This window comes from Aminobacter sp. SR38, from assembly GCF_014843375.1.
Taxonomy (GTDB): domain Bacteria; phylum Pseudomonadota; class Alphaproteobacteria; order Rhizobiales; family Rhizobiaceae; genus Aminobacter; species Aminobacter ciceronei.
In genome coordinates, this window is record NZ_CP062112.1 from 960,977 (window position 1) to 1,075,281 (window position 114,305).

At 61.9% G+C, this 114,305-nt stretch carries 102 protein-coding genes and 4 pseudogenes (1 of these 106 cut by a window edge); 37 read left to right on the top strand and 69 right to left on the bottom strand.

The annotated features are described in order from the left end of the window. The first annotated feature begins 89 nt into the window (after positions 1–89). Complete coding sequence (locus tag IG197_RS04730; RefSeq protein ID WP_192317295.1) at positions 90–230, top strand: hypothetical protein; 141 nt, start codon at positions 90–92, stop codon at positions 228–230. 60 nt (positions 231–290) lie between these two features. Beyond that, the gene (locus IG197_RS04735; protein ID WP_192317297.1) at positions 291–2,081 is read left to right on the top strand and encodes a hypothetical protein; all 1,791 of its coding nucleotides are present in this window, start codon (positions 291–293) and stop codon (positions 2,079–2,081) included. 308 nt (positions 2,082–2,389) lie between these two features. On the opposite strand, the gene IG197_RS04740 is transcribed toward IG197_RS04735, so the two are convergent. The 15 genes from IG197_RS04740 to IG197_RS04810 form a co-directional block, all read right to left on the bottom strand. Continuing rightward, positions 2,390–6,976 (bottom strand): hypothetical protein, encoded by a 4,587-nt coding sequence (locus tag IG197_RS04740; protein WP_192317299.1) that lies wholly within the window; start codon positions 6,974–6,976, stop codon positions 2,390–2,392. Then, positions 6,963–9,623 carry a phage tail tip lysozyme gene (locus IG197_RS04745; protein ID WP_246765303.1) on the bottom strand — a complete coding sequence of 887 codons (2,661 nt, stop codon included), beginning with the start codon at positions 9,621–9,623 and terminating at the stop codon, positions 6,963–6,965. Before IG197_RS04745 ends, IG197_RS04740 begins: the two co-directional genes overlap by 14 nt. 7 nt (positions 9,624–9,630) lie before the next feature. Further along, entirely contained in the window at positions 9,631–10,140 is a 510-nt protein-coding gene (locus IG197_RS04750; RefSeq protein ID WP_246765304.1) for a hypothetical protein, read from the bottom strand. Further along, entirely contained in the window at positions 10,128–10,493 is a 366-nt protein-coding gene (locus tag IG197_RS04755) for a hypothetical protein (protein WP_192317303.1), read from the bottom strand. Before IG197_RS04755 ends, IG197_RS04750 begins: the two co-directional genes overlap by 13 nt. Beyond that, complete coding sequence (locus IG197_RS04760) at positions 10,486–13,158, bottom strand: hypothetical protein (protein ID WP_192317305.1); 2,673 nt, start codon at positions 13,156–13,158, stop codon at positions 10,486–10,488. Before IG197_RS04760 ends, IG197_RS04755 begins: the two co-directional genes overlap by 8 nt. After that, positions 13,158–13,823, bottom strand: a complete 666-nt coding sequence (locus tag IG197_RS04765; protein ID WP_192317307.1) for a hypothetical protein — start codon at positions 13,821–13,823, stop codon at positions 13,158–13,160. Before IG197_RS04765 ends, IG197_RS04760 begins: the two co-directional genes overlap by 1 nt. A gap of 7 nt (positions 13,824–13,830) precedes the next feature. After that, positions 13,831–14,265 carry a hypothetical protein gene (locus IG197_RS04770; protein WP_067963532.1) on the bottom strand — a complete coding sequence of 145 codons (435 nt, stop codon included), beginning with the start codon at positions 14,263–14,265 and terminating at the stop codon, positions 13,831–13,833. A gap of 71 nt (positions 14,266–14,336) precedes the next feature. Next, a complete protein-coding gene (locus IG197_RS04775; protein WP_192317309.1) occupies positions 14,337–14,645 on the bottom strand; it encodes a hypothetical protein in 309 nt (102 codons plus the stop codon). A 12-nt stretch (positions 14,646–14,657) separates the two neighbouring features. Continuing rightward, entirely contained in the window at positions 14,658–15,491 is an 834-nt protein-coding gene (locus tag IG197_RS04780) for a phage capsid protein (protein WP_192317311.1), read from the bottom strand. Between the two features lie 197 nt (positions 15,492–15,688). Further along, a complete protein-coding gene (locus IG197_RS04785) occupies positions 15,689–16,618 on the bottom strand; it encodes a hypothetical protein (protein ID WP_246765305.1) in 930 nt (309 codons plus the stop codon). Further along, positions 16,545–16,934 (bottom strand): hypothetical protein, encoded by a 390-nt coding sequence (locus IG197_RS04790; protein WP_192317313.1) that lies wholly within the window; start codon positions 16,932–16,934, stop codon positions 16,545–16,547. The genes IG197_RS04785 and IG197_RS04790 overlap by 74 nt, the downstream gene beginning before the upstream one ends. Continuing rightward, the gene (locus IG197_RS04795) at positions 16,931–18,601 is read right to left on the bottom strand and encodes a portal protein (RefSeq protein ID WP_192317315.1); all 1,671 of its coding nucleotides are present in this window, start codon (positions 18,599–18,601) and stop codon (positions 16,931–16,933) included. Before IG197_RS04795 ends, IG197_RS04790 begins: the two co-directional genes overlap by 4 nt. Further along, positions 18,601–18,813: a hypothetical protein gene (locus IG197_RS04800; protein ID WP_067963548.1), complete on the bottom strand. Its 213-nt coding sequence runs from the start codon at positions 18,811–18,813 to the stop codon at positions 18,601–18,603. Before IG197_RS04800 ends, IG197_RS04795 begins: the two co-directional genes overlap by 1 nt. Beyond that, entirely contained in the window at positions 18,810–20,384 is a 1,575-nt protein-coding gene (locus tag IG197_RS04805; protein ID WP_192317317.1) for a terminase large subunit domain-containing protein, read from the bottom strand. The genes IG197_RS04800 and IG197_RS04805 overlap by 4 nt, the downstream gene beginning before the upstream one ends. After that, the gene (locus IG197_RS04810; RefSeq protein ID WP_192317319.1) at positions 20,371–20,877 is read right to left on the bottom strand and encodes a DNA-packaging protein; all 507 of its coding nucleotides are present in this window, start codon (positions 20,875–20,877) and stop codon (positions 20,371–20,373) included. Before IG197_RS04810 ends, IG197_RS04805 begins: the two co-directional genes overlap by 14 nt. A gap of 152 nt (positions 20,878–21,029) precedes the next feature. Here IG197_RS04810 and IG197_RS04815 point away from each other — a divergent pair, with 152 nt between their 5' ends. The 3 genes from IG197_RS04815 (at position 21,030) to IG197_RS04825 (ending at position 22,481) form a co-directional block, all read left to right on the top strand. After that, entirely contained in the window at positions 21,030–21,347 is a 318-nt protein-coding gene (locus IG197_RS04815; protein WP_192317321.1) for a hypothetical protein, read from the top strand. Positions 21,348–21,712: 365 nt separating this feature from the next. Continuing rightward, entirely contained in the window at positions 21,713–22,009 is a 297-nt protein-coding gene (locus tag IG197_RS04820; protein WP_192317323.1) for a hypothetical protein, read from the top strand. 151 nt (positions 22,010–22,160) lie between these two features. Continuing rightward, a complete protein-coding gene (locus IG197_RS04825; protein WP_192317325.1) occupies positions 22,161–22,481 on the top strand; it encodes a hypothetical protein in 321 nt (106 codons plus the stop codon). Between the two features lie 246 nt (positions 22,482–22,727). On the opposite strand, the gene IG197_RS04830 is transcribed toward IG197_RS04825, so the two are convergent. From IG197_RS04830 to IG197_RS04840, 3 genes are all read right to left on the bottom strand, one after another. After that, entirely contained in the window at positions 22,728–23,417 is a 690-nt protein-coding gene (locus IG197_RS04830) for a hypothetical protein (RefSeq protein ID WP_192317327.1), read from the bottom strand. Positions 23,418–23,583: 166 nt separating this feature from the next. After that, positions 23,584–24,234 (bottom strand): flavin reductase family protein, encoded by a 651-nt coding sequence (locus tag IG197_RS04835; protein ID WP_192317329.1) that lies wholly within the window; start codon positions 24,232–24,234, stop codon positions 23,584–23,586. Between the two features lie 2 nt (positions 24,235–24,236). Next, positions 24,237–25,022 (bottom strand): aspartate/glutamate racemase family protein, encoded by a 786-nt coding sequence (locus IG197_RS04840; RefSeq protein WP_192317331.1) that lies wholly within the window; start codon positions 25,020–25,022, stop codon positions 24,237–24,239. Positions 25,023–25,406: 384 nt separating this feature from the next. Between IG197_RS04840 and IG197_RS04845 the strand changes: the two genes are divergently transcribed. From IG197_RS04845 to IG197_RS04865, 5 genes are read left to right on the top strand one after another with little or no spacing between them, the layout of a single operon-like run. Continuing rightward, on the top strand, positions 25,407–26,984 hold the full coding sequence (locus tag IG197_RS04845) for a nickel ABC transporter substrate-binding protein (protein ID WP_192317333.1): 1,578 nt from the start codon (positions 25,407–25,409) through the stop codon (positions 26,982–26,984). A gap of 11 nt (positions 26,985–26,995) precedes the next feature. Next, positions 26,996–27,931, top strand: coding sequence for an ABC transporter permease (locus tag IG197_RS04850; RefSeq protein ID WP_067963553.1), 936 nt, complete (start codon positions 26,996–26,998; stop codon positions 27,929–27,931). Continuing rightward, positions 27,922–28,830, top strand: coding sequence for an ABC transporter permease (locus IG197_RS04855; RefSeq protein ID WP_067963555.1), 909 nt, complete (start codon positions 27,922–27,924; stop codon positions 28,828–28,830). The genes IG197_RS04850 and IG197_RS04855 overlap by 10 nt, the downstream gene beginning before the upstream one ends. Beyond that, a complete protein-coding gene (locus IG197_RS04860) occupies positions 28,823–29,818 on the top strand; it encodes an ABC transporter ATP-binding protein (protein ID WP_067963558.1) in 996 nt (331 codons plus the stop codon). The genes IG197_RS04855 and IG197_RS04860 overlap by 8 nt, the downstream gene beginning before the upstream one ends. After that, on the top strand, positions 29,815–30,852 hold the full coding sequence (locus IG197_RS04865; protein WP_067963562.1) for an ABC transporter ATP-binding protein: 1,038 nt from the start codon (positions 29,815–29,817) through the stop codon (positions 30,850–30,852). Before IG197_RS04860 ends, IG197_RS04865 begins: the two co-directional genes overlap by 4 nt. Positions 30,853–31,398: 546 nt before the next feature. Here the strand turns inward: IG197_RS04865 and IG197_RS04870 are convergent. The 4 genes from IG197_RS04870 to groES all read right to left on the bottom strand — a co-directional run bounded on the left by IG197_RS04870 (position 31,399) and on the right by groES (position 34,563). Next, positions 31,399–32,052 carry a helix-turn-helix domain-containing protein gene (locus tag IG197_RS04870; RefSeq protein ID WP_192317335.1) on the bottom strand — a complete coding sequence of 218 codons (654 nt, stop codon included), beginning with the start codon at positions 32,050–32,052 and terminating at the stop codon, positions 31,399–31,401. Between the two features lie 233 nt (positions 32,053–32,285). Then, the gene (locus IG197_RS04875) at positions 32,286–32,516 is read right to left on the bottom strand and encodes a hypothetical protein (RefSeq protein WP_192317337.1); all 231 of its coding nucleotides are present in this window, start codon (positions 32,514–32,516) and stop codon (positions 32,286–32,288) included. Positions 32,517–32,585: 69 nt separating this feature from the next. Beyond that, a complete protein-coding gene (gene groL, locus IG197_RS04880) occupies positions 32,586–34,214 on the bottom strand; it encodes a chaperonin GroEL (RefSeq protein ID WP_192317339.1) in 1,629 nt (542 codons plus the stop codon). Positions 34,215–34,248: 34 nt separating this feature from the next. After that, positions 34,249–34,563 carry a co-chaperone GroES gene (gene groES, locus IG197_RS04885; protein WP_067966797.1) on the bottom strand — a complete coding sequence of 105 codons (315 nt, stop codon included), beginning with the start codon at positions 34,561–34,563 and terminating at the stop codon, positions 34,249–34,251. Positions 34,564–34,894: 331 nt separating this feature from the next. Between groES and IG197_RS04890 the strand changes: the two genes are divergently transcribed. Then, positions 34,895–35,242, top strand: a complete 348-nt coding sequence (locus IG197_RS04890) for a hypothetical protein (protein ID WP_192317341.1) — start codon at positions 34,895–34,897, stop codon at positions 35,240–35,242. Continuing rightward, on the top strand, positions 35,242–35,532 hold the full coding sequence (locus IG197_RS04895) for an usg protein (protein ID WP_154387323.1): 291 nt from the start codon (positions 35,242–35,244) through the stop codon (positions 35,530–35,532). The genes IG197_RS04890 and IG197_RS04895 overlap by 1 nt, the downstream gene beginning before the upstream one ends. On the opposite strand, the gene IG197_RS04900 is transcribed toward IG197_RS04895, so the two are convergent. Next, on the bottom strand, positions 35,526–35,777 hold the full coding sequence (locus IG197_RS04900) for a hypothetical protein (protein ID WP_067966802.1): 252 nt from the start codon (positions 35,775–35,777) through the stop codon (positions 35,526–35,528). The genes IG197_RS04895 and IG197_RS04900 overlap by 7 nt on opposite strands. A 245-nt stretch (positions 35,778–36,022) precedes the next feature. Here IG197_RS04900 and IG197_RS04905 point away from each other — a divergent pair, with 245 nt between their 5' ends. The 3 genes and pseudogenes from IG197_RS04905 to IG197_RS36775 form a co-directional block, all read left to right on the top strand. Further along, a complete protein-coding gene (locus tag IG197_RS04905; protein ID WP_067963583.1) occupies positions 36,023–36,490 on the top strand; it encodes an Hsp20 family protein in 468 nt (155 codons plus the stop codon). Between the two features lie 98 nt (positions 36,491–36,588). After that, complete coding sequence (locus tag IG197_RS04910) at positions 36,589–37,098, top strand: Hsp20/alpha crystallin family protein (RefSeq protein WP_192319578.1); 510 nt, start codon at positions 36,589–36,591, stop codon at positions 37,096–37,098. Between the two features lie 259 nt (positions 37,099–37,357). Next, positions 37,358–37,498: pseudogene (locus IG197_RS36775) on the top strand (autotransporter outer membrane beta-barrel domain-containing protein); the annotation flags it as partial. Positions 37,499–37,563: 65 nt separating this feature from the next. On the opposite strand, the gene IG197_RS04920 reads toward IG197_RS36775, so the two are convergent. Next, the gene (locus tag IG197_RS04920; protein WP_192317343.1) at positions 37,564–38,100 is read right to left on the bottom strand and encodes a dihydrofolate reductase family protein; all 537 of its coding nucleotides are present in this window, start codon (positions 38,098–38,100) and stop codon (positions 37,564–37,566) included. Positions 38,101–38,449: 349 nt separating this feature from the next. Beyond that, positions 38,450–38,920: a metallophosphoesterase family protein gene (locus IG197_RS04925; RefSeq protein ID WP_192317345.1), complete on the bottom strand. Its 471-nt coding sequence runs from the start codon at positions 38,918–38,920 to the stop codon at positions 38,450–38,452. Positions 38,921–39,229: 309 nt separating this feature from the next. Between IG197_RS04925 and IG197_RS04930 the strand changes: the two genes are divergently transcribed. Further along, positions 39,230–40,708 (top strand): YdiU family protein, encoded by a 1,479-nt coding sequence (locus IG197_RS04930; RefSeq protein WP_371746509.1) that lies wholly within the window; start codon positions 39,230–39,232, stop codon positions 40,706–40,708. Positions 40,709–40,957: 249 nt separating this feature from the next. Here IG197_RS04930 and IG197_RS04935 read toward each other — a convergent pair whose 3' ends face one another. From IG197_RS04935 to IG197_RS04955, 5 genes are all read right to left on the bottom strand, one after another. After that, the gene (locus IG197_RS04935) at positions 40,958–41,959 is read right to left on the bottom strand and encodes a GlxA family transcriptional regulator (RefSeq protein WP_192317347.1); all 1,002 of its coding nucleotides are present in this window, start codon (positions 41,957–41,959) and stop codon (positions 40,958–40,960) included. Next, the gene (locus IG197_RS04940; RefSeq protein WP_154387329.1) at positions 41,956–42,534 is read right to left on the bottom strand and encodes a cysteine hydrolase family protein; all 579 of its coding nucleotides are present in this window, start codon (positions 42,532–42,534) and stop codon (positions 41,956–41,958) included. The genes IG197_RS04935 and IG197_RS04940 overlap by 4 nt, the downstream gene beginning before the upstream one ends. 349 nt (positions 42,535–42,883) lie before the next feature. Next, complete coding sequence (locus IG197_RS04945) at positions 42,884–43,474, bottom strand: XRE family transcriptional regulator (RefSeq protein WP_192317349.1); 591 nt, start codon at positions 43,472–43,474, stop codon at positions 42,884–42,886. Positions 43,475–43,581: 107 nt separating this feature from the next. Further along, positions 43,582–44,994, bottom strand: coding sequence for a cytosine permease (locus tag IG197_RS04950; protein WP_192317351.1), 1,413 nt, complete (start codon positions 44,992–44,994; stop codon positions 43,582–43,584). Further along, entirely contained in the window at positions 44,994–45,185 is a 192-nt protein-coding gene (locus IG197_RS04955; protein ID WP_192317353.1) for a hypothetical protein, read from the bottom strand. The genes IG197_RS04950 and IG197_RS04955 overlap by 1 nt, the downstream gene beginning before the upstream one ends. A 689-nt stretch (positions 45,186–45,874) precedes the next feature. On the opposite strand from IG197_RS04955, the gene IG197_RS04960 reads away from it, so the two are divergent. The 9 genes from IG197_RS04960 to IG197_RS04995 all read left to right on the top strand — a co-directional run bounded on the left by IG197_RS04960 (position 45,875) and on the right by IG197_RS04995 (position 52,519). Then, complete coding sequence (locus IG197_RS04960; protein WP_192317355.1) at positions 45,875–46,579, top strand: TetR/AcrR family transcriptional regulator; 705 nt, start codon at positions 45,875–45,877, stop codon at positions 46,577–46,579. An 87-nt stretch (positions 46,580–46,666) separates the two neighbouring features. After that, positions 46,667–46,867 carry a hypothetical protein gene (locus tag IG197_RS36780; RefSeq protein WP_371746510.1) on the top strand — a complete coding sequence of 67 codons (201 nt, stop codon included), beginning with the start codon at positions 46,667–46,669 and terminating at the stop codon, positions 46,865–46,867. After that, positions 46,864–47,589: a hydrogenase nickel incorporation protein HypB gene (gene hypB / locus IG197_RS04965; RefSeq protein WP_371746511.1), complete on the top strand. Its 726-nt coding sequence runs from the start codon at positions 46,864–46,866 to the stop codon at positions 47,587–47,589. The genes IG197_RS36780 and hypB overlap by 4 nt, the downstream gene beginning before the upstream one ends. Positions 47,590–47,598: 9 nt before the next feature. Continuing rightward, a complete protein-coding gene (locus tag IG197_RS04970) occupies positions 47,599–47,988 on the top strand; it encodes a hydrogenase maturation nickel metallochaperone HypA (protein WP_192317359.1) in 390 nt (129 codons plus the stop codon). Between the two features lie 21 nt (positions 47,989–48,009). After that, entirely contained in the window at positions 48,010–49,083 is a 1,074-nt protein-coding gene (locus tag IG197_RS04975; RefSeq protein WP_192317361.1) for an agmatinase family protein, read from the top strand. Between the two features lie 23 nt (positions 49,084–49,106). Continuing rightward, entirely contained in the window at positions 49,107–50,153 is a 1,047-nt protein-coding gene (locus IG197_RS04980; protein ID WP_192317363.1) for an arginase family protein, read from the top strand. 50 nt (positions 50,154–50,203) lie between these two features. Continuing rightward, positions 50,204–50,821, top strand: a complete 618-nt coding sequence (locus IG197_RS04985; protein ID WP_246765308.1) for a HupE/UreJ family protein — start codon at positions 50,204–50,206, stop codon at positions 50,819–50,821. Positions 50,822–51,023: 202 nt separating this feature from the next. Then, positions 51,024–52,157 (top strand): aminomethyltransferase family protein, encoded by a 1,134-nt coding sequence (locus IG197_RS04990; protein WP_192317364.1) that lies wholly within the window; start codon positions 51,024–51,026, stop codon positions 52,155–52,157. 122 nt (positions 52,158–52,279) lie between these two features. After that, the gene (locus IG197_RS04995) at positions 52,280–52,519 is read left to right on the top strand and encodes a hypothetical protein (protein ID WP_192317366.1); all 240 of its coding nucleotides are present in this window, start codon (positions 52,280–52,282) and stop codon (positions 52,517–52,519) included. 67 nt (positions 52,520–52,586) lie between these two features. Here IG197_RS04995 and IG197_RS05000 read toward each other — a convergent pair. The 9 genes and pseudogenes from IG197_RS05000 to IG197_RS05040 all read right to left on the bottom strand — a co-directional run. After that, positions 52,587–53,075 (bottom strand): annotated as a pseudogene (locus IG197_RS05000) (ABC transporter permease); the annotation flags it as partial. 1,434 nt (positions 53,076–54,509) lie between these two features. Continuing rightward, entirely contained in the window at positions 54,510–54,785 is a 276-nt protein-coding gene (locus tag IG197_RS05005) for a DUF1488 domain-containing protein (RefSeq protein WP_067963609.1), read from the bottom strand. After that, entirely contained in the window at positions 54,782–55,093 is a 312-nt protein-coding gene (locus IG197_RS05010) for a hypothetical protein (protein WP_192317368.1), read from the bottom strand. Before IG197_RS05010 ends, IG197_RS05005 begins: the two co-directional genes overlap by 4 nt. Next, positions 55,090–55,332: a hypothetical protein gene (locus IG197_RS05015; RefSeq protein WP_067963614.1), complete on the bottom strand. Its 243-nt coding sequence runs from the start codon at positions 55,330–55,332 to the stop codon at positions 55,090–55,092. The genes IG197_RS05010 and IG197_RS05015 overlap by 4 nt, the downstream gene beginning before the upstream one ends. A 126-nt stretch (positions 55,333–55,458) precedes the next feature. Beyond that, a complete protein-coding gene (locus tag IG197_RS05020) occupies positions 55,459–55,743 on the bottom strand; it encodes a hypothetical protein (RefSeq protein ID WP_067963617.1) in 285 nt (94 codons plus the stop codon). After that, positions 55,740–56,000, bottom strand: a complete 261-nt coding sequence (locus tag IG197_RS05025; RefSeq protein ID WP_192317369.1) for a hypothetical protein — start codon at positions 55,998–56,000, stop codon at positions 55,740–55,742. The genes IG197_RS05020 and IG197_RS05025 overlap by 4 nt, the downstream gene beginning before the upstream one ends. 729 nt (positions 56,001–56,729) lie before the next feature. Beyond that, positions 56,730–57,722, bottom strand: a complete 993-nt coding sequence (locus IG197_RS05030; protein ID WP_246765309.1) for a universal stress protein — start codon at positions 57,720–57,722, stop codon at positions 56,730–56,732. A gap of 114 nt (positions 57,723–57,836) precedes the next feature. After that, positions 57,837–58,835: an ABC transporter permease gene (locus IG197_RS05035; protein WP_154387360.1), complete on the bottom strand. Its 999-nt coding sequence runs from the start codon at positions 58,833–58,835 to the stop codon at positions 57,837–57,839. Between the two features lie 41 nt (positions 58,836–58,876). Continuing rightward, on the bottom strand, positions 58,877–59,617 hold the full coding sequence (locus IG197_RS05040) for an ATP-binding cassette domain-containing protein (protein ID WP_246765310.1): 741 nt from the start codon (positions 59,615–59,617) through the stop codon (positions 58,877–58,879). Positions 59,618–59,865: 248 nt separating this feature from the next. On the opposite strand from IG197_RS05040, the gene IG197_RS05045 reads away from it, so the two are divergent. The 3 genes from IG197_RS05045 (at position 59,866) to IG197_RS05055 (ending at position 62,805) form a co-directional block, all read left to right on the top strand. Further along, on the top strand, positions 59,866–60,846 hold the full coding sequence (locus IG197_RS05045; protein ID WP_192317371.1) for an NAD(P)-dependent oxidoreductase: 981 nt from the start codon (positions 59,866–59,868) through the stop codon (positions 60,844–60,846). Positions 60,847–60,893: 47 nt separating this feature from the next. Further along, positions 60,894–61,880, top strand: coding sequence for a substrate-binding domain-containing protein (locus IG197_RS05050; RefSeq protein ID WP_182573622.1), 987 nt, complete (start codon positions 60,894–60,896; stop codon positions 61,878–61,880). Positions 61,881–62,037: 157 nt separating this feature from the next. Continuing rightward, positions 62,038–62,805 (top strand): FadR/GntR family transcriptional regulator, encoded by a 768-nt coding sequence (locus IG197_RS05055; protein ID WP_182573621.1) that lies wholly within the window; start codon positions 62,038–62,040, stop codon positions 62,803–62,805. Between the two features lie 23 nt (positions 62,806–62,828). On the opposite strand, the gene IG197_RS05060 is transcribed toward IG197_RS05055, so the two are convergent. Then, positions 62,829–63,755 carry an NAD(P)-dependent oxidoreductase gene (locus tag IG197_RS05060; protein ID WP_192317372.1) on the bottom strand — a complete coding sequence of 309 codons (927 nt, stop codon included), beginning with the start codon at positions 63,753–63,755 and terminating at the stop codon, positions 62,829–62,831. A gap of 97 nt (positions 63,756–63,852) precedes the next feature. Here IG197_RS05060 and IG197_RS05065 point away from each other — a divergent pair, with 97 nt between their 5' ends. Together IG197_RS05065 and IG197_RS05070 are read left to right on the top strand one after the other, a co-directional pair. After that, the gene (locus tag IG197_RS05065; protein ID WP_192317374.1) at positions 63,853–64,749 is read left to right on the top strand and encodes an NAD(P)-dependent oxidoreductase; all 897 of its coding nucleotides are present in this window, start codon (positions 63,853–63,855) and stop codon (positions 64,747–64,749) included. 140 nt (positions 64,750–64,889) lie between these two features. Continuing rightward, complete coding sequence (locus IG197_RS05070) at positions 64,890–65,651, top strand: FadR/GntR family transcriptional regulator (RefSeq protein ID WP_192317376.1); 762 nt, start codon at positions 64,890–64,892, stop codon at positions 65,649–65,651. 564 nt (positions 65,652–66,215) lie between these two features. Here the strand turns inward: IG197_RS05070 and IG197_RS05075 are convergent. The 3 genes from IG197_RS05075 to IG197_RS05085 are packed head-to-tail and all read right to left on the bottom strand — an operon-like array spanning position 66,216 to position 69,333. Then, positions 66,216–66,941 carry an ATP-binding cassette domain-containing protein gene (locus IG197_RS05075; RefSeq protein ID WP_192317378.1) on the bottom strand — a complete coding sequence of 242 codons (726 nt, stop codon included), beginning with the start codon at positions 66,939–66,941 and terminating at the stop codon, positions 66,216–66,218. A 2-nt stretch (positions 66,942–66,943) separates the two neighbouring features. Then, entirely contained in the window at positions 66,944–68,116 is a 1,173-nt protein-coding gene (locus IG197_RS05080; RefSeq protein WP_192317380.1) for an FtsX-like permease family protein, read from the bottom strand. Continuing rightward, a complete protein-coding gene (locus tag IG197_RS05085) occupies positions 68,113–69,333 on the bottom strand; it encodes an HlyD family efflux transporter periplasmic adaptor subunit (protein WP_192317382.1) in 1,221 nt (406 codons plus the stop codon). The genes IG197_RS05080 and IG197_RS05085 overlap by 4 nt, the downstream gene beginning before the upstream one ends. Before the next feature lie 116 nt (positions 69,334–69,449). On the opposite strand from IG197_RS05085, the gene IG197_RS05090 reads away from it, so the two are divergent. Then, positions 69,450–69,677 carry a hypothetical protein gene (locus tag IG197_RS05090; RefSeq protein ID WP_192317384.1) on the top strand — a complete coding sequence of 76 codons (228 nt, stop codon included), beginning with the start codon at positions 69,450–69,452 and terminating at the stop codon, positions 69,675–69,677. A 266-nt stretch (positions 69,678–69,943) separates the two neighbouring features. Here the strand turns inward: IG197_RS05090 and IG197_RS05095 are convergent, their stop codons facing one another. Continuing rightward, entirely contained in the window at positions 69,944–70,516 is a 573-nt protein-coding gene (locus IG197_RS05095; protein ID WP_192317386.1) for a TetR/AcrR family transcriptional regulator, read from the bottom strand. Between the two features lie 216 nt (positions 70,517–70,732). On the opposite strand from IG197_RS05095, the gene IG197_RS05100 reads away from it, so the two are divergent. Together IG197_RS05100 and IG197_RS05105 are read left to right on the top strand one after the other, a co-directional pair. Further along, a complete protein-coding gene (locus IG197_RS05100) occupies positions 70,733–73,873 on the top strand; it encodes an efflux RND transporter permease subunit (protein WP_192317388.1) in 3,141 nt (1,046 codons plus the stop codon). Positions 73,874–73,887: 14 nt separating this feature from the next. After that, entirely contained in the window at positions 73,888–75,036 is a 1,149-nt protein-coding gene (locus IG197_RS05105) for an efflux RND transporter periplasmic adaptor subunit (RefSeq protein ID WP_192317390.1), read from the top strand. Positions 75,037–75,349: 313 nt separating this feature from the next. Here IG197_RS05105 and IG197_RS05110 read toward each other — a convergent pair whose 3' ends face one another. Beyond that, positions 75,350–79,180, bottom strand: a complete 3,831-nt coding sequence (locus IG197_RS05110; RefSeq protein ID WP_192317392.1) for a hypothetical protein — start codon at positions 79,178–79,180, stop codon at positions 75,350–75,352. Positions 79,181–79,571: 391 nt separating this feature from the next. Here IG197_RS05110 and IG197_RS05115 point away from each other — a divergent pair, with 391 nt between their 5' ends. Further along, the gene (locus IG197_RS05115; protein WP_192317394.1) at positions 79,572–83,291 is read left to right on the top strand and encodes a hypothetical protein; all 3,720 of its coding nucleotides are present in this window, start codon (positions 79,572–79,574) and stop codon (positions 83,289–83,291) included. A gap of 258 nt (positions 83,292–83,549) precedes the next feature. Here the strand turns inward: IG197_RS05115 and IG197_RS05120 are convergent, their stop codons facing one another. Next, complete coding sequence (locus IG197_RS05120) at positions 83,550–83,783, bottom strand: tetratricopeptide repeat protein (RefSeq protein ID WP_192317396.1); 234 nt, start codon at positions 83,781–83,783, stop codon at positions 83,550–83,552. A 388-nt stretch (positions 83,784–84,171) separates the two neighbouring features. Next, the gene (locus IG197_RS05125) at positions 84,172–86,442 is read right to left on the bottom strand and encodes a hypothetical protein (protein WP_192317398.1); all 2,271 of its coding nucleotides are present in this window, start codon (positions 86,440–86,442) and stop codon (positions 84,172–84,174) included. A 382-nt stretch (positions 86,443–86,824) separates the two neighbouring features. Here IG197_RS05125 and IG197_RS05130 point away from each other — a divergent pair, with 382 nt between their 5' ends. After that, positions 86,825–87,715: a LysR substrate-binding domain-containing protein gene (locus IG197_RS05130; RefSeq protein ID WP_192317400.1), complete on the top strand. Its 891-nt coding sequence runs from the start codon at positions 86,825–86,827 to the stop codon at positions 87,713–87,715. A 24-nt stretch (positions 87,716–87,739) separates the two neighbouring features. Here the strand turns inward: IG197_RS05130 and IG197_RS05135 are convergent, their stop codons facing one another. The 8 genes from IG197_RS05135 to IG197_RS05170 form a co-directional block, all read right to left on the bottom strand. Continuing rightward, positions 87,740–88,240, bottom strand: coding sequence for a gluconokinase (locus IG197_RS05135; protein WP_192317402.1), 501 nt, complete (start codon positions 88,238–88,240; stop codon positions 87,740–87,742). Between the two features lie 10 nt (positions 88,241–88,250). Continuing rightward, on the bottom strand, positions 88,251–89,531 hold the full coding sequence (locus IG197_RS05140; protein WP_192317404.1) for a TRAP transporter large permease: 1,281 nt from the start codon (positions 89,529–89,531) through the stop codon (positions 88,251–88,253). Beyond that, a complete protein-coding gene (locus tag IG197_RS05145; protein WP_246765311.1) occupies positions 89,528–90,133 on the bottom strand; it encodes a TRAP transporter small permease in 606 nt (201 codons plus the stop codon). The genes IG197_RS05140 and IG197_RS05145 overlap by 4 nt, the downstream gene beginning before the upstream one ends. A gap of 56 nt (positions 90,134–90,189) precedes the next feature. Next, the gene (locus IG197_RS05150) at positions 90,190–91,185 is read right to left on the bottom strand and encodes a DctP family TRAP transporter solute-binding subunit (protein WP_371746572.1); all 996 of its coding nucleotides are present in this window, start codon (positions 91,183–91,185) and stop codon (positions 90,190–90,192) included. A gap of 30 nt (positions 91,186–91,215) precedes the next feature. Continuing rightward, on the bottom strand, positions 91,216–92,121 hold the full coding sequence (locus tag IG197_RS05155) for an NAD(P)-dependent oxidoreductase (protein ID WP_192317407.1): 906 nt from the start codon (positions 92,119–92,121) through the stop codon (positions 91,216–91,218). 21 nt (positions 92,122–92,142) lie between these two features. Further along, the gene (locus IG197_RS05160; RefSeq protein ID WP_192317409.1) at positions 92,143–92,451 is read right to left on the bottom strand and encodes a putative quinol monooxygenase; all 309 of its coding nucleotides are present in this window, start codon (positions 92,449–92,451) and stop codon (positions 92,143–92,145) included. Positions 92,452–92,470: 19 nt separating this feature from the next. Further along, positions 92,471–93,829 (bottom strand): NAD(P)H-dependent oxidoreductase, encoded by a 1,359-nt coding sequence (locus tag IG197_RS05165; RefSeq protein WP_192317411.1) that lies wholly within the window; start codon positions 93,827–93,829, stop codon positions 92,471–92,473. Positions 93,830–94,318: 489 nt separating this feature from the next. Beyond that, the gene (locus IG197_RS05170) at positions 94,319–94,690 is read right to left on the bottom strand and encodes a nuclear transport factor 2 family protein (RefSeq protein ID WP_192317413.1); all 372 of its coding nucleotides are present in this window, start codon (positions 94,688–94,690) and stop codon (positions 94,319–94,321) included. A gap of 284 nt (positions 94,691–94,974) precedes the next feature. Here IG197_RS05170 and IG197_RS05175 point away from each other — a divergent pair, with 284 nt between their 5' ends. Continuing rightward, positions 94,975–97,788, top strand: coding sequence for an autotransporter outer membrane beta-barrel domain-containing protein (locus tag IG197_RS05175; RefSeq protein ID WP_192317415.1), 2,814 nt, complete (start codon positions 94,975–94,977; stop codon positions 97,786–97,788). A gap of 336 nt (positions 97,789–98,124) precedes the next feature. Here IG197_RS05175 and IG197_RS05180 read toward each other — a convergent pair whose 3' ends face one another. The 11 genes and pseudogenes from IG197_RS05180 to IG197_RS36785 all read right to left on the bottom strand — a co-directional run. Next, positions 98,125–99,063: a hypothetical protein gene (locus tag IG197_RS05180; protein WP_192317417.1), complete on the bottom strand. Its 939-nt coding sequence runs from the start codon at positions 99,061–99,063 to the stop codon at positions 98,125–98,127. Then, positions 99,056–101,056, bottom strand: a complete 2,001-nt coding sequence (locus IG197_RS05185) for a hypothetical protein (protein ID WP_192317419.1) — start codon at positions 101,054–101,056, stop codon at positions 99,056–99,058. The genes IG197_RS05180 and IG197_RS05185 overlap by 8 nt, the downstream gene beginning before the upstream one ends. Positions 101,057–101,059: 3 nt before the next feature. Then, entirely contained in the window at positions 101,060–101,986 is a 927-nt protein-coding gene (locus tag IG197_RS05190; protein ID WP_192317421.1) for a hypothetical protein, read from the bottom strand. 33 nt (positions 101,987–102,019) lie between these two features. Beyond that, positions 102,020–103,171 (bottom strand): DNA methyltransferase, encoded by a 1,152-nt coding sequence (locus IG197_RS05195; protein ID WP_192317423.1) that lies wholly within the window; start codon positions 103,169–103,171, stop codon positions 102,020–102,022. Positions 103,172–103,394: 223 nt separating this feature from the next. Further along, positions 103,395–104,318, bottom strand: a complete 924-nt coding sequence (gene thyX / locus IG197_RS05200) for an FAD-dependent thymidylate synthase (protein ID WP_192317425.1) — start codon at positions 104,316–104,318, stop codon at positions 103,395–103,397. Positions 104,319–104,456: 138 nt separating this feature from the next. Beyond that, a pseudogene (locus IG197_RS36150) lies at positions 104,457–104,840 on the bottom strand (transposase); the annotation flags it as partial. A 196-nt stretch (positions 104,841–105,036) separates the two neighbouring features. After that, entirely contained in the window at positions 105,037–105,909 is an 873-nt protein-coding gene (locus tag IG197_RS05210; protein ID WP_192317427.1) for a hypothetical protein, read from the bottom strand. After that, positions 105,906–107,492, bottom strand: a complete 1,587-nt coding sequence (locus IG197_RS05215; protein ID WP_192317429.1) for an ATP-dependent endonuclease — start codon at positions 107,490–107,492, stop codon at positions 105,906–105,908. The genes IG197_RS05210 and IG197_RS05215 overlap by 4 nt, the downstream gene beginning before the upstream one ends. A gap of 665 nt (positions 107,493–108,157) precedes the next feature. Continuing rightward, positions 108,158–108,598, bottom strand: coding sequence for an HPP family protein (locus IG197_RS05220; RefSeq protein ID WP_192317431.1), 441 nt, complete (start codon positions 108,596–108,598; stop codon positions 108,158–108,160). A 204-nt stretch (positions 108,599–108,802) separates the two neighbouring features. After that, positions 108,803–110,146 (bottom strand): SH3 domain-containing protein, encoded by a 1,344-nt coding sequence (locus IG197_RS05225; RefSeq protein WP_246765312.1) that lies wholly within the window; start codon positions 110,144–110,146, stop codon positions 108,803–108,805. Positions 110,147–110,254: 108 nt separating this feature from the next. Beyond that, positions 110,255–110,815, bottom strand: a pseudogene (locus tag IG197_RS36785) (DUF4236 domain-containing protein); the annotation flags it as partial. Between IG197_RS36785 and IG197_RS05230 the strand changes: the two are divergent. Continuing rightward, positions 110,725–111,510 (top strand): hypothetical protein, encoded by a 786-nt coding sequence (locus IG197_RS05230; RefSeq protein ID WP_192317435.1) that lies wholly within the window; start codon positions 110,725–110,727, stop codon positions 111,508–111,510. The pseudogene IG197_RS36785 and the gene IG197_RS05230 sit on opposite strands and share 91 nt — an antisense overlap. Positions 111,511–111,658: 148 nt before the next feature. Here the strand turns inward: IG197_RS05230 and IG197_RS05235 are convergent, their stop codons facing one another. From IG197_RS05235 to IG197_RS05245, 3 genes are all read right to left on the bottom strand, one after another. After that, positions 111,659–112,651, bottom strand: coding sequence for a Gfo/Idh/MocA family protein (locus tag IG197_RS05235; RefSeq protein ID WP_192317437.1), 993 nt, complete (start codon positions 112,649–112,651; stop codon positions 111,659–111,661). 169 nt (positions 112,652–112,820) lie between these two features. Beyond that, positions 112,821–113,786: a Gfo/Idh/MocA family protein gene (locus IG197_RS05240; RefSeq protein ID WP_192317439.1), complete on the bottom strand. Its 966-nt coding sequence runs from the start codon at positions 113,784–113,786 to the stop codon at positions 112,821–112,823. A gap of 266 nt (positions 113,787–114,052) precedes the next feature. Beyond that, positions 114,053–114,305, bottom strand: partial view of an ABC transporter ATP-binding protein gene (locus IG197_RS05245; RefSeq protein ID WP_192317441.1) — the final stretch only. The gene runs 695 nt beyond the window's last position; the window shows 253 of its 948 coding nt (coding positions 696–948); the start codon falls outside the window, past its right edge; the stop codon is at positions 114,053–114,055.

The window sequence follows — 114,305 nt, forward strand, 5'->3', positions numbered from 1 at the left end:
ATCTGCGCTAATCTTGTTCGTCGCGGGCAGAACCGGCATGAAACCGCTGGCGCGAGCGACCTGAGACCGCAGCGACCCTAGGGGCACCAATGCTTGTTCACTTGTTTGACCGATGGTCGGAATGGCCGGCCTGGGCGCGATGGACATCCGGCATCGGCGACATCGTGCTGCTCGGCTCTGTCCGCGCGGCATGGGGTGAGCGCGAGTTCGTCGCTGAGAGCCGGCCTTGAAAGAAGCTGCAATTTAAGGTTGAATACCCGCTATACGCGAAAAGAAGCGAAGCTTGGACGATGGGCCTGTTTATCGAACTGTTGATTGACCCTGCACGTATAACCTTCATGGCATTTCTGTTGGCGACCGCTCTCGAACTCAAGAGCAGGATTGCGGTCGGATTGACGATCACTCTCGGGGCGATCGTGTTTGCAGTCCTGATGCCCTTGGTCTTCAGGCCGACCGAGGCTCCCGGCATAGCGTTGGGCCTGATCGCCAACCTGCTTCTGCTCGCGATCTTCTACCGTTTTCATACCCTGGTGTTGCGCCGCCTCACCCCAGGGTCAAACCGACTTTCGACTGAGGTTCTCATGGGACTGTTCGATCTGTTTCGCAGCAGAAAAGCCCTCAGTGAGCGCGCACTCCTCGCGGAGGCCCGCGCCAGAGATCAAAAACGCGCCATGCTGCGCTCGGCCATCTCCACGATCGGTGGCGAGCAGATAGCCGCTGGGTCCGATACCCAGCTTGCGCCGCGCTCGGCGTCGCTGCTGACCAGGCACGTCATGACGCCCGGCTCGGCCGACGACGATGCCGAGCGCTTGCTGGCGGGCATGTTCGCCCAGATCGCCGCCATACATTTCTCGCTCGAGATCGGTACGAATTTCATGAGTGCCGTCGCGCAGTCGGTGCTCGAAATCACCGGCATCGCCGATCGTCATGACCTCGGCAACATCATCGGCATTTGCTATGAGGTGTGCGCGGACAATGACGAACTAACCACAACAGTCAGGCAATTCCTTGCCGACTGGATGGCTGATCCAACGCAGGAAAACCTGGTTCGCCTCGGCAGCCTGCGTCTCCTGCTCGTCAGGCTGATGACCGATGACGGACTGGGCGATTATCAAAAAACGACAGGGTCGCCTTCATCGCCACCAGTGCAGCGCCGCTTCCTGTTGGTGAATTGGGACAATCGCCCAGCAGTCATCGGTGAAGCCGGAGCATTGGCCATGCTCAAGCCCAATTCGCCTTGGGTAGAGGTCAACTTCAGCGATGTGTTGTGGACCGCTCGAACGCTCCGCGAAGTGGCCTGGCGCGGACAATTCAGGAGCTTCGGCGAACTCCACCCGCCGACGTACTTGCTCGACCAGATTTCGCGTTCACCCCGACAGCGGGAACCGATCGTCCGCTCAGCTGCAGCGCCCGCCGCCTCGGCGCCTGCGCTTCCGGCCGGCACATCAGCGGAATCCGGATGTGCTGCACAGTCTCCGGGCACGACACTCCATGAGCGCCCCATCCTATTGGTGAATTGGGACAACCGTCCAGCGATCATCAGCGGAGGCGGAGCATTCGCCATGCTCGAGCCCAGTTCCCCGTGGGTAGAGGTGGACTTCAGAGATGTGTTGTGGACTTCCGACGTGCTCACTGAAGCGGCATGGCGCGAGCGCTTCAAGAGCTTCGGCGAACTGAACCCGCCGACGCACTTGCTCGACCAGGTTTCGCCTTCACCCCGAGCGCAGGAACCGGTCGCCTCGCAAGCTCCGCCGCCCGCCGCTTCGGCGCCGCCATCGCCTGCGCTCCCGGCCGGCGCAGCCGATGAATCCGAAAATGCTGCACCACCTGAAACAGAACCCTACAAGCGCCCCACCAATTTGGTGAATTGGGACAACCGTCCGGCGATCATCGGTGATGCTGGAGCATTTGCCATGCTCAAGCCCAACTCCCCTTGGGTAGAGGTGGACTTTTTGGATGTCTGGAGTACCGCCGACATACTCTCCGAAGAGGCCTGGCGCGAACGCTTCAAGCGCTTCGGCGAACTGAACCCGCCGATGATCGACCGGGTTTCGCCTGCAGCAGCACGCGACATCGAATAGAATCGGCAGCTTCCATCTCCAGCGAAGGCTGCCCGCCTACCGCCATTGGCTACTGTCGGAGCCGATGCCATGTTGTTGGCCAGCGTCCTCAGACTTTCCGGTTCCACTGGCTGCCGGCAAACTCCGCGCGGCTCCGGCATCGCCTGTTGTAAGGCCGCCGGACGTGTCCCCGTCCGGTAGAGAGCTGGCGGGCGGGAATCGGGCAGAGCGGCACCCTCTTTTTCCCTCGACAGTGTCCTTCCACAGTCCAGCCCCGACATATGTCGAGATGAGTTGCAGCCAGTTGCCGTCCCCTGGAAAGCGCCACCCTATGCGGCCAGGGAGGTGAGCTCAGGTTCGACACCTCTGAAATCGTCCGGCAGTCCGAAGCCACCCTCGATGAGCCAGCGCCAATAGGGCAGCGTCAGGAACGGCGCCATTCTGGAGCGGCGGTCAACATCACCAGGCAACATGGCGAGATCACCTGATGAGGCGTGAGCGGGAATGCCGAGCAACTGTGCCGCGTCCGTTCCAATTCGGAATGAAGGGCCGAGCCGAGAACCGTAGGCGTCCCGATCGGCGACGCGCGCGGCGGGCCGACCTGCGTAGGCTCTCGGATCGGGCAACTGCCCGCCTGCCGAGGCGAGTGCGTAGAAGCCGTGGGCGCCCAGCTTTTCCCAGGCGTTGTTGATCTCCATGCCGACCGACATGATGCCGGAGCGGTCCAGCCCCGCGGCAATCCATGTTTCGGAATCCTCCGCAAGCTCGCTGCCCGATTCCATGGCCTCGAGCCAGTAGACCAGCATGCCCAGAGCAGACATGCCCAGCGTGCCCGAGACGAACGAGCCCGGACCGTCCTGCAGGCCGTGCATCGATGCACGCTGATTGGCGGCCAGCGCGAAGCTCGTGAATTGTTGCAAGGCCCTGCCCTCCGGCGTGTGCGCGAACAGCGGCACATCCGCCAGGCTCTCGGTGACCACCGTGGTGTCGACGTCCTTGTTGACGGCGGCAGTGAAGGCGCGGCGCGCTTCGTCATCGGTCCAGCGCCCGATCAGCGGAATGTGGACAGTGTCTTCGATCTGTCCGAACAGTGAGTACTGGGCTGCAATTCTTAAGGCCATATCCTCGTCGATACCGACGAATTCCATGTATTTGCGGTCGGCCGCAGAAAGGCCCGCATAGCCCCGGATTCCCGGCTGTGTTACACTTTTTCCAAACAAGGAATCCGATATGCGCCCCACCAATTTAGTGAATTGGGATAACCGCCCAGCAGTCATCGGTGAAGCCGGAGCATTCGCCATGCTCAAGCCCAACTCCCCTTGGGTTCCGGTGGACTTCATGGATGTCTGGGAAACCGCCGACGTGCTCTCCGAAGAGGCCTGGCGCGAACGCTTCAAGAGCTTCGGCGAACTGAACCCGCCGATGTTCTCGCTCGACCAGGTCTCGCCTGCAGCAGCCCGCGCCGCCGAATAGAGCTTCTCGGCCTCCTTCTCCAGCTTGAGGAATTCCTCGGACGTGGGATCAAGATCTCGCGCGAGATTGTACAGCTCTTCCCCGCGTCCGAACTTCGCGTCACGCAGGTTCGATTCCCATAGCTGGACCTCACCCACCGTTCCATCGTCAAAGCGCAGGATGACCTTGCGGTCGAAGTAGCCGTTGGTCTTTTTCTTCCAGCCTTCGTCCAGAACGTCGTATCGCTCCGCCAGCTTCGCAACCACTTCGTCGGCCCGGGCAGGTGTCTCGACCACGAAACCGGCCCGGACCACATCCGTCAGGTGGGACGCGTCGTCATATCCCTTGCGCGCAATCTTGACTGCCGCTTTCTCCTTGTCCTTGAATCCAGAATTTACGAAGGTCGAGCCGGTTGCCTCGGCGACTTCGCTTCCCGCGGCGACGAGTTCGGCCTGCCGTTTGCCGACCACCGCATAGAGCTCATCAAGCGATACAGTCGGCTGCTCAAAGAAATCGCCAATGACCAGCTCCCGGGCCGGCAGGGAAGCGCCATCGCTCGCCGCCAGCACGTTCTTCAAGATGCGGTTCTGGACCAGCGCTGAAGAAACGTGCGTGTTCATGTCGGTCAGGAACGGCAGCAGCGTCATTCTGGAGAAGGTGGTGCCCATGTTGTCGATCAGCTGCTCGAAGGGCGGAATCATCGCATGAGGATCGGTCAGCCCGGCCATGGCGGCGATACGCGAGCGCAACAGGTGTTTCACCACCGCGCAAAGGCGCCTGGCATCGGCGGCCGCGAACTTGATCGCGCCGAGATTGGTGACCAGCGGCGCGATACCTTCGTTCATGTACCGGCCCAGCCCGTGCACCATCGCCGGCCGCACGGCATCTCCCAGCGACGAAACCAGCATGCCGGCGAGCCGGCGCATGACCTCGAACAGCCCCGCCGTCCGTAAGACGCGGGCGAAGTCGGTGTGCCGGCTGTCGAGCCCGGACTGCCCGCGCAGACGATCGCGCATGGCGGTGACGTCCGCGATGTCGCTGCTTTCCCGGCGGGTCAGGTCCTGGAGTGCCTTGGCCTTGGCTGCTTCGTCCATGTCGGATGCCTGAACCTGTTCACGCAGCTGCCGGTAATCGTCTTCCAGCCGGCTCAGCTGGCTCTGAAGCGTCGGCTTGCCCGGCCCGCCAAGGCGCCTGTCCAGGCGCGCCAGTTGGACGTCGGCCGCAACGACGCGGGCAAAGCGCCGGCCGATCAATTCGACATCGTGTTCAAGAAACTCCTCGATGAGATCCAAATCGATGTCGAAGGGGCGTCCCTTCAGCAGCCCGTGCGTCGACATCACCATGTCATAGAACGGCATGCCCTGGTTTGCCCGACTGGTGACCTGGGAAAAGATGTCGTCGACAACGCCGTTCACATAGTCCGCCCGCTCCCCCGGCGACCGAAACCGGTGGCTATTCGGCTCGGCCTCCGGCGCCAACTGGTCGAGCGCGTCGGGTTTCACGCCCTTGATGCGGGCGGGCTTGCCCATCTTGTCAGCCTCGCGCTCGAGGCGCGCAAGCTGTTGGTCAACCCACTGCCTCACAATGGTCTTGAAGCGGACTTCGCCGGCTTTCAGCCGCGGGGCGTTGCCGAAGCGGGCCAGAAACAAAATAGCGCCCTGGTCGCTCACGCCAGCCGGCAGCAGCCCTGCCTTGATTGCCAGCAGCTTCAGTGGATTAAATACCGCTTTGCGCCAGGCAACGCCGGCTTTTCTCACCGCTTCGTTTTCGCTGACCAGGCGCCTGTCCTTGCCGACGGCGATTTTGAACTCTTCCCAGCCCATGTTGAAGCCGCGGGCCTTGCGCGCTTCGTCATAGATGGAGCGCATTCTGGTCAGGGCCTTGGCGACCCCGGCGCGCCCCCAGAATTTCACTTCACTTTCGACGGCAATCTCACCCTCGCCGCGCGCAGTGTTGTCGAAATGGGAGCCGGTATCGACCAGGTCGGCCATGAGCGAGCCATGAACGGCAGACGGACTGTCCAGGGCGCGCCGCAGCGGCCCGAGATGATCGCTGGCCGGGCCAGCCGTCCCGGCCTCCGCGGCGTTGTCGGCATCTTTGATGTTGCCGTCCGCAGCGACGCCCGCGCTCTGTGCTTCGGCAATGCCCGCCCTGAAGTCAGCCGGAGCCGCGCCGCCGTCGTCGGCCGCGGCCAATACACGGTCGACCGTGGCCAGCGACTTTTCGCCGGCAGCGTCGTCGACGTCTTTGATGTTTCCGTCCGCTGCAGCTTCCGCGACCTGTTTTTCGGCGACGCCGGGCCTGAATTCGGCCGGCGCCGCGCCACTGTCATCGGCCTCCGCCAAAACACTGTCGACCGTGGCCAGCGGCTTTTCGCCCACAGCGTTGTCGACGCCTTTGATGTTGCCGTTCGCAGCAGTGCCCGCGAGCTGTTCTTCGGCAATGCCCGCCCTGAAGTCTGCCGGCACAGCCCCGCTGTCATCGGCCTCCGCCAAAACACGGTCGACCGTGGCCAGCGGCTTTTCGCCCACAGCGCTGTCGCCGCCTTTGATGTTGCCGTCCGCAGCAGTGCCCGCGACCTGTTTTTCGGCGACGCCGGGCCTGAATTCAGCCGGCACAGCCCCGCTGTCGTCGGCCTCGGCCAATACACGGCCGACCGTGGCCAGCGGCTTGGCGCGCGCGGCGTTGTCGGAGTCTTTGATACCGCCGTTCGCAGCAGTGCCCGCAACCTGTTCTTCGGCAAGACCCGCCCTGACTTCAGCCAGCACAGCCCCGCTGTCGTCGGCCTCGAACAAAACACGGTCGACAGTGGCCAGGGCCGCCTTGCGTTGAGCTGCCGAAAACAATGCGCCGACACCCCCACCAAGGAACGCGCCGAGAACCGCACCGCCACCGATGGCAAGGATGCTTTCTTCGAGAGGCCGCGTCTGCTGTGTGGCCTGCAATGCCGTTTCAGACACGGTAGCCCCGAGCGCACCGGCAAAGCCGGTCGAGAGCGCTGTGCGGGCGATGGTGCCGCCAACGCTCGCCCCACGCACCAGCGCCCCGCCCGGGAGGAGCGATGGCCAGTCGAACGCCTGAGCGCCGAATTGTGCAAATGTCGCGGTCCACCCGCCAGCTTCGAGAATACGGTCGTCTTCCCGCTCCATGTCGATCTGGCTTTTCATGGCCGCGTGCGCGCGCCAGTTGCGCAGCGTTGTGAAGCGTTCCCAATGCGGTTCGTAAGCCGTGCCGCGAATGTCGTTCCAGGCAGCTTCGCCGGTATAGCTCGCTTCGGGCGTCGTCCGATCGATGCCGGCCAGCTTGTTGTTGGCTGCCGAGCCGAACGTATTGCCATCTCGCCACGCTGCCCCGATCACCGTCGCCGTGTCGGGATCAAACTCCGGCTCGTCCATCTGCGTGTAGTCGAGCGCGCGGAAGGCGCCCAGCACAGGACGCTCATCGGGATACTCAATCTGCGGCATCGTCGCTCCACATGGCGTCGTTCATCGCATGGCCGAAGGTGACTGGCAGTTTCTCAGGATCGAAGGTTGGCTTTGCCGGAGTCTCAAGCGGTCGCTTTCGGATTGTTTCGGACTGGGATCGGCCAAGCTCGCGGGCAGCTTCGGCCGCGCGTGCCTTCATCCAGTCGGGGCCGACGGTTGCCTCGAGCGCACTCATCGCTGCAGCATCGCCGGCGCGTACAGCGTCACTCGCCGCATCCTGGCGCGCGCGCTCGGCCATGGAGAGCTTGCCGAGCTTGTCGCTGTATTGCTTGAACGTCGCGGCATCGACCCCCCATGGCGGGCCGAAGACCTCGCTGAACTGCGTCTGGCCGCCTGAGGTGTATTGGTAGAACAGGCGATAGCGTGGGGGGCGCTTTGCCTCGATGTCGGCGCGGGTCTTGTCGGACGCCAGGATCGCGACGTTCTCGACCTTCCGGCCGAGCTTGGCGGCGTAGTCGCTGGCGGTCTTCATGGCATCTTCGCGCAGATAGTCGAGGCTGCCGCCGATCGCCGGATAGTGCAACTCGGGCGGCATCCGCATCAAATTCGGAGAGCCCGAAACGTTGCTGACGTTCCACCGGCGCTTGAGGTCGGTGAGCGCCGCGGCCTTCGCCGCAGCGGCATCGCCGCCATACTCGTAGAACTTTTCTTCAGCTATCTCGCGATATTCGGCCAGCAGACCGTTGGCCTGTTGCGGGACGATGCCGGCGCCGGGCGCCGACGCCAGCCAGCCCGGGTCAAAGGAACTCGTCACATCAGTGACCCTCAGCTTGCCAGTGAACTTGGCCGCCTCGGTCTTCAGCACGTCGCGGCTGGCCCTCACCAACGGATCGGACGCGGCGAGAATGCGGGTCGCTGCCTCTTCACTGCCGAGGCCGAGATCGACGACCATGTGGCGGAAGACGCCGAGCTTTTCGCGCGCCTGTGCACCACCTTCGAACGCGCCGAAGGAGACGGGCGCAAGAGGTTCGAGCGTATCGGCCTTCGACATGGCCGCCGCGAACGTCGCCGGATCGGTCGACGCCACACCCTTGCGAATATCGGCCTGCACGCTCTTCGGGATGTAGCCGGTGCGCGCGACAAACTCTGATGTGATTGCCTTTTGCTGGACTGCATCTTCGGCTGCGGCGAAGAGCTTGTCATAGGTCTTGTCGGCAATCCTGGTCTGGTCGCTGTCGAAGCTGTCGACGTCGACCTTGCCGCCGGCCAGGGCGCCGATCATCGCATTGACGCCGCCGCTTTCCTGCTGCGCGATGCGAAGGGTCGTCACGAGGTCGGCCTTGTCGCTGCTTTCGAGCGTCGTATCGGCCAGGATCACGCTTTCCCGAACTGTGTCCGGCTCGGTGGCAATCAGGTCATTATAGCGATGCTTCGACGTCGCACGCTGCTGCGTGACCTGCTGGCTGTGTTCCGTCTCGCCCCATGACGCCAATTGGTCCCGGCGGTCATACGGAATCTTGTCGAGGTCGGCGTCTTCAGCCTGCGGGTTCTCGCCTGCGATACGAAGCGCGTTGTCACGCCGCCCCGTCCAATTGTGCGCGCCCCGCGCATTGCTGGCAGACCATCCCGCCGGTCGCTCGTAACCGGTGAAGGCTGCAGCGGCGTCTTCTGCGTTCGTCGACCTCGCGAGATTTTCGCCTGCCGCGCGCTCGCTCGTGCGCAACTCGTGATCAATGAAATCGATCTGGATATCGAAGTCGTGCCAGTCAGTGCCTTGCGATGCAGCGAACGCCTTGAGCGCCTGCGCGCGCTTTCCGTTCCATTGGGCAATGCCAATGCTGTCCGAGCCGTCGCTTCCGTCGCCAGCGTTGCGGGCCTGTGTATTCAGGCTGACGCCGGACTCCGCTTGCAGGTTGCCGACGATGCCTGCCGCCTGGTGCGGCGCCCAACCTTTCGCAATCAGGCGCTGATAGGCTTGCCCGACACGCCCGCCAACCGGAGCGCGCATCTGAGATACTGCAGCAGCCGGATCCTGCTGGAACGTCCAGCGCCACTTGCTTTCGGCAGCGTCGGCTTCCCACTGCTGCCGGCGCGCCGCCTTCCACGGCTCGGGCATGTCAGTCGAATTGATCGCCTCCAGCCCCGCGCGCTTGAGCTGCACAAAATCGGCGGCATTGTTCTTTATCTGCGCGCGGTAGCTGTCGAGATTCCTGTTGGTGGTGCGGTCGTAGTACGCACCCTTAGCCTGCCGCTCGTAGTCGTCAGCCTTCTCATAGAGCGAATTGCCACGCGACAGGATATTGTTCAGGTATCCCGTCTGCGCATCCCCGGTCAGGCCCTCGAAATTGGCCTTGGCGAAGTCGTTGGCGCGCTGCTGGTGGCCTTCCATGAACTGGCGGGTGAAGCCGATGCCGCTTTCCGAGCTGTCCTCGCGCGCCTTGAGGAAACGCTGTTCCTCATCGGCGAGAAATCGCGTCAGGCTGGTCGAGACAGCGTTGGAACGGTCGTTGGCGACGTCGATCTTTTCGCGCTCGGCAAGCTCTTGCAGGCTGTAGCTCGCCTGCACGACCACCTGGCCAGCGTCGGCAAGGGCAGCCCCCACCATCGGCGTCGGCCCGGCATTGGCGATGCGGCCCGAACGCGGATCGGCGTAAGCGACGTCGCGTGCTGTGGGAATGGTCACCATGCGCTGTTCACCGAGGGCCATAGGGGAGAGCGACCGAGGTCGGGCTCTCTGTCTTCTTGTTGCTTTCGCCGAAGCGGCTGAACAAAGACGACATGCCCGAAAACAGCGAACCCGCCGCGCGGATGCGTGCTGCCCGCATGGCGCTTTCGGCGTTGTAGCCGGCGACCTTGGCGGCGTCGTTGTAGCCGCGCGCCTGCTGCTCGCCCTTGTAGATGTCGGTGTCCGCGGCGAGCCGCACCCGCTCCGACGTGTCGTCCATGATGTCGATGACCGAGGGATCGGTCATGTTGCCGCCCGAGCCGGCAATGGCCGCCTGCTGCTGCGACAGAAGCTGCCGGCCTTCGCGATAGCGGGCCATCGCGTCGCGCTGGCTTGCCGCCGCAGCCTCGTCGGCCTGCTGGGCAGCAACCTTCTGTTCGTACTGGAAGCGGGCCTTCTGTTCGCGGCCCTCCTGTATCGTCCCGGCAACCGACATGATCGTGCCGATTGCCCCGAGCACCGGTGTCAGGAAACCCATTGCCACACCACCTTTCCGTCTGAAATTTCGTCTGTCGGCCTGAAGCCCAATTTCAGCATCAGCGCTTCGGCGCGCGGGATCGCGGTGTCGCAGGTCGCCTTGATTACGCGGGCGCCGCTTGCCTTCACCTCCGCCAGCACCTGAAGGATGTGGCGGAAGATGAAGGGCCGGCGCATGGCCGCCGGCACCTCGAGAAAGGCCATCCACTCGCCCTCACCCGTCTCGATGACGCAGCCGAAACCGGCGAGCAGGCGACGGCGCCACAGCGCGCGGCCGACCCACCGGCTTGTTACCTGCACGCCGCCATAGAAGCGGGCGAAGTCGATGTCGTCGGCGGGCCTGATGTCAGCCATTGGTCTTCACATCCATCACCAGCGAGCCGGCGGTGAACGGATAGGGCGAGCGATGTTCGAGGCAGAGCCGGCTGTCGGTGTCCCAGTCGCTGGAAATCGACATCATGTCGGCGTCGAAGCTGGTGAACAGCCTGTTTGCCGCGATCGGCTTGTCGCCCTTGGTCACCGTCAGCCGGTGCAGGCTGTCGAAGGTGTTGCCGACGCGCAGGCCGTCCAGCATGGTGTCGACCAGATACATGCCGAGCTGCGACACGCGTTTCTTGCGGAACAGTGCGGTGCCGTTGGCAGCGCCATAAGCCAGCTTGGTCGACTGCCAGCGCCCGACATAAGGCAGGCCGATCACCACCGCCCGGCCGGCCGGCTGCGGCGGCAGCACCACCTGCCCCGCGGCAACGGGATAGAGGTTGTCCTGGTCATTCAGGGCCGCACCGTCGAGCCAGACGGTGACGCCCTTGCCGTTGAGATGCGGCACGGCAAATGTCGTCTGCCCGACTGTCGTGACGAAGCGCCTGAAACCGTCGGCCAGGCAGTTCACCTTGCCGCCGCGGCAGTCCTTCAGGTCGGCCAGCCTTTCCAGGCGTTGCGTGCCGTTGCGGAGCACGGCGAAATAGACATTGTCCTGGCCCTTGCCGCGACAGGCGATGACCTGCTTGAACGCACCGTCGGTGACGACGCGCGACCAGGCGACGACCTTCTCCGAGGGACGATAGGTCAGCGCGCGGGCCTCGCCGTTTTCGAGGATGAACCACACCACCGTGTCGGGCTGGCGCTGCACGGCCATGCTGACGATGGGCGAGCCGCCGCAGACCTCCTCATGCATCGCCATCAGGTCCATGGCGCTGTAATCGAGCGTGCCTTGCTCGGCGATCAGCGCAAAGACCCTGAGGCCGCTGCTCTGTACGAAGATGCCGTCCTTGTCGCATTTGACCGCGCGCAGGTCGTAGCTGCCTTGCGTCGAGCCATCGACGGGAAACCAGCTCGACGCCGTCAGCGGCTCGTCGAAGCTCGACGACTTGATCGAGATCTCGGAATTGTCGGTGCCGGCGATGAGCCGCTGCAGGCCGAGCAGCCAGAGGATGCCCCTGTCGGTGCTGGCGCCGATCGAGCGGTAGATCGGCGCGCTGTCGCCCTCGACATTGTCGTTGAAGCTGTGGAAGGCATCGGGCACCGAGCCATGCACGAAGTCGCCCTTGCCCCAGTAGAGCCGGCCGCCGAAGGCCTCGATGCCCCACGGCCAGCCGTCGAAGTCCGACCAGGTCGAAAAGTCCCATTCGAAGGTCGGGCTCAGCGAATAGAAGCGGCTCAACACCTCGACGTTGGCAACGGTGGCGCTGCCATAGGCAGTCATGCGGGCGATGCCGACCTGGCTGCCGCCGGTGTAGACGAGCGCGGTGTCGATGGTGCCGCTGGTGAAGGTGACGGCGACGAAACGGAAGAACTTGACGACGTTGTTGTCGGGGTCGCGGTAGTTGGTCGGCCCGGTGTTGGCCGCATAGGTGCTCACCGTGCTCCAGGCGCCGGGATTGCCGCTGCCGTCGTCGGTTGCGACCTCGAGCCGGACCGAACCCGCCCAGGTGCCGGAGACCTGGAAGCTGAAATCGCGCGCCGCATTGACGCCGGAGACACGGATCGAGGCGCCGTTCGCCGGGGCGGCGGTGAAACTCTCCTGCACGGTCTGGCCGGACTGGAACAGGCGGAACAGGCGGCCGACCATGCTCGCTTCGAACAGCGGCCGGCTCGCCGTCAGCGTGCCGTTGCCGGTGTAGACGGAAGGCGTCAGCGCCACCGTGCCGTCGGCTGACACAAAGGGGCCGTCGTCGACCTTGTAGCGCTGGATGCCCCAGCTGGTGTCGCCGCGGCGCTGGATCTCGCGCTGCTGGAACTGGCGCGAGGCGAGATAAAGCACGTCGATATTCTGCTTGTGCCGGGGGGCGGCGAGATCGGCCGTCGTCCATGGCGTCGAAATGACAAGCGTTCCCGGCGCATCGATCTGGCAGCGGGCGACCAGCGCCTGGCGCGCCTTGTCGGTGTAGATCTCGAGATGGATGCTTGTGCTGTTGGGCGTGAAGGCGATCGAATGGTCGCCGTCGTCGAGGATCGACAGCGGCAGGATGTCGCTGGCGCCGGCGGACGAGCCGATATGCACCCAGACCGGGCCGCGGACGATTTCGACACGCAGGCCGTGTTCCTTGCCCTGGTCGCCGGCTGCCACCGATATCGTCTGGCGCGCCGCCGCCCTGCCCTGGGTGGTGCCGGTCAGCACCAGATTGCCGCCCGCGACATTTGCCGAGGCGCCGACGGCGCTGGCATTGGTCCAGCCGGTGAAGGAATTGAAGTCGCCATTGGTAATCGTGGTCGAGACGGCGACGCGCGAGACGAAGGCATTGTCCTTCAAAACCCGCATCTCGTTGTTCGACAGGATCGGCACCAGCATCGAGGCATTCGAGCCGGCGAAAGAATATTCGAGCAGCCGGACATCACCGAGATCGATGTCGGCAATGTGCTCGAGGCCGGGCCGCAGCGTCATCGAGCCGACGACACGCGGCAAGATGTTCGAGCTCAGCGCCGAGGCGAACTGCATGCGCTCGAGGTCGAGGCGCGACAGCGCTTCCTCGCCGATCTCGCCGCCATTGACCGAATAGACCGGGGCTGAAACGCGCGGCATCAGACCTCCCCCTCGCCAAAGCTGATCTGGCCGCCGACGAGTGTCGCGCCGCCGTCATGACGGCCGCCGACACCACTGCTGCGCCGGGCGCGCAGCCAGCTGCCCGGCACTATCAGCTTGTTGTTTTCGTTGCGGGCATCGATGTTCTTGGCCTGCACCAGGGCACGCTCCATGCGCTGGCGCAGCTTTTCCTCCAGCGTATCGCCCGAGGTCAGCTTGCCGCAGGTGTCGAAGGCGAGCTTGAGGGCGACGTAACGCCAGAACATCGTCGGCCAGGTCACGACCTTGTCGTCGGCGGCGTTCACATCGCTGATGAAGCGCAGATAAAGCGCCGGCGTCTGGGCATGCAGGCGGCCGCCCTCATCGGCATAGTCGTGGAAGGGGGTGAAGTCTGATGTGTCCGAGACAACAAGCGTGCGCAGCCAGCCCGCGGGATAATCGAAGGCATGGGCCCAGCCCAGGGCCGGCGTCGCCGCGCCATTGGGCGACAAGGCAATGGAGGCCTTGGCAAAGTTCCAGTCACCCGAATTGAAGGCTTCCTCGACAGCACCGCCCCAGGCGTTGGCGAAGACATAGGTGGCTTCGACATCGTCGGTGAGGGTTGTGATGGCGGCCTTTTCCAGGTGAACCAGCGCCTGCTTCCAGATCTCGAGCTTTGTCGCCATGGCACAGTCAGCCCTTCATCTGCTGGACATACCGGTCGGCGGCTTTTTCAGCCGCGTCCCTGGTGTCGAAACCGGTCTGGATGACGTTGCCGCCATGCAGGAAACGCCATTTGTGGTGCGGGCCGCCGAAGCTGACCTCGGCCGGGCTGACCTCGGTGGCGGTCGCCCTGGGGGCGCTGTCCTCGTCGAACAGCCTGATGACGCGGACAACCGCCGTGGTCTTGGTGACGGCGAGCACACGCAGCGTGCAGTCGAGGCCGAAATCATCCGAAACGATGTCGATGGTCATGCCGCGCCGGAACACCGTGAGGTGGTTGGCAAAGAATTCGGGGTGGGTGACGTCGGCGAGCGTGGTGTCCGACGGCACTGTCGCTGCATAACGGCCGATGGCGTAGTCGGCCTGGGCGAAGCGATGCCCGGCAAGCTTGGTGACTTCAGTCATTTTTTTCACCTGGGATCAAAGGGAAATGAAAGGGAAAGGGAGGCCCGCAGGCCTCCCCCAGTCGCTTCGAGTCAGTCGGTGTCGGTCGCGGTGATGGCGAGGCCGTCGGTCAGGTCGATGCCGCGACCGTCGCTGCCGGTCTTCTCGTCGATCACCCAGCAATGGTGGATCGCCGTCACCGGGCCGGCCAGCGTGGTCGTGCGCGTGCGCACGATGACGATGTCACCCTGGCGGGCGCCCCTGGCGTGGCCGTCGCCGACATAGTTGGAGGTGTTGACCGTCGCGATGGCGTCGACCGAATCCAGCAGCCACGTCTTCATGGTGCTGGCGCCGGAAAGACCATCGGTCAGGAGCTTGAAGCCGTTCGTTTCATAAGCCATTTCCAAGCCTCCTCAGGAGAACGCAGCGGTGTCGTCGGTGACGACCTTGATCACGCCGGCCTGCTGCAGGATGGTGCTGCCGTCGTAGATCGTGGCACGGTCGTAGGAATAGTCGTCCTCGCCGTTGAAGCCGGCATCGACCTTCACGTCGCCGGCGATGGCGTGACCCACGGCCGGCTTGGCGAAGATGAAGTTGGACGCGGTCGCCGTGCCCATGCCCGGCAGGCCGGTGTGCATGATGTGCTTGGCGCCGAGCCAGAGCTTCGGCCGGTCGAGCGTCAGGCCGACGAGCGGCTTGGCGTCGATATAGTCGGCCGACTTGAACTCCTGGAAGGTGAGCAGGCGGGCCCAGGCTTTCGGCGTCCACAGGCAGGTGATCTCGTTGCCGGCCATGACGTCGAGCTCGAACAGGTCGGACAAGGCGTCGACCGTCTTGCCGTAGGTCAGGGTCTGGGCCGCACCGCCGGCATAGGCGTTGGTGGCGGTCGACAGCGCCTCGATGATGGTCATGTCGATTTCGCGCGAGGCGGTCAGCGCACTGGCGTTCTGCATCGCTTCACGCAGGTTGGCAGCCGCGGTGAACACGTCGAAGCCGGGACGGGTTTCCTTGGTGTGCTTTTCTTCCAGCGTGATCGTCGGCTGGCTGTCGGTGCGGTTGCGCGACGGGATGAGACCGTTCGTGCCGCGCCTGGTCATGCGGCCGGCCGCGCCCTGGAGCGCGAACGAGGCGGTCAGGCCGCTGATCATGAGTTCCTTGGTGACGCAGTCCTTGAGGTAGGTTTCGCCGCGCTGAAAGGCGACGACCCACTCATCCCGGTACTGGGTTTTCGTGATGGCATAAGGCATCTCGATATCCTTCGATGATGATTGGAGGGTCTTTCAGCCGTGATCGGGGTGCAGCAGGCAGGGCTTTCGCGGGATGCCGTGCCGGGGGCACGGGGCCGCTACTCACCCCGTCGCGGGGCGTCACATCAGCTTTTCTTGTTAGAGCGTTTTGCGGGGCCGGAAACCGGGGTGCCGCGATAAGTCTTGATCCGCCCGGATCACTTCCGGGCGTTTATCTTGTCGAGCTGGGCATAGATCCTGGTCAGCTTGCCCTGGACGGCGTCGCTCTTGTATTTTTCCGGGTCGGAGACGCGCAGCGCCAGAAGCTCCTGCTGCTGGGCCTCAAGCGTCTTGCCGGTCGCCTCGATGTCGCCTGTGAGGATCGCCGTCGAACCGTAATAGTCGGCGCCGATGGTCGCCATCATCTTGACGAAGCCGAGATTGTCCTGCAGGCGCGAGCCGTCCATCAGGCGCAGGCCCATCATCTGGCCGAAACCGTCGTCGCCGAGATGCGCCCGCATCAGCTCCTGGGCGGCGCCGATCTGGCCGTCATAGTCGCCGCCCCATTCGCTGCGCAGGGTCTTCTGCGTGTCGCCGGCGACCTTGGCCAGCTGGGCATTCAGCTCCTGGGCCTGGGTGGCGGCGAAATCCTGGTACCAGTCGAGGGCTGCGGCTGCCACCTTCGGCGGCACGTGGCGCTCGTGCATCGCCGCCTTGAAGTCGGAGAGGATCGCCCTGTCGGCGTCGGTGACCTCGAAACCCTCGCGGAACGCGCCGGGATATTGGGCGGCGTCATCAGGGATGCCGTTGGCCAGGCGATAGGCCTTGACGTCTTCCGGCGTCGATTTGTCGGTCAGCTCGACCTGCCGGCCGCCGTTCTTGGCATTCCTGTAGCCCTCGCGGAACGCCTTCGAAATCTCGTCCGTCGACCTGTAGCGCTCGAGCTGCTTCATCATCGCGGCATCGCCGCCGGCCAGCTGTTCGCGGAACGACTGAAGTGCCGCGTCGGCGCCAGGTAGCGGCGAATTTGGCGCCGGCGACGTCGAACCCGGCGAATGCGAAACCGGCGCCGGGCTATTGTCTGGCGCGGTCGGTATTGCGGTCGTCGGCTGGTTTGCCTGTGCGTCTGTCATGAGCTGGTCGGTCATTGCTCTCACCTGTCAAAATGGAAAGGGAATGGGAAATCAGCTTCCGGATCTGGAAGCCGACATGCTGCTTGCCGGCGGCAAAAGAACTGTCGCGCTCGCCGCCATGCTCCGACGGCATCCAGGAGGGTTGATGCAGGCCGCAAATATGCAGCACCGCGCCCAGCGCCCGCTTCTGCTGCTCCTCATTGGCAATGCCGGCGGCGAGCGCCTGGAGCGCTGCGCAATCGGCCTTGCGGATTTCGAGATCGGTGCGCGGCGTCTCGTTGTCCGTGCGCACCGTGACCGGGTGCCAGGGGCGGTAAGGTTTGTCTCTCATTGTCCGAGTGCCGCCCGGATCGACTGCGCGGCATCACCGACCTGGGTGGCGACAGCGGCGCCATTGCCGACCTGCTGCATCTGCTGCTGCTCGGCCATGGCCTGCTGGCTCTGCTTGAGATTGGCCGCCGCCTGCTCGGCATCGAGCAGCCAGTCGGCGCGGCTGTTCGGGATCGCGGCAAAGGCGTCGCGAAACATGGTGCGGGCATCGACCTCGCCGGCCAGCGACGGATCGAGCGACACGCCGGCCTGCAGGATGGCGGCACTCTCCTGAAAGGCGTTGAGCACCTGGCGGTCGCGCGCTTCCTTCAGCGCATTGTTGAACTCGTACTGGATGTTCTGGCCGAGCAGGATGTCGGGCATGTCGACAGGCACGCCGCTGCGGTCCACCGGGCCATAACCGCCGGCCCGCATCACCTTTTCGGTGGTCAGGTCGAGCACCGCACCTGTCCATTCATGCTCGATCGGGCCGAACAGCGGCATGGCGTTGCGGATCCATTCCTGGACGCGCTGCGCTGCCTCGTAAGCCGTCATCGTCTTGTCGGCCTGGGCGATCGGCTGCAGCTTGCTGAGGAAGAAGGCATCGCCGAGCTGGTTGCGCTGGTCGTTGATCAGGTCGATGCCGAGGCCGACATTCTTGCCGAGGTCGAGCACGCGCAGTGCCGCCCCCAGGCGTTCGTCATACTGGCTGTCGATGAAGGTGATGCCGTTGGCGCCAAGATCGACCGGCGACAAAAGCGCATCCTGGGTGGCGACCAGCGGCGGGTCGACCTGCTTTTCGCCGGCCTCGATGATGGTCATCTTCATGCGCTGCAGCATGCGGCTTTCGGTCAGGCCGATAGAGGCCGCCGTCGACACGGCGTAAAACTTGCCCGACAACAGCCACCAGCGCGGCACGACATAATCGAAGGTGAAAGCAGGCAGTTCCTGCAGGATGGTGCCGTCTTCGGTGACATAGACATCCGCCCACTTCGCCCCTTTGGGGAATTTGCGCTGCGGCTCGTAGAGCTCCAGCGGGATGAAGATGTGGCGGACCTTGAAGGTCGACCTGGTGTCCTTGTCACGCAGCGCGTTCTTCACCTGATGCGGCAGCCTCGCCTCACCGAACAGATGGGCCATGGCGGCAGCGGTCATGTCGCATTTGCGGTGGACATGGTTGACCTGGCCGTCGGGCCCCTCCTGCCCCGCCATGTTTTTGGGATGGTGGCAGCGGTAGATGAGGTTGTCGCGGTTCCTGTTGTAGCTGACCTGCAGCCAGCCCATGCCGAAGGCGGCGAAGTCATGCTCGACCTGCTGGGCGGCGCGGCGAAAGCCGCTGTCGCGCGAATTCAGGATGGCGCTGTTCACGTCTGTCATGAATTCGAGGAAGGACGCAGCATCGCGGTCACGGCCGATGCGCTTGTTGGAGGCCGCCGCCTTGAACCATTGGCGCCCATCGGGCCGCACCATCGAGCCGATCTGGTCGCCAAGCTCGCGCCGCATCAGCACGGGCGTGGCATCGGTCAGATGCGCGGCGAACTCCTGGCCGAGCACGATTTCCGTCGTGAAGTCGGCGCGCTCGGGGAACAGGAATTCGGCGATTTCCTGATACAGGCTGTCGAGCGCGCCCTTGGCGGAAAAGAGGCGCGCATCGATCGCCATCAGGTCGCGGCCTGCCTGGTCGCTCATCAGCTCGCTCCGAGCGTTCCGCGCGAGAACTCACGCCCGATCGTACCCGGAACCTGGGCCAGGCGGTCGGTGGCGGCGCTGCTTTTGGCCGCCGGGGCCAGCGAGCGCGTCCGGCTGCGCTGGCGCTTGGCCAAGGGATCTTCCGGGTCGGGCATCGTTGCCGGCGGCTCCGGCTCGGGCATCGGCTGTTTCTTTCCGAAAAGTCCACTCATCGGCGTTTTCCTCGCAGTTTGGCCTTCAAGGCACTGTTTGACGTCACGGATTGCAGCCGCATCCTCGATTGTTCGCGCCGCTCCTGCGCTGCCTTCGGGCGCTTCAGCCCACTGATGGCGGATGCCGACAGCATGATCGTGGTGTCGCCCTTGTCGGGGGAGCGGCCGAGCTGTTCGCGCATGACATCCTTGGGCAGGACGAGGATGTCCTCGCCGCCGCCGCCGGCGCGGATCTCGTAGCGGTAGGCGGCGAGATCGGCTTCCAGCTCGGCATCGGGCGGCAAGGCGATGCGCGCGCCATAAGCCGGGTCGAGCTGTTCGCGGAACTGCCAGACGGCCTGCGCCCTCAGGTTGGCAAAACCGTACATGCCGTCGCGTGTCGAAGCGGTCGAGCCGCTGCCGCCCTTGAAGCCGAAACAGTCGACATCGGCATGGGCAAGCTGGGTCAGCGTGTCGCCGCCATAACCGCCGCCGGCATCGACCACCACACGACAACGGTCGCGCATCTGCCTGACGATCAGCCCCGCTGCCGTCGGCCCGTCGGGCGTTTCGCTGCCCTTGTAGCTGGCAAACGGCGAATACCACCACTCGCGCCGGCTCTGGATCTGCGTCTTGTCGGATCCGCCCTGGGCGATGTCGGCGGCCACTGCCGTCATCGGCAGGTCGGGCGGGGTGGCGAGCCAGCGGGCCTGCGCCTGCCTGATCCAGCCGGTCGGGATCACCTGCCAGGGATCGTCCTTGCCGCCTGCCTCGAACGAGCCGTAGCGCAACCGCTCGCGGATCTCGTCGGGCAGGCTTTCGAGCTGGGCGGCATAGCCCGTCGCCATCAGCTCCGGATTGTCTTCCAGCATCGAGCGAATGAAGGTTCTCGACCTCGGACGTTCGCCCTTCGGTCCCTCATAATCCGCATCGACCTCGCGGTCCTCGCCGCCGACGGTGGTGAACCATCGGAGTTCGCCAGATGCCGCAGGCTTGGGATGGCTTTTGTCGAGCCATGGCGCCCAGTACCTGACCACCCACATGCCCTCAGCCGAGGTCGGCGGATTGCCTGTTGCAACGACCCGGCAGCGCCGGCCCCTGGCATCGCGCAACCAGCCGATGATGTAGCGGTACTGGCTCTCGGTGAACTGGGTGATCTCGTCGAAGGCCTTCAGCCTATGCGCGCGGCCCTGGTATTTTTCCTTGTCGGCCTCATGCGGTACGCCGCCGAGCTCGATCTTGCCGCCATTGGCCAGGCGCCAGACATGCGACTGGCTGTTGTAGCCGTCGCGGCCGCCGAGCATGCGGGTAAGCTCGTCCTCGATGCCCTTGAGCTGGGTCGCCTGCCTGCGCAGGATCAGCGCCGGCTGGTAGTCCTCGAGCGCCAGGCCGCAGATCAGCGTCGTCTTGCCGCCGCCGGCCGCCCCGCCATAGAAGGTCTCGTCCGCCTCGGACAGCCACGCCTCGGTCTGCGGCCCGGGATTGGGGATCATGTAGCGGCCGACTGACGCCTTCACCGCCTCGTCGATCACTTGCTGCCTGGCCTGCTGCGGCAGCGCGTCGAGGGCCGCCAGCACTTCACTGAGCTGCACTGTTCAGTCCCTGCGCCAGGAGGAAGGCGACGCGGCGGGCAATGTCGTTCTTGGAAAGCTCGTCCACCGCAGACGTCAGCGGCGCCCCGGCCTTGCCGGTCACCTCGGCCTTGTCGGCAAGGCCTAGCTCGCGGGCGATGATGGTCGGGTTCAACAGATCGGCCGCCGCAGCCTCGAATTTCTGCGTCCGGATGACCGCCTCGGCCCGCGCGGTGACCTCGCCGAAGCCGTCACGCTCGCCAAAGCCGTCCCATGTCCCGCGGCCGATGCCGAGAAAGATGCACAGGCCCGAAATGGTCATCGCCCGCATCCGTTCGATCTGCTCGACCTTGACCTCGCCCTGATAGGCAAAGGGCCTGGCTTCAAAGAGCGGGTTGGCCTCGACCCAGTCGAAATATTCGCTGCAGGCCGCCCACAGCGCGTCGGGCGTGGCAAAGACCGCGCCAAAAGAGCTGCGCGCCTTCCAGAACGGGTTTCCCAGGGGTGCGGACATGAATTTTCCTCGTGCCGGTCTGAGCGGTCGCTGCTGGGATGAAAAAGCTGGTGCCCGGGTCGGTTGTACCTATTGCCGCCGCAGGGCATGTTTGCTTTCCTGACAGCCGCCGGGAGCGGTGGAAGGATGCGGCATCGAGGGGATGACTGAGAATGGACCTTGGCCTCGCACTCAACCTGCTGTTGTCAGTGCCAGTTCTGGTCGCGACCCTCATCTGGATCGGCTCATTCTTCGTCGCAATCGTGTCCGTTGCGAAAATCATCCTTGTTTCCGGAATGCTCCGCACGCCCGAAATGGAGAAGAACCTCGGTTGGGCCGAAAGCCGCGCCCGGCAGAATGCTCGCCTCGGTCAAATATTCACCGCACCGGAGTTCGCCAGGGACCGGAAGCGTATTGCCTGGTCGTTCGCCATTTCCTTCGGCGGAATTGCGGTCGGGTTGCTTTTTCCCCTTTTTCAAAGGGCGAATTGAGCCTGACCTGCACAGACCAGAAACGCGAAAAGGGCCGCCGAAGCAGCCCCTAATCGACGCACTACGCCATCGTGGTTCCTGTATGGCGTATCAGGTTACCCCGACGCAATCCCGTTTTGATCTGCGGTAAAATCAGCTGCCCCTCGCCGCCTGGTGCCAGGTCGCGGCGCAGGAGGGCAAGACGGCACAGCTCGGGCGCCCATTGCCGCGGCGGGCCGGCTTTGCTTTGCTGCGCGGGGTCTTTTCAAGGGGGCTGATGTGGCTGAGGCAAAGGGGCCGCTTGGCAAGGGGGCCGCGATCCTGATGGCCATCTGGGTGCTGCTCGGCGTCCTGCCCGTTCTAGCCCAGATGCCATGATTGAACGAATGCGCGCTTCGCGCGTTGCGGAAGGCAACGATCAAGCCATCGAGCCCAGCCATAGAGCAAAGGGGCAGCCCGTGACCGCAGTTGTTCCACGTTTCAGATGCATCCAGGAGCCGAACGGATCATGGCAGGTCTGGGACGATGCCGAAGATCAGCCCGCTGCTCTTGGCAATACCGTCCTTGTCGAGCGTTCGTTTGAAAGCGCCACATCTGCGTGCTCGATCCTGAACCGGATCTATGACGGCGACTTTCAGCTCAAGGTCAGGTCTACCCGTGGCGGCCCATCGCGCAGCCTGTGACCAGCCGGTGAATACGTCCAGCTCATGAGCTGATGCGGCGTTCTTGGGGCCGAAGCGCCTGGGCAGGCCGCGCCCGGCCTGCCCCCTGCCCCGCTGAAACGGAACCTTACGCCACACCGCATGTTGTCTCAGGGACAGCAGGAGACCAATCATGCCTCACGAAAAAGCAATAGCGGCCCGCAAGCCGGCACCAAACTATCGCGACCCCAATGACAGTCCACAGCCCGATGACAGTCAAAAAGATGACGGCGTCAGCCAGGAAGCCGCCGAAAACAGGAAACCCGCCGACACATACGGCAACACCGAGCCTGTCGACGAGACCAACGAAAAGACCCGTCACGCCGACGGCCAGAACCCGCCGGGCACTAAGCGGCCCGATCAGGAAAACCCCGATCGGCCCGGCATCGAAAAGCCAGGTGGCAGCGAGCAGGCCGGATACCGCATGAAGCGCGCCCGCTTCTGGCAGTCGTGACGACGCCTGAAGGTTGAGCGGCGCAACCAGACAAGCAAAAGGGCCGCAGCCCCCAGTCGAACGGCACATTGTCGACACAACGCGCCATCGTGACCACAACTTGCCGGACGAGGTTACCCCGGCAAACCCGTTCGTTCCCGGTCGATTGCCTGCGAGCGGCCTGTGAATTGACCGCCGGAGAATGCCGCGCGATGCGCGCCGGGCCCTGTTTCGGCGCGCCATTAGCTCGGCGCCAGGCAGCCTTGCTCAGTCGCGCGGCTTCGGCATGAAGCTGAATTGAACCTTGTCGTCCAGGCCTATGGCGACGTGGAGATTGGCCGTGTCCGACACGTCACCAAAAATCATCTGCCTGTGCCAGGTGGTTCGGCGCGGGCCGGAACCGGCTGCTTCGATGTGGCTGTATCCGGCCGGCTGGTCGAAATCAGGCGGCCCGAAGGCCTGTATGACATCGTCCAGCGCCTTCAGACCCTGCGTCACCTGCCTCAGCCTTTCCATCTCTTCCAGGCTCACATGCATGAACAGCTCCGGCCGGCGCGAGGCAGGCGCCCGGCCGCCGCAGGAGATGCAGTGATAGATCATGACCTTTTCCTGGCCGGCGCCGACGATGTGATACTCGTTGAGCTCGGCATCGAAGACGATGGGGACCGACGGCTCCCGCGAAAGCGCCTCGAGCGAACCGCACGCACATTCGGCGACATCAGGGGCAAAGACCAACTGAACCTCCGTGGGATCGAACATATGGCAGGACGCCCGGATGCCTCCCTCTAGCACAACCGGTGCTTGCGGCGGAAGTTCGTGGATTGACGGCCCCCGAGCAGAGACGGGGTCTTCGCAACCATCATGACGGTCATGAAGGCGCTCGGTCTGCTGTTGAGCCAGACGCAGAGTCCGGTCGCTTCCTGAGCACATGCCGTCTTGAATGAAGACCACCGCCATCGCCGGCAGCTTCGCGCACCATGGCAATCATTGAAGTCAGATCTGCCCGTGCCTGAGTGCGGACACTACCGGCAACCGCCTTGGAGATCGCGGTTCCGCCAATTTCGGACATCGTTTTATACCAGCATTGGGCCTTGGTTCTGTGACCCTCAGGTGTCTATTTTGCCTACCTCATTGTAGCTGCGAAATAGCCGGCGGCCCCCTCATGATGGAGAAGCTCGGTCGGACGCTTCAATACGAACTGGTTTTCGGCGACGATGTAGTTGTCGGCATGCAGGCGCGCGATTGGCTGGTAGACCTGCGGCCGGACATAGCGGCCGCGCTCGTCCATGCATTCGTCGCGGACATACATCTGCACGACCTCGCCGATGACGATGGTGCGACGGCCATAGTCGAGGATCTGCAACACCTTACATTCCATGGCGCAAGGCGATTCCTGGATGCGGGGTGCTGCGACCTTGACCGACGGCGTGCTGGTCAGACCGGCGAACTCGATCTCGTCGACGTCGCTAGGGAAGTTGATGCCGGTGACGATCATCTCGTTGGCGATCGCCATGTCGACCATGTGAACGACGAACTCGCCCGAGCGCCTGATGTTGGCGACAGTGTCCTTGGCGGTGCCGTCGGGACGGGTCTGCATGCCGAGGATGAGCAGCGGAGGCTCGTGCGAGAAGACGTTGAAGAAGCTCATCGGCGCGGCATTGTTGCAGCCGTGCTCGTCGACGGTGGTGACCAGCGCGACGGGGCGCGGACCGACGAAGTTGGAGAGCAGACGGTAGCGGTCGTTCTCGGGCAGTTCTGCGAAATCGAAATCCATGATCAGCTCCGCTGGATCGCTAAATAGGCGGTGCGCTCACGCTCATTGGCTGGAAACAGTTTTGCTGGCGCATAGCCAGAGAGCTTGCCTAGGTAGGGTTTTGGCAGCGGATATGCCAAATCGCCAACCTTGGACGTGCGCAGCCGCATCCCCACAATTGCTTCGGCAAACTTGATTGCAGCAGCCACGCCGTCGATCACCGGAATGCCGAGCCGTTCTTCCAGGTATTTCGCCAGGTCCGCCATGCCGGCGCAGCCGAGAACGATTGCTTCCGAGCGATCATCACGCAGCGCTTCCTCGCACTCGCCCAGGATGATTGCGCGAGCGCTGGACCCGGGCTTTTCAAGCTCCAGCACGGGGACATCGGTGGCCCGGACGCGCCGACAATAGCCCTGCATGCCGTAGTTGCGCACCAGCTGTTCGGAGATGACGCGGGTGCGTTCGAGTGTCGTGACGATGGAGAAGCTGGTGGCGACAAATGCTGCCGCATGCATAGCCGCTTCCGCAATGCCAATGACCGGAGCTGCGGTGATCTCCCTGGCTGCGAGCAGCCCCGGATCGCCGAAGCAGCCGATCACATACGCGTCGGCGGCATCCCCTTCGAGTATCTCATCGATGGTGCCCAGGACGCTTAAGGCTTCGTCATAGTGCCCTTCGATCGATGCTGCGCCGGACCGAGATGTCGCGAGAACAACTTCGGTGCCTGGTGCTGCGACTGCACGCGCAGCTTCGCCCATAAGCTCGGTCATCGAAGCTGTGGTATTGGGATTTATCAGCTTAATTCGCATTCGCTCCTCCAATATTGTATACAATTTTTTGACATCAATGGATTCTCAACGGAGCGCGATAGTTCGTCTCCGAAATGCTTGCATGGCTGACGGCCAATTCTGTCCGCGGGGTTGCCGGCGAGCCAAAGCTTGCCTTTTCGGCAAAGCTTCACTGTTGCCTGGAGGGTTCCAGGCCTCTCGGAGCACCATCTACCGCGTCTCAGTGACCAGCTCAGCTCTCCTCCGTCGATCATGCCGTTCGCGAAACTTCCTTTCGAAAAATACGATGTTGACGAAAGATTGTATACATGTCTAGAATGATATGTCTATACAAGTGAGCGCTAAATTTCCGTAGCGGAAGTTTCAAGGCGCCAGGGAACGACCATCAAAGAGAGGAGCTACCCAATGTCATTGAATAGACGTTCATTTTTGCAGGTATCGACTGCGGCCGTAGGGCTGGTCATGGCCGAGGCCGCATTCGCCAGGATCGCGTATGCCGAGGGAGCCGCCGGCACGCTCCGTGTCGCCATTGCCAAGCCCGCCGGCAATCTCGATCCGCAGAGCCACTACGCCATCTGGGCGATCCAGGACCTGATGTTCGAGCCCTTGGTGAAGTACGGCAAGGGCGGCCAGATCGAGCCGTGCCTTGCGACCGACTGGAAGATCGAAGATGGCGGCAAGACGCTTCATCTCACGCTTCGGCAGGGCGTAACCTTCCAGGACGGTACGGTGTTCGACGCCGCATCGTGCAAGTGGAACCTCGATCGCTGGCTGGGCAAGGAACAGTTCAGCTGGATGAACTGCTCCAAGTATTTCGAGTCCCTCGAAGTGGTCGACGACTATCACGTCACCCTCCATTTCAAGGAGCCGGTCCTCGCGCTCATGCAGGAGCTCTCCTACACGCGTCCCGTTCGCTTCCTGAGCCCGAAGTCCGTCGGCGCCGACGGCAAGTTCGGCGAGCCGGTTGGCACCGGACCATGGCGCCAGGTCAGTGCCGACGACACCCAGAGCGTCTTCGAGCACCACGAAGGCTATTGGGGCGAAATGCCGTCCTACGAGCGGCTCGAAGCCAAGGTCATCCCGGATCCACGGTCACGGGTCGCGGCACTGCGCGCCGGCGAGATCGACCTGATCGGCGGTTTCTGGATCGCGCCATTGACGCCGGAGGAAGGCAAGCAGCTCGACGCAGCAGGCTTCAACGTCGTCATCGACCCGGGCAACGTCTCGCTGGTGATGGCCTTCAATCCCGATCGTGCCGAGGCGCTGAAGGACCAGCAGGTCCGCAAGGCGATCAGCATCGGCATCGACCGCGCGGCTATTTCCCAAGCTCTCTACCATGGCTATGCGAAGCCGGCCGGCAACCTGTTTTCGTCGGCCCTGCCCTATGCCGGCAAGCAGCACGACGCTCCCGTCCGCGACGTGGCTGCCGCCTCGGCCCTGCTTGACAAGGCCGGCTGGACGGGCAGTCCCGTCCGCTCCAAGGATGGCAAGCCGCTGACGCTCGAAATGGTCGTCAGCCCCGATGCCATTCCCGGCTCTCGCCTGATCGCCGAGGTGATCCAGTCGGAGATGAAGGAGATCGGCGTCGACCTCGTCGTCCGATCGGTCGACCATGCGTCAAAGCACACCGACATGCTGGAGAAGAAGTATGATCTCGGCTTCTTCCTGACCTATGGCGCTCCCTATGATCCGTTCGGATCGGTGGTGGCGCTCTGCCTGTCGACCTTCAAGAACGACGTCGAAGGCAAGCTGGTCACCGACGCCGTCAATCTGGACCCGCTGATCAATGCAGCGACGGCGGCGACCGGGGACCAGATCGAGCCGACGATCCAGAAGGTCTACGACTGGCTCTATGACAACGACGCGATCGCGCCGCTGGTCTACGTTCCCAGCATCTGGGCGCACTCCAAGCGTGTCCAGGGCTTCACCAGCCCGGTCACCGAATACGACATGCCGTACGAAAAAATCGTGCTGGCCGACTAAGGGAGGGTGCCTTGATCCACTTCATCAGCAAGCGGCTGAAGCATTCCCTGGTCCTGTTGTTTCTGGCTTCCGTGGTCTGCTTCACGCTCGTCGTCTCAGCCCCGGGCAACGTTGCCGTCCTGATTGCCGAACTGCGCGGCGCGGTTGCCGTCCCGGGATACGTCGCTCAGGTCGCCGAAGAGATAGGACTGAACAAGCCACTGCTGATGCGCTACGTGGATTGGCTGGGTGATGCGGTCCGCGGAGATTTCGGCATCTCCTACAGGACGGGCCAGGCGGTCAGTGCGGACCTGCCACAGCGCATGATGGTCACCGGGACACTTATCGCGGGCAGCGCTGTGATTGCGACCCTGCTCAGCCTGCTTCTCGGCTTCCTGGGTGCCTTCTGGCCCTACAAACTGCCAGACCGCGTTTCGCGCGGTCTGGCCCTCATCGGGGCGTCGACACCGACCTTCTTCGTCGGGGCGTTGATGATCTACGGCTTCTCCGTCACCTTCCAATTGTTTCCGTCCTTCGGTTTCAACGGTCCCGCGAGCTGGGTGCTGCCCTGGCTCACGGTTGCGGTCCTGCCGGCGGCAGTGCTCAGCCGTGTCGTGCGTGTCGGACTGGAGGAAGCCATGACCAGCCCCTACGTGCTGACGGCCAAGAGCAAGGGACTGGGGCGCACCGCCATCCTGTTTCGCGAAGCGCTGCCAAACATCACGCCTGTCTTCATCAATGCACTTGGCACCCAGGTGGGGTTGATGACGGCCACCGGGATCATCGTCGAGCCGCTCTTTGCCTGGCAGGGTGTTGGTGACTACTTCCTCGCAGGCGTGCGCTTCCGCGACTTCATGGTCGTGCAGGCATGCCTGCTGATCTTCCTCTCCTTCTTCATCGTGGTGAACCTGATCGTCGATCTTGCGGTCCTGATGACCGATCCCCGCATCCGGCGCCAATGGAGCTGATCATGAACAAACTCAATCCACTTTTCGCCCGGCTGAACAAGTTCCCCCGCGCGGCCCTGGTCGTCATCGGCCTGTTCGTTGCGCTGGGGACCTTTGCCCCCTGGCTCGCCCCTCAGGATCCCAGCGCGCAGAATCTGCTGGAGGGAAGTGCCGGGCCAAGTGCCGCTCACTGGCTCGGCACTGACCATCTCGGCCGAGACACCCTCAGTCGGCTGATCATCGCTGCGAACACTTCGCTGGTCAGCGTTGGTTCGGTCCTCATCATCGCAATGACGATCGGCATCCTTATGGGCACGATCGCCGGCTATCACCGTGGCTGGGTCGATGACCTGCTGATGCGTGTCGTTGACGTGGGCCTGTCGGTCCCCAGCCTGATCGTTGCGCTGGCGGTCATTGGTATTGTCGGCCCCGGCTACTGGACCATGGTGCTTGCACTTGCGCTGGCATGGTGGCCGATGAGCGGTCGCATCAGCCGGGCGGTTGCGGTAAGCATCATGAGCAAGCCACATATCGAGGCCCTGCGTGTGCTTGGCGCCAGCCCCTGGCGAATCTACTTCGGCCACCTGCTGCCCGGCACCATCGGCGCGGTCATGGTCTATGCCACAGCAGATGCCGGCACGGCCGCTTTGGCCGTCGCGACGCTCAGCTTCCTTGGTCTGGGCATCCAGCCGCCGACGCCGGAATGGGGGCAGATGCTTGTCGATGCATTGCCTTATCTCGAATCCGATCCGCGCCAGGTGATCCTGCCTGGCCTGGCTCTGACCGCTGCGGTCATCGGCTTCAACACGCTCGGAGAGTCCATCGCGCTCAATCGCATCCCGAAGCCGCTGACGCGGCGCATGCTCGCCGCGCGGCGGATCGAAGTCGCCGGCTGGGGCAAGGAGAATTCCGATGCATGACGAACCGCTTCTGAGCGTCAGCAATCTGACTGTTGATCTGTTGACCGCAAAATCCGCCGTGCGTCCCGTCGACGGGGTAAGCTACACGGTCCGCCAGGGCGAGTGCCTTGCCATCGTCGGCGAAAGCGGCAGCGGCAAGACGGTGATGAATTTCGCTCCGCTCGGTCTCATGCCCACCGGCGTGACAACGAGCCTGTCCGGTTCGGTACGCTTTGGCGGGCGTGAACTGATCGGATTGCCGGAACCCGATATCCGCAAGTTACGCGGCAAATCCATCGGCTTCATCTTCCAGGACCCGATGAGCGCCCTCAATCCGGTGCGGCGCATCGGTCGCCAGATTGCCGAGATGGCGGAGCTTCACCTCAATATGACACCGCGCGCGGCGGAGGCGCGCGCGCTGGAACTCGTCAAGCTCGTCGGCATCTCCGATCCGGCTGCCCGGCTCCGCCAGTATCCTCATGAGTTGTCGGGCGGTCTCAGGCAACGCATCGTCATTGCCACGGCGCTGGCGGGCGAACCCAAGCTGCTGATCGCCGACGAGCCGACGACCGCGCTCGACGTGACGGTTCAGGCCCAGATTCTGCGCCTGCTCAAGGACCTGCAGCGTCGGCTCAACATGGCCATGGTGCTGATCACTCACGACATGGGTGTGGTCGCAGGTGCCGCCGACAATATCGTTGTCATGTATGCGGCACGGGCAGCGGAACGCGGTCCGGTGGACAAGGTTCTGGTCACGCCACGCCATCCATACACACGGGGCCTGATCAACGCGATTCCGAAACGGGAAGACCCGATTGGTTCGCTTTTCCGTGGACTTCCTGGCATTCCGCCGACGCTCGGCGCTCCGCTCAAGGGTTGTGCATTTGCGCCGCGCTGCGACTTTGCAGTTCCCGCATGCACGGCCAGCCGGCCTCCCTTGGTGCCTTCGGCGGACGGTTCGGTCTTTGTCGCTTGTCCCGTCGTCAATGAAGGAAGGGCAGCAGCATGACACACGGACCTGTTCTCAAAGTCGAAAACCTGCAGACCAGATTCAAGAGCGTCCAGCGCGGCAAGTTTGTGCACGCGGTCGACGATGTTTCCATCGAACTCTATCCGGGTGAAATCGTTGGCCTGGTCGGCGAGTCCGGCTGCGGCAAGTCGACGCTCGGGCGCACCATCGTCGGGCTCGAGAAGGCAACCGCCGGACGTGTGCTGCTCGATGGCGTCGACCTCAGCACGCTTTCGGGCCCAGCTCTCCGCGACAGCCGCAGGGCGCTGCAATACGTATTCCAGGATCCGTATTCGTCCCTCAATGACCGCCAGACGGTCGGGGAAGCCATCGACGAAGCCCTGCAGATCGACGGGCTCAAATCCAGGGCCGATCGCGACCGCCGCACCAAGGAGCTTCTCGACCAGGTCGGCCTCGCGGATGCGGTCAAGGATCGCCACACGCGCGAGCTCTCCGGTGGCCAACGCCAGCGCGTTGCCATTGCTCGTTCCCTTGCCGTCAATCCACGGGTGTTGATCTGCGACGAGCCGGTCAGCGCGCTGGATCTGTCCATCCGCGCCCAGGTGATGAACCTGTTCCTGCGATTGCAGAAGGATTTGGGCGTCGCCTGCCTATTCATTGCCCACGACCTCGAACTCGTCAGGCAGGCGGCCACGCGCGTCTATGTCATGTATCTCGGCAAGATCGTCGAGCATGGCCCGTCGCAGGAGCTCTACGACCATCCGAGCCATCCCTACTCGCAGATGCTGCTGGCCTCGGTGCCCGAAGCCGATCCCATTGCCGAGAGACAGCGCAAGGTCCCGTTGATGGTGGGGGAGGTGCCGAGCCCGACCAATCCGCCGTCCGGCTGCAGGTTCCGAACCCGCTGCCCCATGGCGGTCGAGGACTGCAAGCAGCAGGTGCCACCCGCGTTGAAGCTGTCCCCAGGACACGATGCGGCCTGTGTGTTTGCCAAGGATCTCCACCGCGGCAAGCGATCAGCTCTGCTGGAGGCGGAGGCTGCAGCAACACGCATTGATGCCTTGGCCTCCTGACCCGGTCGTAAAGAAACGCCTGGTTTTCCGCGGCGCGCTACCACTCCCGGCGCGCCGCGTTATCCCAACTCCAGGCGTCAGCCGGCAGTGCGTTCGAGGTTCCCCATCTCGGTAAACGCACTGCCGGTTCCCGGGACGAACATCCCCGAGTTGACGTTCACCGATCTCATTCGCGACCTAAAGGGCCGCGACATCGTCCGCAACGTGCTCTCGGCTTGAATTGGCAGATCAGGACTGATGCGAATGCCGGCTTCATTCTGGGCGACGCAGCCGTTCTGCACGAGAAGTCGGCTGGGATCGGGCCTGCGAACACCGCTATCCAAGACGATGGCTCTCTACCTCGCGCCGTCCAAAACGCCACGGCAAGGGACTGACAGCACGGTCGCCAAGTCGTTCGAGGTCGACAACCTGAATCATGAAAGAAACGGCTCCACTCCAGTCCTTGATTACCTGTAGCCCCTAACGCGAGCTCTGGCGCACTGGCGCTCCCCGATCAGCCTTGCGCCCCAAGATCGCCCCCAGCCCCTGCCCCACCCCGCCACGCCCCTACCCCCGCCCCGCTCCCATCCCGAGCAACTGCCGCCGCATGCTCGTAAACGCGTTGTCGTCGGCGTGGTTGGTGTTGTCGGCGTCGGGGTGGTGATGGGTGGCGCGCAGGTCGGTCGGGGACAGGCCGAAGGCCTGGCGGAAGGCGCGGCTGAAGACCGAGGCGCTGCCGAAGCCGCATCTTGCGGCGATGATGCCGACATAGAGATGCGCCTGGGCCGGGTCGGTCAGCGCGTGGTAGGCGCGCGTCAGGCGCCGTTGCTGGATATATGCGCCGACGCCGCCGATCGGCTCGAACAGCCGGTAGAGCTTGGCCCGCGACATGCCGAGCCGCTGGCACAAAAATTCCGGCCCGAGATCGGGCTCGGGCACATTCGCCTCGATGAGCCGGCGCGCGGCCTGCAGCGAGGTGCCGGCGGATGCCTGCTCGATCATCCCGCGGCCCTGGGCCGAGGCGCCGGCGAAGGCCGCCACAAGGGCTGCCGTGCCGTGGGCGGCGGCACCGGCGTCCTTCGCAGCCAGCCCGGGGGCCTGGTCGTAATGCGCGCCCAGATGGCGGGCCAGCATCGCGTTGAGCGCGGTCGAGCGCTGCAGGATGCGCCCGTGCAAAGCGTCGAGATCGACGACCAGCGGGGTCAGCAGAGCGCGCGGCAAAACCAGCGAGAGGCTGCGGTAGCGCGGCGCGCGCAGGCTGCTCTGCCGTCATGTCGAGAACAACTGCCGAAAGCGCGGCAAGACAACTCGACGAACTCATGGTCATCTTTTTTCGCCCCGAAGCTCCAGGTTCCTCCTTTCGACACTTCCGGCTGGCTATCGGGTCTAACCGGGTTGGGACGGACGATACTGTCCGTTCCTTTCATTTGCCGGCATGCGCCACTTCCATTTTCTCAACCCTTTCCAACATCCGTTTTCGGGGTCGATTTTCCGGCTGACAACTGCCGTGCTGCCAGAAACATCACCGTGTACGCTGCCTTCCGCCGGTCCCAGCCCGCGGACTCTGCCGTGTCGAGCACCTCGGTCAGCACCGGCTCCAGCACGACTCTAAGATCGGCCTCATAATCGAGTTCGGTAGCGGCACGTTGCGGCGGCGCAATCTTGTTGATGTTGGTCGTATCCATGCCAATCACCCGTCCGTCTGGCCGTGTCCGCGCCTCGATGGACGCGGACACGGCCTCTCTGTCTGTCTCTTAGAAGTCCATGCCACCGCCGGGCATCGCCGGCAGCGGCGTGTCCTTCTTCGGCTTCTCGGCCACCATCGCCTCGGTGGTGACCAGCAAGCCAGCGACGGATGCCGCGTCCTGAAGTGCGGTGCGCACCACCTTCACCGGATCGATGACGCCCTGTGTGTAGAGGTCGCCAAACTCATTGGTTTGTGCGTTCCAGCCATAGCCGAACTCGGCCTTGTCGCGCAGCTTGCCGACGATGATCGAGCCTTCGGCGCCAGCGTTTTCCGCAATCTGTCGCACCGGCGCTTCGAGGGCGCGCCGCACGATCTCGATGCCGTGTTTCTGGTCGGAATTGTCGGCCTGGACATCGTCGAGCGCCTTCACTGCGCGCAGCAAGGCAACGCCGCCGCCCGGCAACACACCTTCTTCGACGGCGGCGCGGGTGGCATGCATGGCGTCATCGACGCGATCCTTGCGCTCCTTCACCTCGACCTCGGTCGAGCCGCCGACGCGAATGACGGCGACGCCCCCGGCGAGCTTGGCGAGGCGTTCCTGCAGCTTCTCACGATCGTAGTCCGAAGTGGTCTCTTCGATCTGGGCCTTGATCTGGGCAACACGCCCCTGGATCTCGGTCTTGGAGCCGGCGCCGTCAACGATGGTCGTGTTTTCCTTCTCGACGACCACCTTCTTCGCGCGGCCCAGCATGTTCAGCGTCACATTCTCGAGTTTGATGCCGAGATCTTCCGAGATCGCCGTGCCGCCGGTCAGAATAGCAATGTCTTCCAGCATCGCCTTGCGGCGATCGCCGAAGCCAGGCGCCTTGACGGCCACGACCTTGAGGCCGCCACGCAGCTTGTTGACGACGAGCGTGGCTAGGGCCTCGCCCTCGACGTCCTCCGCGATGATCAGCAGCGGCTTGCCGGATTGGACCACCGCTTCCAGAACCGGAAGCAGCGCCTGCAGGTTGGACAGCTTCTTTTCGTGGATCAGCACGTAAGGTTCGTCGAGCTCGACGCGCATCTTGTCCTGGTTGGTGATGAAATACGGGCTGAGATAACCGCGATCGAATTGCATGCCCTCGACGACTTCGAGCTCGGTCACCGCGGTCTTGGCCTCCTCGACGGTGATGACACCCTCGTTGCCGACCTTTTCCATGGCCTCGGCAAGGAAACGGCCGATTTCGGCGTCACCATTGGCCGAGATGGTCCCCACCTGGGCGATCTCGTCGTTCTTGGTCACCTTGCGCGCATTGACCTTGAGTTCCGCGACCACGGCGTCGACCGCCTTGTCGATGCCACGCTTCAGGTCCATGGGGTTCATTCCGGAAGCGACAGCTTTGGCGCCTTCCTTGACAATCGCCTGGGCAAGCACGGTGGCCGTTGTGGTTCCGTCGCCGGCGATGTCGCTGGTCTTGGACGCGACCTCGCGCACCATTTGCGCGCCCATGTTCTCGAATTTGTCCTCCAGCTCGATCTCCTTGGCGACGCTGACGCCGTCCTTGGTGATGCGAGGGGCGCCGAACGACTTGTCGATCACAACGTTGCGGCCCTTGGGACCGAGCGTGACCTTCACAGCGTTGGCGAGAATGTCGACACCGCGCAGCATCTTCTCGCGGGCTTCGGTGTGGAATTTGACTTCCTTAGCAGCCATTTTTCTTGCTCCTTCTCAAAACGGCAGGTTCCACTCAGGCGGCCTTCTTCGCCTGGACCGCGGCATCGATCACGCCCATGACGTCGGACTCCTTCATGATCAGGAGATCCTCTCCATTGAGCCTGATCTCGGTGCCGGACCATTTGCCGAACAGGATGCGGTCGCCAACCTTGACGTCGAGCGACAGCAACTGGCCGCTGTCGTCGCGGGCGCCCGGACCAACGGCGATGACCTCGCCTTCCTGCGGCTTTTCCTTGGCGGTGTCGGGGATGATGATGCCGCCGGCCGTTTTTTCCTCGGCCTCGATGCGGCGGACCAGAATACGGTCGTGCAATGGACGGAACGTCATGTCGTTCTCCTCATGGACAAACAGATTTTTGAGGTTCCTCCGCGCCGCATCCGAAGCGGTGCCGGCGCGGGGTGCGCGACCCTCTTCGGCATCGCGCGCAATCGATCTGGGTGAGGTGTTCTTGAGTTTCAAGAGGTGGCTGCAAAAATTCCAGCGCTCGGGTTTGCCGAGTGCTAGCGCGCTGAATTCATGCAGCTATCCGCCGCGAACCCGCGAAAGCGGGGCTTGCAATTTCGTTCGAATCCTCCAAATTTTTCTGTCCGACGGTGGTTCGCCTGGGACCAACGTCGGGTCGTCAACGCAAGGAGATTTTTGTAACGGAGGACCATCGATGGAACGAACTGTCCCGACGATTATCCCCTCGATCGCCCCTGAAATCACGGATCTGTCACTGGACCGTCTGCTTTTCCCGGCCCGGTTCTTCAGCCATCCCGACGACGTGATAACGGACGATCAACTCGGCATTGAGGAAAAGCGCGCCATTCTTGCCTCCTGGGCATCGGATGCATGCGCGGTCGAATCCATACCGGCCCTGCGCAAGCCACCAGGCATTGCGGCCCCGGTGACTTTCGATGCCGTCATGGATGCGCTTCGCCGGCTCGATGAAATCTGCGCCGACGTCGCTCGCAAATTCGACCAGAGCGGCAACCGCGAACGCCCGGAAAGATTGGACGCTTGATGGTGACCGAGAAGAAGCTTGTGGTCAGCAGGGAATTCCGGCTCCAGATGGAGGGTTACGGCCTCACGACCGCGGAGATCCATTATCACCTTCCTGACTACCCGCGGTTGTTGCAACTTTATGTCTGGCAGGAATACGACCTCGCACCGGAATTCCCAACGCTGAGAGGTTTCCTGAGCTACTGGGAACAGGAACTTGAAGGTGCGCTGCATTCCGTGCGCGTTGCCCACCACCGCCTGATCAAACCTGCCGAGTGGCAGGCAGTGGATGGGGTATTTACGATTCAGTGAGCACCGGGGCCCGGTGCAGCCGGGCCCTCTGTCTCGTCATCGTCGGGTTCAATCAAGTCGATCAGTGCCGCAACCCGCGTTCCGGGCAGAGGGCGGCCTTGCCCCATCAACGCGTCGTCGCCGAACGCCCACCCCCACGCCTCCCTGAGTTCCGCGAGCGAAGCGCCGGACAGGATCACTTGTGCAATCATCGTATCGTCCACCGGCCCGAGGACCGAGACAACGTCTTCCCGCGTCATGGTCATCGCTTAACTCCATCGTTTTGCCAGCAGACTAGATGGGCATTGGACGGAGCGCTTTCCAGCGGCCCCAGCCTGTGAACCCACTACCACGCCGTCAAAATGTCGGCTCGATGGCTCGCCCCTTGACGTCGCTCAAATCGCTTCCCAACTCATATTCCGTCGGCCGCTGCAAAGGGTCGACACGGTCAGGGAGCGCCAGGCTTCTTGGCGCGCCCTCGTACCTATGTTGCTCCAAGGAGGATGTAGCTATGAGAACAAATATGGACTTCTCTCCCTTCTACAGGTCGAGCATCGGCTTTGACCGGATTTTCGACCTGCTCGAAAAATCCAGTTCCCCACAGGCCGACAATTGGCCGCCCTATGACATCGTCAAGCTCGGTGAAGACACCTATCGCATCGCGCTTGCGGTAGCTGGGTTCGCAGAAGACGAGCTTTCGATCACCCATGAGCCAAACCTGCTCGTCATCAACGGCTCGAAGACGGAAAATGGCGACGTTTTTTATCTCCACCATGGACTGGCGATGAGGACCTTTGACCGTCGTTTCGAACTCGCCGACCATGTCAGCGTCATGGGCGCCAAGCTCGAGAACGGCCTGCTGATCATCGACCTCAAGAAGGAAATTCCCGAGGAGATGAAGCCGCGACGGATCGCGATCAACGCCGGCGCTGACACGAAGTCAGCCTCGAAGCGGATCGAAGGCAACGTAGCGGCATGATCTTAACTGAACCGTCCAGCGCGACACCCCATCTGGGGTGGGGTGTCGTCGCGACCAAACGAGAAAGGACAAACAAGAAAGACGAAAGGAAAAAGGCAATGAGTGTACGTGACCTGATCCCATGGAACCGTGGCAACAACCAGGCCCCGACGATCAATCGCAGTGAGGACATGGATCCGTTCATGTCGCTGCATCGCAACGTCAATCGGCTGTTTGACGAGGTGTTCCGGGACTTTGACACACCGTCCGTCCTTGGCCGCATGACGCCTCGCAATGGCACCTGGCCAAGCGTCGAATTCTCGGAGAACGACAAGGAAATCCGGGTGGTCGCGGAAATGCCCGGGCTTGACGAGAACGATGTCGAGGTTCTGCTTGAAGACGGTGTTCTCACACTTCGCGGCGAGAAGAAATCGGAAACCGAAGACAAGGATCGTCAGTTCAGCGAACGCTATTACGGGCGTTTCGAGCGGCGCCTTGCTCTTGGCCGCGAAGTCGAGGAGGACAAGGTTGAGGCGGCATTCAAGAACGGCGTCCTCACCGTGACCCTGCCCAAGACGGAAAGGGCGCAGGCGAACGCCAAGCGCATCACAATCAATACCACCAAGTGACAGCTGACTGACCGGCCGGGTGCCCAAGCCCCCCGGCCGGCATCCTTCAGACGAGGAGGAGTCGATGGCGGAGCGGCTGACACCAAACAAGGAGACGAACCGCATCCGGTCGAATTGCGGGCGGATGGCGCCGTTCGTCGCCGGGCGCAGCGCACCGGCCGGTGAAGCCGGCACCAATGGTGGTCTCACCTATGCCGAGGAAGGCAAGGGTGCAGCCAATGCGGCCCTGACGGCCATCACATCGCCCGACAAGACGTTGGCGCGCGACGCCGCACTGGTCGGCGCTGCGGTCGAGACGAGATGGCAAAACGGCTGGTCGGCGACGGCAGGCTTCGAAGGCGAATTCTCCGACGTGACGCGGTCCTATTCAGGCAAGGGCGTGCTGCGTTACGCCTGGTGAAGCGAGACGTGCCGCTGCGCGCCTGCCCGCCGGACCGCGCCGCTCGAGCCATGCCGGGGGCACAATCAGGCCGGCACATAACTCAGCCGGATGACGTCGCCGTCATAGCGCTCGGTTCCGGTCAGGCGCAGCGGCGGCCGGGGGCCGGCGAAAAAGGGCGTGCCGTGGCCGAGCACGACCGGGTGCAGGTAAATCCTGTATTCGTCGATCAGGCCCCATTCGGTCAGGCAACGCGCCAGTTCAGGGCCGCCGACCTCCACCTCGCCCTCCAGCTCGACTTTTAGCCGGCGGATTTCGGCCTCGGTCTCCGTGCCGAGCAGCCTTGCGTTGGGTCCGACCGTCTGCAACGTCCTGGAGACCACCCATTTCGGGTTCTTGCGCCACGCCGCCGCAAAGGCGCGCCTGTCCGCATCCCAGCCGGGCTGGTCCTCGTCCCAGTAGCGCATCGTCTCATAGAGGCGGCGGCCATAAAGGCTGCCGGCGAGCTTCTCCGTCTGCTCGACAAAGCGGCGATAGAGTCTTGGGCCCGGGGCGAAGGGGAAACGATCGTGATCGACAAAGCCATCCAGGGACTGGTTCATGCCAAAGAAGAAGAACGCCATGCAAAGGCTCCGTGAAACAGGCCATTCGACCTCGCTGCATCCTGCAGCGTGACCGCGGCAGGCGCAACGTCACTCGCAACTTTGGTGGCCATCTCCGGCACGGCCGAGATGGACAGCACGGTCTACGCCAGCCTTGAATGATCGCGTTCGGCTGCCGAACCTTGGCAAATGCATGGCGCTTGGTCATCTCCACAAGCCTGCGGGAGCGATCCGTGCGGCGACTTGGGAGGTTTCGCCTGTCAGCGCGAAGCGACAGCAGGTGGGCCGCTTGCCGAAGGGTCGTTGTCCTTTGAGTTGGCCCAAAACCAGTCAGTCTGCAATCGGCCCCTGGTCAGCCATGCAGTCGGCTTCAATGAAGATCTGAGGCAATCTCGCAGATCCTGGGCACCAATCGCCCGTGGATGATCTGGACCATTGCCAAGGTGATGGGCAGCCTGAACCTGCGCGGGCCTGCACTGCCCGGGTTGAGATAAACAGCGTCATCGCAGCTCTCGATACTGGCACGATGCGAATGACCAGAAATCACGAGATCGATGCCCATCATGGCTGGAGCAAACGTCATATCCTTTCGGTCGTGGATGACGAATATCTTCTGCCCGAACAGCGTCACTTGAAGGGTATCCGCAAACAGAGACGCCCACGGCTCGACATCGACATTGCCGCGAATTGCCGAGACTGGCGCAATACGTTCCAATCTCTCGATGATGGCGGGATGTCCAATGTCGCCCGCATGGACGATGTGGTCGACGCCTTGAAGAAGCGCAACGGCGTCCTCGCGCAGAAGGCCGTGCGTATCCGAGATCACACCGAGCGTGTTCATGGCGCCCAGAACTATCAGTCCTCGCTGACACTGGCGAGATGCCGACTTCGGAGCCGCTGGTCTGCGCCACCCGGAACGAGGACGACGTCAAGAGTACCCATCAGACCCTCGGCCGCCCGCTTCCTTCCAGATATGGAATGGGGCTACGGCTGCAACTGACAGCAGCTTCCTGGTGACAGCAGCTTCCTGGCTGGACGCCAACATCGGAAACTGCGATTGGGTTGAGACCTAACAGCCCCTCTCGAATTGCTGGCCCGCGCCTCGCGGCATCCCTATCTAGCTGGTACCCTGAACAAGCCCCGAATTGTCATGCGCAGCCCCCGGTTCCAACACACTTATGCCGCCGACCTCCCCGAACGGCTTTACGCCAGTCCGGATCCATCCCAGGTCTCGACACCGCGTCTGCTCGAACTGAATGAAACATTGGCGACGGAACTGGGCCTCGACATCGGCTGGTTGCATGGTCCCCAAGGTATCGACATGCTGGCCGGAAACCGCTTCCCCGCTGACGCGCGTCCCATCGCCCAGGCCTATGCGGGTCACCAGTTCGGCAACTTCGTGCCGCAGCTTGGCGACGGTCGTGCCGTCCTCGTCGGAGAGTTGCTCGATACAACAGGCCAGTTGTGCGACGTTCAATTGAAGGGTTCCGGTCCGACCCGGTTTTCCCGCAATGGCGATGGGCGCGCAGCCCTCGGACCGATGATGCGCGAATACATCGTCAGCGAGGCGATGCACGCCCTCGGCATCCCAACCACGCGAACCCTGTCGCTGGTTGCCACTGGCGAGCACGTCTTTCGCGAGACCAGGCTTCCCGGAGCGCTGATAGCGCGCGTTGCCGCCAGCCACATCCGCGTCGGCACGTTCCAGTACCTTGCCATACGGGAAGACATCGACGGCCTGCGGGCGTTGGCGGACTACGCCATAACGCGGCACTATCGGCATCTCGCCGAAATCCCCGGTCGCTACCTCGGGTTCCTCAATGCCGTTGTCGCAGCGCAGGCGAAGCTGGTGGCGCAGTGGATGCTGGTCGGCTTCATCCATGGCGTCCTCAATACCGACAACGTCGCAATTTCCGGCGAGACGATCGATTATGGTCCATGTGCGTTCATGGACGCCTATCATCCGGCGACCGTGTTCAGTTCCATCGACCATCAAGGCCGCTACGCCTTTGCAAACCAGCCCCGCATCACCGTCTGGAACCTGGCGCGACTGGCCGAAGCGCTGCTGCCCATTCTGGGAAGCGAAGCAGGCGGAGACGATGAAGGCTTCGAGCAGGCGAAAGCGGCGATCGGATCGTTCCAGGCACGCTACGAGGCTGCGTTTCATGAAGGCATGCGCCACAAGATCGGGCTGTTAACCGAACAGCCTGAGGACCTTGGTCTTGCTGCCGAACTGCTTGAGCTGATGGCGCGCAACGGGGCGGATTTCACCCTGACATTTCGCGATCTCGCTGATGAGGTCGACGGGTCCGGCCGCGTACGCAACCACTTCATCGACCCTGCTGCTTTTGATAGCTGGGCTTTGCGCTGGCGTGAACGGCTGGCTCGCGAGCCGGAGACTGCAGCCGACCGGACTGCGCGCATGCGCAGGGTGAACCCGAAATACATAGCACGCAATCACCGTGTCGAAGCCGCCATCGCCGCCGCCACCAATGAAGGCGACTTTGGCCCTTTCCAGAGCTTGCTCACCGTGCTGGCGCGCCCGTTCGACGAGCAGCCCGAGATGGAGGACTATGCGCAGCCACCGGCAGACGAAGAGCGCGTCCTGCAGACATTCTGCGGTACGTAACAGCAACAGGTGCCGAATGGTGGGTTGCTGTCTGACCCATGCATGGGTCGGCGAGAATGGGGTGGGGGAGGAATGGCAGCTGTCACCCCCAATCTGTCGGGCAACAGCCGGTCGATCGGGCTGCGGCCGGAAATCTTGCAGAGCTTCTGAGCCCCGCGAAACAAAGGCACGGGTGCATGGCTGAGCGCTTCGACATCTGCCGACCCCAGCCTGGCGCCGATCTGCCCAGGCGTTTCAGCGTGTGGGCAGTTACTGCGGCTGGCCTGCCCCGCCGCGGCGAAAGGCGCTTGGCGGGGTGGCGTTGAAGCGGCTCCAGGCGCGGCGCAACTGCCGGCTCGAGCTGTAGCCGACGCGCTCCGCCACCCGCTCGATGTCGAGCCGCGTCTCGCTCAGAAGCTGCTGGGCGAGAGCCACGCGCAGCCGGTTGAGATAATCCGGAATGCTCATGCCGGCCTGGTCGTTGAACAGGCGGCTGAGGTGGCGGGGGCTTGATATGGCGATGTCGGCCAGGGCCGAAAGCGACCAGTCCCGCGCCGGATCGGCAGACATCGCGTCCTGCACCCGGTGGATGGCGGTGTGGATGTGGTTTCGCCCTTCGAGCCAGGGCGACAGTTGCGGATCGCTGCCGAGGCGCCTGATATAAACGACCAGCGACTTGGCCACGGCCGCCGAGACGGCCGGATTGGTCAGCCGGCCGATGATGTGCAGCATCAGGTCGATGCCGGCGGTGATGCCGGCGCTGGTGTAGCGTTCGCCATCCTCGACATAGAGCCTGTTTTCCTGCACCCGCGCCAAAGGTGCCAAGCGGGCAAGACGGTCGCAATCGCTGAAATGGGTGGTGCATCTGACGCCGTCGAGCAGCCCGGCCCTGCCGGCCAGAAGCGCGCCCGAGCAGATCGACACCAGGAGCATGCCGGGCCTTATGCTGCGCCTCAGCCAGCGGACCAGCTCGTCCGAACCCTGACCGGCCGCCTCGACCGGCTGGCCCGTATCCATCGGCTCGTCGGTGTCGCCCGACACCACGATCATGGCGTCCGGCTCGATTGTCTCGGGCAGCGGCGAGATGCCTGAAATGCGCAAGCCGATCGAGCTCGTCACCTCGGGCAAGGCGCCGACATAGGCGACGTCGAACCTGACGTCCTTTTGCAGCAAATTGGCATAACGCAGGGCCTCCATCGGCCCGGCGACATCGAGCAGAAGCGTCCGCGCCGGCATCACCACATAGGTCGGTATCCGGCGCGGCTCGGTCATGCTGCGGCTGCCCTGCCCTCGTCGGCCAGAGATTCGTAGGCCAGCGCCTCTGATATGGTGCAGACGCGGGCGAAACGTCCATCGAGCACGGCCGCCGTGCGGGCCTTGATCTCTTGCGCCGTCCAGGTCTTTCCGCTCGCATCGGTCAGCGGCATGGTGTGGGTCGCCTCGGTGACATAGTCGACCTGCCAGCCGAGATCCGAGCCATGGCGGGTGGTGGTCTCGCAGCACTGTTCGCTGCGAATGCCCGAGACGACGAGGCGGCGGATGCCGTTCTCGATCAGGAACACTTCAAGCGGCGAGCCGACGAAGGCGGAATGCCGGAACTTGTGGAATTCGAGGTCGGGCCTGTCGAGCCTGAGTTCGGCCAGCGGCCTGACGAAACCGGAAGCGGGCGAAAAAATGCCTTCAGGTTCGGCATGGAACACCCGCACGATCTTCCAGCCCTTCTTCACCGCGCCGTCGATCAGCGCCTGCTGGTTCCTGAGATAGGTCGGGCTGTCGACCTCGTGCCAGCTGGCGCGCTGGCGGAAACTTTCCTGGGCATCGATGACAAGCAGGGCGGTATCGGTCATTTCTGGACACTCCGTGAACCATGATGTGCGTCATCCTAGGCCTCGTGTCCAGCCGCGCCAGCCATGCAGCGGACAAGGATCGGACAAAAAAGGACAATCATGCGACGGCCTGATCAGGTTGATTGCCGGTGACTGGTGCGTCGGCCGGAGCGGTGACTGGTGCACGATGGCGGCCTGTGGATGTTCGACCTCAGCGACAGGGCAGGCGCAGGAGAACTGCTGGGCTAGGCTTGTCCAGCCAGGGCCATCGGCGGCCGGGCGCCGAACCTGCAACGCCATCGCAAAGCTGCCTCGCATCGGCCGCCAAGCCTGCATCAGCCGCCAAACTTGTATCAACCGACGGGGCGTTTCACCGGTCCTGGCGACGGGTCGTGACAGACAGGCACCGGACGGGCAATTGAACGAGTTCGTCGACATGATGCCGGGTGGCCGCGTCGAAGAACAGACTGTCCCCTGGCGTCAACCGATAGACTTTTGCGCCGTGCCGGTAGGCGACTTCGCCTTGCAGCAGGTACAGGAAGACCGTGCCCTCCTGGCCGATTGCGGGAAAGACATCCGTCTCGCAGGTCAGCGAAATCAGGTGAGACTCGACCCGGAGTCCTTCGGCGTTGGCCTCTGTGTCGCTGAGCAGAATGTGTTGCTGGCCGACCCGGCCGGCTGCAGATGTGTCGGTGGCAGCTGTGCTGAAGACTGCCGTCCGTTCAGTTTCGACCCGGCCCACCAACCAGGTGATTGGCACGGCCAGTCCACGCGATATCGCCTGCAAGGTCGTCAACGAGGGTGAGATCTCCCCATTTTCGATCTTCCACAGCATTCCGGCCGACAGGTTGGTGGCGGCGGCGAGGTCGCTGACCTTCATGCCGTGCCGTCTTCGAAAGGCGCGGACCTCCCGACCAATTGCGCTGCACAGCAATGTTCTCTGGCTTCTTGTCACGGCCATGGGATTTGATGAGTTGGGTCATTGCGGCCGCGACGACAGACGCATTCGCGCCAGCCTGGAACGAACCGGGGTGATCCGCCTGAACCGACGGATCACCCCCACGCGGATCAATAGCCGCCGAGCCTCGCCGGCATCACGACCGATTTCGTCAGAACGTAATGCAGCAGGCCTGCCACCAGGCATGCGGGAACGGATGCGCTGACCCAGATGAATGGCCCATGCGCGGCAAGCGACTGTGGATCGAACAGGGCGTAATAGACGAGGCCACCACCTGCCAATGCCAGGAAGGAGGCCGGGTTGATGCCGCGCCAGAACGCATAGTCGGAATCGGGGCCGTCATTGAAGACATCGCATTGCTTGATCCGGCCACGACGCAGGATCAGATAGTCGACCGCCGTTACCCCGGAAAGCGGAGCAAATCCAAGCGCCGTCCAGGCGAGGAACTTGAAGAAGTTGTCGTAGATCTGACCCGGGAAGAAGGCGATGACGATCACCGGCACAAACAGCGCACCGGTCAACACGCCCCACGGCAGGGCTTCGAAATAGCGCCCGCCGGCCTGCCGCATCGCCAAACACATGCCGTAGAAGATGCTGACGATGGCGGTGATGTTGGCCAGCCCGACAAACAGCAGTGCCGTCACCCCGATGAAAGCTCCGCCGAGCGGGATCATCCAGGCGGTCGGGTCATGCGATCCGAGGCTGAGGGCGGCAAACAACCCGACGAGTTCGCCGAGCACGGCAGCGGCGAAGATGCCGATCAGGTTGGGCCAGAGCGCTGCCCGCGGCGTGCGGGTGAAGCGTGAGATGTTGCCCAGCACCGGCCACCAGCCAAAGCCGGCCGCCAGATTGAATTCGACCGCGATCATGAAATTGATGCGCCTGTCGTCAAACGGCGCAAGCGGCGCGGCATTGGCGATGTCGCTCCAGTTCTTGTGGCTGAAGATGAGAAACAGGATGCCGAAGCACAAGATGAGCTTGCCGGGGCCGACGAAGCGGTTGAGCCATTTGACGGCGGTCGGTCCCTTCCACAGCAACAGCCACGAGATGGCGATTGCGAGGATCGCGAATAGCGTGACACCCAGGTCGTTTTCGCCGATATGCGTGCCGCCGACCTGGTTCATGACGCCGCTGATCGCGCGTCCGAACATGATCGACAACACGGCGGACCAACCGACGCCGTAGATGGCCAGGAAAAATCCGACCAGGATCAGAATGCCGATCGGCCCGAAGACGCTGCGCATCAGGGTGAATTGTTCGATGCCGAACTTTCCGGTCGATATGCAGACGCTGACGGCCATGATCGACACGCCGATGAGGTTGCCGATGATGATCGCGTAGATGCCGTCGCGGGCACCCACGACCAACGCCGTGCTGCCGCCGAGCAGGAATGCCCAGGTCGCGATGGCGAGGCCGATATTGATCCAGGAGTGGTCGAGGAAGCCGAGCTCGCGTTCTTCCTTCAGTACGGGAAGCGTGCCGAATGCAGCGCTCGCCCCGGTGAATTTGGGAGGAGGCGCCATCAGTTGCCTCCGATCCACATGGCGATCGTGACAGCCAGGATAGCCATGGTCACAAAGAACCACACACCGATCTCGCGGCCTGACAAGTCGGCTCGCGCAGGATCTTCATAGTTCGGATCCGCGATAATGGTCAGTCGCCTGTGCAACTCCCGACGCGTTTCATTGTCTGGGCTCGTTGAAGCGATAGTCATTTCATCCTCCTCCAAAGATTAAATGAATGCCGATGCTTTCGCGCTGAAGGAACTTCAGCGTTCCGGCTCGGCTCGTCTTATGTGCCAGGCAATCGGAATCGCAGCAGCGCCCCTTCGAAACGGGCTTGCCCGACGCATTGGCTCTGTTGGGGACCGGGAAGCTCGCAAGCGGGGTTCTCCTGTCTGACCGACCCCAGATTCCATCGGATTGTCGTATGTGCGGCGCGCCCTTTGTCTTGTCGCGCAGGGGTCGCTGCCCATCACGCCATAACGTTGCGGCAGTTTGAATTTGGTGTCAAACGAATTTCCTGACATGAATGTAAAAATATTAGCCATGACGCACATATGCAGGAGTTGCGAGCATTCACCCGCCTGCCCTCCGGCGGGAGATCTGTTCGTAGAAATACTATTATCTACAGATACTTATGACCAATCCCTGCATTCCCTTCACGCTCTTATGAGGGGTGTCTGGTCGGCAGACCATCGGCCGCCAATGCCCATCAGAGCTCCAAAATGCTCAAATCAGTGTGTTGACAGCGCTGTCAAAGCTACGTAGCGTCAAGGTCGAAAGCGCAGCCTCGTTGCAAGCGCCTCGCCATCCGAAGCGGCAAGTTCCGCCTGGCTTCGGACGCTGAATGCGCGCAGCCGCGGCGAACTTCTCCGCAATGCTCAGGGTCAGGAAGTCATCAATGGAATCCGCCGCTCTCATTCACCTCGAAGATCGCGTGAAATCGGTCAAACGGGCCAAGACACGTTTCTATCGCAATCCGGGCGTCAGGGCGGAGTCGTTGCTGGAGGCGGCGCTGGAATGCTTCGCCGAGGAAGATTACGAGAGCGTCACCATTCCGCTCATCGCCAAGAAGCTGGGCGTTGCCCACTCGCTCATCTATTATTACTTCAAGAACAAGGACTCCCTGTACCAGTCTTCCGTCCTTCATGCGCTTGACCGGCTGATGACCAACTACGGAGAGGTCGTCGCCCGGCACGAAAGCCCGGCCGAGTTGCTGAGCGCCTATCTCGACCTGAATGTCGAGATGTCGGAGACGCTGCGCAGCCTGGTGCGCATCATGTTCGTCAATGCCGGTGGCGCCAGGGACTCCGGCCCCAAATTCATCGACAGCTTCGTCGAGGATTTCTACGAATCCGAGAAGAAGGTCCTGGCCGACTGCATCCGCACCGGCGTCGAAGTGGGCATTTTTTCCTGCCCGGATCCCGACGAGATGGCGGCGTTCATTTCGCGCAACATCGACGGCATCTACTTCGGCAGCTTCATGCCGCACGGCGCTCCGATCCCGGCTGCGATGCGCTACCTCAAGGAGGTGGTCTGGGGACTGCTGCATTATGCCGGCGACCCGTCCACCGGCAAAACATCCACGACCAGAAGCGGGAGATAGCCATGTGCCAAGTGTGCGGCTGCGGGCCTGAGGACATTCGCATTGACGGCAAGGGCAACGCTGAGGGCTGCGATCACGAGCATCCTCATGCCCACCACCATCATGCCCACTCTCATCATGCCCACTCTCATCATGAGGGCGAACATCACCACCACGCAGAAGGTCATCATCACCATGGTGACGGACATTCTCACCATCACGACCAAGATCATCACGCCGCTGACGGCAGGCGCCCCGGCGACCTGCATTTCGGCAAGGAGGCCGCCAAGACCCATGTGCCGGGCATGAGCCAGAAGCGGCTGGTGCAGATCGAACAGGAGATCCTGGCCAAGAACGGCATGTTCGCCGATGACGTGCGCGACGAGCTTTGTTCTCATGGCGTGCTTGCACTCAACCTGATTGCCAGCCCCGGAGCGGGCAAAACCAGCTTGCTGGTCGAGACCTTGCAGCGGCTCAAGGGAAGTTTCCCGACCTGGGTGATCGAAGGCGATCAGGAGACGACCAACGACGCCGACCGCATCCGCGCGACGGATACCCAGGCGGTGCAGATCAACACAGGCAAAGGCTGTCACCTCGATGCCGACATGATCCAGCGTGCGCTTGCGTCGCTTTCGCTTGAGCAGGGCGGCGTGCTGTTCATCGAAAATGTCGGCAATCTCGCCTGCCCGGCCGGCTTCGACCTCGGCGAAGCGCACAAGGTGGTCATCCTGTCGGTGACCGAAGGCGACGACAAACCGGTCAAATATCCCGAGGCATTTGCCGCCGCCGACCTTCTGGTGATCTCGAAATCGGATCTGGCGCCCTACTGCGATTTCGACATCGCAGCCTGTGTTGCCCGCGCCCGTGAGATCAACCCGACACTCGAAAGCCTCGTCGTTTCAGCGCGTGACGGCACCGGCATGACGGAATGGCTGGCGTGGATCGTTCGCGCCCGCCAGCAGCAGTTGCAGGATCTTGCCCGAAACCTGCAGGCGCGGGTGGAAGCCATCCGCAACACGCTGCACGCGTGAGGTTGTGTCATGCATGAGCTCACCATTGCCTCAAGCCTGATTGACCTCGCCAGCGATCATGCGTTGAGAAACGGCCGCGGCCGGGTCACCGGAATGCATGTGCGCCTCGGGGTCATGTGCGGCATCGCCCGCTCGCTTTACTTCTGCTTCGGTCCGGCGACGCGCGGCACGCCGTGTGAAGGTGCCAGGCTGCACATCGAGGAAGTGCCGCTGACCATTTTCTGCGAGCACTGCGCCGAGGCGCGCTCGCCGCTCTCGCTTTCCAATCTTCGTTGTCCCGACTGCGGGAGGCCTTCACGCAAGGTGCTGTCGGGCCGCGAGATGGAACTGACCCATATCGAGCTTGAGGAAGAAGCTCCATTTCCGGCGTTGGCCCCGGTTGGGCAAACACTTCAGTAGTTACCTGTTGGGAGGAACAGCATGCTTGATCGAAAAGCAGAAACAGCCAGGTGGCAGTTCACGCCACATCAACATCGTGGCCCTGCCGAGCAGTTCGGTGAGAATGACCACATCTATTCGCCGAAGCTGCACAACGGCTCGTTCAAATCCAGGGGGCTCGCCACCTTTATGGGCGCCCCCTATTGCCCGCCGGATCGCCACAAGATCCGGGAAATGGGTGCCAAGATCTGCTTCCTGGCGGTGCCGTGGGACCAGGGCCAGATCGTGCGCGCCGGCGCCTCACAGGGGGCTTCGGGCCTGCGTGAAGCCACGACGCAGTATTTCCCCTACATGTTCGAATATGACGTCGACCTCTTGAGTTTCTTCCGGGTCGTCGACTGCGGCGACGTGCCGACGGTGCCGGGCAACAACATCAAGTCGCAGGAATACACCACCGACTACGTCACCGAATGCCTCGAAGGCGGTGCCAAGGTGATCCTGTTCGGTGGCGATCACTCCTTGCCGATCCCCGGCGCCAAGGCGCTGTCGCGTTTCACCGGCGCAGGCAAGATGGGGTATCTGCATGTCGACAGCCACCTCGACGCCGGGCCGGACTGGGCAGGCAACCTGATCACCAACTGCTCCGGCGCGCCGCGGGCGCTCGACCTGCCCAACTGCAACGCCAGGAACATGGCGCATATGGGCTCGCGCAACGGGCTCAATCCCAAGGACTGGTGGGATTTCTACGTCGACAACGACATCCGCGTCGTCACCATGCCCGAGATGATCGAGCGCGGGCTGGAGGTGTGCGCCAACGAGATCTTCGAACGGGTGAAAAAGGACGCCGACACGCTCTACTTCACCTGGGACACCGACTCGATCGACATGAGCTGCATGCCCGGCTCGACCTCGCCGGAGTGCTATGGCCTCAAGGGACGCGAGGCGATCCAGTTTGCCCGCATCGCCGGCCGGCATGGCTGCGACATTCTCGATGTCGTCGAACTCTGCCCGTATTTCGACTCGAGCCAGATCAGCGCCAAGATGACGGTCAACATGATCTACCACTATCTCGGCTCACGCGCCCAGACACTGCGCCAGCAGGGCAAGCAACCGTAAGTTCTCAGGGAGGAGACCACGCCATGAACCCAGCAAAATCCTACGCCCACCTGTTCTCGCCGCTTGGTGGCGATGCCGGCGACAACTACCGGGCGCCCGGCCTGATCACGTTCCTGCGTTCGGCTCACGTGCCGCTGAATGCCGAAGCGCTGAAGGCCTGCGGCGCGAAATACGCCTTCGTCGGCGTGCCGTTCGACGAGGGCAACATCGGCAAGCCCGGATCGGAGGATGGTCCGCGCGAGTTCCGCCTCGTCTCGCAGGAATACTTCTCCTACTGGTTCGAATACAATGTCGACCTGCATGGCAAGGCCGTCGACTGCGGCGACGTCTCGATGCCGAAGGTGAGCCCGGAGGTGGCGCATGAGCGCATCTACCGCGCCGTCCGCGAAGTGCTGAAATCAGGGCTCACACCGATCATCTGCGGCGGCGACCGCTCGATCTCGATCGCCGCGGCGCGCGCGCTTTCCGACCATATCGGGGCGGACAAGAAGATGGGCTACATGCATTTCAGCGCCCAGCTCGACATGGCCGACAGCTGGGCCGGCGAGCGCAATCTCGCCCCTTGCGCCATGGCCCGCATCACCGAACTGCCCAATCTCGACATCAGGAATGTCGCGCATCTGGGCGCCCGCAACGCCATGAACCCGAAGGACCATATCGATCTTTCGAAGGAAAGAGGCCTTCAATACGACTCGATGTTCGACCTGTTCGACGGCGGCATCTACCCGCTGGTCGAGCGTTCGATCGAGCGCGTCTGGGGCGATACCGACGCGCAGTATCTCAGCTTCAATTTCAACGTCATGGATTCGTCGGCAGCACCTGGCGTCACCTCGACGGAACCGGGCGGCATCGAGTCGCGCGAGATGATGCGCATCGCCGACATGATCGCCAAGCGCGGCAGCGTCAGCGTCATCGACCTCACCGAGCTCTGCCCGATCTTCGACATCAGCGGCACGGCGGCGCGGCTCGCAGCCTGCGTGATCATGCGGTTGATGGCGTCGTTGGCGGCAGAAAATGGCGACGTGATCGACGCCAAGCTGCGCCGCACCGACCTGGTTGCCGCCGAGTAATGGATATCCACCTGAAGAAGGCCGGCGGACGCCGGCCAAGGGAGTCGATGGTGAACACGACAACGAACACAACAAAGATGACGCGGCTGGCTGCAGCGGTTGCTGTTGCCTATGCCGCGTCGACGATGCCGAGCTACGCACATGTCCTGCCCGACGCCGGCGGCCTCGGGGCAGGCCTCTCGCACCCTTTCTCCGGGCTTGATCATATTCTGGCCATGGCCGGGGTGGGCATCTGGGCCGGGCAGAATGCCGACAACGATCCGGCATTCCGCTGGCTGCCGCTCGGTTTCGTCATCGGCATGATCGCGGGTGCTGTCTTTGGCATGACCGGCTTTTCGCTGCCCTTCGTCGAGCTGGGCATTGCCGGATCGGTGGTCCTTTTGGGCGCGATCGTGGCCCTGGGCAGCCGGGTGCCGTTCGGCGCGGCCTTTGCGCTGACGGCTGCATTCGGCGGCCTGCATGGTTTTGCCCATGGCCAGGAACTGCCGATCGCCAGCAATGCCTTGCTCTACGGGCTCGGCTTTGTCGCCTCGACAATGGTCCTGCACGCAATGGGCTTTTCGCTCGCAACCCTGGTCGCCCGCCTGTCCTGGCGCACGGCGCTGAGGCTGGGCGGCGGCGGCATCGCCGTGGCAGGCGTCGCGCTGGCCTCGAGCCTCGCCGGCTGAGCATGCCATCCGGCGGAGGGCCTGCCGCCCTCCGCCTCGCCCGGGCGCCGGACGAGAGCATCAAAGGCCCGGGCGCAAACCGGGTCATTTCCCTGGCATCCGCGAGCCCTGTCCCCGGGACGGGAGCGAAAGACCTGAACTGGCGTGCCTCTGCCGCGCCGGCACGCCCCCTTTTTTGCCAAGACATGACTGGAGGAAAACAATGACTTTGAGCTGGCGCTTTACCGCCCTCGGCGACCGCCACCGCGCCCTTGGTTCCAATCTCGAGGACTGGAGCGGGATGGGCACTGCCTGGACCTATGACGCCGACCCCTACGACCAGCACGTCGCCATCCGCACCAAAGCCGGGCTGATGGACGTGTCGGGGTTGCGCAAGACGCATCTGATCGGGCCGCATGCGATTGCCATCCTCGACTACATCACCACCCGCAGCGTCGCCAAGATCCAGCCGGGCCGCTCGGTCTACGCCGCCCTGCTCAACGAGCGCGGCCACCTGACCGATGATTGCGTGCTCTACCGCAACGGTCCCAATTCCTGGATGCTGGTCTCCGGCACAGGCACCGCGCATGAGGAGATCGTCAAGCAGGCTGCCGGGCGCAACTGCGCCGTGCTGTTCGACGACGACCTGCACGACCTGTCGCTGCAAGGGCCTGTTGCGGTCGACTTCCTGGCCAGGCATGTGCCCGGCATCCGCGACCTCAACTATTTCCACCACATCCACACGACACTGTTCGGCGCCCCGGTGACGATCTCGCGCACCGGCTACACCGGCGAACGCGGCTACGAAATCTTCGTGCGCGGCCAGGATGCGCGGCTTGTCTGGGATACGATCCTGTCCGAGGGCAAGGAGATGGGCATCATCGCGTGCTGCTTCAGCACGCTCGACCTGCTGCGTGTCGAGAGCTACCTTTTGTTCTATCCCTACGACAATTCCCAGATGTATCCCATCCCGGGCCAGCCCGTCGGCGACAGCCTGTGGGAGCTCGGCCTCGATTTCACCGTGTCGCCTGGGAAGACCGGCTTCAGGGGCGCCGAGGAGCACTACCGCCAGAAGGGACAGGAGCGGTTCAAGATCTTCGGCATGCTGATCGAAGGTGACAAGATGGCCGATCTCGGCGACGAGGTCTGGGCCGACGGCAAGAAGGTCGGCGTCATTACCTGTCCGTCCTATTCGAAGCTGACCAGGCGTTCGATGGCCATTGCCCGTCTCGACGTGCCTTACGCCAGGCAGGGTGTTCCGCTGGAAGTCCGCGGCAAATCCCTGCGGGCCAGCGCGATTGCGCACACGCTGACCTTCGACGATCCGGAAAAGAAAAAGCGCACGGCAAAGGGCTGAAAACGGGCTGAAGGGAGCCAGACCCGCGCTGCATTTCATCGTCGCCTTCGAAGAAACGCTCCGGGAACTGCATCCCCGGCCGCCTGCCTTTCGCGCTCCGGCACATCAGGCCGGAGCGCGAAGTGGCGGCGTCAGGCTCGCGCTGGCCCGCCCAGCGGCGCGCGGGCGGCCGTGGTCGCCTTCGCCCTGCCCCGCCTCCACGCTGCCCGAGCATCGGCTATGACTATCTCGCCGACGAAACCGGCGTGCAGCTCGAGCCCATCCCGGCGGACCGCCGCTATCATCCGCCTCACATCGACGATGGTGGCCTGTGGATGTTCGACCTCAGCGACAAGGCAGGCGGACTGCCGGCTGGAGCTTGACGGCGGCTGCGTTGGTCGGCTTCCGCTCGCTTCAAGTCGGTCCGAGGATCGCCGCCCCGCAGAACCACTATTCGCTCAGCCGGAAATTGCGGATCCTGTCGAACAGCACGGCAAGCACGATGGCGCTGCCGATGAATGTGCCTTGCCAGAAGGCGTTGATGCCGAGCAGGCCAAGGCTGTTGCGGATCACCTCGATCAGCGCCGCACCGATGATCGCGCCGAAGGCAGTGCCGACCCCGCCGGCCAGGTTGGCGCCGCCGATGACGGCGGCCGCGATCACCTGAAGTTCCATGCCTGCGCCGATATTGGTGGTGACGGCACCGAGCCAGCCGGTCTGGATGATGCCGGCGATGCCGGCCGACAGTGCCGAGATCATGTAGACGGCGACCTTGATCTTGCGCACCGGAACGCCGGTCAGCGTCGCTGCGTGCTCGTTGCCGCCGATGGCAAAGACGTAGCGGCCAAATCGCGTCCAGCGCAGCACAAAACCGGTGAGCAGCGCCAGAACGATCATGTACAGCACCGGATTGGCGATGCCGAAGAACCAGGCGCCGCCGATCGGCTCGAACAGCCGGCAGAGCTTGGCACGGACCTCTGTTCAATCCACCTCTGAAAAGCGCCGAGCTACCCTTTTGCGAGCGCTGTCTCACATGCAATGGCAACCTCGGAGAGCGGTTTGTCGGACCCAAGTGGAGTGGCCCAGCCGGCGCGTTCAATGACCCCACGGCGGTTGAAGCCTCGGCTGGTCTCCAGCTCCGACAAGACTTGAGTGGAAAGCGGGTCGGATCTTGAGCGTTCCAGGCAATACGGCGTCAGCACAGACGCCACAGCCATTTGCGATGAGGCCTCGGCCATCAAGAGGGCCGTGCTTTGGGTAACCCATCCGCCAACGGTGAAGCCGATGGTTGCTGTAGCCAGAGCGCCGATGGCGGCGCCGTAAAGCACCGCTATCGAGAGCATAGGTGATCTCATGGTTTTTCCGATCAACGGAAATGCAGGCATGGCGCCCGCAATGGGTCAGTCATACTTTAACACAAAACAAGCCAGAAACCCATCACGATAGTATATTTCGTCTAGGTTTCGCCATATCTCCTGCTATGGCGAGCGCGCCTTCCAATGTCTCGGAGTAGCGCGCAGTGTTCTCGAGGCCGCCAAAACTGTTTAACCGGATTGTCGTCCCTCTCTTGCTCATGACTATACCAAGCGGTCGAAGGTACTCTTGAAGCTCACGATATTTCACGTCGATCTCCCTCATTGAGGATGTGCACATGCTGTTCGTTGGAATCTCGGTTCCGATATCGCGGACCATTGCCTGGGAGCGTCGACTGAAACTTGCCGGCCATGGAAATATTGAGCAAGTCGCTGGCGTCTCAAGAGCGGACGCAGCGAGCGGTCCGAGCCATGCCCGATCCGCGTCATCGTCCACTTCCTTCTGGCCAGATTCAACGGACAGAGCGCTCAACGTCGCTGGTCGTCGGGCACGATGGGCACAATAGCCTAGACCAGCTGATGTCGCGTGTGCGTTTCTCTTGCCCTGCGCCTGATGCCGTTCGTGTCGTTTTCGCTCCGTCGCTGGGTTTCGGTTCTTGGTCCTCTCACGGCGGCGCCCTCATCGTCCGATTTTTCGATATCCATCACCTTTGCGGCATCATCAGAATTGACGCTGGGCCCAGCCTTCGATGCTTCACTTGCGGTGGCGTATGCGAGCCTCATGCCTGATGTATCGAGAGGGAACATTCGCCTGGCCGCTCCAAAGACCTCGAGCATAGCGAACGGACGAGTTGCCTTCTTGCATGTGTTCAGCAGAGTGCGGCTCGCGGCTCGCGCGTCTTGTGGGAAGCTGTTGATGACGAAACTCCAGACCAGATTTTGAGTTGCTCATATTGGCTGCATCGACTTTTCGGGTTGCGACCCAATCGGCAGCCAACGGCGTGAACGCCTGGGACAGGATCGTGCGCAGGCACGATCGGTCCCCGGGGCATTGGCTGTCTCACCGGAAATCGACGGCAGTCAGCGTGTAGTAGGTGCGGCGACCATGGGAATAGGCTTCGCGCGCGACATCGTAGATTGACTTGCGCGCTACGTCGAACGCGGTCAGGCATTCTGACTCGGACAGCTGTGTCCCGCTTGCACAGGCCCCTGCTCTCGCCAATGCGCCGGCTTCGACGAAGAAGCGCACTTCGAACATGCCGTCGTGACCGATGAAGCGGACGGCATTTTTTGCTTGGTCGAAGCTGCGGCTCGGATTGAGAAATGCAAGCGTCACGTGTTGCCTCCTGTTGCGCTCAGCCCAAACGCTTCCGGCCCGCTCCGTCCCCTGTGGCGGCCTGTATTGCGAAGATTGAGAAAAATCATCCCGCTCGTCGCACGAGACCGGGTCAGCCCCGTCATCGCCTGGCCGTCGATATTGACCGGGATGCCCGTGAAGACATGATAGACGGTCCAGGAGCGATCCGCTTCGATGCGGCGGCCAACTTGATGTTCGATGGAGTAAGGCGCCCCGCCTTCATTGTCCCAGATGTCGATCGCGGCGGCATCGCGTTTGGGTTGGCTTTCGGTGCTGCGGTCCGTCATGGTCGTGACCTTCCTTCAGAGAGTGCGTCGGCATCTACGTCCCCGGAATAGAGAACCCTGCCATCCGCGTCGGTAATCGTGATGCCGTCCGGCCGCTGCGGCAGGTCGAGGGTTTGCGACAGGCGCAGTGCAAGCTCTATCGCCCCCTCGACGTCGGCGACTTCATCTGTCTCGCGGCCCACGACCGCATGGGCGTCGTCCTTGCCGCGGGTGCGATAGAATTCGATCACGATCTTCATCTGCCGCCCGCGGTCACCTTTTTGGCGAGCTTTATCTGGCTGCCGAACGTGACTTCACGCATCGGAGGTGTTTTCACCTGGGCCTGCTTGGGCTTTCGAAGCTCGCGACTGCTGCGCTTTTGTCCCTTAGCCATGGCCGAATGCCCTTTCGATGAGACTTGCATCGTCCTGCCCCAGTGGCGCGCCGAGCAGTTCGATATTGTCTTCGGATGTCACGCGCTCATGAAGTTCTCGTTCGTTGCGGATGCGGTACTGAGGCGAGTCTTCTCTCGCGGGCAACGTGCCGGTAATGCGGTATGCCTGCGTGCCGAAGCTTCGCTTCAACCGTACGGTCTGCCCTATCGAAAAACGATGGATCGTCGGGTCGCGCCGGGCAGGATGCTTGCCTCGCATGAGGAAGGTCGCAGTCATGATTGCCGGTCCCTTTCCAGTGCGGCTTCGAGGTCTGCCGGATTGATCGGCATCATCTGTTGTCTAGGCCCCGGCGTGTCGATCGCCGGCAGATGGAAGAATGTCTTGGTTCGCAGCCAGGCCACTCGGGAGACGCTTTCGATCAGTTCTTCGTCTCGATCGACACGGTAGGCTCCCGCCGGTTGCTGTCCGGCGATGCCCGCGAATGAAAATGCGGATGCGAAGTGGACGACGGTTTCTATGGTTCGGCTGGTCACGGCTGCGTTCTCCGCAGGATTGCGCGGGATACGTCCCGCAACGCTCTGACGCCACATTCACGGTCAACGTCAGAGATCACTCCAAGGTCCGAACCAGGCAAGACAAGCCCCGGATCGGTGCCCTGCATTCGCTTTCGAGAATTCGGCGGTGATGGCGGGTCGAAGGTCTTTGACACCGCGAAAGGCCAATTCGGCAAAATCTACGAGTTTTATATATACGCCATTCCAGAGATTTTTTCAAGGAAAAATCTAAAATCTCCCGAAATAATATAAATACTCACCCACCTTAATTTAATCATCAATTTCATATTATGATCTTAGAATTTGGAAAACAGTCTCACGAAGTCAAAAACAATCATATTTATTCTTGCAATACATAAGATTATTCAGTTTAGAGATTCTATTATTCGAGTTCCTCAGGCGCTATATATGTGGCGTGGTTGCCCTATGCGCCGACCGCAGAAAGAGTTTCCATGACATTCCATCGCGACCGTTCAAGGCGACAGCGGCAAAAGCTGTGCTGGAAAGGAGCAGGCAAGCGCTCACAACATTCCGGAAAAGGGTGTTTGTTCGCACCTCGTTTCCTCTGGCGTTTGGGTGCCGGAGAAATATTGAAGGTCTGAAAAACCTCTAAACTCCGCTTGAGCTGGATTCATGTGCCATGGGAAGGACGATCGCCCGCTTTCCGATGATGCCCAGTCCGCGGTGGCCACGACCCCGCCCGACGCTCTAATGCTTCATCATCATCGGCAGCGTGCTATGCGACAACAGGTAGGGGGTGACGCGACCGAGCAGCAGCTCCAGGAAATATCCATGCTTGAAGGCGCCGATCAGCAGGCAGGTGGCCTTCGCGGTTTTCGCGAAATCGAGGATCGTTTCGCCGACGGAGCAGTTGCCTGAGCTGGTCGTGACAACGTCGCCGTCCAGCCCGAGCTGCTTGAGCAGTTCCCGCGCCGTGAACTGATTACGTCCGTCGGTTTTGTCGTTGATGCATAGAACGGTGATGTGATCGGCTGCCGCCAGCCAGCGTCTCGCTGCGACGACGGCGCGCTGGGCATGATCGTGCTGCTTCCAGCCAACCACGATGTGACCCATCAGATCACCGGCATATTGGCCGGGCGGCGGCGCCAGGACGAGCTTGTGTTCGTTGAACAGAAGGTCGTGAAACGCATCGCGGGCATCTATGTTGCCATGGCAGGGGGCGACGGCGAGTGCCGTCTCATGGCATTCGCTCGTCACGCAGCGATTAAGGTCGCCGCGGCAATCATCAAGACGAAGACGGTCTCGACCCGGCTTGCCTCGCTTCCAGTCTTCGAATGCGGAAGTGACCCGCTCCAACCGCTGCGTCGGCGAGCCTTCGTCGAGGTCACGCAGCATCTGCAGGTCGATCTCCTCGGCGGCCGCGATCATCCTTTCAGGATCGGCGCCGACATGGGCGGCGGCCATGGTGCCGCCGACGGCACACGCTGCGTCTTCGGCGATATCCAGGCAAAGCCGCGTGGTTGCCGGATCGGCTAACAAGGCGAGAACGTCGGCATGGACGGTCAGCTCGTGGACAGGGTCTTTGAGAATGACGCCAGCCTCCGCCGCCGGCGGTTTTTGTGGGTTGTCGTTCGAGGGCGCTTCCATGCCGGACCTCCTTCCGCAATGCTCCCGCATCGCTTCTGGTCCATCGGGTGTAAGTTTACTCCGGCGTCTCCCCGCTCGCAACGCCGCTGGCATGCCGGTTGGCGGCTGCGTTGGTCGGCTTCCGCTCGCTTCAAGCCGGTTGCGCGCACAGGCAACGGGACGGAATTTTTCGGTTCGGCCGTCGAGGATCGCCGCCCCGCAGAACCACTATTCGCTCAGCCGGAAATTGCGGATCCTGTCGAACAGCACGGCAAGCACGATGGCGCTGCCGATGAATGTGCCTTGCCAGAAGGCGTTGATGCCCAGCAGGCCAAGGCTGTTGCGGATCACCTCGATCAGCGCCGCACCGATGATCGCGCCGAAGGCAGTGCCGACCCCGCCGGCCAGGTTGGCGCCGCCGATGACGGCGGCCGCGATCACCTGAAGTTCCATGCCTGCGCCGATATTGGTGGTGACGGCACCGAGCCAGCCGGTCTGGATGATGCCGGCGATGCCGGCCGACAGCGCCGAGATCATGTAGACGGCGACCTTGATCTTGCGCACCGGAACGCCGGTCAGCGTCGCTGCGTGCTCGTTGCCGCCGATGGCAAAGACGTAGCGGCCAAATCGCGTCCAGCGCAGCACAAAACCGGTGAGCAGCGCCAGGACGATCATGTACAGCACCGGATTGGCGATGCCGAAGAACCAGGCGCCGCCGCCCAGCGCCAGCAGCTTGTCGTGGTCGGGGCCAAACTGGAAGACGACGGTGTTGTTGGATGCGACCATGGCCAGGCTGCGTGCGATCGACAGCATGCCGAGCGTGACCACGAATGGCGGAAAGTCGAGATAGGCGATCAAGATGCCGTTGAACGCCCCGATCACCAGCGCGGTGCCGATGGCCGCCGCAATGCCGACCTCGATGCCGTATCCGGCATGCATGACCACCGCCAGCACCATGCTGCACAGGCACAGCACCGAACCGACCGACAGATCGATGCCGCCGGTGATGATGACCAGCGTCATGCCGAGGGCGATGATCGCGACGAAGGTGACGTTGCGGGTGATGTTGTAGAGGTTTTTCGTCGTCGCGAATGAATCGGTGGCGAAGGACAGGAAGATGCAGGCCAGAATGACGGCAATGAGGACCCAGAAGGTCTGGCTGCCGAGAACCTGCGCCATCCAGCTCTGCTGTTTCTGTGAAATGGTCTGGTCAAGGGTAACAGCCATCATCGACCTTCGTTTCGTCACTGCGCGACCGGCAGGGTTGATCATACCTGTTCGATGGCACCGGTAATAAGCCCCGTCACTTCCTCCGGCGAACTCAAGGCAATCGGCTTGTCGGCAACCTTCCGGCCACGCCGCATGACGATGACCCGGTCCGCCACCGTAAAGACATCAGGCATGCGGTGGCTGATCAGCACGACGGCAATGCCGCGATCGCGCAGCTGGCGGATCAGGTTGAGGACTTCCGCCACCTGACGGACCGAGATCGCCGCCGTCGGCTCGTCCATCAACACGATCTTGGCCTCGGAAAGCATGGTGCGGGCAATGGCCACCGCCTGCCGCTGCCCACCCGACATCTGCCGGACGAGGTCGCGCGGCCGCGTCTCGGACTTCAGGTCCCTGAAGATCTCGCCGGCCCGCATGTACATCGCCTTGTAGTCGAGGACGCGCAGCGGTCCAAAGCCCCGGCGCAGCTCGCGGCCAAGGAAGACGTTCGCCGCCGCCGTCAGATTGTTGCACAGCGCGAGGTCCTGGTGGACGATCTCGATACCATGCTGCCGCGCTTCCACCGGGCGATGCATGACCAGCTCGGCCCCCTCCAGCCGCATCGTGCCATGGCTCGGCCGAAAGTTGCCGGCGATCATCTTGACCAGGGTCGACTTGCCGGCGCCGTTGTCGCCCATCAGGCCGACGACCTGTCCCGCCTCGAGCGAGAACGACACGTCGTTGACCGCCTGGATGGCGCCGAAATGCTTGGAAATGTTGGCGAGTTCGAGAACTGCCACAAGCCTCTAGCCTCCCGAAACATGCAAGCCTCGCAGCCGTCCCGCACGCGTCACGCTCGGGCACTGCGCATTCACGATCCCCGATCTCCTCCCGGGAAAGGCGAAGACCGCATTTATGCAAAACGCCTCGACAGCGTCAATCAATTGTCGGGTGGGTTCGGCACAAATGTCTCAAAAATCTGTTTTGTCGGACAAATAGCATTGACGACGACGGCGCCAGGATATTAGCTGGGCATCGGAGGAAGAGCATGCTGATCCTTGTTACCGGTGCAACGGGCAAGGTCGGGCGGCACTTCATCGCTGGGCTGCTTGACGATCCGCGATTTTCCAAGACCCGCATCCGCGCGCTTTGTCACAACCGCTCCGTCGATGAAGGCGACCGCATCGAGATCGCCCGCGGCTCGATCGCCGATCGCGACGTCGTTGCCAACGCGCTTGCCGGCGTCACCCACGTCGTGCACCTTGCCACATGCAAGGAAACGCCAGCTGACGTGATGGACGTCGCCGTCAAGGGCCTGTTCTGGCTGCTCGAGGCGTTTCGGCTCAGTCCAACCGCCCGACAGTTCATCCTCATCGGCGGCGACGCGGCGATCGGTCATTTCCACTACCGCAACGATGCGCCCCTCACCGAGGCGGCACGGCATCGGGCCTATCCCGGCAGCTATGCGCTGTCGAAGGTTCTCGAAGAGGTCATGCTGGAGCAGTTCGGCATCCAATATGGCCTTAACTGGTGTTGCCTGCGCGCGCCGTGGATCATGGAGAAGGACGACTTCAGATACACGCTGTCTTTCGGTGACGACGTCTTTGGCGGCCCGGACTGGAAGACACTGGTGCCGGAGGCAGACGCCAGGCGTCATGCCAGGGCGGGCACCGTGCCACTGCTGCGTGATGCCGACGGGCAGCCGCTGAAGCGCAACTTCGTCCATGTCGACGATCTGGTGTCGGCGATCCTTGCGGCGATCGACAATCCGCGCGCCAGGCAGCAACTCTTCAACGTCTGCATGGATCGTCCGGTCGATTATGGCGAGGTCGCCGACCATCTCGCCCGCACCCGTCACCTCGCCTCGATCGACATAGCGAGCCAGTACCACTCGAACTGGATGGACAATGCCAAGGCCAGGTCCCTGCTTGGCTGGCAACCCCGATACGACCTCGAAATGCTCATCGACTCGGCCTGGCGGTACGAGCGTTCGGACAATGATCCTCGCACCGTCTGGTATCCGGGTTGATTTCGTCGCGGGCACGCCGTGCCCGTTTGTTCAAATGGGAGGAAACAATGAGGAAGGCATTATTGCTCGCTACCGCTGTCCTGGCACTCAGCGCTGGAAACGCGCTCGCCAAGAAGCAGCTCGTCATCGTCGTCAAAGGCCTCGACAACCCGTTCTTCGAAGCCATCAACCAGGGTTGCCAGAAGTGGAACAAGGAAAACGCCAGCTCGGAATATGAATGCTTCTACACCGGGCCGGCATCGACGTCGGATGAGGCTGGCGAAGCGCAGATCGTCCAGGACATGCTGGGCAAGGCCGACACGGCTGCGATCGCCATTTCGCCTTCGAACGCCAAGCTGATCGCCCAGACCATCAAGACCGCCAACCCGACTGTTCCGGTCATGACGCTGGATGCCGATCTCGCCGCCGAGGACGCGGCACTGCGCAAGACCTATCTCGGCACCGACAACTACCTGATGGGCGCGCGCATCGGCGAATACATCAAGAAAGCCAAGCCCAGTGGCGGCAAGATCTGCACCATCGAGGGCAATCCGGGCGCCGACAACATCCTGCGCCGCGCCCAGGGCATGCGCGACACGCTGACCGGCCAGAAGGGCCTGACTGAACTCAAGGGTGAAGGCGGCTGGACCGAGGTTGCCGGCTGCCCTGTCTTCACCAATGACGATGGCGCCAAGGGCGTCCAGGCGATGACCGACATCCTCGCGGCCAATCCCGACCTCGATGCCTTCGGCATCATGGGCGGCTGGCCTTTGTTCGGCGCCCCGCAGCCCTATCGCGACCTGTTCAAGCCGATGGCCGACAAGATCGCCAAGAACGAGTTCGTCATCGGCGCTGCCGACACGATCGGCGACGAAGTGGCGATTGCCAGGGAGGGCCTCGTCACTGCGCTGGTCGGCCAGCGGCCGTTCGAAATGGGCTACAAGGCACCGACTGTCATGATCGACCTGATCGAAGGCAAGACGGTCGACGATCCGGTCTTCACCGGCCTCGACGAATGCACCAAGGACACGGTCGATACCTGTATCCAGAAATAGGTGCAGGCCAGAAGTAGGTGCAGTTCGGGGCGCCCGGCTCGCCGGCGCTCCGACAAGCCTGCGCGGTTGATGTCGCGCGCGGACGGTCCCGCCGCCCGAGCCGGCTTTTGCTGCACCAATCAGAACGGAATTGATCCAGCAGAGATCAACTCGGTCGATGGCAGACGGAACGTCCAAAAGGCCTGAGGAAACGGTCGCCGACCGCCCGCCGGCAATGCGTCGCCCCAATGCCGCGCGCATGAGCGGCTCGAGCGTGCACGCCTGGCTCGCCAGCGAGATCGGCCTCAGGATCGTGCGCGGCGACTATCCGCCGGGCACCATCCTGCCGAACGAGGCGAAGTGGTCCGAAACCTTCGATGTCAGCCGCTCGGCCGTGCGCGAGGCGATCAAGATGCTGATGGCCAAGAGCCTTTTGGCATCGCGCCCCAAGGTCGGCAGCTGGGTCGAACCGAAGGATCGCTGGAACCTGCTCGATCGTGACGTGCTGAGCTGGTATGCGGCCTCGCCCGATCGCGAAGCCTTTCTGCGCACAGTGCAGGAGTTCCGCCACATCATCGAGCCGGAAGCCGCCGCCTTTGCCGCGGAACGCCACAGCGAAGCGCAGATGGGCGAGATCAGCCAGAGCTGTCGCGACATGGGCCAGGCGACATCATTGCAGGAACGCACCCAGGCAGACACGCGCTTTCACCTTGCCATACTGCGTGCATCCGGCAACGACCTTCTGGTGCCGCTGGGCGTGCTGATCGAATCCGCGCTCCATCACCTCTTCACCTTCGTGACGCAGGAGATCAGGGACGAACGCGCCCAGAGCCTGCATGAGGCGATCGAGACGAACATCCGGCTTAGGCGCCCCAGGGCGGCGCGCAACGCCGTGCACAGGCTGCTGGCCGACACCGATGACGTGATCGCCCGCTCGGGACGGTAGACGCCTGTCCCGCCCGGGCTCACTCAGCTCTTTTCCGGCGGCGCCAGGTCGACGCCGTTGATTTGCCCGATATGTGTCGCCAGCATCGGCACGTAGCGTTCGCCTCCACCGGCGGCGACGGCGCCGGCAAACGCGTTCTTGGCGGCATTTCCCAGCGGGTTCACCATGCCGACGGAATCGGCCATCGATTCGAGATAGGTCAGGTCCTTGACCGCATTGGCCAGCGTAAACTTGTGGGCGTCGCGATCCCCTTCGAGGGTCCAGCGCATGAAGGTCTGATAGAAACCGCAGTCCATGCGGCCGTTGCGGATGACGCTGTCGAAGCGGGCGGGCGAGATGCCGACCTTGCCGGCCAGGGCCAGGGCTTCGGAATAAAGTGCTGCATAGCCGAGCGACAGGAAATTGTTCAACAGCTTCATCCGGTGGCCGTCGCCGGTTTGGCCGACATGGACGACACGCCCGGCCCAGGTGTCGAACACCGGTTTCAGCCTGGCAAACATCGTATCGGAAGCGCCGACCATCGTGTCCAGGGTGCCCTCCCACGCCTCCTTCGGGGTGCGGCTCAACGGCGCGTCGACCAAGGTGACGTCGACAGCGGCAAGCTCGGCCGCCAGCGCCATCGTCGACACCGGGTCGGACGTCGAACAATCGACAACCACCGAGCCCGGCTTCAGCGCCTGCTTCAGCCCGCCTGCGCCGCGGACGACGTCTTCGACCTGCCGCGAACCGGTGACGCAGATAAAAATGACGCTCGAGCGGGCGGCCACCTCCGCAGCCGTGGGGACCTCGACGGCGCCGCGGGCGATCATGTCTTCCGCCGGGCCGCGGTTCCTGCGGCCGAGAAAGGTCAGCGGATAGCCCTTGTCGACGATGTTCCTGGCAATGCCATGCCCCATCAGGCCAAGACCGATGAAACCGATCTGCTCGGTCGATCTGGTGCTGTTTGCCATCTTCCGTGCCCTCCGGTCGCAGGTTGAATTCGGCGCAGTCGTCACCGATGATATTGTCTGACAATATCCAATGATCTGGCAGAATGTGGAGGACAAAATGTCGAAGCGGATCATCTTTACCGGCGGCAGCGGCAAGGCCGGCCGCCACGTCGTCCAGTACCTTGTCGACCAGGGGCATCAGGTTCTCAATCTCGACGCCAGGCCGCTCGACAATCCAAAGGTCCGGACGCTGATCACCGACATCACCGACAGCGGCCAGCTCTTCAACGCGCTGACCAGCTATATGGGGCTGCACGAGTTCGACCCGTCGCTGCGGCCGCAGCCGGTCGACGCCGTCGTGCATTTCGCCGCCATCCCCCGGATCATGCTCACACCTGACAACGAGCTGTTCCGCATCAACGCGCTCGGCACCTACAACGTCATCGAGGCGGCGGTGAAACTCGGCATCCGCAAGATCATCATCGCCTCGAGCGAGACGACCTATGGTCTTGTCTTCGCCAATGAGCCGCGAAACCCGAACTATTTTCCGCTCGATGAGGACTATGACGTCGACCCGATGGACAGTTATGCCCTCTCCAAGGTCGTCAATGAACAGACGGCACGGGCCTTTGCGCTGCGCAGCGGCTTCGACATCTATGCCTTGCGGATCGGCAACGTCATCGAACCGCACGAATACGAGCTGTTTCCGAAATGGTTTGCCGATCCGGGTTTCCGCAAGCGCATCGCCTGGAGCTACATCGATGCGCGTGACCTCGGCCAGATCACCGACCTCGCGGTCAAGACCGACGGCCTGGGCTATCAGGTCTTCAACGCGGCCAATGACGACACCTCGTCCGACCTGCCGACACAAGAGCTGCTCGAGCGGTTCTATCCCGGCGTGCCGCTGAAGCATGAACTCGGCCAGTTCGAAACGCTGCTGTCCAATCGCAAGGCCAAGGAGGTCCTGGGTTTCCGCAGCCAGCACAGCTGGCGAAAATACGTCTCGCAAAACTGATTGGACGGCGCCGGGAAGCGACGCTTGACACTTGGGATGGCGCACCACTCTGTTGCGAAGGCGGCCCGAAATTCAAGCATCGGCCAAACGACAGCAGGAAGACGACACCGGGAAGACGACAACAGGAAGACCAGACACCAATGGCCTCGAAGCCGACAGACGCACTCATCGCCGACAAGCCGCTGGCGAGCCGCCGAACCGACGCCACGCGTATTTCGGGCGCAAGCGTCCACACGTCCCTTGCCAGCGAGATCGGCCTCAGGATCGTGCGCGGCGACTACCCGCCGGGAACGATCCTGCCCAACGAGGCCAAGTGGACCGAAATCTTCGATGTCAGTCGCTCCGCGGTGCGCGAGGCCATCAAGATGCTGATGGCCAAGAGCCTTTTGGCCTCCCGCCCCAAGATCGGCAGCTGGGTGGAGCCCAAGGAGCATTGGAACCTGCTCGACCGCGACGTCCTGAGCTGGTACGCCGCCTCGCCCGACCGCGAAGGCTTTCTCAGGACGGTGCAGGAGTTCCGCCACATCATCGAGCCGGAAGCGACGGCACTGGCCGCCGAGCGCCGGACCGAAGCGCAGATGGCGGAGATCAGCCAGGCCCTTCACGACATGGGCAATGCCGCTTCGCTGCAGCAGCGGACACAGGCCGACACACGCTTTCACGTGGCAATCCTGCGCGCCTCGGGCAACGACCTTCTGGTGCCGCTCGGTGTCCTGATCGAATCGGCCCTGAACCACCTGTTCGTTCACGTGACCCGCGAAGACAGCAGCCTGCTGCGCGCGCAGAAACTCCACGAGAACATCGAGAAGTGCATTCGGCTGCAGAAGCCGAATGCCGCGCGCAATGCGGTCCGCAAGCTTCTGGCGAATACCGATGAGATCATCGCTCGAAGAGCAAGATAGGGGCTGCAGTCACTTCGCTCTTTGGCGCCAAGATCCGCCATTGCCTGTTCCGGACCTTCGACCCGGCCGAACGCATCGACACCGGACTGCATGATCTCTGGTATCCAAAGAACGCCGGCTTCCGCGAATAACGCAGCGGGCTCAACCTCTATCATCTGAAGATGAACGACCCGGCCTGACGCAGCGCCCGGCGCGACCCGCACCGCCGCGACCAGGCCGTCGGTTACCTCGCCGACGAAACCGGCGTGCAGCTCGAGCCCATCCCGGCCGACCGTCCTTATCATCGGCCTCATGTCGACGATGGCGGCCTGTGGATGTTCGACCTCCGCGACAAGGCCGGCGCAGAAGGATGGCAGGGCTAGGCTTGTCCAGCTGAGATCACTCTGCCATTCAGGCCTGCGGCGGCCGGATGCCGCCGAAACAACCACATCACAAAGCGGCTTCTCATCGGCCGACGAGCTTCGGCGGCAATGCGCCCCGTTGCGGTCGTTCAGCTGCCCGCGATCGGATACTGAAACTTGTCTTTTCAAGTTCATGAGAGGACCGCGCAGGGCGCCAAAAGCGTCAGGGGTGGTGTCGTTTCTGCGCTGTTCGTGGTGCCGTATCAGAGACAACTCGACCATCCTCCAGCACAAGGATACGGTCTGCGCGTTCGAGTATCCGGCTGTCGTGGGTGACAAGGAGAGTGGTCGTGCCGCGGCTGCGGCCGAGGCGCTTGAGGAGATCCACGACTTCGGATGCACTGTCGGCGTCGAGCGCGGCGGTGGGCTCGTCAGCCAGCACGAGTGCCGGGTTGCCAACGAGTGCGCGGGCAACGGCCACGCGTTGCTTCTGTCCGCCCGAGAGGTTGGCGGGCAGATAGTTGATTCGATCGGACAGGCCCACGAGTTCGAGGACATGGACCGCTGCCTTGTGTGCGCGTTCATCCGAAACATCACCATGAACCTGAACGCCCATGATCACGTTCTGCAAGGCCGTCAGGCTCTCATGCAGATTGTGCGCTTGGAAAATGAAGCCGAGGCGCCGTCTCAGCGTCATCAGCGTGGTTTCACGGGCACCGTTCAGTTGCTCCCCGAGCAGGCGCACAGCTCCGTCCTGCACGCCGCGAAGACAACCGAGCAGGGTAAGCACCGTCGTCTTGCCGGAGCCGGATGGCCCCATGAGCACAGTGAAGCTTCCAGCTTCGATCGCGAAATTGAGATCGTAGAGCGCCTGCTTGCGGGCATCGCCTATGCCGAACCAGTGGTTAAGCCCACGGACTTCGATGACGTCGCGATCTGGCGTTTCCATGATCAGAAGAGGTCCGCCGGATCTGCGGCTGCGACGCGTCTGGTGGCGATCGCGCCCGACAGGGACGAAACTGCGATCGTGCCGACGAAGACAGAAGCCGCCATAACGAGCGTCATCGATAGCGGCAGCGTCGTCACCTTTGCCATAATGGTCAGAATTGTCGTGCCGACGATCAGGCCCGGGATGAAGCCGAAGACACCGAGGATCAACGCTTCCTCGAATACGATGCCCAGAAAGAACCGCGAGCCATATCCCATGGCCTTGAAGGTCGCGTATTCCCGCAAGTGGTCCGCCACATCGGTGGAGAGTACCTGATAGATGATGATCAGGCCAACCAGTATGCCGATAAAGACGCCGAACCCGAATATCACGCCGGTTGGACGTCGCGTCTGCTGGTACCGCAAATCCTCGGCCATCGCGTCTGCATAGCTGCGGATGCGCAGCGAGGAATCCGAGATCTGGCCGCGCAGCTGTTCCGACACTTCGTCCACTGACGTGCCGGGTCTCGTGCGCAGGAGGATGTGATCGGGCGCGGCCGAGCTTCGCGCGGGAAACAGCGACAGGAAGGTCTGGTCGGAGACCAGCATGTAGCCGTCGCCGCCGAACCCTCCACCGCCGGAAAACGTGTTGTAGGCCTTGATGGTGCGGCCGTCAGTCTCGAAGGAGAGCGGCGTCTGCGGCCGGATGGCGACAGCTTCGTCTCGCGTAATTCCGCGCGCGAGCCTGTCCAGGATCGCCGCGTCGTTCACCTGCAGCAGGTTCAGGTCGGCCGCAATCTTGGGCGAGATGAAGTCCTGCTTGAACGGATCTATCCCGAATGTGGTGAGGCTGATGTCCGTCTGTCCGCGGTCCCAGGGCACATTGGCGACAAAGAGGCCCATGCCTGCGATGACGTCCGGATTTGCCAGCGCCTGCAGCATCCACTGGCGGGCAACGTTCCCCCCGTCCGCGATCGCATTGGCGTCGGCCGCCGACATGATGATGTCGGCCCGAAAAAACTCATACGGTCTGAGCGTCGCAACGGCCATCGAGTTCATTATGCCGAGCTGGACGAAGACCAGTACGTTGGCGAAGGCGACACCCGCGATCGCAGCCGCGAAGCGGGCGCGATTATGGGTCAGCTGCAACCAGCCGATAGGGAGCCGCCCAAAGAGCCGTTGCAGCAGGCGGCTCATCGTGCGGCCCGTGTCGCCGCCGACGTGTCGATGCGGGCAATAGCCTCCAGGTTGGTATAGCCCGAAGCCAGCTTCGTCGACGAGGCGTCAAGAGCCACGAGGATGCGAATGACCCTCGCATCGGTGTTCGCGGCGGCATCGTCGGAGATGAGGCCCTGTCGGCCAACAGTCAGGCCGATGCTTTCCACCGTTCCCAGCAATGTCCGCCCCAGCGCGCTGGCGACCAGTTCCACCGGCTGGCCGGCTCGAACGCTGGCAATCCGGTCCTGATAGATCTCGACCTCCGCCATCATTTGGCTGGTGTCACCCATCTCCATGATCCCTTCCGTCGGTGGTCGCTGCCCCGGCGTCGCGTGAATATCGAGGATCGTTCCTGCAATAGGCGCGACAACGAGCGCCCGCTGCGTGTCGAGCTTCACCCGGGCAAGATCGGCCTCGGCGGCAGCAACGTTGCGGCCGGCGACAACCACGTCCGGCTGCTCGTCGGGGTGAACCGAGGAAAAACGGGCGAGCGTTGCCTCGGCACGCGTCACGCTGAGCGCGGCATCCTGGACGGCCGCGCGCGCCGTATCGAGCGTGGCGCCGGTCGCAACCCCGCTACCGGCAAGCTTCCCGGTGCGATCGAGATTGGCTTCGGCTTCACGCAGATTGGAGCGAGCCTGGTCGAGCGTCGCCTGCGCCTCGTCGCGGCTCGACAAGACGGTGCTGCGGGTCTGAAGCAGTGCAGCCTGACGTACCGCCAGATTTGCCTCAGCGAGAAGAACGGCGCTTTCGAGTGCGTCGCGGTTGTCCAGGCGCGCCAGTGGCGTGCCGCGGTCGACCCAATCGCCGACACCGACGAGCAGTTCGGAAAGCCTGGCATCTCCGGCCCCGTAAGGCGCTGCAACGATCGAGACGTCACCGCGCGGTATCACGCGGGCGAGCCCCACGACGTCGGACGGCAGCATCGTTTCGGCCAACTGCGCCGGCAACTCGATATTGGGAGGCAGCGCGATTGGCGAGGCTGATCCCGCACCCGGCGTCAGCCCGGTAATCTCATAGAATTTCTGGAGGGGTACGGGCTGGAAGTACATACCCAGGACGCCGCCCAAGAACATGAAGACCGGTATCAGCAGGACGAGCAAATATCGTTTGTGGAACCACCGGCCGCTGCGACGCGGCATGCCATCCGCAAGCTTTAGATCCATGGGCAGATCGCTGCCCGGCGTTGCTGACATATCCCTTCCTTTTTCTGCGTCCGGCGAGTGGCCGACGCTTTGTCCAGTTTGCGTGCGAGACGGCGCGCAGGCACCACAATCCGACGCCAGCCTATCACCTGGCCTGCGGATCCGAATTGACGCAGAGCAAGCGCACGAAAACGCGGAAACGAACGATTTTTGAGAAGGCAGACGATCCCGACCGCCGCGACCAGGCCATCGGCTATGATTACCTGGCCGATGAAACCGGCGTGCAGCTCGAGCCCCCGGCCGACCGTCCTTATCATCCGCCTCATGTCGACGATGGTGGGCTGTGGATGTTCGACCTCGGCCGCAAGGCCGGCGCGGAAGGACGGCAGGGCTAGGCTTGTCCAGCTGAGATCACTCTGCCATTCAGGCCTGCGGCGGCCGGGTGCCGCCGAAACAACCACATCACAAAGCGGCCCGGCCCGACACGCCTTCGCGGTCATGCGCCTCGAACAGGACGTTCAGGCAAACTTGCCTTCGCGCGAAAGCGACGGCTGAGACCTGTGAATGCTCGCGCCCTCGGATCCTTTAAATCTGGTCCCTGGAGCAGACATCGGATGCGACGTTCCAGGCGGCCGACCGGCGGCGCCCGGATGCCACCAGCCTACGCCAGAAAATCGTCGAGGATCATCTCCGCAACCTTGACGAAGCGCGTCGCCGCACCGCCCGGCCCGGCGCTGCGCCAGTTGGTCCTGGCGCCTTCGACCAGAAGCGTCAACGCATCGACCAAAAGCTCGGCGTCGGCGGCACCCGCGGCTTCGCAGAGCTCGATCAGGCGCAGCCGGTACAGGTTGCGAAGCTCCTCGACGAACTGCCGCGCCGGGTGGTCGATCTCGACCAGCTGGGCTGCGGCATCGAGCAGCTCGCAATTGCAATGTTCGACGGTGACGAATTCGCCGGCACAGCGGACCCAGTCGCGCAATTGCGCCTTGGCATCCCCGGGATTGGCGGCCTTGATGCCCTCCCAGAAGGCGTCGGCCTCGGCGGCCGCCTCCTTGAGGCAGACGAACACCAGGTCGTCCTTCGAGCCGAAGTGGCGGTAGAGCGTCATCTTGTTGCTCTCGGCGGCCTCGGCGATGGCATCGACACCGATGCCCTTGATGCCATGCTTTCGGAACAGGTCGCGCGCAGCGTCGATGATCCGCTCTCTCGGGGGACATTTGACAGCAACTGTCATCAACGTTTCCTCGCTTCCAATCTTGTCGCTGGAACGCCCTTGACAATGTTACCGATCCGTAACATTTATCCTGTTACTAGATAGTAACATCCACCTTCTGAAGTCAATATCGGGTTGTTCAGGAGCAGCGCACGGTTCCGTGTGCTGCAACGGTTTTTCGTTGCCATCTCCCAGGGCAGCCATCGACCATCACGAGCCGCCTCGGAGAGAGCCATCATGGTCAATTTCTTCATCCTGCGGCCGATCTTCGCTTCGGCGATCGCCATCATCATGGTGCTGGCCGGCGCCATCTCCTACTTCCTTCTGCCGGTCTCGCAGTTTCCCGACATCACCCCGCCGCAGATCGTGGTTGCCGCCAACTATCCCGGCGCCAGCGCGCAGGTGGTCGCCGATACGGTGACGACGCCGCTGGAGCAGCAGCTGAACGGCGTGCCGGGCATGCTCTACATGTCCTCGACCAGTTCGAACGACGGCTCGGCGCGCATCACCATCTCGTTCCAGGTCGGTTATGACGTCGACATCGCCGCCATGGACGTGCAGAACCGCGTCTCGCAGGCGGCCCCCTCCCTGCCCGCTTTGGTCAACCAGACCGGCGTCACCGTCATCAAGCAGAACCCCAACTTCAACGTGCTGGTCAATCTCAGCTCGCCTGACAAGTCGGTCGATTTCACCACTTTGTCGAACTACGCCTATCTGCAGATCCTCGACCCGATCAAAAGGCTGCCCGGCGTCGGCGACGTCCAGTTCTTCGGCGAGCGTCGTTATTCGATGCGCGTCTGGCTCGACCCCGACAAGATGGCGAGCCTCGGCGTCACCGCCGTCGATGTCCAGAACGTCATCCAGGAGCAGAACATCCAGGTCGCGGCCGGCAAGATCGGCCAGTCGCCGGCGCCGTCGGGAACGCCGTTCGAGATGCAGGTCAGTGCCGTCGGCCGCCTCAGCGACCCCAAGCAGTTCGGCGAGATCATCCTGCGCGTCGACCCTGAAACCCACGCCGCCATCCATCTGCGCGACGTCGCGCGCATCGAACTCGGCGCGCTCTCCTACTCCTCGTCCTTCAGCCTCGACGGCGAGGACAGCGTCGTGCTCGCGGTGCTCCAGGCCCCGGGCTCCAACGCGCTCGATCTGCAGGGCAGCGTCAAGGCCAAGATGGACGAGCTGTCGAGCCGCTTCCCCGCCGGCATGTCCTACAACATGTTCTACGACACCACCCGCTTCGTCTCCGCCGCCATGGACGACGTGATCACGACGCTCGTCGAAGCCCTGCAGCTCGTCGTCTTCGTCGTCTTCATCTTCCTGCAGAGCTGGCGCGCCACCATCATCCCGATCATCGCCATTCCGGTGTCGCTGATCGCCACCTTGACGGTGATGTATCTGCTCGGCTTCTCGCTCAACATGCTGTCGCTGCTCGGCATGGTGCTGGCCATCGGCCTTGTCGTCGACGACGCCATCGTCGTCGTCGAAAACGTCGAACGCCAGCTCGAAGACGGCCATCCGCCGCTGGAGGCGGCGAAGATCGCGATGAAGGAGGTCACCGGCCCGATCATCGCAACGACCGGCGTGTTGCTCGCCGTCTTCGTGCCCGTCGCTTTCATTCCCGGCGTCGCCGGCCAGCTCTACAACCAGTTCGCGCTGACGGTGGCGATCTCCTTTGCCATCTCGGCCTTCAACTCGCTGACGCTCAGCCCGGCCTTGAGTGCCGTGTTCCTGCGCCATCGCGGCCCGCCGAAATTCGTCCTGTTCCGCTGGTTCAACGCCGGCTTCCGCTGGCTGTCCGACGCCTATGCCGGCAGCATCCGCAGCTTCGTCCGCTGGCGCTGGGCGTTCATCGGCCTGTTCGCGCTGGCGCTTGGCGCAACCTACGCCCTGTCGCAGCGCATTCCCTCGACCTTCCTGCCGGTCGAAGACCAGGGCTACTTCTTCGTCGTGCTGCAATTGCCCGACGGCGCCTCGGTGGAACGGACGGCTGCGGTGGCCAAGAAGTCGGAGGAAATTCTCCGCGCCCTGCCCGGCGTCGAATCCGTCGGCTCCGTCGTCGGCTTCTCCTTCCTCACCTTCGCCAACCAGTCCAATGCCGGCGTCCAGTTCGCCGTGCTCAAGCCGTGGGACGAGCGCGGCGCCGGCGAAAGTGCGACCGAGCTCAAGAACATCGCCCAGGGCAAGCTGATCCAGATTCCGGAAGCGCTGGTGCTCGCCTTCGACCCGCCCTCGATCCAGGGTCTGGGTGCCACCGGCGGCTTCGAGTTCCAGGTCGAGGACCTGACCGGCCGCGGCGCGGTCGCCCTCGACGAGGCGACGCAGGCCCTGCTTGCCGAAGCCCGCAAGCAGCCGGAGCTGAACCCGTTCACGCTGTTCACCACCTTCAGCACCTCGACGCCGCAATATTCCTACGACCTCGACCGCAACAAGGCCAAGCTGCTCGGCCTCGACCTGCCCGACATCTTCTCGACGCTGCAGATCTATCTCGGCTCGCTTTATGTCAACGATTTCAACCTGTTCGGTCGCACCTTCCGCGTCACGCTTCAGGCCGAACAGCAGGCGCGCGCCTCAGCCACCGACATTTCCCGGCTCTATGTCCGCAGCCATTCCGGCGACATGGTGCCGCTCAGCACGCTGGGCGCGCTGAAGGCGGTTTCGGGACCGGAAACGGTCACCCACTACAACAATTATCCCTCGGCGCTGGTCAATGGTGCGGCCGCCGAAGGCTACAGCTCGAGCCAGGCGGTCGCCGCCATGGAGCGTGTCGCGGCAACCGCCCTGCCGCGCGACTTCGCCTTCGAATGGACCGGCATCACCTATCAGGAGATCCGCGCCGGCTCGATCGCCAACCTGGTCTTCGGCCTCGCCATCGTCTTCTGCTTCCTGGTTCTGGCCATGCAGTATGAAAGCTGGTCGATGCCCTTCGTCGTGCTGCTCGCCGTGCCGCTCGCTTTGCTCGGCGCATTGCTGGCGATCTGGCTGCGCGGCCTGCAGATCGACGTCTATTCGCAGATCGGCTTCGTCATGCTGATCGGCCTCGCCGCCAAGAATGCGATCCTGATCGTCGAGTTTGCCAAGCGCCGGCGCGAGGAAGGTGTCGAGATCGTCGCTGCCGCCGTCGAAGCCGCGCGCCTCAGGCTGCGCCCGATCCTGATGACGGCCTTCGCCTTCATCCTCGGCGTCGTGCCGCTGATGCTGGCGTCGGGTGCGGGTGCGGCAAGCCGGCAGTCGATCGGCACCACCGTCTTCGGCGGCATGTTGATCGCCACCGTTTTGACGCTTGCCTTCGTCCCCATCTTCTACGTCGTCCTCGAAACCTGGCGTGAACGTTTCGCGCGCCGCTCGCAGCCCGCCCATGCGGTCGAGCCGGCCGAATAATCAGGAGTATTACGATGCGCATTTTCAAACTCGGCCTGAACGCCAGCCTCCTCGCTCTGGCTGTGGCCGGCGGCTACCTGCTTGCCCAGCAGGGCTGGAACGTCGGCAGCACCTCTGCCGGTGCCGCCCCTTCGGCCCAGGCGCCCCAGGCCATGCCGGTGCCGGTGGTCGGCGTCGTCAAGAAGACGATCCCCATCTATCTCGAATATGCCGCGCGCACCGAGGCCATCCGCAATGTGACCTTGCGCGCCAAGGCGTCGGGCTATCTGCAGGCACAGCCGGTATCGGATGGCGCCGACGTCAAGGCGGGCGACCTGCTCTACCGGATCGAGGCCTCGGACTATCAGGCAGCGCTCGATCAGGCCAAGGCGCAGATCGAACGCGACCAGGCATCGCTCGAATACCTCAACTCCAGTCTCAACCGCGGCAACAAGCTCGCCGACAACGGCTATCTCGCCAAGGACGGCTTCGACCAGCGCCGCAGTGCCGTGCGACAGGCAGAAGCGGCACTTGCCATCTCGCGCGCGGCCTTGCGGACCGCCGAGATCAATCTGAAGAACACCGAGATCCGCGCCCCCTTCGACGGTCGCCTCGGGCGCAACCAGGCACCCGAAGGCACGCTGGTCACCAGCTCCGCCGGCACGCCGCTCAACAATCTGGTCCAGCTCTCGCCTGTTTACATCACCTTCAACCCTGGCGAGACCGAGCTGGCCGAGATCCAGAAGGCCTTTGCCGACGGCACCGTCGACACCGAGGTCATCATCCCCGGCAGCGACGGCAAGCCGCGTCAGGGCAAGCTGACCTTCATCGACAATGCGGTGGAGCGCAACACCGGCACCATCGCCGCCCGCGCGACGATCGAAAACAGCGACTTCTCGCTGCTCCCAGGCCAATATGTCCGCATTCGCCTGCATATCAGGGAATTGCCCAACGCGCTGATGGTGCCGCAGACGGCCCTCGGCTCCAGCCAGTTCGGCAAATATGTCTATGTCGTCGGCAAGGACAACCTCGTCGAACAGCGCGTCGTCGCCCTCGGCCCCACCGATGGCGACCTGGTGACGCTGACGTCAGGCATCAAGGAAGGCGACAGGATCATCTCCGGCAATCTGCAGAAGATTTTTCCGGGTGCTGCGGTCCAGCCGCTCGATGGCGGCGGCGGGTGAGCGGGCTGCGGTTTGGCTGACGGGGTGCGGGAGATGCGGGAACCGCAGGGACGGGCGGCTTCGCGCACTGATCCCTGGCGTTCAGGCAAACTTTGTCTTCTGCAAGAAGCGGACATTCCGGCTGTTACCAGCGAGCGGTGGCGATGGCCCCCATAGCGGTCATTGAATACTTTTGCCGTCCCCAAAAACCTGCAGATCGCTGGCTTGCACGACGTCTATCCTTGTAAGGACAGACTTAACAAGCACTGATCAACGGCCACTTGAAAATTAAGCCCACTCGCAAGCTGATGGCTCATCCCAATCGTGCTCGACGTCATGCAGGTTCTGTTTCTCGCCGTTTCGTCACCAACGGATCGCCGAAGACAGTCAGCGCAAGGCAGTTTGCAGTAGAGTTTCCGAGGGCGCGTTCGACGGCCTTGTTCCCTTCGAAATTCGCGTCAGTCACAGTTGCTCCGACTGACCATGCTTCCATAAAGGCAGGTAGCCAGTAGGCCGGGACGCTCGCGTTGAGCGGCCAGGGCGATGCGATTACCACCGAACAGCCCTGATCGAGCAGTTCCTTTGCAAGCCCGGTTGTGGTGTCGGCCATGGGGTGCTTGTCGAAGCGGCCAGCGCTGCAAACAAACAAAATGACAACGCCTGCATTGCGTGCAGCGGTCGATAAGGCGTCTGGAGTAAGCCTCATATCGGCATCATCCGCGACAACCTGAAAGAAGCGGCCTTCCGGAATGATGCTTCCGTGCGCAGTGACGATTGCCAGTTCGGCACCCGACAAGCCCTCCGGAATGGCAAGTCCTGTGTCGAGTCCGATCGAATGATCGCGGAGTGTTCCGCTGAGCCTGTCCGCCAGCACTCCCAGAGTTTGAATAGCTTCCGGGTCATCCGCGATAGGAATCCATGCGAAAGGTGCACCAGTCCTCGCCGGCCGAGTCCTCGCCTCCCTGAGCCAAGACAGGGACGGTGCGGCGGCCACGGGGACCTGCAGCCCGAGGAATTCACCGGATGCCATGAGCAGGTTCGCAGGAAGCTGCTGCAGAGATACGTCGGCAACCAGAAGAGCCCGAGTCGTCGGCGCGGCGCCGATCCCAAGTCCGCGCATGCTGTTGTAGAATATGTTCGGGTCGTCTGAATCGAAGCCGTACCGGTATGGGTACTGTTCCCCCCAAGTGTCGAACGCTGCCTTGGAAAACACGTCCGCCGGCTCATGGATCGTCGCCGATAACTCGCCGCCTTCTGCGGTGACGCGCACCACGCGATTTGAGTCAGCAACTCCGAGCAGAATGACGCTGATGCCGGCGCGCGAGATCTCTTTTGCTATGTTTGCCGGCTCGTCGATGGAGGATGGGAGGCCAGAACCGCTGACGGATTGACGTTTGATCGCCTGGTCGGCGAGAAGCTCGATGGCGAACGCGGCAATTTTTGCATCCTCAACCGCCTCCCCAGAGTCGAGCAGTCGCCGGGCTGCCATTGCCACGGGACGAACATCATATGCCGCATCTTCCGAATGCCGCGCGGGTTCGAGTCGCTTCGCGAAAGACAACACATCCTTTGCCACGGGTCCCCCCGCAGAAAGAGTTCGGACCATCGAAGCGTTTGGCTCTCCGAGCGTGGCCAAAGCAACTTCCAGCCGTTCCCGAGTCTTCTCCGGCACAGTAATTCCGTTGACCTCCGCCATCCGGATCGCCTGCGCCAGCAAAATCGAGACGGGGGCGAGTTCATCACGACGGTCAATGACCGTCTGACAGTTAGCGACGAGAGCGGCCACAATCTCAGTCACGTCTTCCGGAGAGGGGATCGTCCTCATCAATTCGCGGAAGCGAAGGCCAAGCTCGATCGTGTCCAAGCGATGTCCCTGAGACTTCTCGACCCCCATGGTCCGAAAGAGTTCTTTCGCAGTAGGCAAAAGAGAGCGCGCGAAGGCCGTCATGTTCAGGTCGCGCAAGAGGCGGATAAGGCCATGCGTTTCATACCACACCTCTTCGGGACCGACTGGCGCCTCGCATGAAAGGGCGCACGCCATTCCAATCAGCGCTTCGGTCAAGTTGTGGAGGCGATGGTAGATGTCGGCAAAGCCGTACCATGCGATACGAGACCGCAGCGGCTCCCCGCCTGCGACCTGAAGACCATGTTCGGCAAGATCGCGAGCATGCTGGACTCGTCCAGCAGTCACATACGCGCCGCCAACCAGCCTTATCAGCACGAGGTCAATGTTCGGCGTGCTCGTGTGCGGTGCGGTTGCCACGGCGATCGCCAGAAGCTTTTGGATGTAGTCGATATCTGAACCATCGCGCAGACCTTGGCTTACGCGCTCGATCAATCCTGAAAGCCCAAGCATGAGCGCATCCGCCTGACCGTTGAGAAGGGGTCCGGGCAGCGTCGTTCGACCTAACACAACGACCCCTTGGTCAGCCAGCCATTGCAGCGCTGATTTCAGAAAGGGCATAAGGCTTTCTTCGTAGTCCGCCTGCCCCCTTGCCCGCAGCCCCGTCGAGTTGCTCGTCGGCGCGGGAGCGGCTTGCACCAGCTTCAAGGTTGCGGCCGCGATCATCGGCAGGCCGTAGGTTCCCGTCACCTTTACCGAAAGAAGCTTTGCGAGCGCCTGCCGCGTTTCGCCGTCAGCGGGACTACTTGCAAGGTAGCCCAGTAGGGCATTGACGGGTAGATCAAGGTCCGCCGGATCGATACCCAGCCCGCCATGTTGGTCACGGCGGATCAGCAACTGTTCGACGGCATGCAGAAGCGCCCACGCGGATCGCTGGGCGTGTTCTCCTGTCAGCTCGAGCGCCATGGCGAGAGCGAGTGCTTCGGAAAACAGGCCGCGCGCATCCGCATCCCGGATGCAGGCGAGTCGCGCCTGGACGAGCCGGCCCGGCCAACGATCCGCGACCTCGGCCAGCACAGCTTCATAGCCGTGCTTGTCCGCACCAGCCAAAGCAGCAGCGAGCTGCAGATGATAAGCAGCAGCCTCTGGATCGATGCCGGGCGGCGGAGCTGCCAACATTGCGGTCACGCCCGCGTAGTCGCGCGCCTGCAATAGCAATTGGAGGCGATGCCTCTGAAGGTAGTGCGACCCCGGAAACATGCGTTCCAGCATCGCAACACTTTCTAATTCAAGCTCTTTCTTGCCGAGATCGTAAGCGAGGGTCACAGCGGCTTCGAGCATATCTTCCGAAGCCAGGTCGCCGATAGCCGTGTTCAGCAACTCGACGGCAAGGTCATGCGCGCCAGCTTCGACGGCGATCATGGCGAGCTTTACGCGGCCCTCGGGGCTGGGATCTGCTCCCGAACGCAAATCCTCCCGAATCAGGGCGACAGCCTGCGGCGCGAGCCCCGCCCGGTGAAGCATCTGGATTTTCAATCCGGTCTTATGGTGCCTGAAGCCGTCGGGCAACACGTCGATGGCCGCAAGCACGGAACCAATCCGGCCAGCCTCGATGTCTGCAAACCACCGCTCTCCGTTCTCTACCAGAACGCCGTCGATATCTTGGTCGTTTTCAGCAGTCAGCAGACCGCAGTTTTCGACGGACAAAAGAAGGTCTGTGTTGGCTTTGCGGTGCGGACGCCACTTACCCGTATGAAGCGCCACATAAAGCTCGTTCTGGCCAGCGGCGGCTATCGCCTTTGCCGCGAGGCTGTGAAAGTGGGGGACCCACAAATCCTCCTCCAGCCCCAGCCGACCCGGCTTGGCATCGGGAAGTTCGAGCGCTTCATCGCGGTACTTGGCTCCGGCACAAAGTATTAGGACCGAGTTTCGCCTTGCCCTCTCGACAATCTCCGTGACGGCATCGACCTGCAGGTTGGCGGCGTGAGCAATCCCCAGGCGCCTTGCCAAGACCTGCCGTTCCTGCACGTCGAGCGGCCTGCCGCGATGTACGGCAACGGCGTTGGCGAATGCTGTCCTTACGTCCTCCACAGTGTGTTCGGAATCCGGTGGAAGCACCACCACGAACTCCGAGATCGGGTTACGGCCATTCACGTCTTCAACCATGGACAGGATGAAGACCATGTTCGCCACGTGCTCCAAAAGGCCGAAGGGCCCGCAGCTGAAAATGTCGCCTCCGCCAAAACCGAACGGGGAATCTTGGAAGAAGTTCGCCATACCGTCGAGGTCAAAGCCGAATCGAGGTGTGCCTTCGCCGTTCATTGTGGCGTCCGTGTTATGAGCATCTAATGTTGAGATCGAATCTCACAGCCGGGGCCAAACACCACAGGTGTAATGGTGCGCAGCCGAGTCCAACCCATCATTTATTGTGGCAGCCTCTAGGCAGCAAGCAGACAAACAACACCGGATGGAGAAATTGGCGCAGGTATCTCACAGAGTGGAATTCCGCCAAAAGAGCGGGCACCGATTTAGTTCTTACATTTGACAGACTTGAACGATCCTCTCGCGCTCCTCCTTCTTTTTCAAAGAGGGTAAAATTTGGCCGCCTCTTCATCAAACACATTAATCCTCATGGGAAATTGATAGATTAATAAGCCGGGTAATTTTAATGATTGCCGATCAGCCATAAACTGTAGAATTTTGGAACATAATTTTGTTTTCTCTTCAGCCTCCAGTCGACATTGCCCGGCGCCTCGCTTCGATCGATGGCGAGTCCCTTCGGCTCATTTTGGCAGGTATCCTGCTTGAGCCGGCCTATCTCGCTAACCATGCTCGAATCCTTACCCTGTTGCACTGGACACTGGTGCTTGCGAATGGTCGGCGACCGCCGGTCAAAAACGACCTAACGGGCCTCTTTGCAGCGATGTTGCATCACCCCGCTGCCTTGAGCGAAGATCCACCGGAAGACGCATTCGTGGACATCGTCTGGACGCCGCAGTCGGGTTTCCGGATATTTCCCGGTATTTACACTGGAGCGGGCTTCCACCTGCAACGCCTGCTAGACACTGCCCAACAGGCAGAGGACAACGTCGCAGACGCCACGGGTTTACGCGATGTAATGGCGCTACTTCGCCTCAGTGAGACCATTGCGTCTCGGTGTGGTCTGGCGGCCGGCGCGTTCGAAGAGAGCCAGCCGAGAGCTTCGCTCCGGCCAAATTCGCGGCACGCGCTCAAGCTTGGCGCGCTCACCTGTTTTCGCGCCGAAGAATTGAATGCGCTCGGTATCGAGCGCGAGCAGCTCAACAGATTTGTCCTTCAACCCACGCCTGATCTGCTCGAGAAGCCGTTTGGCGCTACGGATCTGGAACATTTTCCTCTATTAGAATGGGAAGATGGCGTACAGGTTCTAAGCCCGCCGAGCCTTATCGTCGCAGCCATTGCACACATGGTGTTGGCGCTGGGTCCATCGCTCGCGGAAAGCCTGTACCTGCGCGATTTGGCGCGCTGGCTTGGGGTGGACCTGTCGAGAGCGCATGCCAAACCGCTTCCGGGGCGGGACATTGCCATCGACGATCCGGGTTGGAGCGAGTCCATTGAGGATCGCGCATTGGCGTTGAAATTCGACCACGACAAGCATGCCCATTTACTCGTGCTGGAGGCAAAGTGGCCAAGATCGCGCGACAATGCCGTGCCACCACCGCTAGGTGGCGGCAGTCGGCTAGCATCCGCGCTTGCCCAGTTGGTTCGCAAGTTGCACGACGAAGTTGAGGAGAGCGAAGGTGCTGACGCCGGCCTAACCCTGGTCGTGCACAACTCGCCTGGATGGGGCCTTCAGATCGGCGATCTACCTAACGTTGGACCGAAGTGGTTCGTTGTCACGATGAGCGCCTACTCGTTCTCGATGCTCCTGCGCTCGCCCGGATTCGAACTCCTGAAACTCTGGAAAATGTTGGCCGAGATTCAGGAACTCAGGCACCGCGGCACAATAATCAGGTTGTGGCCCGACCCGCTCGTCTACTGGAGCGTCTGGGAATATTTCGGATTCACTTTTACCCCGGCGCTAGCCGACATGCGCGGTACCGCGCTGATGGGTGACACTACGTTGTTGGCGCCTTTGATTCGCCGGGTGCGGGATGCATGGTGCACTCATGGTGTCCCCACCCCTTGGGGCGAGCTGAGTGTTGTCGAACGATATCCTGACGACGATGATACCATGCCGGATCCGCAGTCGCCCATCTACAACGATCACATGGCCATCGCGGCCGGCACACTGGTCGGCGTGGTTGAAAACGAACACGGTCCTTGGTGGGTCTCCGTTGGCCGTCCACCTGCCGACATGGAAGACCGGCAGTTTCTTTTTCTTCTCTGGCAGGCTGTTCTGGAATGGTTGGCGCGCGCCGCCATGGAGGTGGGAGGGCGGCTCTCAGCGACCGCAAGGCCACTTCTCGTAACGCTGCTTCCGATACCGATCACAATCACCGACGGCCCGGACACTGCGCAGTTCTTCTATAGACCAGACGGCTCGGAGGTGAGGATCGCCCTGCCAGCTAATCTCATGGAGCGCATGGTCCGAGTGGACAACGCGGCTGAGGTTCAGGTCTTGGCGTGGATACTGGAGGGCATCCTGACGCTTCGGGGCGAGACGGCAAACGTCGACGCGCTAACGTGGGCGCGCGAGATCCTTGCAAACCCGGATCTCAAGATGATTCACATCACCCGCGACATTGATCAGGCCTTCGCCATCGACCTTACGGCGGACAAAACCCGCTACCGCCCGCTGCAAGAAACTGACCTCGCGAACGCAGGCCGCTGGATGGACGAGCGTCTTATTGCCCGCCACGACCTCACCCTCGTACCGCCCATGACGCCGATAGGGGATGCTGGACAGGTCAATACCATTCTCAACGCAGCCGTCGACGTCCACTGGGAGGCATGCCGCGACCGCCTTTCAAGCCTCGATCGACGCGAGACATTGCGCCTTGTCCTCGGACTGATCGAAGCGGCGCACAGGCATCGGGTCGACGACGAGCGAGGCGCGCGGGCACGGCGCGTCGCCTACTCGGATGATCCACAGCTTGGCGTCCGGCGCGCCAACCAGCGCGATCACGCCTTCCGAACCTATCGCGTGGTAGCCGAGATGGCGTTATGCGCCTGTCCGATGACCGGCGGAAGTCCGCCAGGGCTGTCGGACATCGACGCTATCGCGGCGCAGGTGGCGGCGCTGGTGCGCATGGCCGAGTTCAGCGATGCTGCGCAGCGCAAACTCATCAAGGGAGAGCTTACATTTCTACCGAACGGCTCCATCTTGCCGTACGACGGCGGCGCCGAGGCGTTCATGTCGCGATACCTCCAGGCGTGCCTCGAAGAGTCCGTTACCATTAACGAGGAGCGCTATTCGGACCTCTTCGGCACACCCCAAGACGACACGGAATGGGTCGCGCACCATCAAGATGATCTGCTGTCATCTGCGACAAACAAGGAAGGAGATTACGGCACCTTCGAACATGCGGTCCGAGAAGAGATCGGCCTGACCATTTCGACCATCGTGACAATCTCGTTTGCCCTGCAAAACATCGCCGCTAAGCGATTCTCTGAAGTTACTTGCGTACGACGGTCTGAGTTAACCGCGGCTACCGTCGCTATGACTGGGCACTTGGGGAAACCCGTCACCAGCGACGAGTTTGCTCGCTTTCTCGCCGCCTTCGGGCTATTTACGCGGCCTGCGTGGGACACGCCGCCTGAGGGCTTCGCGCCGAGCGACATATTCCCCTGGTTCTTCGAGCGCAGGCTATCGCTGATGACGCGTCCGCTCCTGGTACTGAGCGAGGAAGATGATCCTGAGATCATGTTCGGCGTTCGCCAGATCCGAATGGGAACCGAGTACGCTGTGCTGCTGCTGGAAATGGGGATCTGGGACAAAGCCAAACTGGGTAGCGCCGCAGCCAAGGCCTATATCGACGCAGAGGTCGCCCGTCGCGGCCGCGCGTTCGAAAGCAAGGTCGCGGCGATCTTCGCCGAAGGAGGTTGGACACCGCACGAATCGATTCCGATGACACGCTTCGGAGCGAGCAAGAAGCTCGGTGAGATTGACGTGCTGGCAGTCAGCGCCGACGGAACGGTTTGGGTTGTCGTCGAATGCAAGTGGTTCGGCGCCGCCCGCACCCCTCGCGAAGTGGCGGCGTGGATGCAAGACTTCCACGGTCGCGACGGCGATAAGCTTCACAAGCATCTTCAGCGTTGCGATTGGATTGAGGTCAACTCGGCCATGGTGGCCCAGCAGCTCCGCCTGAAGCCACCGCTGAAGATTTTGAGACGTCTAGTTACGACTCGCCCCGCCCCGCTCGCTTACGCGAACGAAGTCCCCGCTCAAGCGAACGTTCGGACCGAGCGCCAACTGCAGGCAGAATTTGGCAAGCTTCCAGCCGTCCGATGATGCGAGAGCGCACTACTCGTACAGTGCAGATGGAGGTGAACGGGAACCCCTCTCGGCGCCGCCCTAGTTTGTGCGTTCAGATCATTCTGTTCTCTCCTCCGATGCAATTCAGCATCCGCTCTAGCCTATCAGGTGCCTGATAGCAGTCCTGCCGCTTCCCGGCCCCAAAGCCGCCGGATCGACCTGGATGGCAAGCAGGACACAACAAGAACTAAAGCGTGTCTTGCGAGCGGATCAGCTCTCTGTCCCTCATCGTGTTCAAACGTGCCTGGGCGACAGCATGGCCTGCTCCACTGCCTTGCGCCACCTCATCAAGGCAGCTTCGATCTCCTTGGATACGCCGCTGCCGTTTGCGTAGGCGTTGCCCAGATGCTGCTGCGAGTCAGCGTCGCCCTGCTCTGCCGCCTTGAGCCACCATGAAACGGCGGAACTGCTGCGTTGCGACACCCGGTCACCATTCAGATAGGCAAAGCCCAGCTTCAGCTGGGCCAACGCTTGACCATGTTCGGCTGCCTTGTGCAGCCAGCCATGGCGATCTGGTGACGCTGACCACCGGTATCAAGGAAGGCGACAAGATCATCTCCGGCAACCTCCAGAAGATTTTTCCAGGGGCACCGGTTCAGCCGCTCGACGGCGGCGGCAGTTGATCTTTTTGCCTGACGCGGGTGCCGGAGCTGCGGCGGCAGCAACGGCGGACGGCTTGATGGCGGTCGTCGAGCCGCGACGCCGTGTATGCAGAAACCTTGAGTTCGACCGCCAGCCTGCCGGGACGCCGGGAGGCTGGCGTTGGGCTTGAGTCCCAACTGCTTCGAACGTCTAGGCCAAAACGGATCGCACCTTGATCGCGGCCAGGAGGGTTTTCGCTCTCTGAGCCTTCGGTTCAATCTCTCTTTTGAACGATCAGCGCTGACCGATAAGGCTCGTCCCATGCCGCGGTGCTTTTGCCAAATACAACGCATACCTTGGCCTCGTCGCGCTCCAGCATGTCCGCCGCAATTTGCTCCATGGATTTTCGGACGTCCAAACCGCCGTCGGGAGAGTAAACGAAGAAGGCAATTGTCGCTTTCCGGTCGAGCGGCGGAATAATCCGCATGATGCAATCATTGCCGGGTATGGTCCGCTTGTTCAGAACAGATTTGCGGAGCCGCTCCAGACCCGCCGTAACCTTTTTCTGCTCCTCGCCATCGACGGAATTCAGGAGGTGAATGCCTATGGTCGTCCAGCCTGGCGGCTTTCGAAGCGTCAGCCGATCAACGATATCGCGGAAGGTGCGATTCAGGTTGGACTTCGGGCGGGGAAGTTCCAACCCAACTTCTCGGCCTTGGTAGTAGCGATCGATTACGTCCGACAGGCCGCTAAGCGCAATGCGTTTCAACTGCTTTTGCGCCTGACCAAGATTGAACCCGTTTGCGAGATACAAACCCAGAAAATCGAGTTCATCCCCGAGAAGCTCGAACGCCTTCTGAAAATGAAATCGCTCTGCGAGGTAGTGCAAGAACTGCAGCTCGTTAATTAATATCTCGGCTATGCAGATTAGATCGGCGATTAGGATGGTAGGGGCAAGCTCGTGCCCCTCCGGTATCCATCCCACCTCTCTTAACTCGTCCTCTGACGAGCTCATGATCGAAAAATCATCAAGCGTCACCGACAAGCGAATGATGTTGTCGATCTGTCCCGCATCGAGTCCCAGCGGAGCGATAATCGCTTTGCTTACCGTGTCACCGGCTCGGGCATTAACTACCAACGACTGAAGCCGTTCCGATTGCACTGACGGATCAACAACAAGATCGACCAGGTGTTTCCTCAAGCGATCGGGAGCACCACGAAGCGCTTGCGGGGAAACTCGGTGCGACTTGGCTTCCACGATGATCAATGTCCGATCGACGACGCCGAAAACATCCGTCTCGTACTGGACGCCGTCGACTGACCATTTCTTGTTCTTCTCGATACGGGCCGTTGGCAGTACCGCTTTCAGCACCTCCTCCGTCTTGTTCTCAAGATAGGTGGCGCGGCGCTCGCTGAGCGCATTGTCCAGTTTGGCGCTCTCTGCCAGTCCCCGCATGATGTTGTTGATATGGCTGAAGACCGCCTGAGGCAGCGGAATAAAGTAACCTTCCATCAGCTTGATAGCGGGCCGCGTCCAAACCGGATTGGAGAGAAAGAGGTGTTCAACATTTGCACTGACCAGAGCACCTGGCTCCAGGGCGATCGCGTCCAGAACCTTCTCGACGGTGCTTTCTGGTTTGTTGGTAAGGGTTGCCAACTCGTTTGGCGTGAACGTCATCAGATCCACATGGCGGAGGTCCGCGTGGGACATCAGGAAACCCTTCACGCCCTGGAGCGATGTGCCGGTGGGTATGGACTTGATAAATTCACCGGGCGAACCCTGCATGTTGGGCATATGCTCGAAATATAGATTCACAATCTGGGGAATGGTTTTGCCCCGCAGAAATTTTCGCATAGTCTCGAAGTGAAGGCGGGCGCGCCTCTCAAATTCAGACACTAGCGCTTCCGCCACATCGATGAAGTCGGTCGCTGAAAAGCCCAGCGCCTCACTGAACTTGCCATCAAGCGGGCAATATAGTTCGCGGCAAATTTTGATGACTTCGAGATAGTAGCCCCAATTCCGTACCGCTTGGGTATGAAGTCGGATTTTCTCCTGTAGCGACAAGACCGCTTTCTTTTGAGCGTCGGTTTCGTCCGCCTGTCTGACGATCCGAATTCTCAAAAACGTGTCGGAAATCTCCGGGACCGTGTCGAACACGGTTTGCATTTTCTCGCCCGTGCTAGGCGCTCCACCCCATTTTTCGAAAGGCACCATAAGAGCCAGCGCCTGCAACAACTCAACATGGAATTGTAGTATGCCCCCGGCCATGGGCTTTTGATGGCCCTGATCGTCGATCGAGCCCTGGCAACCGTAAAAGGCAAACGTACTCAGGAGGTTGGGCGGATAGGTTGATTGAAATAGGTCGGAGATACGACCCAAGAGCTTTGGAAACTCGTCAATCCCTTTCCGGGCGGCATCCATCATCGCCGCCTTGAACTCCGCATGATTGTCGCCGCCAATCTCTATCTGCCTGAAAACGATTTTGTGCGGTTCGCTGGATTTGACCGGCTGGCCCCTCTTTCTTCGCTTTCTCGATACGGGCATGACGACTTCGCCTAAGTTATTGTTGCGGGCAGTTTATAGGCATCCGAAAGCCTGTTGATAGGGCGGTGTGGCGAACATCACACAGCAACATGCGCTACTTTCTATGTGCTTCCCACTGGGCCACGCCTTGGCAATCTCACCTTTATGAACAGATGTTGTCGAACTGCTTACGGCACATTCCCCGACCACTCCAAGGTTCACATCGTCAGCTCCCGCCTTCTTACCGGAGGTGGCTGAAAGCCGCCGCACCGCAACCGCCCCCGAGACGGACCATATGGTGCAGTCCTTGCGTCGGCAAACAGACCGCGTCGGCGACGCCGGGCATGCATTGACTCGGCCGACGCGCGATAAGACCGTGCGATCCAAGGGTTAGGATGTCTTTGTGTCGCAAGTTCCGATTCGCTCGATCTGGGTGTTCCACCTGGTGGCCCGCAGCCGCAGCATCACGCGTGCGGCAGGCGAACTGGGCGTCACGCCGTCGGCCGTCAGCCAGCAGATCCAGTCTTTGGAAACGCAGCTCGGCGTGTCGCTGCTGGCCAAGGTCGGGCGCGGGGTCGTTTTGACCGAGGCCGGGGAACGCTTCTTCGAGTCCATCGACGAAAGTGCCGAACTGATCACCGAAGCGACCAACGCCATCCGCGGCTACCGCTCGGTGACGACACTGACGGTGCGGGCGACACCCACGCTGTCCAACAAATGGCTGCTGCCGCGCCTCGAGCAGTTCCTGGCCGCCAACCCGGATCTCGAGGTGCGGCTGGATGGAACCAACGAACCGACCGATTTCAACCGCGAGGCTGTCGATGTCGAGATCCGCCATGGCGACGGCAAATGGCCCGGCCTGTTCGTCGAGGGACTGACCGAGGAGAGCTTCATTCCGGTCTGTTCGCCTGGACTGGCCGGGCCCGGCAGCCTCGAGGCTGGAGATATCCTGGGATATCGCCTGATCCACTCGGTCAAATCGCAGGCGCAATGGCCGCGCTGGCTGGCGCTTGCCGGCGTCGAGCCCAGGGAACGCTGGCGCCGGGTGCTGTTCGATCGCAGTCACATGGCAATCGACGCTGCCGCCGGCGGCATGGGCATCGCCCTCGAAAGCACGCTGATGATGCAGCGCGAGCTTGCCGCTGGCGCCGTCGTCTGCCCGGTCAAGACCCCGCCCGAGATCCGCATCGTGACACAATGGATCGTCTGCCCGCGCGACCACCTGCGCCACAAGAAGGTCAGGACGTTTCTCGACTGGCTGCGCGCGGAGCGCAGCGCCGGAGCCACAGCCTGAACCTGAAGCTGAGCCGGAGCCTGATCAAGCGAAGGCTGCGGCGGCCGTGTCGACGATGCGATCCGGGCTCCACGCAATCGACAGGGCGATGAAGCGTTCGTCGGCTTGCGGGCGCTCGAGCGTCGCCAGCTGGCTCGCCAGAAGCGACGGTCCGGCAAAATGGTCGGCGCGGTCGCCGAGCCGTTGCCGGATCAGCTCGGCCTCGCCGTCCAGAAACACGAAGGCGACATCGCCCAGGCGCTGGCGCAGAAAATCGCGATAGCTGCGCTTCAAGGCGGAGCAGGCGACCACGGCCGGCCGGCCGGGCAAATCAAGGGCAGCTGCCGCCACGGCCGCGAGCCAGGGCCAGCGCAAACTGTCGGTCAAACCCTGGCCGCTGCGCATGCGCGCGACATTTTCAGGGCTGTGATAGCTGTCGGCCTCGATCCAGTCGACACCGAGCCGCTCGGCCAGGCTGCGCGCGATCACCGACTTGCCGGTGCCGGAGACACCCATCACGACGATGAAGTCGGGCTTTTCCATCATTGGGGGGCCATCAGTAGAGGCCCATCAGCCGGATCGGCCCGAGCGTCAGCACCGGAAACAGCACCAGCGCCAGGATCGCCAGCACCAGGATCGACATCGGCGCCATCGCGCCCTTGATGACGTCCTCGATCGACATCTTGGCCACTTGCGCTGCGGCGAACAGGCAGACCCCGACCGGCGGCGTCACCAGCCCGAGCGTCAGCGTGATGACGGTGACGACAAGGAAATGCATCGGATCGACGCCGAGCGAAACCGCCGGCGGCAGAAGCACCGGGATGAGGATGAACATCGCCGCGATCGCGTCCATGAACATGCCGACGACGATCAGGAACAGGAACACCAGGATCAGCACCATTGTCGGGCCGGTGCTGACGGCGCCGAGGAAAGCGGCGACCTGCTGCGGCAGGCCGTCGAAGGTGAACACCCAGGCGGCCAGCTTGGCGGTCGCGGCGATGAACAGGATGGTGCCGGAGGTGCGCGCCGTCTCGACGACGATGCCCGGCAGCTCGCCGATGCCGATGGTCCGGTACAGCACGACGGCAAGAAACAGCGTGTAGAGGGCTGCGATCGCCGCCGCCTCGGTCGGCGTGAAATAGCCGTCGACGATGCCGACCAGAAGGATGACCGGCGTCAGCATCGGCAGGATGGCACCCATGCCGGTGACGACGATCTTGCGCAGATTGATCGGCGATGGCGGATTGTAGCCGTGGCGCACGGCATAGACATGGTTGAACACCATGAAGGCGAAAGCGATGAACAGGCCCGGGATCAGTCCCGCCACCAGCAGCGTGCCGATCGACACATTGGCAATCGAGCCGGCGATGACGATCAGGATCGACGGTGGAATGATCGACGACAGGGTCGAGGTGCACAGCGTCATGCCGACGGCATAACCTTTGGGATAGCCGTGGCGTTCCATCGCCTTGATCTCGATCGCGCCGATGGAGGCGATGTCGGCGACGGACGAGCCGGATACACCGCCGAAGATGACCGACGAGACGACGTTGACATGGCCCATGCCGCCCGGCATCCAGCCGACGCAGGCTTCGGCGAAGTCGAACAGCTTCTCGGCGACCCGGCCCCGCTCCATCAGCACGCCGACGAAGATGAACAGCGGCACGGCGACGAGCAGAAAGGAGTTCATCGCCGAGAACATGCTCTGCGACAAAAGGTCGATCGGGGTCGAGGTGAAGGCGAAGATCACCGCGACGGCTGCCAGGCCGAGCGCCACGGCAAGCGGAACGCCGAGCGCGCTCAACAAAAGGAACAGGACGAGCAGTGCGATGCTCATGGCTTCGGCTCCGTGTCGGGAACGTTGACGTCGACGTCGACTGCCTGCCCCAATTGCAGATCGAGGTCAGGCAGCTCGATCTGCCTGCGGCGTGTGCGAAGCGACTCGAAAATGGCTGCGATGGCCAGCATGGCCGATATCGGCATGATCGAGCCGATCACCCACATCGGCACGATCAGCGTGGCGGCGGTTTCGTTCATCATCCATTGCTGCTGGACCAGCTTCCAGCCGGTCCATGCCGTCAGCACGAAGAACAGCACCGATGAGGCGACATAGATCGGAACCGCCAGGCGGCGCAGCCCGCCCCTGAACATGCCGATGAAGACGGTGACGCGAGCCGTTTCCACGGTCCGGAAGCCGGCCCCGATGCCGAGAAAGATCATCCAGACGAACAGGAAGCGCGTGGCTTCCTCGGTCCACGACAACGGCACGCCGAGCAGGCGGCTGGCGACCTGTGCCAGGACGACGACGATCACGCCCGTCATGGCGAGGCCGGCGAGGCCGTCCAGCAGGACGTGAAGCGCCGCATCGCAACGGGTGCGCGGCCTGTCCACTGGCCTGTCCACCGGCCTGTCCACCGGCTCGTCCATGGGCTTGTCCATATGCTCCTCCCAGAAGCAGCGGCGGGCCCCTCTTCCCGCCGCCTTGGCGCCAGCTGTTACTTCTTGCCGACGAAGGCAACGCTCTTGTCGAAAAATGCCTGGTCCTTCACCAGGCCGGCGAACACCGGATAGAGCTCCTTCGACACGGCGACGAAGGCGGCCTGCTGCTCGGGGGTCAGGCGATTGACCTTCATGCCATGGCCCTCCAGCTCCTTGAGGATCGTCTCGGCCTGGGCGGCATCGTTGTCGGCCTTCCAGGCTTCCGTTTCCTTCGCCGCCTCGTTGATCGCCGCCTTGTCGGCGTCGCTCAGGGCGTCGAACTTGGCCGGGTTGATGCCGAGCACCCAGGAGTCGGCCATGTGGTTGGTCATCGAGACGAAGCCCTGGACTTCGTAGAATTTGGCCGCCAGCGGCACGCTGATCGGGTTTTCCTGGCCATCGACGACCTTGAGCTGCAAGGCGTTGTAGACTTCGGCGAAGGCCATCGGGGTCGGTGCCGCGCCCATCTTCCTGAAAAACTCGACCCAGAGCGGGTTGTTCGGCACGCGGAATTTCAGCCCGGTGAGATCGGCCGGCTTTTCGATCGGCAGCTTGGAATTGGTCATCTGGCGGAACGGGCGGGTCCACAGGCTGAGGCCCTTGATGCCGATGTTGTTCAGGTCGGCGACCAGCTCCTGCCCCTGCTCGCCGGCGAGATAGGCGCGCAGCTGTGCCTCGTCGTCGAACAGATAGGGGATCGAAATCGCCGAGAACTTCGGATTGAAGTTGGCGTAGAGCGATCCGGCAAGCACCAGCATGTCGAGCGAACCGCCGGCAAGCTGCTTGACCGCCGCCGAGGGGTCGCCGCCATAAAGCGTGCCGTTCGGAAACACCTTGATCGTCACCTCGCCCTTGGTCTTGGCCGCCACCAGTTCGGCGAACTTGTTGGCCGCAACGGTGATCTCGGCGGCATCCGGATCGGGCGTCGACAGCGTGAGCGTCGTCGCGGCCTGGGCGGCAGTCGCCGCAAGCATGGCGGCACCGGCAAGAAGGCCACGAATGGCTTTGTGCATGGTCATGTCATTTTCCTCCCTTGACAGATATTAGAGGGCGCCAGCGCCCCCGGCTTGGTTCATGTTTTGCAATGTCAGAAAAACCGCACTGTGGTCGAGATCGCCGCCGCCCTCCTCGACGAGCCGGCGAAACAGCGCGTCGACCGTCGCGGCGATCGGCAATTGCAGCTTGAGCGCGCCGGCCAGTGCCAGCGCGGTGCCGGTGTCCTTGAGCTGGTATTTCGCCGGTCCGCCCGGGGTGAAATTGCCTTCGACCATGCGCTGGCCGTGCTGGCGCAACACCGTCGAGTCGGCGAAGCCGCCGAGCAGCGCCTCGCGCACCTTGGCCGGATCGGCCCCGCCCCGCTCGGCCAGCACCAGGGCTTCGGCGACCGCACAGATGTTCGAGGCGACGATCAGCTGATTGGCGAGCTTGGCCAGCTGGCCTGTGCCTGCCGGCCCGATATGGGTGAGGCGGCCCAGCGGCGCAAAGACATCGGCAAGGGCCGCAACCTCTTGCGCCGCGCCACCGGCCATGATGGCCAAAGAGCCGTCGCGGGCGCCGGTCTCGCCGCCCGATACCGGGGCGTCGACGTAACGGACACCCCTTTCGGCCGCCTGCCCTGCCTGGCTGCGCGCGGTCTCCACCGGAATGGAGCTCATCACCACCAGCGTCGCGCCGGGGCGCATTGCCTCCAGCACACCGCCTGCAGCCAGCAGGACCTCGTCGCAGACCGGCCCCGAGCTCAGCATGCAGATGACGACGTCCGCCTCGCTGGCGGCGCCGGCCGGGCTACCGGCCAGCGCGACGCCTGCTGCGGCCAGTGCCGCGGCCTTGTCGGCCGTCCGGTTCCAGGCCGTCACCCGGAAACCCGCTTCGGCGAGCCGGCGGGCCATGTGCCCGCCCATGATGCCGGTACCGACGAACCCGATATGCCTGCCTTGCCTGTTGCCCATTGTGGGGCCTCCCCTCACCTTCTAGCCGTTCTGCAAGGCGGCAAAACGGACGACCGTTTCTTCGACGCCGAGCGTCTGCATCGCCGCCTGGAAGCGTTTGAGATGCGGTGTCTCAAGATGCGCTTCGAAGGCTGTGCGATCGTCATAGACTTCGTAAAACACCACCCTATCCTCCACGCCCTCGGGGCAGATCACGTCGAAGCGACGGCATCCCGCTTCGTCGGCAAGCGAATGCCGCGCGTCGTCCAGGGCAGCCTCGAGGAACGCTGCCCTGACCGCCGGCCTGACCCGGAATACAGGGATCACCACGAAAGGCAGGGCCTCGGCCATCGGCTTTCCCTCCCAACGATCAGGCGGCCACGCCCGGCTTCGGCGCGAAGCGGCTTTCCATGTCGCGGCGCAGCGCCACGACATCGAGATCGTCGACCAGTTCGACGTCGTCGAAGCTGACGATCTGGTCCTTCGTGATCGCGCGCTTCAGCCTGACATTGTGGGCAAGGCCGATCGGCAGCGCGCGATGCGCCAGGCTGCGCGTCGCCGGAATGGCATTGGCCCAGACCGCAAAACCGCCCTCGCCATCCAGCATCTCGCCCGGCTGCATGTCCTTCTTGGCGGTCGCCACCGCATCGCCGCGGAACTCCTTCGAGCAGCCGGTCGCTTCGCCGCGCAGCACGGCGGACAGAACGCTGATCGACGTCTCCAGGCCGATGATGTGGAACGGACGCCACATCGAGGCGTACCAGCCCGACGGATCGGTCAGCAGGCCATACTGGTTGAAGCAGGCCTTGGAATATTCATTGTGCGCCTTGAAGGTGACGAAGACGCCGTAGCGGATGTTGTTGAACACTTCGCGGCCGTCCGGCTCCTGGCTGGCGGCGATGTCGACGAGACCGCTGCGGTCCATGCGGCCGCCGTCCGCCGCCGGCCGGAACACTTTTGCCAGGTCGTGCAGGCCGGCCGGCGGGAAGGCCAGGCCATTGTCGGGGCAATCGAGGCCGGTGCCGTTGGCCACCGCAGCCATTTCGATCGCCGCCTTGGTGCCGTCGGTGAACGAGTTGTACATCTTCGGATTGAAGTCGCCCTTGGCGACATAGTCCTCCGACCAGCCGAAGAAGCCCCAGACCGTGTCGGGGGTCGAATAGCGGTAACGCGGCTCGAAATTCATGCCCTTGCCGGCTGCGGTCACCTCGAAGCCGGTGGCGCGGGCCCAGTCGACCAGCTCGCAGATCAGCGCCGGCTGGTCGCCATAGGCCATGGAGTAGACCAGTCCCTTGGCCGCCGCCTTCTGGGCCAGGATCGGCCCGACCATGACGTCGGCCTCGACATTGACCATGACGACATGCTTGTTCGCCTCGATGGCGGCAAGCGCGTGGCGCGTGCCGGCAATCGGATGGCCTGTCGCTTCGATGACGCATTCGATCTCGCCGCAGGCCAGGAGCCTGGCGACGTCGTCGGTGACGAAGGTCGTGCCGTTCTTGACCGCATCGGCGGCACTGGTCGCCGCAAAGCGCTCCTTCGGCCAGCCGACACGCTCGAGCGCGTCCCGCGCCTTGCCGACATTGAGGTCGGCAACCGCGACCATGTGGTAGCCGGGAATGCGCTGGGCCTGCGCCAGCACCATGGAGCCGAACTTGCCGGCGCCGATCAGTCCGACCCGAACCGGCTTGCCCGCGGCGGTGCGGGCGGCGAGAAGTGACGCGAGATTCATGATGGAAGGTCCCTTTTGTTCGCGAGCGGTCGCGCAAAATCCATCCGCCGCCGCAGGCAGTCGGCCGCCAGGTGCAACAGGACGGAAACGCGCAACGATCCGGCGGCTGCGCCGGACGGTTGAAATTCCAGAATATGCTGGGAGGCTCCTCCCTCCAGGCCGGCGCAGGACTGACCGCGTTCCGACCCGTCCTGATTAGCGCGCTTGCCTGTTTAGCTCAATTTAGAACGAAAGCTCGTCTGTTTAGGCAGGCTAACAAATCAGCAGCTTGTTCCGGCGCAGCGAGGCAGTTCAGCGCGCAAGGTCGCACGCGCCAGCGTTTCCGCACGGCGACAGCGGCGGGCGGAGCAGCCGCCCACCGACCGGGCGTGTCCGCGGCGGCCGGCATCGTTGGCTATGGGCAGGCGCGTGGTCGTCCAGGCACTCGGGAGGACCGTGTCGACCCGCCTGTTGCGGAGCGCAGCACGACGCCGGGCCTTGGCCAAGGCTTCACTCCACGATCTTCCAGTAGGAGTCCTTGCGGATCACCTTGCCGTTGCGAAACGTGTAGAAGTCGCAGCCACGGACTTCCTTTCGAACGCCATCCGGGGTCGTGCCCGTCAGCGTCCATTTCGAGATGCCGGTTTCAGCCGCCGCATCGACGAAATGCTCCGGATTGCCGTAGTGGACGTCAGGCAGACCTTGAAAGCGCGATGCCAGTGCCTCCCGCACCTTCAGTTTGCCCTCGAAGCGCGCGCCCCACGGCGCATTGCCCCTCGGCATCTCCAGAACGCAATCGTCGGCAAACAGCGCGAGGATGCGATCGAGATCATGCGCGTTGAAAGCGTCGCTCAGTTCCGTCAACAGCGACCGGATATCCATGGCGCGTCTCCGACCTTCCAGAGCCCTGCCCTCTGTTCGCCAGGCAACGGCTCGGGCATGTCCTGATTATGTGCGGCTTCTGCGTCCGGCGCCATCCCCGCGAACCCGACCTCTCGCCGCGCCCCTCTGCCCCACGACTTTATGATCGTGCCGGCAGGCGCAGATTATCGAAGTTTTAACCATGATCCTCGCAACCTCGCTTAGTATTTGAATCATTTCGGTTTTCCATGTTGAAGCATCGCCGCCCGTTTGGGGCTTTCCAACTGTCCCGCCATTGCCTGCTTATGGCAGTCGCACCTTTGGCCCTGATGCTGGCGAGCGCGCCGGTGGCGGCGCAGCAGGTCATCCTGAGTGGCGACGTCGATCCGTCCCATCCGACTGGTATCACCAGCGGCGACGATCTGCAGATCGGCCGCACCGGCATCGGCGCCCTGACCATCCAGGATGGCGGCACGCTGACCAACAGGCAGGGCTCGGTCGGCAGCGATATCGGCGGCAATGGCACTGTTGTCGTCAGCGGGCGCGACGGCGCGGGCAACGCCTCGACCTGGACCAACACGGATTTTCTCACTGTCGGCGGTCAGGGCAGCGGCACCCTGGACATTCTCGATGGCGGGGTGGTGACCGACAGCGGCGGCTTTGTCGGAGATGCGGCTGGCGGCACCGGTTGGGTTACGGTGTCCGGCCACGGCTCATGGTGGAACAATCTCGGTGACGTCGTCATCGGCCAGTCTGGCGAGGGAACGCTCGATGTCCTCGCCGGCGGGCGCGTCAGCAGCGCGTCGGGCTATGTCGGCGCAAGCCCTGATGGCGTCGGTGTCGTCACCGTGTCGGGCGACGATGGCCAGGGCAACGCCTCGACCTGGACCCAGCAGAACGACCTCAATGTCGGCTATGAGGGCAGCGGCACATTGAACGTTGCCGATGGCGGCCGCGTCGTGACCACAGGCCGCATCAACATCGGCACTTACGGCCAGGGCGAAATTGCCATCTCGGACGGCGCCACCGTCTCGAGCCACGACGCGATCGTCGGCGTCGCCGGCTATGGCGAGGCGCTGCTGACATCGGCCGGGTCCTGGACCATGACCGGCCAGCTGACGGTCGGCCTGGGCGCCCAGGGCGTCCTGCGGATCGAGGACGGCGCCCGGGTGAGCAGCAACCAGGGTTATGTCGGCGCCAATGCCGGTGGCGACGGCTCCGTCACCGTGACGGGTGCGGGGTCGAGCTGGGAGATGACCGGCTCCAATCTCACCTTGGGCAATTACGGCGTCGGCGCCATGACCATCGCAGACGGCGGCCGGGTTTTTGCGCAGGGCGGCGTCTATCTCGGCATGTCGGACGCGGCGGCAAGCGGCACGCTTGACGTGCTGGGCACCCCAGGCGCCCGCGGGGTCGTGGAAACCAGCGGCTTCCGGGGCGGCATGGGCGCGGCACATGTCACGCTGGATGGCGGCATCATCCGCGCCATCGCCGACAACGCGACCTTCTTCCGCAACTACGGCGCTCAACAGATCAGCCTTGGCACCGCCGGCGGCATCATCGACACCAATGGCCACGATATCGGCATCGCCCCCGAAATGACCGGCGCGGGCGGCCTGACCAAGGATGGCCTGGGTACGCTGACCCTCTACGGCGCCAACAGCTATGCCGGCGGCACGACGGTCGCATCAGGCGTGCTGGCCGCGGGGGCTGCCAATGTCTTCAGTGCCGGCTCGGCGCATATGGTTCTCGGCGGCGCCACGCTTGCGCTCGACGGCTTCGACCAGTCTGTCGGATCGCTGGACAATGCGGGGCTGGTGACGTTCGGCAGCACACCCGGCACCACGCTGACGGTTGCCGGCGACTATACCGGTCATGGCGGCACGCTCGAGATCGCCACCGAACTCGGCACCGACACCGCGCCGACGGACCTGCTCGTCATCGGCGGCAACAGCAGCGGCAGCACGCTGGTCAGCGTCGTCAATGTCGGCGGCACAGGTGGCCTGACCACCGCCGACGGCATCCGCATCATCCGGGTCGATGGCACCTCCGATGCGGCTGCCTTCGCGCTCGCCGGGCCGGCCATCGCCGGCGCCTATCGTTATGGCCTGTACCACAACGGCATTGCCGACCCCGCCGACGGCGACTGGTATCTGCGCTCGTCCGGCCTGGCGCCGACCTTGCCTGTCTACGAGACCTATCCGCAGCTGCTGCTCGGCATGGTCGAGCTGCCCACCCTCAAGCAGCGCGTCGGCGGCCGCTACGACACGGCGCTGGACGGTGCCGCGCCGATCGGCGGCACGGCTTCGGGCGGCGTGGCTCCAGGTCCCATCTGGGCGCGCATCGAGGGCGCGCATGGCCGCGTCAAGTCAGCCAGTTCGCGCAGCGGCGACGCCGGCTTCGACACCACAGGCGCGCTGTTGCAGGCCGGCCTCGACGGCCAGCTGGCGGCCAACGCCCAGGGCATGTGGATAGGCGGGCTGACCGTGCAATATGGCCGCGCCGGCGCCGACATCTTCTCCGGCATCGGCGACGGATCCAGCGCCACCACCAGCTACGGCATCGGGGCTACGCTGAGCTGGTTTGGCGAGAACGGCTTTTATGTCGACGGACAAGTGCAGATGGCCCTGTTGCGCAGCGACCTCGATGCCACGGGCATCGGCAGGGTCGGCGACGACATTCACGGCAGCGGCCATGCGCTCAGCCTGGAGGCCGGCCGGAACATCGCGCTCGGCGAGGGCTGGTCGCTGACGCCGCAGGCGCAGCTTGCCTGGTCGTCGGTCGACTTCGACAGCTTCACCGACCGGTTCGGCGCCGTCGTCTCGCTCAAGGACGGCGACAGCCTCAAGGGCCGCATCGGCATCGCCGCCAACCATGAAGCGGCGGGAACGCAGTTCCACGGCATCGCCAACCTGACCTACCAGTTCGGCGACGGCACAAGCGTGATGGTATCGGGCCTCGACACATCTTTTGCCGCGCAGCGTTTCGGCGCCGAACTCGGCTTGGGCGGAACCTATCGCTGGACCGGCGGCACCCTGCACGGCGAGGCGCTGGCCTCCACCAGCTTCGCCGGCAGCTATGGCGTCAAGGGAACAGTGGGCTTTGCGATGAGTTTTTGAGCGGATCCGGGCGGGGTCGCAGGTTTGGCCGGGTGATTGCAGATGAAGGCGCGCCGGCGTTTTGGCGGAGCTGGCGGTCAGCGGTGGGCTGTCTTCTACGTTGTCGGCAAGGATAATCTCGTTGAACAGCGCGTCGCAAGACCTGCGCCACCGCAACACTCCGATCCTTACTAATCTCACTGCCTCCAGCTTGAACTTACGGCTGGGGTATTTCATCTAGGGCGGACCGCGATGGGGCATGTTGTCGAAGCTGAAAATCCGGGAATCCGACAACCGCGTAGATTATCAGGCAAAAATTTAGGCCCTTCGCCGGCAGGCTTGCTGAAAATTCAATAGCTACGACAGTTCGACCTCGTACTTCCAAATCCTTCCTATCCTGCTGCTCGTATCGATGGAGTACGAGTCGCTGAATGGGAAGATGATGCTCGCCGCACGGCTGGTGCACTCGCGGAGATAGAAAAGGGCAAACCCAAGCGCTTGGGGCTTTGTAGAAAGCGGGGACAGAAACAAGTTTGTTATTGGCCTTTTTGTATCCTCACGCGCTATCAACTCGCTGAGTACAGTTGCCGTTGCGAATGGATCGCTTGCCGGCGCGAAAACTCTTTCGGCGACATCGCCAAGCGCATCAGCTGCCGCGTAGCTTCGCAGCACGTTCTGTTGGTACATGTCTGCTTGAAGAGATGGCAGGCCGTAGATTAGCGCTTTGTGAGCTTTGCCCTTTTCCTCCGCAACTTCTGCAATCAAACTATCCTCGTATCCAGCTCCGATAACGAGAAGATCGTTGTCCGTCACGTTGTTGATAAACCCTTCGTACCCGGCGACCTGGCGAACATCGTGAACCAACTCACTCGCAAACCGGGTGCGGTCGTGGCCCGAATAATGACCGGGCTCCGTGTAAATGACATCGAAGCTTGAGACGCCCACAACCCGCAGATAGTTTATCAGGTAGATCATGTGCGGGCGCATGAAACCGGTCACGTCGATGCAAATGCGTGCGCCGGAGAGATCCGTCTCCCGGAGGGCCGACGTAAAGAATTCCAAAATGACATCATCTTCTCTGATTTCATTGGAGATGAATGCCCCCTCGGGGACATCACTTTTGCCGAGTCCGTACTCGTGATGCACCAACCAGTGTTTCCTTGCGGAGCGGACCTCATCAAAGACCTTGATTACCCGTTCAGACGGGTTGAATGCCGATATGAAAATGTCCCAGTTGCTGCCGCCGACCGCCCGAATGTCGAGTACGGTCCTATATTGGTAGGTGTAATCAATCATCGAAAAGTCCGATCTGAGCTCCCGCTTGCTTCGAAGCTCGTCGAAACGGCGCATTTACCTTGGATCGCCACCCACCAAGCAGCTGCTGATATTGGTCGTCTCGGCTTGCATCAAAAATTGCATTGAACTCCTCGGCCGAGAACGTCACTACTCCCCGTCTCGATAGTGGAAGATCCCAGCGCGGAGCCAGCATAGGACTCAATTGAAATTTTGCCGTCACATCCTCAGAATTGCGCTCCTTTTGCCCCCCAGGAATACGGTGCAGAAACGCCCTCGCCTCCGCCAAGCCCAACACCCGTCGGGCTTCATCACTTATTTCGCGCTCCGAAACGCTAAAGCTACATAAAGAGATTTCGACAGGCTTGTCGGAAAAGCGATTAATACGGAAAATGTTGGCCAAGCGCTCTACAGCTGCTTGAATCACAATGCCGTCTGGGCCAGCCTTCCGCATGTTGCTGAAATACCAATCAGAGGCATCCAGAACGCCTTTTTGCTGTGAGCGTAGCGAAATAAGGCCGCCTTCAAATGGTCGCTCGTCAGCGAAGCTTGCCCATTCAAAGACAGATCGCAAAATCGTCAATAGTGCTCGTGGAATCCCTGCGGACATGCGGACAAAGTTATCGATCCCGCCGTAATTTTGTGGCTTCCGTGCATCCCGGAGAAGCTGTGCCGATAGATCGCCAGCATAGTGGCCTAGAGCCTGTTTATATCGTTCACCATCAGCTTCGCCCTTGATGAACGCGCTCATTTCTGCCGCGACTCGTTTGAATGATACACTGAGGTCGCGTCCTTTCGCCCAATCCTGCATGAAAAGCATTATGTTCAGCTTTTCGAGCACGGGGCTTTCAGGCTTCGAAAACGCATGCAGAATTTCCGGATAACTCAGGTCATCGTGATGCTTCGTCACAAGCTGCTGGAGAGTTTTGAAGTGCGGTCTTTCCCTGGAGTCTGAATCGATCACCTCTAGCCAATCAGGGCTGCGCCAACCGCCATCAAAACTGGCGAAGTGCTGTTCCAGTTGGCCCGCGTCGGAACTGCCGAGTTGACTCAATCGCTTCGTCACAAGGCTTCGACTGAAGGCGTTATATTGCGCTTCGAGCTCGCGGAGCTTCGAATCGAGCTGTATCTCAGTGAACTCCGAATCTTTGAGGTTTTCTTCACCGGCACTGTTGGTACCGTACGTGCGAATGCCGTAAGTCCGGGCGCCAATACGAAAGGTGCTGGGTGGTTCCCGCTCTCTATAGATTGTGTTCACGTGGATCTGCTGGGCCATCGTCAGATTTTCAAATTCGTCGATCGCGTAAACAAACAATACGTCCCGCAGGAATGAGATTTTCTCCGAAACGATCTTCGGGATGCCAAAAATAACATTTCCTGCGGTGAGAATGATATCTGGATCTAGCACCCCGGTGATCAGGCAATTATTTATTTGATAATCGAGCTTCTTTTGCTGTTCAGCAAAGAAAGCAGAAAGGTCCGAGAGCGATTTAATATCTTCTGTAGGCTTCTTATCAAGGAGTGTGATGATTTCAGCTGTGATTTCTAGATCCACTTGCTCGCTCTCATTGGCGATGATTTCGCACAAAAGGCGTAAGGCGTGCTGCGCGAGCCACAACTCAAAGTAAAATGAGAAAAGTTGAGTCCAAACTTCGTCAGATTGGCGCTTCCCAGAGAAACGGTTGGAATGCAGGCCGCTGCATCGAACGTAGAGGCCGAGATATCCATCATCCCTTATGCCATCAGCAATCGTCTTGCCCGCTGCGATGTACCGAAGCTTTTGCAGTTCGAAGGACTGGTGCCGCATCAAGTGGGTTTTACCACTGCCTTTCGCACCAAGAATGTAGGTAGGCATTGGTGAGGCCGGATGATCGAATTCAGGCTTAATTCGGCTGTCGTCTATCACCATTTCGACCCAAAGCTGCTCGATCTGCTCGTTGTTGAGGTCAACTGCCTTGGTGATGCCGAATGGATTTTTTCGCCGCACTGGCTGCATGAGCTAGCTCGCATTTTTGTGGTAGCGTTTAAAGATTGGACGCCATGGGGCGTCAGCCCAAAACAATGGCAGAGTATTGTCGGGTGTATTGTGATTAAACCCGATAAGTAGCTGGCCGTCTTTGTATCCCAGCGGGTACTGCGGCCAAAGCTGGCTGCCATATTTTTGGCAGGTGGCCTTCACCTTCTCCCGATCGAAATCGACGTTTGCGGCATTGAAAATGCGGGAATTGGCTTCAAGTGCCTTAAAGCTATCATCGAGCTCGTACACGGCCGCGACCGTATCGTAGCGCTTGAGTTGTTTAATAAACTCAAGCCCGTGTTGGGTCGCGAACAAGACTAGGTAGTGGACTTTAACGGTCGAATTGAGGGCTCTGAGCGGGTCGATGATGTCCTGAGAATATTCGTCTGCCTGCGTTCCGGAACCGCAGAGATCATCGATGAACACGTAATCCGTGATCGCTGGATCGCGAATGCGCATGGTCGCAGCACCGCCGGCCGGATCTCTCACGAAAATCTGATACGTGTTGATGAACTGACTGCTGTGCAGCTTGTTTTCTTGGCGGAAATAGTAGAGGAGGTGAACCCCACTTTCCGAAGGGTTTCCCATACCCAAAAACCTAGTCTTTTGCAGGTGGACGTCAAACTCACGGTTTAGCAGGCCGATGTCTTTGGTGTCGCCGTGAGCTCGCCGTATCGAATGGAGGGCCGGCGTCTTGTACAGGTCTCTGTATAACGATCGGAGAAGCTCTCTGATTTCGCGTTGACCGAAGTAGACGAAGTTTGAAAGCAAGAATAATGCCTGAAGTTGCTCGTCGTCGTCCACATTTGCGGACGCTTCAAACTGCTCAAGCCACTGGCGCACGTCAGGCTCCAGAATCTTGCCATACCATGCAGTCTCAGTTAGCTGTTTGATCTTCTTGAGAAGCACATCAAACTTTTCCTCCCGCAAAATTCTCCCCCCTCAGCGCTTTTGGAAAACAATCACATGCTCTCGTTCAATAGTCCCAGCAGTTTTGTTTCGTTTCGTCATCAGCCCTCGGGACCGTATGTCGTCCACAAGCTCCAATGTCGTCGTCAGCCCCTTTCCAACAAATATATCCTTCACGAATTGGCTCGTCGAGAAGTTGTGTCCACAAATCATATTGTCTCCGACAACTAAAACTAGGTGTCCATTCTGCCGAAGTCGTGAAACAATACCTTCTGCTGCATCATCCATCTCACGAAGATACGTATCTGCAATATGGGATCGAAGGGAATTTATTGACTTTATTTTCGCGAGTACGCCCTGCGCACTCGGCACCACTGAAGCACTTTCAAAGCTATATTCAGACTTGTAAAAGTGCTCTCTTCCAATATTGAGTTTTTCCAGTTCACGAAGCTGATTGGAGGGAGCCATTCCCAGCCACCCAATGCTAAGCGATGACGCACGAATGTATTTTTGGGCTCCAGCATAGGGGGGCGATGTTATGATGAGGTCCGCCTTTAGGTCCCCGTCCAAGTGACGTAGCCGAGCATCTGCGTAGACTACCGAACTGCACCCCTCGGGCATTTTGTTTAGGCGAGCACAATTGGCACCCACAACCTTTGCGAAAAGCTCAATAAGGCCCGGAGAGCCTAGAATGTGCTTTTCAAGCGCCTCTCCCTTTAGCCGGACCGGCACTGAAAGCCTGGGGTCGCTTACGCTGACTCGCTTCACGCAAGCCGAAAAGCAAGCTTCCAAAAATTCCAGCACGATTCCACTAGTATTTTCTCGTATTGAGTAAAGAAGAGACCCAAGTGATACCGCAACATCCTCCGAAAACCACATATCTTTTTTGATAGTGGTAGTGAACGGAATCTGACGCGCATTATCGACATCAGAAAGGACTTTGCCCAGCGCTGCGGTTATCTTCTCAGAACTAATGTATGTTGTCTTTGCTTTAGCAATAAGTCTCGCTAGCGGGTTCGCGTCGGCGCCCATAGCACGCCTGCCGGCCAGCAGCGCTTCAACAAGGACAGTTCCAGATCCCGAGAATGGATCGTACACCACATCGTTTGGTGACGAGTACTTTGTGCAGCTTATGAAGAACAGTGGGATGTTAAGAAGCAGCTTTGCAGGGTAGGAGTGGAACAAATGCGTGGCTCTGTCCACCCCAGATCCGAGCGGGACAAGCGTGCGAAAATTGACCGCAATTGGTGAGCCGCTAGCTTCATATGCTTCCTGTAACTTCTGAAGCTCTGTGTCGAAGTTCCAAGTCTTCAGATCGCGGGTCCGAATTTGCGCGCCGGCTCGCGCAACCTCCTTCGCAGCCTGATTAGAAGCCGTCAGAAGTCGCGCGTTGAATGACCGAGAGAGTTCATTCATGTTTGAGCGCAGACATTAGCTCGGTCCACTCTCGTTGAGAAAGACCGCTTTCCTCGAACGAGATAGGCTTACCTGCAAGTCGACTCTTAACAACGTGCCAGGCGGAAGCCGACAGGGTTACAGCGCCAAGTCTGTATTCCTTGAACGCGTCGTAAGTCAGGGGGACCCACTTCTCAGTGATCTCGAGGAGCCTTTCTGCATAGACACGAATCTCGTACTGAGCATGTGGATCAGCTCTCAAGCGCAAAAAGTTTAGCAGGTTGTGTAGATTTGTCTTCCAATACCACTGCGTGTAGAAATTGAGGCTCAGGTTCATGCGAGCCAACTCGCGCGCGATGCCGATCCGCCCGTTGTCAAGACTTGCACCGTCATCAGAAACATTGAGAAGCGCGTTGTATCCGCTGTAGCTGCGCTCAGCTTCGTCACGAAGGAGATTCAGCACCCAAGAAGTTTCGGCGAGTGGCGCATCTTCCCGACCTTGCTTGTTGCTGGCCGACTGGGCCGCCAGATTGGAGGTATCAGGCACGTAAAATTCTTTGTCGAGCACAGAATATCGAGCAGAATACTCGTTAACACTTGCAGTTCTGTGACGGATCCATTGGCGAGCAACAAAGATTGGCAGCTTAACGTGGAGCTTGATCTCCGCCATTTCGAATGGTGTCGTATGTGAGTGGCGCATCAAGTATCGGATAAGGCCACGATCCTCGCTGACCTTCTTTGTGCCTCTCCCATAGGAGACTCTCGCGGCCTGTACGACAGCAGCATCATCACCCATATAGTCGACCACGCGGATGAAGCCGTGGTCGAGCACAGGTATCGTCTTATTAAGAATTTCCTCCAAGCCGGCGGAGACAGCACGGTTTGTCGGTTTCAAGTCCCCTCGAAGGCCGTGTTCAACGACTTTTTCCTGCGCCAAATCATCCCCACACGGTAGCTTCTAACACTACACCACTAATGCGAAATGACCTTAGCGACAATCGAGAAGACCGCTTTTCCTCGCAAGGACAATCGAGTTCGCACTGACCTCACCTTCGGTTTCTTAGTTCTGCAAGGCTGGGCTTTGCGGGTTGCAGAGGTAGACCTGTACACCCCCATCGATCTTGAGACGACCATGCTGTGCCATTTCCGCTCCTTGAGGTCAGCGAACGACGCAGTTCTTCGGGCAAGGTGATGATGGTGCGTGTGATCGCGTCGCGCACGGCCTCGGCCCCGTGTCTCGCGAGCGCAGGCCCGTCCTTTCAGCGCGGAGCTTTGCCATGCCCCGCGAGTCGGGGAGGATGCAGCAGCATCTTGAAGCGCGTCGTCAGGGTGCCGATCGCCGAGCTTCCAAGGCCAAGGATGAGCCCCACTCCCAATGTCCCGGCACCGCTCAATCGGCGGCTTTGGCGGAACGCTGACTGATCATGATCTCCTGCGAGACTAAGCCCTTGCCTCGCCCGCCAAGTGGCCAGATAGATGAAATCGCTCACCAAGAGCCTATTCGGCGCGGGAACCTTACACAGACCGTTCACCCGCTCGAGCGCACTGCGAGCCGTCTTGTCCGGGATTGTTCGCGCTTTATCGCGTTATTCGAGGACATAGGGCAGCGAATATTGGTCGCGCTACACGATAACCTCTCGCTGAAGCAGACCGCCCTAGAGTCTGACTAATGGCGAACCGGCCACACGACCTGGCGCCGACATACGCCTCCATATCCATGCGAGGGTACGTCTTTCCAACAAGGCGTGCAGGAACACAGAGTCCCAATTGTTCTTCGACCGGTGTTGCCAGCAGGACTCGTCGAGTTCGTCGCGAAGCAGACGAGTTAGTACAGCTTTGCTACCGGGATTGGTGCGCTTGAAGGCCCGGACGACATTGCCCGGCCGCCGGCAGAACCTCTCGAAGCCATCCTTGACATGGTCGGCCAGCGCGTCGTGCGAGACCAGGGTACGGGTATGGAAGTCGAAAGCCGCGGCATCGCGGACACCCTTGGGCTTCCTAGCCACCACAGTGTATGTCGGCGCGTCGTCGTGACACCGGATGCGAACGTAAAGCGCGCGCTCGCCGATCTTCCTGTCGAATTTGGGATGCAGGAAGCGCTCGCCGGGATCAGGGCCGAGCGTTTTGTTGCCCTTGGATTGATTGCACGAGCATACGGGAAACAGGTTCGGCAGGAACAGCGAGAATTCGGGATAGTGATGTTGCGGTAGAAAGTGGTCGACTTGGTTGCTGTTCAGGGACCCACACATGGAACAACAGCGGCCACGAGCAGCATTGCGCAATTTGGCGATGTAACTCAGGGCGGCGAGCCGCGCCCCGAACATGCCGGCCATCGCGTTCCGGAATGCTGCATCCGGCACTTGCCCCGTCATCAGCCATGGGTTGCCCCGATGCTTGACGTATTCGCGATAGGCCTTGGCAAAAAACGCCATGCGCGTCGCTATCTCAGCATCCCTGCCTCTCTTGGTACTGGCGACGGCAGCAAGAGCGCGGTACTGTCCCTTTGAGCTGTGAGCGAACTTCTTCATTTTTCGGCGCGCAGCTCGCTCAAGATTTCCCTTGAGAGCCATTCGCCGTACTTTTCGCGAAGTTCTTCAAAGGACAGATGTTCCGCCCTAATCCGGGCAATAGCGTCCTCGGCGAGAAAAGACGTGTCATCTTCACCAAAAACGAAAGCGGATATCGACGAGATGTCCGCACCGAACGTTCGCATGCCGGGTGCCTTGGCGGTAACCCGTCCGTCTGAGTCACGTTCGACGACCACCACCTGATCATGGAAGACTTCCCGCACCACGTAGACGGAGTGGGTCGCCATGATGGCGCATGAGCCGGTATCGGCCAGCAGCTTTTCCAGCGCACTCATAAGCCGGGCGATAAAGTTAGGATGAAGATGCGTCTCGGGTTCGTCGAGCAGCAGGAGAGAGCCGTTCTCGATATAGGTGCAAGCCTGCGCAAGAAGTTTGATGAAGCGGACTTCACCAGTGCTCAGATGATGGAAGCTCCCGTTGATGATCCGTCCCGGCTCGTGTCCCCGGGCCACATCGAAGAGCAACCTAAGGCGGCGCTCTTCCGAACCGGCTCTCAGGTCCGTCAACCGGATCATGTTCTCTCCGGTCGACGAGCGAAATGCGATTTCTTCTGGTCGGTTGATCGAGTGAACGGCATCCATGAAGATCGCAAACCGCGATTTCTCGGCGATGCGCCTGTCATTTCTCGACAGTTCCACGATACTGGCGGTTGCTGTGTTCCCGCTCTCGCTATGCCTGACGCGACTAGTGGAAAGCCGCTTGTAGAAGGTGGCCGGGCGCTTCCGGTGTTCGCTCGGGAACGTGCCTGTATACTCGTTACCCGGAGTGAACGCCAAAACCCGGCTCGCCAGGATTCTGTCCGCATCGCCGCTGGCGCCGCGTTGAATTCCGCGCAGGGCCTTGCGCGCGATATTGCCGAGGGCCCGGCTTTTTCCGACGCCATTCTTGCCAATAATGACGCAGGTTCGCTTCGGGATGGAAGTGTCGTGATCGAAGGTGAAATCGATGGTGACGTCCGGCCCGTCCTGATCGGTGAGGGTTATGATCACAGATTCCGGCCCTGAAGAAATATCTTCTTGGTCCACCCCCCTCAGGATCGGTCGCGCGTTCGTGAAAGCGTGGTAGGCTTCGGACTCCCTGGTCAAGGAGAACCGGAAGACGTCGGATGCGAGGGCCGCACGCTCGATGCCCTTCTTGGCCGGATTCCCCGCGATCGCGACCAGATCATTGGCGTCGGAAAGAAGACGATTACCCATTCCGACACCGAACTGCCTAATAATCGCCCGGTACGCCTCTTGGTTGCTGGCGAGAGATATGACGTTCGAGTTCTCGGTGACGATGACGCTGCTTTCACCCTGCGGCAACTGCAGGATCGCATTGCCTACACCAACAAACTTTCCGTCCTTGGGATCGAGATAGGCGGCTTTGCCGGCGTATTCGAATACAACCGAGCCGCCCTCGACGAACACCACTGCCACATTAGTGATATGACCAAAGTCATTCCAAGTGAGATTGTTCGGTTGGAGCCAAACAAAGGTGTCGGGTAACTCGGTAAGATCGGGCCACTGGGCCGAAATGACCATTTTGAGGTCAGTGTCTCTGGTCGCCAAATCCCTCACCCGCCGGTTCATCCTGTCGTTGGTACTCCATGGCATGTCGTTCCGCGCAGGAAAAGGGTTCAGCGAGCGCAGTTGTGCCCGGTCGCGACGCCGGCAAGCTTTCCTGGACTGGAATTGGTTGTGGCAGTCACCAACCCTTCGTGAAACCGACGCTATGAGAGCCTACTATTGCCCCCCAAGTCCTGGGCCAACTTTCTTCTGCTCAAATGTGCCTTGCCGGAACGGACCCCGAGCGATTCAGAAAACCTGATCGGTCGGTCAGCGCCTGTCGTTGCGACACCGGTGCGCGCCTGTCCGCTGACCAATTGCTGCTATTCCATATAGACTTTCCTAAAGCAGTCAGGCCGCTGCCGGCCCCATTCCAGACGTCACCTCCCCTTGCAATTCCTGGCTCTAAGGTGAGTTTCCGCATCGTGCCGAACAACCCGATCAGCCGCTGCCTGCATCAATCGACAACCCGTCAGAGCGCTGATCGACGGGCTGCTTCGATGCCGAGCAGCCAGACACTTTCGCCGTATTGTCCACGAGTGGCGTTCGGTTCGCCGGCATCCGTCGCCACGTTCCGACGGCGATGCGCCGTACGCCTCGCGGAAGATCCGGCTGAAGACCGAAATGCTGCTGAAACCGTTTCAAGCGGCCAACCCACTCCTGCCGCTATATCCCCTGCCCCGCCCACCCATGATCCCAGGTGTCGTGTTGTGGGCCAGGCTCTTGCCCAGCGTGGCGAGCAGGTCGGTCTGGGAGATGACGCCGACGACATGGCGGGTCTCGTCGACCACGATCACCGCATGGGCCACGCCGTCGGTCAGGCGCGGCAGCAGGCTGACGGCGGCTTCGTCGGGGCCGGCCGTCACCGCTTCAGAAATGGGAAGAACGTCCGAATGGTGGCCGTTGGCCAGTTCGCGCGGGCCGACAGTGCCCAGCAGGTGCCTGTCGCCGCTGTCCAGGACCGGCAGCGTGCGAATGTCGTGTTCCAGCAGAAGGGCTTTTGCTTCCGCCGGGCTTGCCTCCACCGTGACCCGGACGACATCGCGCGACATGATGTCGGCGCAGGTCAGCTCGCTGTGCATGCGCGGCAGCTCCCGACCGGATATCGCGGTCGACGGCAGGCCCCTTAGGCTTAGTCGTTCAATTTCACGGAATAGGACAGCGCGTCGTAGAAGATCTGGCTCTCCTGTTCGAGCCCATGGTCCGGCTAGTCAAACCAATGATCGCCAAACTGCCAATGCCATTTTCTGCCGATTTGAAGCACAGCGGGTTTCGCAGACCGACGATCAACGTTCGGCAATCGTAGAATTCGCCATCCATCCGGCCGTATTCTCGTTTACCCTGACCCGACTCCATGCTCCCTTGGATTCCAGAACCGACACGTCGATCCCTTCCGGGACGACGGCAATTACAGCGAATTTGGTGCCAGGTCCTTCGCGCAGGTTCACCGCAGTCTTCGTGTGGCGTATTGTGGCTTGTTCGGCTTCTTCCTTAGCAACCGGCTCCGATTGAACCAATTCTTGCGCGACGGGGGGCCTGACTTCTTCAATCGTGAAAGCACTCTTCTCTGCGGCGGGAACGGTGTCGGATGCTTCCACGCTCAAGGTCGCTGGAGATTCAGTGTCTGCCTGTTTTCCGTCGGATCCGAAGACGAAGGCCAGTAATGGAATGCCCACAAAGACGCCAAGGATAGTCAACACTGCGATTTTGAGAGGGCTGCGCTTCCTTTCATTCGCGGCGACGGGAGCAATATCAACGGCATCGTTCGTAGGTGCCGATGGCAACGCGACCGTACGTTCCCGCGGCAGCGCTCCAACCTTGCGGCAACCATCTACAAAAGCTGCCACCACCTCGGTCCGAGAAAACTCTACAAGCTCGTTCACGCCACTGTTGCTTGTGAGGTACATCGCTTCATACAGACAGATCGGAATCTGTCTGTTGTCCCTGAAGCGCCGGTCGGGTCCGCCGCTCTTGTTTGGATGTTTCCAGGTATGATCTACGATCCTAGCGTCGGGCGGTACGCGTTCGGTTTCGATGAACCTAGAATTCTGCCACCGTACATTTAAGTCAGCGTAGTTCACTGCCCCTATGCGGCTGCCGTCCTGAATGAGCACAATGTCGGGCAAAAAGAACATGATCTGCTTGCCCACATGCAAGGCAGGAGGAGTCACATTGCTCTTTATTACCGCAGGGAGATCATAAGCTAGGGTGGTCACCTTTCTGTTCACGAGGTGCGAAGCGCCCGCGTTGCGTTTCCATGCCGTTAGATTCTGGACTGCGCCTCCGGCTTCGATATGCCATTTGGTCGCACACCCCAAGAGGTCGTCAAACCCTTCGACAAGGCGACGATAGGCTGCCTCTGCGTCCCCTTCGAGGTCGTAATAGAGCACAGATGTCCTGCGATAAGAGTCTAGCCACTTACCGACCCCCGCCGCCGGTAGCGCCGCGACGCAAAAAAACAGTCCAGGTCCGCCTGACGCAAGACCAGCCATCACACCGCTTGCAAGAGCAGCCCAGAAGAATGCCACAGACATGCGCGTCTGCTTGGCTTTGGAGTTTATCTCGTCGAGAAGCTCCGAAAACGATCCGTCGCGCATGTGCATGACATCGCCGGATTCGATCTCGATCATCGAGACATCATCGTTGTCGAACGTCGCCCGCCGCAATGATGAATGCTGCGGCGAAGCTGCCGACTGCCGACCTCGCCCAACATTGCCAAGCGTCGCCCGATAGTAAAGACCTCCGCGACCCGCATGAATGTAGTGCCCACGAGGCCCAGTTCCTATTCGCAGGCCTTTCACACCTACGGAAACACCTACCCCAGACTTTGAGAAATTGAAGCGGAACGGACCTGCCGAAACCGACTTCCGAATGTAGAATGGCAAATGTGCCCCCCGCACCACGCATTTCTCTTGCTCCCGGAGAACCTGCGTCTCTTCGGTTACAAGGAGGAGCTGACTATTGGATAGGAAGCCAGAGTAAGCAACCGTATTCGTTCCGTTGTTCCTGGTAGTTACCGAAATATAACTACTTTCGCTGACGCGCTGCACTTGAGAGACATGAACGTACGCTCCGCCCATGACGGAGACGGAGCAATGACTGTGGATTGGGTGCGCCCAGCGCAGCAGCGCCTCGGCGCCGACGATGGTTTCGCAGTCGCCGGCATAGATCGGCTGGTAATTCAGCCGGCATAACCGATGCTGGCGACTTGGCCGACGGCATCGTTGCCGAGCAGAAGTCGCCGGCCTTGTGCTGGTGGCAGCCGATGGCGGTGCAGAGGGCACGGCAGGACCACACATGTTCGCAGACTGCAATTCGCGCTGATGGCGAGGTGGTTGAGCTTGCTCCGGGCATGTCGGTCCACAGCGGAGATCAAACTGGAACCAGACGCGTGCTATGGTTGCTGCTCGATTCCCTGGCGGAGATCAGACTAAACTCGTTTCATGAACGACAGCAGACATCGGCACGCCTGAGGAAATCCAGGGGGCTCAACATGACGTTCCTCAAATTGCTGATTCCACGACTGGTAATAGCAAATATACTTTTTGCATTTGTATATTATGGCTTGGCAGTTGGCATAATTTCAGAAAATCTTCGAACTCAAATCACGGCCACATCAACGGAATTATTTCTTGATTTCTTGCTAAAAATGAACATCATGCTTTTCGCATGTTGGACTGTTTGCTTTTTGTTATTCTACTTTTCTTCAGGCAATAATAATAGAAACACCAAAATTGCCTCCACATTTTCAGACGTATTTTGCGTCATCCCACCTATTGCGATTACCTATATGCCATTGATAACAGGTCGCGCATTTGGGTTGAACAGTTACGCCGATAGCGCTGGCGACATCGTTACATCAGGATTTCTGACAACATATGGCTATGACTTATATCAGCGCCTTGCAGTCGACGTAACATTCTTCGCATTCGCATATGTCACCCTGTCGTTTCTAACCGACAGATCGCGAGCACTTTGGGGGAGCGAACAATGAGTGTTTGGACGATGAGTGCCGCGTCCTCATTCGTGGCGCTTGCTGTTCGCCTGGTGTCACGCACCTGACGGTTCGCATTATCCCCGCAAAGAGTGGCCAATCCGCTTCCCGCCCCACAGCGCTCCAGACATTTCGACAGCCCCCAGCCCTACCCCACCGCCACCTCCCGGCGTTCGCGCGAGGCCTTGAAGGCAGCTTCGATGCAGGCGACGACGTGCAGGCCGTCTTCGGCTGTGACGGGCGGGGTGGTGCCACAGCTTATGGCCTGGACGAAGGCCTGCCACTGGCGGACGAGGCCGCGGCCGGCGACATCGCTCTCGATCGAGTTTTCGACCGGCTGCCATGTCTGGCCGCGGCCGAGCGTCACGCCGTTGAAGAAATCGACATTCACCACACCGCGGTCGAAGGCCAGTTCGTCGCCCGAGATGAAGGCGCCGTCGGCATAACCGATGCTGGCGACCTGGCCGACGGCATCGTCGCCGAAGCGCAGCAGCAGAAGGGCTACGTCGTCGGCCTTCTGCTGGTGGAAGGTCGTTGTGGTGATGGCGCTGACATGGGTGGCGCTACGGCCGGCAAAGGCGAGCAGCCTATCGAGCGCGTGAATGCCCGCGGTGAACAGCATGCCGCCGCCGGTCACTGGGTCGAGGTGCCAGTCGCGGCGGTTGCCTTCCATCCAGAGCTTGATCATGCGGCTCGAGCCGTAACGCATCGCCCCCAGTCCGCGCTCGTCAATGACTTGCCGTGCCGCGAGATACGGCAAGGTGAAACGCATGGTGTGGCCGGGCATCAGCACGACGCCGGCGGCTTTTGCCGCAGCCATGATGCGCCGGCACTCGGCGACGGTCGGCGCCATCGGCTTTTCGACCATGATGTGTTTGCCCGCCTCGGCGCAGGCGATGGCGACCTCGGTGTGGAGATGATGCGGCAGCGCCACCACCACGGCGTCGACATCCGGATCGGCCAGCAGGTCGCGATAGTCGAGATGGCCCTTGCCGCCGAATTCCCCGGTGAAGGCTGCGAGCCCGTCGGCATCGTTGCGGCAGGCGGCTACGAGGCGCGAGCCCTCGACCTCGCGCAGGGCACGCGCATGGGCCGCGCCGAAATGGCCGGCGCCGATGATGCCGATCCCGATCGTCGTCATGCTCCGCATGCTTCGCATGGTCTTGCCTCCACCAGTCATGCCTGCCCCAATGCTCGACATGGTCGTGCTCCCCTGCCCGTGCCTGCGACGGTCACGCCTGCCGTTGTCATGTCTGCCCCCATTCTCATGCCGCCACGGTCATGTCTGCCATGGACATGCCCCCCCATAATCACGCCCGTTCCAGTGCGTAGCAGCGGTCGATGATGGCCATGGCGCGCCTGGCGTCGGCGAGCGACACCGCCGGCGGGCGGCCGGCGGCCAGGCGCTGCAGGGTGTCAGCCATGACGTCGTGATAACGGCGGGCGATAGGCGTCGCCGGCAGGTCGGTCTGTTTCTCGTCATCGAGGGTCGACAGCGCCAGCCGGTCGCCGAGGTCGCTCAGCGTGGCATTCGCAGCGGAGACACGCCATTCGAAGAGGCCGCGTTTCATCGAGGCAAAGGTGTAACCGGCTTCGATCAGCCCGAGCATGCCGTCGGCGGCGCGCAGCACGATGGCCGCGTAGTCTTCGACCTTGGTTCCGTGAAGCGGTCGGCCGAACGAGGCGCTTGCTATCTCGACCTCCTGCCCGGCAGCCAGCATCAGGAAGGCATTGATGCCGTGGATGCCGAGATTTCTGAGCGCGCCGCCGCCGCCGATCCCGGGATCCAGCACCCAGGCGACGCCGTCGTCGACATAACGTTGCGGCGGCCCGTTGATCAGGCGGAAATGCGAATGCGAGATCGGCCCGCGCCGCCCGGCAGCGTCGAGATCGCCAAGTGCTGCCAGCATCGCCATGCCATGCGGCAAGGCCATGGCTGTGAATACGCCCTTGTGCTGTGCCGCCGCGATCAAAGCGTCGGCGGCCGCGGCCGAAATGCCCAGAGGTTTTTCGAGCAGCAGCGGCACACCGGCTGCGATGACCTGGAGACCGCGTTCGACGATTTCGAACGGCCGGCCCATGACGACGGCAAGATCGGCATGTTCCAGCGCGGCAGGCAGGCTCGGCGCGACAGGACAGCCGAATTTTTGGGCGAAGCCGGCGGCCGCCTCGGGCTCCGGGTCCCAGGCCGAGGCAATGCCGGCGCCTGCGGCGATCGCCGCTTCGCCATGCATCGTCGCATGCCAGTGGCCGACACCCAGGAAGGACAATTTCATTTCGGACCTCACAACAAAACGACTGCCTCGACGGCGCGGCTAGGAACAGCGGCTCAAGACAGCTGATGGAAACGGCCTCAGGCGACGGACTAACTCTTTGTTTTTGAGCAATTCTCTTGGGCTAACCGCGGCGCACGTTTCCTGGAATTGCTCTTTGTTTTTGCGCAATTCTCCTGGGAAAACCGCGGCACAGTTTTCCTGGAATTGCTCTTTGTTTTTGCGCAATTCCGGACGGAAAACCGCGGCACACTTTTCCTGGAATTGCGCTAGAGATCATCGCGGATGCAGGCCTTGAAATGCCCGGGCCTGACCTCGCGCAGCTCAGGTCGCGTTGCAGCGCAGGCGTCGAGCGCGTTGGGGCAGCGGGTGCGGAAGACGCAGCCGCTGGGCGGATTGGCCGGGCTCGGAATGTCGCCCTTGAGAATTTCACGCTCTCTCTTCGCCTCCGGGTCCGGCGACGGGATCGCCGACATCAGCGCCCTGGTGTAGGGGTGCTCGGGCCTGGCATAAAGATCCTCG

What these genes read in the sequence shown, in the direction of transcription:
- IG197_RS04990 (WP_192317364.1), top strand. Translation starts at nt 51,024, where the DNA reads ATGACTTTGAGCTGGCGCTTTACCGCCCTCGGCGACCGCCACCGCGCC.
- IG197_RS05170 (WP_192317413.1), bottom strand. Translation starts at nt 94,690, where the DNA reads ATGGATATCCGGTCGCTGTTGACGGAACTGAGCGACGCTTTCAACGCG.
- IG197_RS04960 (WP_192317355.1), top strand. Translation starts at nt 45,875, where the DNA reads ATGGAATCCGCCGCTCTCATTCACCTCGAAGATCGCGTGAAATCGGTC.
- IG197_RS04820 (WP_192317323.1), top strand. Translation starts at nt 21,713, where the DNA reads ATGCGCGCTTCGCGCGTTGCGGAAGGCAACGATCAAGCCATCGAGCCC.
- IG197_RS04855 (WP_067963555.1), top strand. Translation starts at nt 27,922, where the DNA reads ATGGAGCTGATCATGAACAAACTCAATCCACTTTTCGCCCGGCTGAAC.
- IG197_RS05175 (WP_192317415.1), top strand. Translation starts at nt 94,975, where the DNA reads ATGGCAGTCGCACCTTTGGCCCTGATGCTGGCGAGCGCGCCGGTGGCG.
- IG197_RS04835 (WP_192317329.1), bottom strand. Translation starts at nt 24,234, where the DNA reads ATGGATTTCGATTTCGCAGAACTGCCCGAGAACGACCGCTACCGTCTG.
- IG197_RS05060 (WP_192317372.1), bottom strand. Translation starts at nt 63,755, where the DNA reads ATGGCAAACAGCACCAGATCGACCGAGCAGATCGGTTTCATCGGTCTT.
- IG197_RS05235 (WP_192317437.1), bottom strand. Translation starts at nt 112,651, where the DNA reads ATGACGACGATCGGGATCGGCATCATCGGCGCCGGCCATTTCGGCGCG.
- IG197_RS04865 (WP_067963562.1), top strand. Translation starts at nt 29,815, where the DNA reads ATGACACACGGACCTGTTCTCAAAGTCGAAAACCTGCAGACCAGATTC.
- IG197_RS04935 (WP_192317347.1), bottom strand. Translation starts at nt 41,959, where the DNA reads ATGACCGAGCCGCGCCGGATACCGACCTATGTGGTGATGCCGGCGCGG.
- IG197_RS05065 (WP_192317374.1), top strand. Translation starts at nt 63,853, where the DNA reads ATGTCGAAGCGGATCATCTTTACCGGCGGCAGCGGCAAGGCCGGCCGC.
- IG197_RS05010 (WP_192317368.1), bottom strand. Translation starts at nt 55,093, where the DNA reads ATGACGGACCGCAGCACCGAAAGCCAACCCAAACGCGATGCCGCCGCG.
- IG197_RS05110 (WP_192317392.1), bottom strand. Translation starts at nt 79,180, where the DNA reads ATGAACGGCGAAGGCACACCTCGATTCGGCTTTGACCTCGACGGTATG.
- IG197_RS04890 (WP_192317341.1), top strand. Translation starts at nt 34,895, where the DNA reads ATGGAACGAACTGTCCCGACGATTATCCCCTCGATCGCCCCTGAAATC.
- IG197_RS04950 (WP_192317351.1), bottom strand. Translation starts at nt 44,994, where the DNA reads ATGGCGCCTCCTCCCAAATTCACCGGGGCGAGCGCTGCATTCGGCACG.
- IG197_RS05080 (WP_192317380.1), bottom strand. Translation starts at nt 68,116, where the DNA reads ATGAGCCGCCTGCTGCAACGGCTCTTTGGGCGGCTCCCTATCGGCTGG.
- IG197_RS05015 (WP_067963614.1), bottom strand. Translation starts at nt 55,332, where the DNA reads ATGAAGATCGTGATCGAATTCTATCGCACCCGCGGCAAGGACGACGCC.
- IG197_RS04975 (WP_192317361.1), top strand. Translation starts at nt 48,010, where the DNA reads ATGCTTGATCGAAAAGCAGAAACAGCCAGGTGGCAGTTCACGCCACAT.
- IG197_RS05145 (WP_246765311.1), bottom strand. Translation starts at nt 90,133, where the DNA reads ATGGACAAGCCCATGGACGAGCCGGTGGACAGGCCGGTGGACAGGCCA.
- IG197_RS04810 (WP_192317319.1), bottom strand. Translation starts at nt 20,877, where the DNA reads ATGTCCGCACCCCTGGGAAACCCGTTCTGGAAGGCGCGCAGCTCTTTT.
- groL (WP_192317339.1), bottom strand. Translation starts at nt 34,214, where the DNA reads ATGGCTGCTAAGGAAGTCAAATTCCACACCGAAGCCCGCGAGAAGATG.
- IG197_RS05030 (WP_246765309.1), bottom strand. Translation starts at nt 57,722, where the DNA reads ATGCCAGCGGCGTTGCGAGCGGGGAGACGCCGGAGTAAACTTACACCC.
- IG197_RS05020 (WP_067963617.1), bottom strand. Translation starts at nt 55,743, where the DNA reads ATGACTGCGACCTTCCTCATGCGAGGCAAGCATCCTGCCCGGCGCGAC.
- IG197_RS04825 (WP_192317325.1), top strand. Translation starts at nt 22,161, where the DNA reads ATGCCTCACGAAAAAGCAATAGCGGCCCGCAAGCCGGCACCAAACTAT.
- IG197_RS05105 (WP_192317390.1), top strand. Translation starts at nt 73,888, where the DNA reads ATGCGCATTTTCAAACTCGGCCTGAACGCCAGCCTCCTCGCTCTGGCT.
- IG197_RS05125 (WP_192317398.1), bottom strand. Translation starts at nt 86,442, where the DNA reads ATGCCCGTATCGAGAAAGCGAAGAAAGAGGGGCCAGCCGGTCAAATCC.
- IG197_RS05240 (WP_192317439.1), bottom strand. Translation starts at nt 113,786, where the DNA reads ATGAAATTGTCCTTCCTGGGTGTCGGCCACTGGCATGCGACGATGCAT.
- IG197_RS04775 (WP_192317309.1), bottom strand. Translation starts at nt 14,645, where the DNA reads ATGGCTTATGAAACGAACGGCTTCAAGCTCCTGACCGATGGTCTTTCC.
- IG197_RS04730 (WP_192317295.1), top strand. Translation starts at nt 90, where the DNA reads ATGCTTGTTCACTTGTTTGACCGATGGTCGGAATGGCCGGCCTGGGCG.
- IG197_RS05180 (WP_192317417.1), bottom strand. Translation starts at nt 99,063, where the DNA reads ATGATTGATTACACCTACCAATATAGGACCGTACTCGACATTCGGGCG.
- IG197_RS05185 (WP_192317419.1), bottom strand. Translation starts at nt 101,056, where the DNA reads ATGCAGCCAGTGCGGCGAAAAAATCCATTCGGCATCACCAAGGCAGTT.
- IG197_RS05035 (WP_154387360.1), bottom strand. Translation starts at nt 58,835, where the DNA reads ATGGCTGTTACCCTTGACCAGACCATTTCACAGAAACAGCAGAGCTGG.
- IG197_RS04970 (WP_192317359.1), top strand. Translation starts at nt 47,599, where the DNA reads ATGCATGAGCTCACCATTGCCTCAAGCCTGATTGACCTCGCCAGCGAT.
- IG197_RS05160 (WP_192317409.1), bottom strand. Translation starts at nt 92,451, where the DNA reads ATGGCCGAGGCCCTGCCTTTCGTGGTGATCCCTGTATTCCGGGTCAGG.
- IG197_RS04900 (WP_067966802.1), bottom strand. Translation starts at nt 35,777, where the DNA reads ATGACCATGACGCGGGAAGACGTTGTCTCGGTCCTCGGGCCGGTGGAC.
- IG197_RS05135 (WP_192317402.1), bottom strand. Translation starts at nt 88,240, where the DNA reads ATGATGGAAAAGCCCGACTTCATCGTCGTGATGGGTGTCTCCGGCACC.
- IG197_RS05215 (WP_192317429.1), bottom strand. Translation starts at nt 107,492, where the DNA reads ATGGTCATTTCGGCCCAGTGGCCCGATCTTACCGAGTTACCCGACACC.
- IG197_RS05155 (WP_192317407.1), bottom strand. Translation starts at nt 92,121, where the DNA reads ATGGGCAACAGGCAAGGCAGGCATATCGGGTTCGTCGGTACCGGCATC.
- IG197_RS04980 (WP_192317363.1), top strand. Translation starts at nt 49,107, where the DNA reads ATGAACCCAGCAAAATCCTACGCCCACCTGTTCTCGCCGCTTGGTGGC.
- IG197_RS04745 (WP_246765303.1), bottom strand. Translation starts at nt 9,623, where the DNA reads ATGGTGACCATTCCCACAGCACGCGACGTCGCTTACGCCGATCCGCGT.
- IG197_RS04940 (WP_154387329.1), bottom strand. Translation starts at nt 42,534, where the DNA reads ATGACCGATACCGCCCTGCTTGTCATCGATGCCCAGGAAAGTTTCCGC.
- IG197_RS05165 (WP_192317411.1), bottom strand. Translation starts at nt 93,829, where the DNA reads ATGAATCTCGCGTCACTTCTCGCCGCCCGCACCGCCGCGGGCAAGCCG.
- IG197_RS04875 (WP_192317337.1), bottom strand. Translation starts at nt 32,516, where the DNA reads ATGGATACGACCAACATCAACAAGATTGCGCCGCCGCAACGTGCCGCT.
- IG197_RS04750 (WP_246765304.1), bottom strand. Translation starts at nt 10,140, where the DNA reads ATGGGTTTCCTGACACCGGTGCTCGGGGCAATCGGCACGATCATGTCG.
- hypB (WP_371746511.1), top strand. Translation starts at nt 46,864, where the DNA reads ATGAGCCAGAAGCGGCTGGTGCAGATCGAACAGGAGATCCTGGCCAAG.
- IG197_RS04920 (WP_192317343.1), bottom strand. Translation starts at nt 38,100, where the DNA reads ATGGCGTTCTTCTTCTTTGGCATGAACCAGTCCCTGGATGGCTTTGTC.
- IG197_RS05220 (WP_192317431.1), bottom strand. Translation starts at nt 108,598, where the DNA reads ATGCACAGCGAGCTGACCTGCGCCGACATCATGTCGCGCGATGTCGTC.
- IG197_RS04945 (WP_192317349.1), bottom strand. Translation starts at nt 43,474, where the DNA reads ATGGCCGTGACAAGAAGCCAGAGAACATTGCTGTGCAGCGCAATTGGT.
- IG197_RS04910 (WP_192319578.1), top strand. Translation starts at nt 36,589, where the DNA reads ATGAGTGTACGTGACCTGATCCCATGGAACCGTGGCAACAACCAGGCC.
- IG197_RS04905 (WP_067963583.1), top strand. Translation starts at nt 36,023, where the DNA reads ATGAGAACAAATATGGACTTCTCTCCCTTCTACAGGTCGAGCATCGGC.
- IG197_RS05100 (WP_192317388.1), top strand. Translation starts at nt 70,733, where the DNA reads ATGGTCAATTTCTTCATCCTGCGGCCGATCTTCGCTTCGGCGATCGCC.
- IG197_RS04760 (WP_192317305.1), bottom strand. Translation starts at nt 13,158, where the DNA reads ATGCCGCGCGTTTCAGCCCCGGTCTATTCGGTCAATGGCGGCGAGATC.
- IG197_RS04740 (WP_192317299.1), bottom strand. Translation starts at nt 6,976, where the DNA reads ATGCCGCAGATTGAGTATCCCGATGAGCGTCCTGTGCTGGGCGCCTTC.
- IG197_RS04735 (WP_192317297.1), top strand. Translation starts at nt 291, where the DNA reads ATGGGCCTGTTTATCGAACTGTTGATTGACCCTGCACGTATAACCTTC.
- IG197_RS04770 (WP_067963532.1), bottom strand. Translation starts at nt 14,265, where the DNA reads ATGACTGAAGTCACCAAGCTTGCCGGGCATCGCTTCGCCCAGGCCGAC.
- IG197_RS04830 (WP_192317327.1), bottom strand. Translation starts at nt 23,417, where the DNA reads ATGGCGGTGGTCTTCATTCAAGACGGCATGTGCTCAGGAAGCGACCGG.
- IG197_RS04860 (WP_067963558.1), top strand. Translation starts at nt 28,823, where the DNA reads ATGCATGACGAACCGCTTCTGAGCGTCAGCAATCTGACTGTTGATCTG.
- IG197_RS04785 (WP_246765305.1), bottom strand. Translation starts at nt 16,618, where the DNA reads ATGACCGACCAGCTCATGACAGACGCACAGGCAAACCAGCCGACGACC.
- IG197_RS04765 (WP_192317307.1), bottom strand. Translation starts at nt 13,823, where the DNA reads ATGGCGACAAAGCTCGAGATCTGGAAGCAGGCGCTGGTTCACCTGGAA.
- IG197_RS05070 (WP_192317376.1), top strand. Translation starts at nt 64,890, where the DNA reads ATGGCCTCGAAGCCGACAGACGCACTCATCGCCGACAAGCCGCTGGCG.
- IG197_RS05210 (WP_192317427.1), bottom strand. Translation starts at nt 105,909, where the DNA reads ATGAAGAAGTTCGCTCACAGCTCAAAGGGACAGTACCGCGCTCTTGCT.
- IG197_RS05055 (WP_182573621.1), top strand. Translation starts at nt 62,038, where the DNA reads ATGGCAGACGGAACGTCCAAAAGGCCTGAGGAAACGGTCGCCGACCGC.
- IG197_RS04815 (WP_192317321.1), top strand. Translation starts at nt 21,030, where the DNA reads ATGGACCTTGGCCTCGCACTCAACCTGCTGTTGTCAGTGCCAGTTCTG.
- IG197_RS04955 (WP_192317353.1), bottom strand. Translation starts at nt 45,185, where the DNA reads ATGACTATCGCTTCAACGAGCCCAGACAATGAAACGCGTCGGGAGTTG.
- groES (WP_067966797.1), bottom strand. Translation starts at nt 34,563, where the DNA reads ATGACGTTCCGTCCATTGCACGACCGTATTCTGGTCCGCCGCATCGAG.
- IG197_RS05140 (WP_192317404.1), bottom strand. Translation starts at nt 89,531, where the DNA reads ATGAGCATCGCACTGCTCGTCCTGTTCCTTTTGTTGAGCGCGCTCGGC.
- IG197_RS36780 (WP_371746510.1), top strand. Translation starts at nt 46,667, where the DNA reads ATGCCCACCACCATCATGCCCACTCTCATCATGCCCACTCTCATCATG.
- IG197_RS04930 (WP_371746509.1), top strand. Translation starts at nt 39,230, where the DNA reads ATGCGCAGCCCCCGGTTCCAACACACTTATGCCGCCGACCTCCCCGAA.
- IG197_RS04925 (WP_192317345.1), bottom strand. Translation starts at nt 38,920, where the DNA reads ATGAACACGCTCGGTGTGATCTCGGATACGCACGGCCTTCTGCGCGAG.
- IG197_RS04755 (WP_192317303.1), bottom strand. Translation starts at nt 10,493, where the DNA reads ATGGCTGACATCAGGCCCGCCGACGACATCGACTTCGCCCGCTTCTAT.
- IG197_RS04845 (WP_192317333.1), top strand. Translation starts at nt 25,407, where the DNA reads ATGTCATTGAATAGACGTTCATTTTTGCAGGTATCGACTGCGGCCGTA.
- IG197_RS04895 (WP_154387323.1), top strand. Translation starts at nt 35,242, where the DNA reads ATGGTGACCGAGAAGAAGCTTGTGGTCAGCAGGGAATTCCGGCTCCAG.
- IG197_RS05085 (WP_192317382.1), bottom strand. Translation starts at nt 69,333, where the DNA reads ATGTCAGCAACGCCGGGCAGCGATCTGCCCATGGATCTAAAGCTTGCG.
- IG197_RS05075 (WP_192317378.1), bottom strand. Translation starts at nt 66,941, where the DNA reads ATGGAAACGCCAGATCGCGACGTCATCGAAGTCCGTGGGCTTAACCAC.
- IG197_RS05050 (WP_182573622.1), top strand. Translation starts at nt 60,894, where the DNA reads ATGAGGAAGGCATTATTGCTCGCTACCGCTGTCCTGGCACTCAGCGCT.
- IG197_RS04795 (WP_192317315.1), bottom strand. Translation starts at nt 18,601, where the DNA reads ATGAGCGACCAGGCAGGCCGCGACCTGATGGCGATCGATGCGCGCCTC.
- IG197_RS05225 (WP_246765312.1), bottom strand. Translation starts at nt 110,146, where the DNA reads ATGATCGAGATCGAATCCGGCGATGTCATGCACATGCGCGACGGATCG.
- IG197_RS05045 (WP_192317371.1), top strand. Translation starts at nt 59,866, where the DNA reads ATGCTGATCCTTGTTACCGGTGCAACGGGCAAGGTCGGGCGGCACTTC.
- IG197_RS04790 (WP_192317313.1), bottom strand. Translation starts at nt 16,934, where the DNA reads ATGAGAGACAAACCTTACCGCCCCTGGCACCCGGTCACGGTGCGCACG.
- IG197_RS05150 (WP_371746572.1), bottom strand. Translation starts at nt 91,185, where the DNA reads ATGCACAAAGCCATTCGTGGCCTTCTTGCCGGTGCCGCCATGCTTGCG.
- IG197_RS04780 (WP_192317311.1), bottom strand. Translation starts at nt 15,491, where the DNA reads ATGCCTTATGCCATCACGAAAACCCAGTACCGGGATGAGTGGGTCGTC.
- IG197_RS05095 (WP_192317386.1), bottom strand. Translation starts at nt 70,516, where the DNA reads ATGACAGTTGCTGTCAAATGTCCCCCGAGAGAGCGGATCATCGACGCT.
- IG197_RS04840 (WP_192317331.1), bottom strand. Translation starts at nt 25,022, where the DNA reads ATGCGAATTAAGCTGATAAATCCCAATACCACAGCTTCGATGACCGAG.
- IG197_RS04800 (WP_067963548.1), bottom strand. Translation starts at nt 18,813, where the DNA reads ATGAGTGGACTTTTCGGAAAGAAACAGCCGATGCCCGAGCCGGAGCCG.